100 protein-coding genes, 1 tRNA gene and 4 riboswitches (1 of these 105 only partly in view) are annotated in these 115,343 nt (G+C 63.1%); of the genes, 58 read left to right on the top strand and 43 right to left on the bottom strand.

The features are described from left to right. Positions 1–211, top strand: the end of a protein-coding gene (locus GSQ88_RS32890) for an efflux RND transporter permease subunit (protein WP_159012410.1). The gene continues 2,957 nt to the left of window position 1, outside the view; 211 of the gene's 3,168 nt are visible here — the last part of the coding sequence; its start codon lies off the left edge, out of view; its stop codon occupies positions 209–211. A 162-nt stretch (positions 212–373) separates the two neighbouring features. Here GSQ88_RS32890 and GSQ88_RS32885 read toward each other — a convergent pair whose 3' ends face one another. Further along, positions 374–1,048: a Crp/Fnr family transcriptional regulator gene (locus GSQ88_RS32885; protein WP_159012409.1), complete on the bottom strand. Its 675-nt coding sequence runs from the start codon at positions 1,046–1,048 to the stop codon at positions 374–376. 219 nt (positions 1,049–1,267) lie between these two features. On the opposite strand from GSQ88_RS32885, the gene GSQ88_RS32880 reads away from it, so the two are divergent. The 4 genes from GSQ88_RS32880 (at position 1,268) to GSQ88_RS32865 (ending at position 9,009) form a co-directional block, all read left to right on the top strand. Then, complete coding sequence (locus GSQ88_RS32880) at positions 1,268–3,391, top strand: AsmA family protein (protein WP_159012408.1); 2,124 nt, start codon at positions 1,268–1,270, stop codon at positions 3,389–3,391. Between the two features lie 378 nt (positions 3,392–3,769). After that, complete coding sequence (locus GSQ88_RS32875) at positions 3,770–6,250, top strand: adenylate/guanylate cyclase domain-containing protein (protein ID WP_159012407.1); 2,481 nt, start codon at positions 3,770–3,772, stop codon at positions 6,248–6,250. A gap of 853 nt (positions 6,251–7,103) precedes the next feature. Next, positions 7,104–7,562: a very short patch repair endonuclease gene (locus GSQ88_RS32870; RefSeq protein ID WP_159012406.1), complete on the top strand. Its 459-nt coding sequence runs from the start codon at positions 7,104–7,106 to the stop codon at positions 7,560–7,562. Beyond that, positions 7,522–9,009, top strand: coding sequence for a DNA cytosine methyltransferase (locus GSQ88_RS32865; RefSeq protein ID WP_159012404.1), 1,488 nt, complete (start codon positions 7,522–7,524; stop codon positions 9,007–9,009). Before GSQ88_RS32870 ends, GSQ88_RS32865 begins: the two co-directional genes overlap by 41 nt. Here the strand turns inward: GSQ88_RS32865 and GSQ88_RS32860 are convergent, their stop codons facing one another. Further along, complete coding sequence (locus GSQ88_RS32860) at positions 9,010–10,161, bottom strand: protein NO VEIN domain-containing protein (protein ID WP_159012402.1); 1,152 nt, start codon at positions 10,159–10,161, stop codon at positions 9,010–9,012. Positions 10,162–10,302: 141 nt separating this feature from the next. Next, entirely contained in the window at positions 10,303–11,706 is a 1,404-nt protein-coding gene (locus tag GSQ88_RS32855) for a DNA sulfur modification protein DndB (RefSeq protein ID WP_283810728.1), read from the bottom strand. Between the two features lie 491 nt (positions 11,707–12,197). On the opposite strand from GSQ88_RS32855, the gene GSQ88_RS32850 reads away from it, so the two are divergent. Next, positions 12,198–12,524, top strand: a complete 327-nt coding sequence (locus tag GSQ88_RS32850) for a transcriptional regulator (RefSeq protein ID WP_159012399.1) — start codon at positions 12,198–12,200, stop codon at positions 12,522–12,524. 86 nt (positions 12,525–12,610) lie between these two features. On the opposite strand, the gene GSQ88_RS32845 is transcribed toward GSQ88_RS32850, so the two are convergent. Beyond that, the gene (locus GSQ88_RS32845; RefSeq protein WP_210253946.1) at positions 12,611–13,411 is read right to left on the bottom strand and encodes a thioesterase domain-containing protein; all 801 of its coding nucleotides are present in this window, start codon (positions 13,409–13,411) and stop codon (positions 12,611–12,613) included. A 195-nt stretch (positions 13,412–13,606) separates the two neighbouring features. On the opposite strand from GSQ88_RS32845, the gene GSQ88_RS32840 reads away from it, so the two are divergent. Continuing rightward, positions 13,607–14,506, top strand: a complete 900-nt coding sequence (locus GSQ88_RS32840; protein ID WP_159012395.1) for an efflux RND transporter periplasmic adaptor subunit — start codon at positions 13,607–13,609, stop codon at positions 14,504–14,506. Between the two features lie 227 nt (positions 14,507–14,733). On the opposite strand, the gene GSQ88_RS32835 is transcribed toward GSQ88_RS32840, so the two are convergent. Then, positions 14,734–15,597 (bottom strand): caspase family protein, encoded by an 864-nt coding sequence (locus GSQ88_RS32835; RefSeq protein WP_159012779.1) that lies wholly within the window; start codon positions 15,595–15,597, stop codon positions 14,734–14,736. A gap of 393 nt (positions 15,598–15,990) precedes the next feature. Between GSQ88_RS32835 and GSQ88_RS32830 the strand changes: the two genes are divergently transcribed. The 8 genes from GSQ88_RS32830 to GSQ88_RS32795 all read left to right on the top strand — a co-directional run bounded on the left by GSQ88_RS32830 (position 15,991) and on the right by GSQ88_RS32795 (position 26,080). Then, positions 15,991–17,766, top strand: coding sequence for a hypothetical protein (locus GSQ88_RS32830; RefSeq protein ID WP_159012393.1), 1,776 nt, complete (start codon positions 15,991–15,993; stop codon positions 17,764–17,766). Further along, on the top strand, positions 17,763–18,236 hold the full coding sequence (locus GSQ88_RS32825; RefSeq protein ID WP_159012391.1) for a hypothetical protein: 474 nt from the start codon (positions 17,763–17,765) through the stop codon (positions 18,234–18,236). The genes GSQ88_RS32830 and GSQ88_RS32825 overlap by 4 nt, the downstream gene beginning before the upstream one ends. A 298-nt stretch (positions 18,237–18,534) precedes the next feature. Continuing rightward, on the top strand, positions 18,535–19,260 hold the full coding sequence (locus tag GSQ88_RS32820) for a thermonuclease family protein (protein ID WP_159012389.1): 726 nt from the start codon (positions 18,535–18,537) through the stop codon (positions 19,258–19,260). Between the two features lie 118 nt (positions 19,261–19,378). Next, a complete protein-coding gene (locus GSQ88_RS32815) occupies positions 19,379–20,563 on the top strand; it encodes a pyridoxal-phosphate-dependent aminotransferase family protein (protein ID WP_159012387.1) in 1,185 nt (394 codons plus the stop codon). Positions 20,564–20,901: 338 nt separating this feature from the next. Next, the gene (locus GSQ88_RS32810) at positions 20,902–21,963 is read left to right on the top strand and encodes an ABC transporter ATP-binding protein (protein WP_159012385.1); all 1,062 of its coding nucleotides are present in this window, start codon (positions 20,902–20,904) and stop codon (positions 21,961–21,963) included. A 48-nt stretch (positions 21,964–22,011) separates the two neighbouring features. Then, positions 22,012–23,079 (top strand): substrate-binding domain-containing protein, encoded by a 1,068-nt coding sequence (locus GSQ88_RS32805; protein WP_159012383.1) that lies wholly within the window; start codon positions 22,012–22,014, stop codon positions 23,077–23,079. 136 nt (positions 23,080–23,215) lie between these two features. Continuing rightward, entirely contained in the window at positions 23,216–24,277 is a 1,062-nt protein-coding gene (locus GSQ88_RS32800; RefSeq protein WP_159012381.1) for an ABC transporter substrate-binding protein, read from the top strand. An 87-nt stretch (positions 24,278–24,364) separates the two neighbouring features. Then, on the top strand, positions 24,365–26,080 hold the full coding sequence (locus tag GSQ88_RS32795) for an ABC transporter permease (RefSeq protein WP_159012379.1): 1,716 nt from the start codon (positions 24,365–24,367) through the stop codon (positions 26,078–26,080). 232 nt (positions 26,081–26,312) lie between these two features. On the opposite strand, the gene GSQ88_RS32790 is transcribed toward GSQ88_RS32795, so the two are convergent. Then, positions 26,313–27,422, bottom strand: coding sequence for a hypothetical protein (locus tag GSQ88_RS32790; RefSeq protein ID WP_159012377.1), 1,110 nt, complete (start codon positions 27,420–27,422; stop codon positions 26,313–26,315). Positions 27,423–27,425: 3 nt separating this feature from the next. Continuing rightward, positions 27,426–28,862, bottom strand: coding sequence for an MBOAT family O-acyltransferase (locus tag GSQ88_RS32785; protein WP_159012375.1), 1,437 nt, complete (start codon positions 28,860–28,862; stop codon positions 27,426–27,428). Between the two features lie 256 nt (positions 28,863–29,118). On the opposite strand from GSQ88_RS32785, the gene GSQ88_RS32780 reads away from it, so the two are divergent. Next, positions 29,119–31,236 carry a S9 family peptidase gene (locus GSQ88_RS32780; protein WP_159012373.1) on the top strand — a complete coding sequence of 706 codons (2,118 nt, stop codon included), beginning with the start codon at positions 29,119–29,121 and terminating at the stop codon, positions 31,234–31,236. Positions 31,237–31,374: 138 nt separating this feature from the next. Here GSQ88_RS32780 and GSQ88_RS32775 read toward each other — a convergent pair whose 3' ends face one another. Next, entirely contained in the window at positions 31,375–32,094 is a 720-nt protein-coding gene (locus GSQ88_RS32775; RefSeq protein ID WP_159012372.1) for a ribonuclease activity regulator RraA, read from the bottom strand. 163 nt (positions 32,095–32,257) lie between these two features. Further along, complete coding sequence (gene araD, locus GSQ88_RS32770) at positions 32,258–33,997, bottom strand: L-arabinonate dehydratase (RefSeq protein ID WP_159012370.1); 1,740 nt, start codon at positions 33,995–33,997, stop codon at positions 32,258–32,260. A gap of 263 nt (positions 33,998–34,260) precedes the next feature. On the opposite strand from araD, the gene GSQ88_RS32765 reads away from it, so the two are divergent. Further along, positions 34,261–37,773, top strand: a complete 3,513-nt coding sequence (locus GSQ88_RS32765; RefSeq protein ID WP_159012368.1) for a PAS domain S-box protein — start codon at positions 34,261–34,263, stop codon at positions 37,771–37,773. A 404-nt stretch (positions 37,774–38,177) separates the two neighbouring features. On the opposite strand, the gene GSQ88_RS32760 is transcribed toward GSQ88_RS32765, so the two are convergent. Beyond that, entirely contained in the window at positions 38,178–38,825 is a 648-nt protein-coding gene (locus GSQ88_RS32760; protein ID WP_159012366.1) for a response regulator transcription factor, read from the bottom strand. A gap of 149 nt (positions 38,826–38,974) precedes the next feature. On the opposite strand from GSQ88_RS32760, the gene GSQ88_RS32755 reads away from it, so the two are divergent. Then, positions 38,975–39,301 (top strand): hypothetical protein, encoded by a 327-nt coding sequence (locus tag GSQ88_RS32755; RefSeq protein ID WP_159012364.1) that lies wholly within the window; start codon positions 38,975–38,977, stop codon positions 39,299–39,301. Between the two features lie 135 nt (positions 39,302–39,436). Here the strand turns inward: GSQ88_RS32755 and GSQ88_RS32750 are convergent, their stop codons facing one another. The 3 genes from GSQ88_RS32750 to GSQ88_RS32740 form a co-directional block, all read right to left on the bottom strand. After that, on the bottom strand, positions 39,437–39,763 hold the full coding sequence (locus GSQ88_RS32750) for a PilZ domain-containing protein (RefSeq protein WP_159012362.1): 327 nt from the start codon (positions 39,761–39,763) through the stop codon (positions 39,437–39,439). Positions 39,764–39,765: 2 nt separating this feature from the next. Continuing rightward, positions 39,766–40,644, bottom strand: a complete 879-nt coding sequence (locus GSQ88_RS32745; RefSeq protein WP_159012360.1) for a CheR family methyltransferase — start codon at positions 40,642–40,644, stop codon at positions 39,766–39,768. Positions 40,645–40,841: 197 nt separating this feature from the next. Then, a complete protein-coding gene (locus tag GSQ88_RS32740; RefSeq protein WP_159012358.1) occupies positions 40,842–41,225 on the bottom strand; it encodes a response regulator in 384 nt (127 codons plus the stop codon). A gap of 530 nt (positions 41,226–41,755) precedes the next feature. On the opposite strand from GSQ88_RS32740, the gene GSQ88_RS32735 reads away from it, so the two are divergent. From GSQ88_RS32735 to GSQ88_RS32725, 3 genes are all read left to right on the top strand, one after another. Continuing rightward, positions 41,756–42,499, top strand: a complete 744-nt coding sequence (locus tag GSQ88_RS32735) for a Crp/Fnr family transcriptional regulator (protein WP_159012778.1) — start codon at positions 41,756–41,758, stop codon at positions 42,497–42,499. 127 nt (positions 42,500–42,626) lie between these two features. After that, on the top strand, positions 42,627–44,225 hold the full coding sequence (locus GSQ88_RS32730) for a sensor domain-containing diguanylate cyclase (RefSeq protein WP_159012357.1): 1,599 nt from the start codon (positions 42,627–42,629) through the stop codon (positions 44,223–44,225). Positions 44,226–44,409: 184 nt separating this feature from the next. Continuing rightward, positions 44,410–45,564 (top strand): hypothetical protein, encoded by a 1,155-nt coding sequence (locus tag GSQ88_RS32725; RefSeq protein WP_159012355.1) that lies wholly within the window; start codon positions 44,410–44,412, stop codon positions 45,562–45,564. Between the two features lie 264 nt (positions 45,565–45,828). On the opposite strand, the gene GSQ88_RS32720 is transcribed toward GSQ88_RS32725, so the two are convergent. Further along, on the bottom strand, positions 45,829–46,038 hold the full coding sequence (locus GSQ88_RS32720) for a cold-shock protein (protein ID WP_159012353.1): 210 nt from the start codon (positions 46,036–46,038) through the stop codon (positions 45,829–45,831). A 256-nt stretch (positions 46,039–46,294) separates the two neighbouring features. Further along, the gene (locus tag GSQ88_RS32715; protein WP_159012351.1) at positions 46,295–46,501 is read right to left on the bottom strand and encodes a hypothetical protein; all 207 of its coding nucleotides are present in this window, start codon (positions 46,499–46,501) and stop codon (positions 46,295–46,297) included. 263 nt (positions 46,502–46,764) lie between these two features. Between GSQ88_RS32715 and GSQ88_RS32710 the strand changes: the two genes are divergently transcribed. Next, on the top strand, positions 46,765–48,102 hold the full coding sequence (locus GSQ88_RS32710; RefSeq protein WP_159012350.1) for an MFS transporter: 1,338 nt from the start codon (positions 46,765–46,767) through the stop codon (positions 48,100–48,102). A gap of 4 nt (positions 48,103–48,106) precedes the next feature. Beyond that, positions 48,107–48,571 carry a GNAT family N-acetyltransferase gene (locus tag GSQ88_RS32705; RefSeq protein WP_159012348.1) on the top strand — a complete coding sequence of 155 codons (465 nt, stop codon included), beginning with the start codon at positions 48,107–48,109 and terminating at the stop codon, positions 48,569–48,571. Between the two features lie 18 nt (positions 48,572–48,589). Here GSQ88_RS32705 and bluB read toward each other — a convergent pair whose 3' ends face one another. The 6 genes from bluB to cobT form a co-directional block, all read right to left on the bottom strand. After that, entirely contained in the window at positions 48,590–49,294 is a 705-nt protein-coding gene (bluB, locus tag GSQ88_RS32700) for a 5,6-dimethylbenzimidazole synthase (RefSeq protein ID WP_159012346.1), read from the bottom strand. 86 nt (positions 49,295–49,380) lie between these two features. Then, a complete protein-coding gene (cobF, locus tag GSQ88_RS32695) occupies positions 49,381–50,142 on the bottom strand; it encodes a precorrin-6A synthase (deacetylating) (RefSeq protein ID WP_159012344.1) in 762 nt (253 codons plus the stop codon). Between the two features lie 31 nt (positions 50,143–50,173). Continuing rightward, complete coding sequence (locus GSQ88_RS32690) at positions 50,174–50,737, bottom strand: histidine phosphatase family protein (protein ID WP_159012342.1); 564 nt, start codon at positions 50,735–50,737, stop codon at positions 50,174–50,176. 10 nt (positions 50,738–50,747) lie between these two features. Then, the gene (gene cobS, locus GSQ88_RS32685) at positions 50,748–51,536 is read right to left on the bottom strand and encodes an adenosylcobinamide-GDP ribazoletransferase (RefSeq protein WP_159012340.1); all 789 of its coding nucleotides are present in this window, start codon (positions 51,534–51,536) and stop codon (positions 50,748–50,750) included. Continuing rightward, on the bottom strand, positions 51,536–52,054 hold the full coding sequence (locus GSQ88_RS32680; protein ID WP_159012338.1) for a bifunctional adenosylcobinamide kinase/adenosylcobinamide-phosphate guanylyltransferase: 519 nt from the start codon (positions 52,052–52,054) through the stop codon (positions 51,536–51,538). The genes cobS and GSQ88_RS32680 overlap by 1 nt, the downstream gene beginning before the upstream one ends. A 22-nt stretch (positions 52,055–52,076) precedes the next feature. Then, complete coding sequence (cobT, locus tag GSQ88_RS32675) at positions 52,077–53,165, bottom strand: nicotinate-nucleotide--dimethylbenzimidazole phosphoribosyltransferase (protein WP_159012336.1); 1,089 nt, start codon at positions 53,163–53,165, stop codon at positions 52,077–52,079. A gap of 33 nt (positions 53,166–53,198) precedes the next feature. After that, positions 53,199–53,417: riboswitch (cobalamin riboswitch) on the bottom strand. 53 nt (positions 53,418–53,470) lie between these two features. On the opposite strand from cobT, the gene tcuA reads away from it, so the two are divergent. Further along, positions 53,471–54,871, top strand: coding sequence for an FAD-dependent tricarballylate dehydrogenase TcuA (gene tcuA / locus GSQ88_RS32670; RefSeq protein WP_159012334.1), 1,401 nt, complete (start codon positions 53,471–53,473; stop codon positions 54,869–54,871). 32 nt (positions 54,872–54,903) lie between these two features. On the opposite strand, the gene cobD is transcribed toward tcuA, so the two are convergent. After that, on the bottom strand, positions 54,904–55,941 hold the full coding sequence (gene cobD / locus GSQ88_RS32665; RefSeq protein WP_246785187.1) for a threonine-phosphate decarboxylase CobD: 1,038 nt from the start codon (positions 55,939–55,941) through the stop codon (positions 54,904–54,906). A gap of 10 nt (positions 55,942–55,951) precedes the next feature. On the opposite strand from cobD, the gene cbiB reads away from it, so the two are divergent. Next, positions 55,952–56,938 (top strand): adenosylcobinamide-phosphate synthase CbiB, encoded by a 987-nt coding sequence (cbiB, locus tag GSQ88_RS32660; protein WP_159012332.1) that lies wholly within the window; start codon positions 55,952–55,954, stop codon positions 56,936–56,938. Here cbiB and GSQ88_RS32655 read toward each other — a convergent pair. Beyond that, complete coding sequence (locus GSQ88_RS32655; protein ID WP_210253944.1) at positions 56,922–58,394, bottom strand: cobyric acid synthase; 1,473 nt, start codon at positions 58,392–58,394, stop codon at positions 56,922–56,924. The genes cbiB and GSQ88_RS32655 overlap by 17 nt on opposite strands. Next, the gene (cobO, locus tag GSQ88_RS32650; RefSeq protein WP_159012330.1) at positions 58,394–59,017 is read right to left on the bottom strand and encodes a cob(I)yrinic acid a,c-diamide adenosyltransferase; all 624 of its coding nucleotides are present in this window, start codon (positions 59,015–59,017) and stop codon (positions 58,394–58,396) included. Before cobO ends, GSQ88_RS32655 begins: the two co-directional genes overlap by 1 nt. Positions 59,018–59,122: 105 nt before the next feature. Next, positions 59,123–59,342, top strand: a riboswitch (cobalamin riboswitch). 114 nt (positions 59,343–59,456) lie between these two features. Between cobO and GSQ88_RS32645 the strand changes: the two genes are divergently transcribed. From GSQ88_RS32645 to cobJ, 6 genes are read left to right on the top strand one after another with little or no spacing between them, the layout of a single operon-like run. Next, positions 59,457–59,891 (top strand): DUF1636 family protein, encoded by a 435-nt coding sequence (locus GSQ88_RS32645; RefSeq protein ID WP_159012328.1) that lies wholly within the window; start codon positions 59,457–59,459, stop codon positions 59,889–59,891. A 9-nt stretch (positions 59,892–59,900) separates the two neighbouring features. Then, positions 59,901–60,932: a cobalamin biosynthesis protein CobW gene (gene cobW, locus GSQ88_RS32640; protein ID WP_159012327.1), complete on the top strand. Its 1,032-nt coding sequence runs from the start codon at positions 59,901–59,903 to the stop codon at positions 60,930–60,932. Between the two features lie 3 nt (positions 60,933–60,935). Then, a complete protein-coding gene (cobN, locus tag GSQ88_RS32635) occupies positions 60,936–64,286 on the top strand; it encodes a cobaltochelatase subunit CobN (RefSeq protein WP_159012325.1) in 3,351 nt (1,116 codons plus the stop codon). Continuing rightward, complete coding sequence (locus GSQ88_RS32630) at positions 64,283–64,912, top strand: precorrin-8X methylmutase (protein WP_159012323.1); 630 nt, start codon at positions 64,283–64,285, stop codon at positions 64,910–64,912. The genes cobN and GSQ88_RS32630 overlap by 4 nt, the downstream gene beginning before the upstream one ends. Next, a complete protein-coding gene (locus tag GSQ88_RS32625) occupies positions 64,909–65,640 on the top strand; it encodes a precorrin-2 C(20)-methyltransferase (protein ID WP_159012322.1) in 732 nt (243 codons plus the stop codon). Before GSQ88_RS32630 ends, GSQ88_RS32625 begins: the two co-directional genes overlap by 4 nt. Beyond that, complete coding sequence (gene cobJ / locus GSQ88_RS32620; RefSeq protein WP_159012320.1) at positions 65,637–66,398, top strand: precorrin-3B C(17)-methyltransferase; 762 nt, start codon at positions 65,637–65,639, stop codon at positions 66,396–66,398. The genes GSQ88_RS32625 and cobJ overlap by 4 nt, the downstream gene beginning before the upstream one ends. On the opposite strand, the gene GSQ88_RS32615 is transcribed toward cobJ, so the two are convergent. Further along, entirely contained in the window at positions 66,365–67,147 is a 783-nt protein-coding gene (locus tag GSQ88_RS32615) for a cobalt-precorrin-6A reductase (RefSeq protein ID WP_159012318.1), read from the bottom strand. The genes cobJ and GSQ88_RS32615 overlap by 34 nt on opposite strands. Between GSQ88_RS32615 and cbiE the strand changes: the two genes are divergently transcribed. Genes cbiE through cobA form a run of 5 tightly spaced genes read left to right on the top strand, consistent with a single transcriptional unit; the run spans position 67,146 to position 71,628 of the window. Further along, entirely contained in the window at positions 67,146–68,369 is a 1,224-nt protein-coding gene (gene cbiE, locus GSQ88_RS32610; RefSeq protein ID WP_159012316.1) for a precorrin-6y C5,15-methyltransferase (decarboxylating) subunit CbiE, read from the top strand. The genes GSQ88_RS32615 and cbiE overlap by 2 nt on opposite strands. Further along, positions 68,366–68,776 carry a cobalamin biosynthesis protein gene (locus GSQ88_RS32605; RefSeq protein WP_246785186.1) on the top strand — a complete coding sequence of 137 codons (411 nt, stop codon included), beginning with the start codon at positions 68,366–68,368 and terminating at the stop codon, positions 68,774–68,776. The genes cbiE and GSQ88_RS32605 overlap by 4 nt, the downstream gene beginning before the upstream one ends. Then, entirely contained in the window at positions 68,773–69,552 is a 780-nt protein-coding gene (gene cobM, locus GSQ88_RS32600) for a precorrin-4 C(11)-methyltransferase (RefSeq protein ID WP_159012314.1), read from the top strand. Before GSQ88_RS32605 ends, cobM begins: the two co-directional genes overlap by 4 nt. Continuing rightward, positions 69,503–70,873 (top strand): cobyrinic acid a,c-diamide synthase CobB, encoded by a 1,371-nt coding sequence (locus tag GSQ88_RS32595; RefSeq protein WP_159012312.1) that lies wholly within the window; start codon positions 69,503–69,505, stop codon positions 70,871–70,873. The genes cobM and GSQ88_RS32595 overlap by 50 nt, the downstream gene beginning before the upstream one ends. After that, the gene (gene cobA, locus GSQ88_RS32590) at positions 70,870–71,628 is read left to right on the top strand and encodes a uroporphyrinogen-III C-methyltransferase (RefSeq protein ID WP_159012310.1); all 759 of its coding nucleotides are present in this window, start codon (positions 70,870–70,872) and stop codon (positions 71,626–71,628) included. Before GSQ88_RS32595 ends, cobA begins: the two co-directional genes overlap by 4 nt. A gap of 157 nt (positions 71,629–71,785) precedes the next feature. On the opposite strand, the gene GSQ88_RS32585 is transcribed toward cobA, so the two are convergent. From GSQ88_RS32585 to GSQ88_RS32570, 4 genes are all read right to left on the bottom strand, one after another. Beyond that, positions 71,786–74,107 carry a TonB-dependent receptor gene (locus GSQ88_RS32585; protein ID WP_159012308.1) on the bottom strand — a complete coding sequence of 774 codons (2,322 nt, stop codon included), beginning with the start codon at positions 74,105–74,107 and terminating at the stop codon, positions 71,786–71,788. A 270-nt stretch (positions 74,108–74,377) separates the two neighbouring features. Then, a riboswitch (cobalamin riboswitch) is annotated at positions 74,378–74,584 on the bottom strand. Between the two features lie 60 nt (positions 74,585–74,644). Continuing rightward, positions 74,645–75,694, bottom strand: coding sequence for a HoxN/HupN/NixA family nickel/cobalt transporter (locus tag GSQ88_RS32580; protein ID WP_502706786.1), 1,050 nt, complete (start codon positions 75,692–75,694; stop codon positions 74,645–74,647). Next, a complete protein-coding gene (locus GSQ88_RS32575; RefSeq protein WP_349628252.1) occupies positions 75,691–77,157 on the bottom strand; it encodes a PepSY domain-containing protein in 1,467 nt (488 codons plus the stop codon). Before GSQ88_RS32575 ends, GSQ88_RS32580 begins: the two co-directional genes overlap by 4 nt. Before the next feature lie 10 nt (positions 77,158–77,167). Further along, on the bottom strand, positions 77,168–79,516 hold the full coding sequence (locus tag GSQ88_RS32570; RefSeq protein WP_159012304.1) for a TonB-dependent receptor: 2,349 nt from the start codon (positions 79,514–79,516) through the stop codon (positions 77,168–77,170). A 209-nt stretch (positions 79,517–79,725) separates the two neighbouring features. Further along, a riboswitch (cobalamin riboswitch) is annotated at positions 79,726–79,944 on the bottom strand. Between the two features lie 112 nt (positions 79,945–80,056). On the opposite strand from GSQ88_RS32570, the gene GSQ88_RS32565 reads away from it, so the two are divergent. From GSQ88_RS32565 to GSQ88_RS32555, 3 genes are all read left to right on the top strand, one after another. Beyond that, on the top strand, positions 80,057–80,428 hold the full coding sequence (locus GSQ88_RS32565) for a DUF2946 family protein (protein WP_159012302.1): 372 nt from the start codon (positions 80,057–80,059) through the stop codon (positions 80,426–80,428). 192 nt (positions 80,429–80,620) lie between these two features. Beyond that, the gene (locus GSQ88_RS32560) at positions 80,621–81,307 is read left to right on the top strand and encodes a DUF1007 family protein (RefSeq protein ID WP_246785184.1); all 687 of its coding nucleotides are present in this window, start codon (positions 80,621–80,623) and stop codon (positions 81,305–81,307) included. Further along, positions 81,298–82,506: a nickel/cobalt transporter gene (locus tag GSQ88_RS32555; RefSeq protein WP_246785183.1), complete on the top strand. Its 1,209-nt coding sequence runs from the start codon at positions 81,298–81,300 to the stop codon at positions 82,504–82,506. The genes GSQ88_RS32560 and GSQ88_RS32555 overlap by 10 nt, the downstream gene beginning before the upstream one ends. 5 nt (positions 82,507–82,511) lie before the next feature. On the opposite strand, the gene GSQ88_RS32550 is transcribed toward GSQ88_RS32555, so the two are convergent. The 4 genes from GSQ88_RS32550 to GSQ88_RS32535 form a co-directional block, all read right to left on the bottom strand. After that, positions 82,512–83,846 carry an MFS transporter gene (locus GSQ88_RS32550; RefSeq protein WP_159012299.1) on the bottom strand — a complete coding sequence of 445 codons (1,335 nt, stop codon included), beginning with the start codon at positions 83,844–83,846 and terminating at the stop codon, positions 82,512–82,514. Between the two features lie 152 nt (positions 83,847–83,998). After that, positions 83,999–84,769, bottom strand: coding sequence for an SDR family oxidoreductase (locus tag GSQ88_RS32545; protein ID WP_159012297.1), 771 nt, complete (start codon positions 84,767–84,769; stop codon positions 83,999–84,001). A gap of 54 nt (positions 84,770–84,823) precedes the next feature. Beyond that, the gene (locus tag GSQ88_RS32540; RefSeq protein ID WP_159012295.1) at positions 84,824–85,678 is read right to left on the bottom strand and encodes an alpha/beta fold hydrolase; all 855 of its coding nucleotides are present in this window, start codon (positions 85,676–85,678) and stop codon (positions 84,824–84,826) included. A 95-nt stretch (positions 85,679–85,773) separates the two neighbouring features. Then, entirely contained in the window at positions 85,774–86,436 is a 663-nt protein-coding gene (locus tag GSQ88_RS32535) for an alpha/beta fold hydrolase (RefSeq protein WP_349628251.1), read from the bottom strand. A 196-nt stretch (positions 86,437–86,632) separates the two neighbouring features. Here GSQ88_RS32535 and GSQ88_RS32530 point away from each other — a divergent pair, with 196 nt between their 5' ends. Next, the gene (locus tag GSQ88_RS32530; RefSeq protein ID WP_159012293.1) at positions 86,633–87,262 is read left to right on the top strand and encodes a CGNR zinc finger domain-containing protein; all 630 of its coding nucleotides are present in this window, start codon (positions 86,633–86,635) and stop codon (positions 87,260–87,262) included. Positions 87,263–87,284: 22 nt separating this feature from the next. Here the strand turns inward: GSQ88_RS32530 and GSQ88_RS32525 are convergent. Further along, a tRNA-Ser gene (locus GSQ88_RS32525) sits at positions 87,285–87,374 on the bottom strand. 408 nt (positions 87,375–87,782) lie between these two features. Beyond that, a complete protein-coding gene (locus tag GSQ88_RS32520) occupies positions 87,783–88,919 on the bottom strand; it encodes an ROK family protein (RefSeq protein WP_159012291.1) in 1,137 nt (378 codons plus the stop codon). A 392-nt stretch (positions 88,920–89,311) separates the two neighbouring features. Here GSQ88_RS32520 and rplU point away from each other — a divergent pair, with 392 nt between their 5' ends. The 3 genes from rplU to GSQ88_RS32505 all read left to right on the top strand — a co-directional run bounded on the left by rplU (position 89,312) and on the right by GSQ88_RS32505 (position 90,865). Continuing rightward, positions 89,312–89,701, top strand: a complete 390-nt coding sequence (gene rplU, locus GSQ88_RS32515) for a 50S ribosomal protein L21 (RefSeq protein WP_159012289.1) — start codon at positions 89,312–89,314, stop codon at positions 89,699–89,701. Between the two features lie 154 nt (positions 89,702–89,855). Then, entirely contained in the window at positions 89,856–90,125 is a 270-nt protein-coding gene (gene rpmA, locus GSQ88_RS32510; RefSeq protein WP_159012287.1) for a 50S ribosomal protein L27, read from the top strand. 143 nt (positions 90,126–90,268) lie between these two features. Further along, positions 90,269–90,865: a GNAT family N-acetyltransferase gene (locus tag GSQ88_RS32505; protein ID WP_159012285.1), complete on the top strand. Its 597-nt coding sequence runs from the start codon at positions 90,269–90,271 to the stop codon at positions 90,863–90,865. Between the two features lie 159 nt (positions 90,866–91,024). On the opposite strand, the gene GSQ88_RS32500 is transcribed toward GSQ88_RS32505, so the two are convergent. Then, entirely contained in the window at positions 91,025–91,942 is a 918-nt protein-coding gene (locus tag GSQ88_RS32500) for a DMT family transporter (RefSeq protein ID WP_159012284.1), read from the bottom strand. Between the two features lie 175 nt (positions 91,943–92,117). Here GSQ88_RS32500 and GSQ88_RS32495 point away from each other — a divergent pair, with 175 nt between their 5' ends. Beyond that, complete coding sequence (locus tag GSQ88_RS32495) at positions 92,118–92,603, top strand: MaoC family dehydratase (protein WP_159012282.1); 486 nt, start codon at positions 92,118–92,120, stop codon at positions 92,601–92,603. A gap of 249 nt (positions 92,604–92,852) precedes the next feature. Continuing rightward, the gene (obgE, locus tag GSQ88_RS32490; protein ID WP_159012280.1) at positions 92,853–93,899 is read left to right on the top strand and encodes a GTPase ObgE; all 1,047 of its coding nucleotides are present in this window, start codon (positions 92,853–92,855) and stop codon (positions 93,897–93,899) included. A 21-nt stretch (positions 93,900–93,920) separates the two neighbouring features. Here the strand turns inward: obgE and GSQ88_RS32485 are convergent, their stop codons facing one another. Beyond that, entirely contained in the window at positions 93,921–94,586 is a 666-nt protein-coding gene (locus GSQ88_RS32485; RefSeq protein ID WP_246785182.1) for a TetR/AcrR family transcriptional regulator, read from the bottom strand. 358 nt (positions 94,587–94,944) lie between these two features. On the opposite strand from GSQ88_RS32485, the gene GSQ88_RS32480 reads away from it, so the two are divergent. The 13 genes from GSQ88_RS32480 to GSQ88_RS32415 all read left to right on the top strand — a co-directional run bounded on the left by GSQ88_RS32480 (position 94,945) and on the right by GSQ88_RS32415 (position 108,543). Further along, positions 94,945–95,748: an SDR family NAD(P)-dependent oxidoreductase gene (locus tag GSQ88_RS32480; protein ID WP_159012278.1), complete on the top strand. Its 804-nt coding sequence runs from the start codon at positions 94,945–94,947 to the stop codon at positions 95,746–95,748. Positions 95,749–95,784: 36 nt separating this feature from the next. Then, the gene (locus GSQ88_RS32475) at positions 95,785–96,915 is read left to right on the top strand and encodes a DUF5938 domain-containing protein (protein ID WP_159012276.1); all 1,131 of its coding nucleotides are present in this window, start codon (positions 95,785–95,787) and stop codon (positions 96,913–96,915) included. Positions 96,916–96,973: 58 nt separating this feature from the next. Next, positions 96,974–98,512, top strand: a complete 1,539-nt coding sequence (locus GSQ88_RS32470) for an AMP-binding protein (protein ID WP_159012274.1) — start codon at positions 96,974–96,976, stop codon at positions 98,510–98,512. A 191-nt stretch (positions 98,513–98,703) separates the two neighbouring features. After that, a complete protein-coding gene (gene proB, locus GSQ88_RS32465; protein WP_159012272.1) occupies positions 98,704–99,846 on the top strand; it encodes a glutamate 5-kinase in 1,143 nt (380 codons plus the stop codon). Positions 99,847–99,979: 133 nt separating this feature from the next. Then, positions 99,980–101,272 carry a glutamate-5-semialdehyde dehydrogenase gene (locus tag GSQ88_RS32460; RefSeq protein WP_159012771.1) on the top strand — a complete coding sequence of 431 codons (1,293 nt, stop codon included), beginning with the start codon at positions 99,980–99,982 and terminating at the stop codon, positions 101,270–101,272. 172 nt (positions 101,273–101,444) lie between these two features. Beyond that, positions 101,445–102,074, top strand: coding sequence for a nicotinate-nucleotide adenylyltransferase (locus GSQ88_RS32450; RefSeq protein ID WP_283810725.1), 630 nt, complete (start codon positions 101,445–101,447; stop codon positions 102,072–102,074). Positions 102,075–102,334: 260 nt separating this feature from the next. Next, positions 102,335–102,691, top strand: a complete 357-nt coding sequence (gene rsfS / locus GSQ88_RS32445; RefSeq protein ID WP_159012769.1) for a ribosome silencing factor — start codon at positions 102,335–102,337, stop codon at positions 102,689–102,691. A 141-nt stretch (positions 102,692–102,832) separates the two neighbouring features. After that, positions 102,833–103,315 carry a 23S rRNA (pseudouridine(1915)-N(3))-methyltransferase RlmH gene (rlmH, locus tag GSQ88_RS32440; RefSeq protein ID WP_159012268.1) on the top strand — a complete coding sequence of 161 codons (483 nt, stop codon included), beginning with the start codon at positions 102,833–102,835 and terminating at the stop codon, positions 103,313–103,315. A 162-nt stretch (positions 103,316–103,477) separates the two neighbouring features. After that, entirely contained in the window at positions 103,478–104,749 is a 1,272-nt protein-coding gene (locus GSQ88_RS32435; RefSeq protein WP_246785181.1) for a murein hydrolase activator EnvC family protein, read from the top strand. Beyond that, the gene (locus GSQ88_RS32430; RefSeq protein ID WP_159012264.1) at positions 104,746–106,137 is read left to right on the top strand and encodes a S41 family peptidase; all 1,392 of its coding nucleotides are present in this window, start codon (positions 104,746–104,748) and stop codon (positions 106,135–106,137) included. The genes GSQ88_RS32435 and GSQ88_RS32430 overlap by 4 nt, the downstream gene beginning before the upstream one ends. A gap of 133 nt (positions 106,138–106,270) precedes the next feature. Beyond that, positions 106,271–107,476 (top strand): divergent polysaccharide deacetylase family protein, encoded by a 1,206-nt coding sequence (locus tag GSQ88_RS32425; RefSeq protein ID WP_159012263.1) that lies wholly within the window; start codon positions 106,271–106,273, stop codon positions 107,474–107,476. A gap of 58 nt (positions 107,477–107,534) precedes the next feature. Next, positions 107,535–108,038, top strand: a complete 504-nt coding sequence (locus GSQ88_RS32420) for an RNA pyrophosphohydrolase (RefSeq protein ID WP_159012261.1) — start codon at positions 107,535–107,537, stop codon at positions 108,036–108,038. Positions 108,039–108,042: 4 nt separating this feature from the next. Beyond that, entirely contained in the window at positions 108,043–108,543 is a 501-nt protein-coding gene (locus GSQ88_RS32415) for an RNA pyrophosphohydrolase (RefSeq protein WP_159012259.1), read from the top strand. Between the two features lie 108 nt (positions 108,544–108,651). Here the strand turns inward: GSQ88_RS32415 and GSQ88_RS32410 are convergent, their stop codons facing one another. The 6 genes from GSQ88_RS32410 to GSQ88_RS32385 form a co-directional block, all read right to left on the bottom strand. Beyond that, a complete protein-coding gene (locus GSQ88_RS32410; RefSeq protein ID WP_159012258.1) occupies positions 108,652–110,253 on the bottom strand; it encodes an adenylate/guanylate cyclase domain-containing protein in 1,602 nt (533 codons plus the stop codon). Between the two features lie 251 nt (positions 110,254–110,504). Next, a complete protein-coding gene (locus GSQ88_RS32405) occupies positions 110,505–110,912 on the bottom strand; it encodes a F0F1 ATP synthase subunit epsilon (protein ID WP_159012256.1) in 408 nt (135 codons plus the stop codon). A gap of 113 nt (positions 110,913–111,025) precedes the next feature. After that, entirely contained in the window at positions 111,026–112,465 is a 1,440-nt protein-coding gene (gene atpD / locus GSQ88_RS32400; protein ID WP_159012254.1) for a F0F1 ATP synthase subunit beta, read from the bottom strand. Between the two features lie 59 nt (positions 112,466–112,524). Continuing rightward, entirely contained in the window at positions 112,525–113,403 is an 879-nt protein-coding gene (locus GSQ88_RS32395; RefSeq protein WP_159012252.1) for a F0F1 ATP synthase subunit gamma, read from the bottom strand. Between the two features lie 110 nt (positions 113,404–113,513). Next, positions 113,514–115,043, bottom strand: a complete 1,530-nt coding sequence (atpA, locus tag GSQ88_RS32390; RefSeq protein WP_159012250.1) for a F0F1 ATP synthase subunit alpha — start codon at positions 115,041–115,043, stop codon at positions 113,514–113,516. Next, a partial coding sequence (locus GSQ88_RS32385) for a F0F1 ATP synthase subunit delta (protein WP_159012248.1) occupies positions 115,043–115,343 on the bottom strand: 301 nt, incomplete at its 5' end. The genes GSQ88_RS32385 and atpA, both read right to left, overlap by 1 nt.

The following is a 115,343-nucleotide window of genomic DNA, read 5'->3' as shown; positions in this document are numbered from 1 at the left end:
CTCCACCGTGCTGTCGCTGGTGTTCGTGCCGGCGATGTTCGTCCTGATGGACGATGTCGGCGCCTTCATCTGGCGCTTCGGCAAGCGACTGCTCGCCTCGCATGCCGAGAGCGAGCATCCGTCGGCGGCTCACACCGCCGATCACGAGGATGCCGATCGCAAGCAACCGTCGCCCCCACCGAGCATCGTGCACTCACCCGCCGCGGAGTGAGCGGTGTATCACCGTCATCACCGGGCTCGTCCCGGTGATCTACGTCTTACTTTCTTCAGCGAGCTAAGGACGTGGATGGCCGGGCATAGGCGAGCGGAAGCGACGCCGTCCTTCGGACGTCTATGCCCGGCCATGACGAAGTAGCAGGCTCGCGCCCGCGCCCTACTCGTTCCGCGCCAACGCGGTCAGCTTGGTGAGGTTCTGCAGTAAAATCCGGCCGCGCTGCAAATCGAGGATGCCGTCCCTGCGCCAGAGCTGCAATTGACGGTTGACGCTTTCACGCGCGGCGCCGACGAAGACGCCGAGCTGTTCCTGCGAGATGTGCACTTCGGAACCGAAATCGGAGGCCAGCGCGCAGAGCCGTCGCGCGAGCCGAACCGGCAGCGGCTGCAGCACCGATTCCTCCATCCGCTCGCTCTGCCAGCGGATCCGCTGGCACAAGAGCTGGATGATCTTGATCGCGACCTTGGGCTCGCGTTCGAGGAAGGCCAGAAAATCCTGCCGCCGCAGCACGAACAGTTCCGACGGCTCGCCGGCCATCGCATCTGCGGTGCGGCTCTCGCCGTCGAGCACCGCGACCTCGCCAAACAGATCGCCCGGGCCCATGAAATTCAGTGTCAGCCGGCTGCCGTCGGAGGCGCCGGTCTCGATCCGGATCTGGCCGCGGCGGATCCCGAACAGGGCGTCGCCGGCATCGCCCTTCTGGAACAACACCTCGCCGAGACCAAGTTGCTGGGTGTGGCAAAGACCCGATATCCGCTGCAGTTCGTCGGCGCCAAGATCCGCGAACATCGGATTCATCTTCAGAATGACCGCAAATTCAGTCTGTTTGCTCATTGCAATACCTTCACAATACCTGCCAGCGCTTCAAAATAGGCGTATCAAACAATGTGTCTCTCGAAGTGTGTCATAGGTCACAGAACTTTGCAGCAACTCCGGATTATTTTCGACCCTCCTTTGAGCGGTCTGCCCTTTCCGGGATAAGCTCAGGCCATCGGCCGCGTCGGAGCATGATGCGGCCGGAGAGACGCTGTTTGCCTGGGTTGGAATAGCATCATGAAGCCACTGAAAATCGCCGGAGCCGCCATTGCCGCCATCATCGTGGTCGCGGGCCTCGTGCTGGTCGTCGGGATTCCCTCCAGCTTCCTGACCTCCGCGATCCAGGCGCGGGTCGAGCGCGAGACCGGATACCGGCTGACGATCGCGGGCTCGACCAAAATCGGCCTCTGGCCGTCGTTGAACGTGACGCTGGACGACGTCACGCTGCAAGATCCAAAGGACCGCGACAGCAGCGACCAGCTGACCGTCGGCAGCATCGAGGCCAACATCAAGCTCGCGAGCCTGTGGTCGGGCGCCCCCGAAGTCACCGAACTCGTCATCGACCGTCCGGTCCTGACCGTCCCGTTGCTGCGCGAACGCACCGTGCCGCGCAATTCGCCGCCGCGGGGCGTGGTGACCTCCACGGAAGCCGAAGCCAAGCAGAACACGGTCAGAATCGGGCGCGTGACGGTCACCGATGGCGCGATCGTTTTCTCCAACCTGCGCGATCGCGTGACCAACCGCATCGACGGCATCAACGCCAAAGCCACTATCGGCGACGATCGAAACATCCGGGCCACCGGTAGCGCGCGCGCCAGCGAGCATCCGCTCAAATTCGTCATCAAGGTGACGCCGCCGGCGCCACCGCTCGAACGGCAGACGATCCCGGTCGATTTGATGGTCGAAGCGCCCGATCTGCTGAAGAACCCGCTGTCGGCCAAGGCCGAGATCCGGCTCAACGGCACGGTCGTGATGATCAACGGCCTCACCGGCGCGCTCGGTGACGCCGCGTTCAACGGCTGGGCCTCGGTCGATATCGCGAGCAAGCCGCTGGTCAAACTCGACCTCGACTTCCAGCGGTTCGATGTCGCGATGTCCAAGGGCAACGCCGGATCGACGCCGCAGCCATGGAGCAATGTTCCGATCGACCTCGGCGGATTGAACTATGTCGACTTGCAGGCGAAGATTTCCGCCGCCGAAATCAATATCGGCGACAGCCATATCGCGCCGGTCGCGATCGACGCCACGCTGGCCAGCGGCGTGCTGAAATGCCGGCTCGCCAATCTCGGCGCCTATGGCGGCCAAGCCAATGCCGATCTGATCGTCGATGCCTCGCCGGCGGTGCCGGCTTACGCGTTGCGCAGCGACTTGGCCGGGGTCCGCGCCTTGCCGCTGCTGCAAAGCGTGGCCGATTTCGATAGGCTCGACGGCAAGCTGCAGGCCAAGCTGTCGCTACAATCCTCAGGCGCCAGCCAGCGCGCCATCATGTCCAACCTCGATGGCACGGTGTTCACGGTGTTCCAGGACGGCGCAATCCGCGGCATCAACGTCGCCCAAATGATCCGCTCGCTGACCTCCGGCACTCTGTCGGGATGGCAGCAGAGCAACGAACAGACCACCGACCTCAGCCAGCTCTCGGCCTCGTTCCGGATCGAGAAGGGCAAGGCCACCTCGACCGATCTCAATTTGGTGGGCCCGCTGGTGCGCGTGACCGGGTCCGGGACCATCGACCTCGGCGAGAAGACACTGGCGTTGCGGACCGAACCGAAGCTCGTGATGACCACGCAAGGCCAGGGCCGCACCTCCGATCCGGTCGGGCTCGGCATCCCGGTGGTGATCGACGGCCCGTGGGCCAGCCCGCGGATCTATCCGGATATGGCCGGCATCCTCGACAATCCGGATGCGGCCTATGCCAAGCTCAAGGACATGGGCAAGGGCCTGTTCGGGCCGAACGGCGCGCTCGGCGGATTGGGCGGCAATCTGTTGGGCGGCAACGCCGCGGGCGGAACTGCCAAGGTGGACAATCAGACGGGCAACGCCACCGGAAGCAACCCGCTGAGCGGCCTGTTGGGCCAGAGTGGCACCGGCGGCACCGGCGGCGCGTCCGAGCCGCTCGGCGGCGATCTCGGCAAGACCATCGGCAATCTGATCCAGCAGGGCATCGGGCAAGGCGGTACCCAAGGCAATGTTCAAGGCCGCGTTCCCGGCCAAAGCCGCGCGCTTTCGGTGCCGGGAACGCCCGCCGCGGCAGCCCCATCGACCTCGCCCGCCCCGACACCGGCGCAGAGCGATCCGACCGCGCAGCCGGCCCAGGAGAGTCAGCCAATGAACGACGTGCTGCGGCAGTTGTTCAACCGCTGAGTTTGGCCTGATCATTGGGTTTCCCTGGTTGACCCCCACCCCCGACCCCTCCCCGCAAGGGGGAGGGGAGAAGTGCGCCGTGCCTAGCGGCGTGTTCTCCCTCTTGATGTCCACCGCCGTGAAATCTGACTGCTTGCTTCTCTCACTCCACACCCAGTGACGCAGTTCTATCGCTCCCCTCCCCCTTGCGGGGAGGGGTCGGGGGTGGGGGTAGCTGCACGCGACGCGGCCCGCCATTTGCGCGCCGTCCGGGCTAACCATGCCGAGCTCCGGCCGGGCCACCTCACATATGCTAGGGATGTAATATGTTAGACTAATCATGGCCGGCACGGCCGTGAACGCGGCGCCCATTGCGGGGCGCTGCCGCCGAGGATTGGGATGAGCGGGGTCAGGGACAATATCCGGTTTGGCGGTCGAGGCTCGTTTGCGGGCCTGTTCCAGGGCCTGTTCGCCAAATACGTCCTCGCATTGGTGGGCCTCGTCGTGTTCGTGCTCGCGGTCAACGGCGCGTTCGAGACCTGGATCAGCTACCGCGCCACCAAGACCACGCTGACCGACGCGATGTCGGAGAAGGCCGAGGCGACCGCCAAGCGGATCGAGCAATCGATCTCCGATCTCGAACGGCAGATCAGCTGGGTGACCCGCGCCAGCGCCGACACGCTGGAGAAACACCGCAACGACTATGCGCAACTGCTCAACGGCGTCCCCGCCGTCAGCCAGCTCTCGCTGGTGAGCGGCCAGGGCCGCGAATTGCTGCGGCTGTCGCGCACCAATATCCAGGTCAATGGCGGCGCGGATTTTTCCCGCGACATGCGCTTTAGCCAGACCGTCGAGCGCGGCGTCAATTACGCGCCGGCGGATTTCAGGGGCTCGCAGCCTTATATGTCGATCTCGGTATCGCATTCCGGCTTCAACGCCGGCGTCACCGTGGCCGATATCGACCTTGGCATCCTGTCGGATTTGCTCGGCGACGCCCAGGTCGGCAAGGCCACCTTCGCCTATGTGACGGATTCCAGCGGCAAGGTGCTCGCGACGTCGGCGCGAGGCCCCGAGATCGGCGCGGATCTGTCGACGCTGCCGCAGGTCGCAGCCCTGATGACGCCGGACAGCGCGCCGCTGGCCTCCGGCACCGATTCCGAGGGCCATTCGGTGCTGACCGCGGCAGCCGCTGTCCCCAAACTCGGCTGGACGGTGTTTTTCGAGCAGCCGACCGCGCAGGCGCTGGCGCCGATCCGCGACCAGCTGGTGCGCATCGCGTTGCTGATCGCGCTTGGGCTCGCGGTCGCGATCCTGGCCGGCACGCTGCTGGCACGACGCATGCTGATCCCGATCACGGCGTTGAGCAGCGGCGCGCGGCGGCTCGGCGCCGGCGATTTCAGCCACCGCATCGACGTCCACACCGCCGACGAGTTGGAAGAACTCGCGAGCCAGTTCAACAGCATGGCCGGGCAGCTCGCCGAGACCTATTCGGGCCTCGAGGCCAAGGTGGAGGAGCGCACCCGAGATCTCGCGCAGTCGATCAACGAATTGAAGGTGCTCGAAGAGGTCGGCCGCGCGGTGTCGTCCTCGCTCGATCTCAACGCGGTGCTGCCGACGGTGGCGGCGCGCGCGCTCGAAATCACCCATGCCGATTCGGTGCTGATCTACGGCTATGACGCGGCCAACCACTGCTTCAACCTCGCCGAATCGATCGGCATCGACAAGGCAGCGCCCGGCGATCATCTCGCGATCGACCAGGACAAGAGCGTGCTCGGCGAAGCCGCCAGCAAGGGCGAGCCGATCGCGATTGCCGATCTGGCCGACGCCAGCGATCACATTTTGCGCGACCTCGCGATCTCCGCCGGCTTCCATTCGGTGCTGGTGGTGCCGCTGGTCGACAAGCAGGGCGTGCTGGGATCGCTGGTGGTGTTGCGACAGAACATTGGCGCATTCTCGCCCAATCTGATCGGGCTGATGCGAACCTTCGCGCATCAATCGGTGCTGGCGATGCGCAACGCGCGGCTGTTCACCGAAGTGGATGCCAAGGGCCGCGAGTTGGCGACCGCGCATGCCACCGTGCGCGAGCAGGCCGACAAGCTGCAGGAGCAGACCGACCAGCTGAAGGATTGGAACAAGTCGCTGGAGGAGCGGGTCGAGACGCAACTCGGCGAGATCGAGCGGATTCGTCGGCTCGAACGCTTTTTGGCGCCTCAAGTCGCGCAACTGATCGCGTCGGGCGACGGCCACGAAGGCCTGCTCGACAGCCACCGCCGCGAAGTCACCGTGGTGTTTTGTGACCTGCGCGGCTTTACGGCGTTCACCGAGCAGACCGAGCCGGAAGAGGCGATGAACGTGCTGCGGGAATATCACGCGGCGCTCGGCGAATTGATCTTCCGCTATGAGGGCACGCTCGACCGCTATGCCGGCGACGGCGTGATGATCCTGTTCAACGCGCCGATACAATTCGAGGATCATGTCAAGCGCGCGGTGAAGATGTCGGTGGAGATGCGCGACACCATCGGCGCGCTGACCGAGAAGTGGCGCAACCGCGGCCACAATCTCGGCTTCGGCATCGGCATCGCGCTCGGCTACGCGACGCTCGGCCAGATCGGCTTCGAGCAGCGGCTGGAATACGCCGCGATCGGCAGCGTCACCAACCTCGCCTCGCGGCTGTGCGACGAAGCCAAGGCCAACCAGATCGTGGTCGGCCGCAGAGTCTTTGGCATGGTCGAGCAATGGGTCGAAGGCCGCCCGATCGACGATCTCAATCTGAAGGGATTCAATCATCCCGTCCTCGCCGCCGAGATCCTGAGCTGGCGCGAGGAAGTCGATAACGTCGTGGATGCCGCGCCGGCGGCGCGGCGGCGCAAGCAGCCGTGAGCACTTTCGCCGTCCCGGATTTCGAGCCTGTGAAGCTTTCTCGGCCGTCATCCTGAGGTGCGCGCTCTTTCTTGCGCGCCTCGAAGGATGGCCGCACGCACTGCGCTGAACACCATCCTTCGAGGCTCGCAAGAGCTCGCACCTCAGGATGACGGTTCCGATGGATCCCGGCCTCGTTCGCAATGACGACCGAACATGCGTCCGCATTCTCGCGACACCCCTCGCCCGAGTTTTGCAAATTCATTCGCCCCAAAAATCAGAGGGGCGCAGCGCGATCCCAAGAGGGACGCGGGGAAGACCGGGTGCGCGCTGCACCCGCGGTCTCATGTGCAACAACAAACAAAAAACGCACATGAGCATACAGGTTCAGCGGAAACACTCCGGCCTTCCCCGCGCAATGGTTTACGGCTTATCTTCGTGCTCTCCCCGGCGAGACCATAGCTTGTTTGTCACCGTCGCCCCCAGGAAGCGTGAGCTTCCCGAGAACTTGACGCACCTGCCATCTGGGGCGTCAGGACCACACGACTTCGCCGTCCGCATTGGCGCCGTTCGTCCGCGCCAAAGGCACGCAACGCCGCCGCGTCCACCGCATCCCATGCCCAACGTCCAAGACGATCATGATACGTCCCCTCTGAGAGGGCCGGGACGGGAGAGAATAAGAGGGTGATTTGGGTCAGGAGTCAAGGATAATTTCGGAAAATCCGAAATATCGTGGAAGTTTGAAAGCGCTGAAAGAACTGGAAAATTCTTGGTCGCACCATAAAGAAGGATTCCGGTAGGCATTCACAAACCGAAAGAACCGCAATAGGCTCCAAACTGATTTGTTTTTTCGAAATAGCGCGTTGGAGGAGGCTTGGACAGGGTAAGTCCACTAAAGCGAAGCCAAAATATGGCCCAAATAAAGGGACGAAACACGCGTCCAGAGCTCGTGGTTCGAAAGGCCCTACACTCGCTTGGGGTCGGTTACCGGCTACACGTGAGAACACTTCCAGGTAAGCCTGACATCGTTATGAGCGGGCGGCGCAAGGTCATTGAAGTTCGTGGCTGCTTCTGGCATCGCCATCCCTACTGCGAGTTTGCATATATACCGAAGTCTAATCAACTCTTCTGGAAAACCAAGTTCAGGGGGAATGTCCGCAGAGACAGAAAGAATCTGTCAGCGCTCCAGAATGGTGGATGGGACGTTCTCGTGATCTGGGAATGCGAGACGAACGACATTAGTGTTTTGAGATACCGATTGGAATCCTTCATTCGGGGAAAGGGACGCCGGAGTGAAAAAGCCTCCCGAGAAGAGTATTCTAAAAAAGCTTGAACGCTTGCGGCGGGGGCACAAACCGCGTGTGCTGGACCTTTTCTCCGGATGCGGTGGAATTTCGCTCGGGTTTAATTCCGCGGGCTTCCAAATCGACGCTGCGGTGGAGATCGACCCGACGGCCGCCGAAACTCACGCGCGCAACTTTCATTCTGAGCTGAGCCCCGAATTGCTTGCGGCTCACATGAAACCGCGAGACCTTACCCAAATAGAGCCAGATGAGCTGACCAGCGCGCTCTCTCTAGGAACAGTTGAGGATTCCTTTGACGTCGTAGTGGGTGGTCCACCCTGCCAAGCCTATGCGCGGGTGGGGCGGGCCAAACTTCGTGATGTGGCTGACCACCCAAGTGCGTTCAAAGTTGATCCGCGCGGCAATCTTTACCTTCGCTATTTGCATTTCGTCGAAGCTACTCAGCCGCTGGCACTTCTGATGGAAAACGTTCCGGATGCTATGAATTATGGAGGCCACAATGTCATGGCTGAGGTGGCGGAAGCGCTCAACGACCTAGGATATATTGCCCGATACAGCCTCATAAATACCGCCTTCCATGGCGTCCCCCAGATGAGGGATCGCGTTTTTCTTATCGCCTATCATCGCGCTTTAAACACCGAAGTTCACTTTCCAAAAGCTACCAATCACTTAGTCCTACCGTCTGGATATGCAGGCACTCGAGCTGTGGCGCTGAAGTACATCGATCTTTTCGAGAAGCAGTGCTTTGTAGAGGCTGATCACGGAAACCCTTCGCTTCCGGGGCCGGTAACTACCATGGACGCGCTTGGCGACCTCCCCTCCATCACCCTTCACCTCGAAGGAAAGCTTAAGAGAGGCGCACGGCGTTTCGATGAATTTATTCCGTACGGCCCGAGGACGAAGTTTACCGCCTACGCCCGTTTGATGCGAAAATGGCAGGGTTTCGAAGCCCCGGGCGAAGGACTACGCGACCACGTGATTCGCTATCTTCCTCGCGACGCAGATATCTTTCGACACATGCCTAGCGGCGGCGAATACCCAGCCGCCCATGCAACTGCGGTGAAGCTCTGGGAGAAAAAAATCAAACAAATTGAACGTCGCCTAGCCAAGCCCGTCAGTAAAAATGACCGGGAGGCGCTGTTCGCTAAAATGGTACCTCCCTACCCGGTCCATAATTTCCCAAACCGGTGGTGGAAACTTCGTCCAGACGCCCCATCCCGTACCCTGCTGGCGCATATCGGGAAAGACACCTACTCACACATCCACTACGACAGCGCGCAGGCTCGCGTGATTAGCGTGCGTGAAGCAGCGAGACTGCAAAGCTTTCCGGACGGCTTTTGCTTTTCTGGAACTATGAACCCGGCATATAGGCAGATCGGGAACGCCGTTCCGCCGATTATGGCCAAAAGGCTCGCTGAAAAGATGATGGAGGCCCTCCAAGGCGCAGCTGTTCCAACGCTCGTTGCGGCAGAATAGCTACTCTCCTTCATCTTCTTCGATATTAATCTGCTCGGCTACGCTCCAGGTAGAGAAGAGGCTGACGGCCACCGTATACGCGTCGGGTCTAACTTGCGGACTCAGCGGCTGGACTACAGCAAGAATCTGTTTTGCAGCCTCTCTGATATCGCGGGAAATTGATAGCTTGGCGCTCCCGTCGGTATAGTCGAACAGCCGGTAAAGATCGGTCGGTGGTGCCGACGGCTCGGCAGCGAATTCCAATTCAGCTTGACTGATCTGAATTGGACGCTCGAATCCCGCACGGGTCGTCTTGACCTCAACCCTACGCATTTCTCCTGCTGAATCCTCGATCTCAAAGTCCCATGGGTTAATAGCGTTTTCTTCGGCAACCCATTTATAAGATTGGATTCGTCCAGCGCTTAGCTCACCTTCCAGCCAGTCCTTCAAGAGCTGCTCGCCTCCGAGCCCGGTGGCTTCGGCCTTCAACCGAGCCTCTCGAAAGGCTTCAGCAGTCATACGCCTGGGTGAACCTCTTCTACGAAGGCGTCGCAGTCCCTCTGACGAACCTGCAGCGGCTTCCTCAAGGGCTTCGTCCAGATCAGGATCGATCAACTCGCGAACGGGATGTTCAGCAGGGGACCTAGCAGCGAGAGCGCGGAGATCCTCCTCACTGATCACAGATGTCTTTCGATTGCCGACAGAGCTGCTGAGGCCGCTATAGACTGCTGCATCATGCGGATTCGTTTGGGACAGCAGTACCAAGACCATTGAAGTAGGTTCGGTAGTGCCGCCCACCGCGAAGAGAACCAAATCGCCGGGCCTGAGCTGATCGTAACGGTTCGGGTCAAAATCTGGATTCGGGATGAGTTCGCCGTTCAACCGCCAATTCTTTCCTCCTGAACCGGCCGTAATCACCTTTCTGGTGAGCGTTTGAGGATCGGGACTCGCGCCGGGACCATAGATGGTCACGGGGATATTGAAGCGGCGGCGCTCTCCGTCGGCACGAGCTGCTGGGAAAAACCGCTCAGCGAACACGTCCGCGTTGAGATTAATGCCCTTCTGCTTGCTGCCCTGGTCTCTCGACAATCGCGCCTCCGCCTGGAGTCGACGAAATTGGGGCTCAAAGAGGGTCAGGTCCGACATTGTCAGCTTCTTGATCGCGTATTGCAAAATCACCTCCCGGGAGGAAACGAATCGCTGAGAATCGCCCCATTTAGCCGGCCGCGTCCCAGGTTGCCAAACTCCCAGACGAACCAGCAAATTCTGACGGGCGAACCGGCACCCAAATGGGCGACTGGATGTCAGCCGATGTTAAGCGGCCCTCGCCGCTTCAAATTCTTGCCGCTCTTTCTCCCGCGACTTCTCGGCAGCTCCGCGGTTTTTGAGTCCAAGCTTCCAGCGAATGAGATCGCCGAGGCGCGGATAAATATCATTGTGTGCTGTTCCGTAACGCACCCAATTGTTCAACGCGTCGAACTCCCCTGGTTTGGTCTGAGCCGTCAGGTGGACATAGTTATTGATGTTCTCGCCTATTGGGTTCTCTCCAAAAGCGTTTGCTCGCTCGTCGTCATTCACAAACAGGGCCTGCCAGAGCTTGTCCGAATGGCTAAAGGTGAGCTTCTTCGTGAGGATCGCTTCGTACAAAGTTCGCAGACCGTTCGGATCGACCAGCTTAGGAACGCCGTACGCATGATCGTATGCAAGCTTCGCGAGCGCCTTAAGTACCACCGGCTGACCTGCGACTGTCTTGGTCCGTTGCGCCTCTTCTTTGAAGCCGTCGATTCGCTGCACAACATCCCAAAAGCGCTTAATGAAATCGATCTTGGCATCGACCTGCGACTGAGGCGTCGCTTCTTTTGCATTGGAGCCGTGCACCAATAGCCGATTGACCATGATGATGTCTTTCAACGGGAGACCGTTGCTGTTCCAGTGCTTGGCGTCGCTTTCGTCGGCGATGTTAAATTCAATGATCTCTTTGTCTCGGCTAACTGCAGCAATAGCATCGGATTGATCGTAATTCTGCACGAGCGAACTTTGCAAAGGTTTGCTGCGCGAATTTAGATCGGAGAAGAGTTGCTGTTCTTCAGATTCGTTCAATCCAATGTGGATTTCGATGCTCACGCTGCACTGGTTCAGCGCAATGCTTTTGACCGAATCCCAGAATTGCATTTCATCCGTCGAAAGTTGGCCGTCCCTCCCGGTGGAAGCCGGTGTGTACAGAGCCTTCCCGCCTGGGTATTTGCCATTCTTCAGTATCTGATCGAGATACGAGATTACCCGGTCGAAAGCGTAGCGGCGGTGTTGACCGTCCACGACCCAGAGCTTCTGCGTCGAACCCAAACTCAAACGAAGCACGTCCGGCGGGAGATCCTTATCGTCGATATGCAAATCCTCTTCACTCACGTGACGCAAATTGCACACGAGAGGCTGGAGCCCGGCATAAGGACCGGCTGCAAGGTCGTTTTTTATTTTTATGACGTCGTCGGGAATGGGCTTGCCACTCATGTCGGCGATGACGGACCGAACGAGTCCCCCCAGGACATACTTCGCGAGTCCCTTTGCGTGTTCGCCGTTCAGGCTTCGCTGAGCGATAAACTCGTCGCCGTATTCTTCTGACTCGCGAATGTCCTTGTTCGCCACGAGAGACCAATCGATGAATTTCTTGATCGACATCCGCGTAGTGAGTGTCTTTCGGCCGAGATTGACCCCGTCCATAGCCATGATTGTCAGGTACTCATTGCCCCGACCCCGCTTGCGATCCGCTAGGGTCCGAGTCCGCTCGGCGTTAGCGCCATCCATGCTCTTCGCTCCGGGTACAGAATCGATGGAACGGTTAGAACAACAAAATACCTGGATGTCAATTAAAACATCCAGGATAAAAATATTTTAATCCTGGATGTAATTTTCTGACGAGGATTCGATGACTTGCGCGGTACTTGGCTTGTCGGACGCTACCTGCCGAATGCCGCGCTCGACTATTGCAATTTGCAGCGATCGGGTCGGGCATGACAACTAAGGTCAACCGATCGGCGAAGGGGCCGCCGAACTCAGGATTGATCGGGGGCCCGGCTACCGGATCTATTTCGGTTGGGACGGCAGGGTGCTGGTGATTCTGTTGGGTGACGGCAGCACAATGACATCGAGGCAGCGCTGCGGCGTTGGCGCGATTACAAGCGACGCAAGGTCGAAGGCAAGAAGGGTTGACGATGCCACTGACCAGGGATTTTCGCCGAACGGTGCAGGCGCGCGCTACGCGCGATCCGGCCTTTCGCAAGGCGCTGTTCCAGGAGGCCGTGCAGACTCTGCTGCAGGGCGAGATCGACGCCGGCCGTGCCGGCATGCGTGACTACATCAATGCGACGATTGGATTTGAAAAATTAAGCACGGCACTTGGCAAGCCGGAGAAGAGCCTGATGCGGATGTTCGGGCCCACCGGCAATCCTACGGCCGAGAACCTGTTCGGCGTGATCGGCGTGTTGCAGGCCGAGACCGGTGTGCATCTCGAAGTCCGCGTCGTCGCTGATGCGGCCTGAGCGACTGAGACGGGCGGCGAAAGCAAATCGACGCTGCCGGAGCGTTTTCGAGCGATGTGTGAGCGGCCCCGGGGTGCGGTGAAGGCTTACCCCGATGTTTTCGGCAGGGTCGACGCCGCTGCGCCGGAGCCGCGAACGCCTTTGATCTTGCTGATCACCATCGCATGCAATCTCGGCACCTTGTCGATGTTGGTGTGAGTGACGTTGGCATCGTCGACATGGTAATTCGTGAGTTCGCCATGGAAGCCCGGACCGCGCGTGACCATCGCGTCCGCGCCCTTGTAGAGGTTGAGGACCCGGGCCACGTTTGCGCTCGCCGCATGGGTATAGGTTCCGTCAAACGCGACGATCAAGGCCACGGGCACGCCCTCCCGGCCGAGGTCCGTGCCCATGTCCATCACGGAGTCGGCGCCAAAGGAATGACCGACCAGCACGATGGGCCCGCGCTGGCCCGCTTTGTAGTTCGCGGCGATCGCGTGCGCGACCTCGTGCCAGCTGGCGTAGCTGTCCACGGTAGCGGAAATGCCGACGCTGCGGAGTTCCACGGCAAGGCTATCCATGCCCAGGGAAAACACATTCAGGAAGCCGCGCAGCAGATAGACGTGTGTCACGGACGCGCGCGGTGCGGCGGACGGTTCGTGGACCGCGGCGATCTTGTTTCCGGACGCCGCGGCGGGCTCGCCGACCGCGCTGAAGCAACCGCCAACGCTGATCACCGCAGCGGTTGCCAATACCGCGACGGAAAAAACCAATTTGCGCATGATCAAAAAGTCCCGGCAAAAATCGAGGAAGGAAACGCGCGTGAATTTGTCCGAATGGAGCATCGTGCGCAGGGACCGGCAATCTCTAACCGTTTGCGAGACGCTCCTTGAAGGATCGTTTCCCAAGGGATGTCGCGGATTTGTCACAGACGTTCGACAAGCGATCGTTGCGATCTCTGCGCGAGCGTTTTTTTCGACTTCGTTACGCTTTGCCTGCGCTCGTGATCTACCTCACTAACGCCTCACCCCGCTCCCATTCCGGCTTCCCCCCTCCGCCCCCGTTCTGGTATCCATTTCCCCGAACACGGGAACGCAACCTCAATGACCAATCTCCCCGCACGCGGCCTCTCACGACACCTGCCGGCGCTCGCCACCGCCGCGGCGCTGTGTTGCCTCGCCGCGCAGCCTTCCCGCGCCGCGGACGAGGCCGACGCGCCGAAGGGCGCTTCGGTCACGGTGCTGAAGGCGGCGAAGGCGTGCTTTCCGGCGATTGTCGAGGTTTCCGGCATTGTCCGGGCGCGGGACGAAACGTCCGTGCGGCCGGAGCGGCAGGGGCTCAAGGTCACGGAAATCCTGGCCGATGCCGGCGACACCGTCACCGCGGGCCAGACGCTGGCGCGGCTGATCCTGCCCGAGGGCGGCACGGTGGTGGTGCAGGCGCCGGTGGCGGGGCTGATCTCGCAGTCCTCGGCCGCGATCGGCGCGATCGCGTCGGGCCGCGGCGAAGCCCTGTTCACGATCATCACCCGCAGCGAGTTCGACCTGATCGGCATGGTACCGACCCGCGACCTCGGCAAGCTGAAGGTCAACCAGACCGCGCGGATCAAGGTGGTCGGCGCGCCCGAGGTCGACGGCAAGGTCGCCCGCGTGGCGCCGACCGTGCAGCCCGACAGCCAGCTCGGCCAGGTCACGCTGCAGGTGACGTCGACCCAGCGCCTGCTGGTGAATTCGTCCGGCCGGGCGCTGATCAAGACCAGCCAGAGCTGCAACGTCGCGGTGCCGCTGACCGCGGTGCTCTACGAGACCGCCGGCACCGTGGTGCAGGTGGTGCGCCGCGACCGGGTCGAGACCAAGCGGGTCGAGGTCGGCCTGATGTATGGCGGCCAGGTCGAAATCCGCGACGGCGTCGCCGAGGGCGACATGGTGGTGGCGCGCGCCGGGTCTTTGCTGCGCGAAGGCGATCCGGTGCGGCCGGTGACGGCGAGCGCGGAGGGGAAGTGAGGGGCGGCGGCGGCGCGGTCGTTCCTGCGGAGGAGCCCGTGAAGCAATCACCGACGTCATCCTGAGGTGCCCGCCATCTTTGGCGGGCCTCGAAGGATGGCCGCAAGCACAGAGCTGAACACCATCCTTCGAGACGCGCGCAAGGGCGCGCTCCTCCGGATGACGGTCGTTATGGTGGTGCGTTCGCAGGGACGACGCGTTGAGAGGCTTCGTGTTGAAGCTTCGCCTTACCCGCCGGCGTTTTCGGTTGCGCTGAAGCGGACGTCTTCCATCAGGGAGGACGACACCGAGGGCACCTGGACGCCTTCGGAGGAGCGCGAGATCGCGACGCGGGTCTTGTTGAAGGAGGACTCGATACCCTGGCCAGTCTGGCCGTTGAGGTTGTTCAACAGCTCGGCCATCAGCACGCTGTTGGCGCCGGGCGAATCGTCGGCCACCTGGCCCGGCGTCGCCGAGGACAATATCAGCGCGTTATCAGGCGCGTTGATCGGCGCCAGGCCGTGGGAGAAGGCGCGGAAGCGGCGCTCATAGGGGTTGCGGCGGGAGGCGTCGATCACCACCAGCTTGGCGCGGGCGCCGCGCTCCTTCATCACGTCGAGCACGGCTTCGACGCTGACGCCGTCGCGGCGCACGTCGGCCTCTTTCCAGATCGCCGCGTCCACCGGCATCATGTAGCTCTCGCGGCCGGCCTGCACGCCATAGCCGCCGAAAAACAGCATCACCACGGAATCCGGGCGGATGCGGGATTTCAGCCGGGCCACCGCGCGGTTCATGTCGTCCTTGCTGGCGTCCTCGACCACGTCGACCTCAAAGCCGTCGCGGCGCAGCGAGGCGGTCAGCGCGCGGGCGTCGTTGATCGGCTGGGCCAGCGGCGCGCTGGCGTCGGGATAACGGCCGTTGCCGATCACGAGCGCGATCCGCGAGGTGTGCGGCGTGGCGGCATCGTCCTGCGCGGTCGCGATCGCCTTGGCGGCATCGAGCGCCCGCATGTTCAGCGCCGCATGGGCGCCGATCACCACCGACAGCACGCCGGCAAGCGTGGTCGCGATGGTGAGAGAACGGCGCGAGATACGGAACTGAGGTACATGCATCACGTTTCATTCCTGGTCGTGGCGATAGGCGCGCAACATTGGTCGCGCCAAAAGCCGTCTAGGTTTGAGGGATTACCGATCCCATTGCCGCCGAAATACGTTCAATTTGCGGCGCTGCAGCAAAGGCTCCTTTAACCCACCCCACCCGGCCCGGCAAGTCCGGCCGGGCTCTTGAAAGTTCCAAAATAACCCTAGGAAACAGAGTCTTGCCGCACCGCCCGCGCCCGGCGCGTTCGGCCGGCATAGGACCGGGATCCGGTTAATAAATTCCCTCAATTTGTGGGATCCGTATGTGACCAACATCACATTTGTATTTCGCTGCTATTCGTATAGGTTTTTGAGGGACTTGCAGGTTGCCGCAAAGCCCGTGGCGGCCGCGCTGAGAGAACTTCCATGAATTTTCATGAGATCGCAGGCGCCGCTTGCCGGGCGCTGACGGCCCGCAAGGACGGCCCGTCGCTGTACGATGTCTGCGATCCCCTGCTTTTGAACTACGACGGCGGCGACCGCCATCTCGGGAAATTCTACCGGACCGCGCTGGGCAACCCTGCCCTGCGCCCGCTGCTGCGCCGGGCCGGACTGCCCGAATTGCGCGACGAGAGCCGCTTTCGCCAGTTGCAGCAGGCGCTCAGGCAGGCGCGCGACGACGCGCAGCCGGACTGGAGCGCGATCGGCCAGCCGGTGGCAGCACTGCTCGACAGCATCGCGCCCAGCCATCCGAAGCCGCCGCCGGTCGCAGCCCCCGACCGCGCGCCCGGCGTGGCCGAGATCGAAGCCGCGATCCGCCATTGCGGCGCGCATCTGTTGCGCTCGTTCCGCTCCAACGGCTTCATCCCGACCTATGCCGCCTTCAACCTGATCGGCGACCCTGATTTCGGTGGCCGCGAACTGGAGATGGCGCTGACCGGGCTGAATGCGCGCGGCTACCAGAACTCGACCTTGCTGTTCAATCTGGCGCGGGTCTTCATCGCGCGCTCGAAGGTGGCGCCCCTGATCAACCCGTCCTGGCGCGGCATCGCCGAGCCGATGCGGCAGCCGATGCAAATCAAACATCGCTCGGCCTATTACGACGCCTTCTTCACCGAAGCGCTGTTGAGTTTTGTCGACAGCGGCCTGGCCAGCCCCGACCAGGCGAGCGCCTCGCGGCGCGCGATCGCCGACATGGTGGAGTTCTGCCTCGTTACCAGCAAGGAGGAGGTCCGCGCGCAAGGAGGTTTGGACGCAAGCGCGAACCACGCCGCCAAATTCGCGGTCATCACCGCGCTGGCGCCGCTGCCGCATCCGCGGTTTTCCAGGTTCTTCTCGCAGATCAAGCAGGATCTGGGCTTCGGCATCTATGTGCCGGATTGCGACACTACCGCCTGTTCGTTCTCGGCCGCGACCCAGGCCGGCTCGACCGACCCGATCCTCGACCAGCCGCTGCTCGACTTCTACGCAGGCTATCAGGTTTCGGCCGGCAGCAACGAGCCGCGGGTGACGGTGCCGATCAACGACAACATCGATTACGAAGGCGGCGTCGTCACCTGGATCGACAACCTGGCCGGCGAACGTCCGTTCGGCAACGACCTCGATCCGACGCTCAATCTCGACATCCTCGAAGTCTCGTTCCGCAACTTGGCGCGCTGGAAGGTGATCGAGACCCCGCAGCGGCTTAAGATCGTGCACAACATCATCGGCTTTCAACGGCGGCTGGCGCAATCCGGCGCGTTTGCCAACCCGCGCTCGCATATCTATTATCTGCCGGAATTGTACTGCGCCTATTTCGGCCGCTGCTACGCGGCGTTCATGGCGTTGCCGCAGGCCGCGCGCCACGCGATCGACCCCGGCGGCGCGTTCGAGTTGATCCGCGGCAAGGTCTTGTTCTATGTCGAGAACGAGTTGATCTCCGCCGAGATGAACGTGTTCGACGCAGCATTGGCGCTGATGGCGCTCGGCCATCTCGGTGCCGCCCCCACCAGCTTCACGCCGGCGCTGCATTGCATCATCGACCATCTCGGCGAAGGCGGCCGGCGCGGCCCGTTCAAGGCCTATGAATGGAACAAGATGAAAACCCCGATCCGCATCCTGGTCGGCGGTCCCGAGGTCACCTCGGCCTTCGTGCTGATGGGGCTGGTGCTCGCCCGCCGCGCGTTGACGCTAGCAGGCTCCGCTTTCGGATCCGCGCCATGAAGATTACCGCGACGCCGACCCTCCACATTCTCGGTGCCGCCGCGCTGATTTACGCGGCCTATCTGCCGATCGCGCTTGGGCTGCAGCATTCCTATGTGCCGCCGACCCATCGCTTGCCGCCGCCGCGCCTTGCCGCCCTGGCGTGGCCGTTGGGGCCGATCACCCCGTATGGGCATGGCGGGATCGCATTCCACGCCCACGTCGACGTGTTCGGAGCGCTCGAGGAGGACAACGAAGCCGAGCAGCGTTCTCCCGTCGTGCTGTACGAGGACGGCAAGCCACTGGGGCCGGCCCATAGCACGCTCGTGGATGTTATTCGCAAGGGTAACGGCCGTTACACCCACTTGAAAGGCGTGGGAATGGTGTTCTCCAGCAGCGACAACACCGACCCGAGCAAGAACGGGCGGCATTATACGGCGATGTGCCGAACCGAGGTCGCGGTCGCCGACGTGCCGCAATGCGGCCCCTGAGCGTGGCTTATCGCGTTAAATTGACGGCAAGCCCGTGCCGGGCGCTGGCGCCGGAGCCGAATCCGCACCACAATTCCGACCCGAAATAACGGCTAGAGCCTGATCGGTTCTGATTGGATCAGACCCGGGCTCTAGGTTTTCGTTTTGACGCGTTTTCTACCGCAGATAAGTCTACGCAATCTGCGCAGATTGCTATGCGAACCGGTGCCCACGGAGCCTGTCATCGGGCGCGCATTTGCGCGACCCGTTGGCTCGAAAACGCTATAATGCCGTATTGCCCCTTGCATAGGCCCTTTGCATGCTGACGAAATTGCTGCCCGCGATTGCGCTTGTTTTGCTGCCGGCGATGGCGGACGCCGCCGACATCACGGGCGTCCCGAAGATCCACGATGGCGACCAGATCGTGATCGGCAGCGCGCGCATTCGCCTGCGCGGGATCGACGCGCCATCGGTCGACCAGCTCTGCCTCAACAACGCCGGCGAGCGCTGGACCTGCGGGATCGCGGCGCGCGACGAACTCATTCATCACGCCGACAAGAAGAGCTGGACCTGCCATGTCGAGCGCACCGACCGGCGCGGCCGCAACGTGGCCAAGTGCGAGGTCGACGGCGAGGACATCCAGAAATGGCTGGTGGCAAGCGGCTGGGCGCTGGCCTATGTCAGGCTCACCCATGATTACGAGGCCGACGAAAAGGCCGCGCGCGAAGCCAAGGCCGGGATGTGGCAGGGCGCCTTCATCGCCCCCTGGGACTGGCGCGTCCGCAACAAGAAGACGGCGATCCTGGGCGCGGCCAAGCCGCCGGCCAATGCCCACGCCATCCTCTTGGCATCGGCCTCGGGGCCGGTCGCGCCCTCGCCCGAATGCACCATCAAGGGTAACGTCAACGGCGCCGGCGAATGCATCTATCACACGCCCGCGAGCCGCTGGTACGCCCAGATCAAGATGCAGGTCGCCAAGGGCACGCGCTGGTTCTGTTCGGTCGAGGACGCCGAGGCCGCGGGCTGCCGCGCAACCAAGCGATAAAGCCGGATGACGACACTTTTCATCCTCCGCAGGCCCGCGTAAAACCCTCAAAATTCACGATTTGTATTGATTCCGGCCACGACAGCTTCGGCTGTCGCAAGAACAAGGAAAGCCAACAATGACGGTTCGCGCCGGCCGGGAATTCCTGGCGATCCCCGGGCCCACCAATATGCCCGACGACGTGCTGCGGGCGATGCATCGCCCGGCGCTCGATATCTATTCGAGGGAGATGGTGGAACTGACCGATGGCCTGCTCGGCGATCTCTCGACATTATTCGCCACCAAGGGCCACTCCTACATCTACATCGCCAACGGCCATGGCGCCTGGGAAGCCACTTTGAGCAACGTGCTGTCGCGCGGCGACAAGGTGCTGGTGCTGGAAAGCGGCCGGTTCGCGATCAACTGGGGCAATGCGGCGGCCGCGATGGGCGCCGAGGTCGAGGTGCTCAAGGGCGACTTTCGCCGTGCGATCCGCCCGGCCGAGGTCGAAGAGCGCTTGCGGCAGGACAAGAACCACAGCATCAAGGCGGTGCTCGCGGTGCAGGTCGACACGGCGTCGGGCGTCTTCAACGATATCGAAGCGATCGGCAAGGCGATCCGGGCCGCCGGCCATCCGGCGCTGTACATGGTCGACACCGTGGCCTCGCTCGGCTGCATGCCGTTCGAGATGGATGGCTGGGGCATCGACGTCGCGATGTCCGGCTCGCAGAAAGGCCTGATGACGCCGCCCGGCCTCGGCTTCGTTGCCGCCAGCGACCGTGCCCGCGAGGTGCACAGACACGCCAACATGCGCACGCCCTATTGGGACTGGACCGAGCGCGATGGGCCTGAACATTACCGCAAATATGCCGGCACCGCGCCGGTGCATCTGTTGTTCGCGCTGCGTCAGGCGATCAACATGCTGTTCGAGGAAGGGCTCGAAAACGCCTTTCAGCGCCATCGCCTGCTGGCCGAGGCGGTGCGACGCGCGGTCGCAACCTGGTCCGAAGGCCAGGTGCTGAGCCTCAATATCACCGAAGCCGGCGAGCGCGCCAACACGGTCACGACGGTGGCCATGAACGGTCACGATCCCGTTGCGCTGCATCGCTATGCCAAGGAAAAATGCGGCGTGGTGCTCGGCACCGGAATCGGCGAATTGATCGGCAAGGGCTTCCGGATCGCCCATATGGGGCACGTCAACGCGCCGATGATCCTCGGTACGCTGGGCGTGATCGAAATGGGCCTCAACGCGCTCGATATCCCGCACGGCAAAGGCGGCACCGGGGCCGCGATCGATTGGCTCGCCGAAAGTGTCAACGCTTAGTGATCTATCCGCAAAACTGATCGGTTCAGCTTTCCGGACCTCATCCTGAGGAGGCGCGTTAGCGCCGTCTCGAAGGATGGCCGCGAGTCTGTGCGTTGCTGCCATCCTTCGAGACGCATCGCTGCGCGATGCTCCTCAGGATGAGGGCGGTGGAAGTATCCAGCTTCGGAAACACCTCACTAGCTACGATACAGGCCTTTCCGATACCCCTCCATTCGTGCTTATATTGATCTTGCGATAAATAAGAGGCCGACAACGGCGCATGCGCGTATTCCGCAAAACCGGGCACCGGTTTTGCGACCGGAACACGCGCAGAAAAGCACGGGGAGTGATGCGATTTGGCGTCCGTTGAATTGCGCGGCCTGACCAAGCGATTTGGATCGCTGGCGGTGGTCGATCATGTCTCCTTGCGTATCGACCACGGGCAACTGGTCTGCCTGCTAGGCCCCTCGGGTTGCGGCAAGACCACGACCTTGCGGCTGCTCGCGGGCTTCCTGGAACCCTCCGACGGCGAAATCCATGTCGGCGATCGGCTGGTGTCCTCGATCGCGCGAACCTTGCCGCCCGAGCAGCGCAAGATGTCGATGATCTTCCAGAGCTACGCGCTGTGGCCGCATATGACGGTCGCCGAAAACATCGTCTACGGGCTGCGCTTGCGGAAAATGGATCGCGACACCATCGCCAAAAAGCTCAAGGCGATCCTGGAAACCACAAAACTCGAAATCCTGGCGCAGCGTTATCCCGGCGAATTGTCCGGCGGCCAGCAACAGCGCGTGGCGCTGGCGCGTGCGTTGGTGGTCGAGCCGGAAACGCTGTTGCTCGACGAACCCCTGTCCAACCTCGACGCCAATTTGCGCGAGGAAATGCGCTTCGAGATCCGCCGGCTGCACGATGAATATCGCTACACCACCGTGTACGTCACCCATGATCAATCCGAGGCGATGACCACCGCCGACCTGATCGCGGTGATGAATGGCGGCAGGATCGATCAGCTCGGCACGCCCGAAGACATCTACGATCGGCCGCAATCGGAATTCGTCGCCCGCTTCATCGGTGCCAGCAATGTCATCAAGGGCACCGCGCTCGACGACAGCCATTTTTCGTTCGCCGGCGCGACCTTGCGCGTGGTCGGCGCCAAGCTGACCGCCGGGCAAAGTGCCGTGGTTGCGATCCGCCAGCATGACATCCAATTATCGACGCAGGCGCCATCAGCGTCCCAGAACGTGGTCAAGGCCACCGTGACCCGCCAGGTATTTCTCGGCGCCAACCGAGACTACATGGTCGAAACCTCTGACGGCACGGTGTTGCGCATCGTCACGGCGACCGAGAATCCGGTTGCGAAGGGCACTGAGCTCTGGCTGACGCTGCCGCCCGAACGCTGCCGCGCGCTCGAACGATAGCAAATGCCGAACAAGAACACGACGGCAAGAAAACGACGGGAGCACGCGATGAAAAATAGAACACCATCGAGGCGCGACGTCCTGAAGGGCTCGACCGCGCTGGCGCTTGGCGCGGTGTTCGCCGCGTCAGCCCGCGCCGAAGCGCCGCCGGCCGAGACCATCACGCCGCAACTGATCGAGGCCGCGAAAAAAGAAGGCAAGGTGGTCTGGTACACCGCGGTCGATCTTTCGGTCGCCGAAAAGATCGCGGGCGCCTTCAAGGCGAAATTCGACGGCATCGACGTGCGGGTCGAGCGCACCGGCGCCGAGCGGGTGTTCCAGCGCATCGGCCAGGAATATGCCAGCAACGTCCATGCCGTCGACGTGGTCAATTCGTCGGACGCCTCGCATCTGCTGACGTGGAAAGCCCAGGGCCTGCTGCTGCCTTACGTGCCCGAGGATGTCGCCAAATACTACAAGCCCGAGCACCGCGATGCCGACGGCACCTATGCCGGCTTCCGCGCCACCTTGAGCCCAATCGCCTACAACACCAAACAGGTCAAGGCGGAAGAGGCACCCTCGAGCTTCAAGGATTTGCTCGATCCGAAATGGAAGAGCAAGATCGTCAAGGCGCATCCGGGCTATAGCGGAACCATCCTGACCGCGACATTCGAGATGGTCCGCGACATCGGCTGGGATTTCTACGAGAACCTGGCCAAGCAGAACATCATGCAGGTGCAGTCGGCGACCGATCCGCCGAAGAAGCTCGCGCTCGGCGAGCGCGCCGTGATGGCCGACGGCACCGAATACAATGTCTTCCTGCTGAAAGAATCCGGCCAGCCGGTCGAAGTGGTCTATCCGAGCGAGGGCACGCCGTTCATCATCGGCCCCAACGGCATCTTCAAGGCGGCGCCGAATCCGAACGCGGCAAAACTGTTCCAGAATTATTGTTTCACGCCGGAAGCGCAGGCGATCATCATCGAGGTCGGCGGCCTGCGTTCGCTGCATGCGCAGGTCAAGGAAAAGCCTGGCCGCAAGCCGCTCGCCGACATCAAGCTGATGAAGGAAGACGCCGCAAGCGCCGAGCAGCAGAGCGAGGCGATCAAGGCGCGGTATCAGAAACTGTTTCACGTTTAACGCCGTCATTGCGAGGAGCGAAGCGACGAAGCAATCCAGTCTTTCTTGTTGCTATGGATTGCTTCGCGGAGCCTGTCATCGGGCCGGCCAGAGGCCGGACCCGTTGGCTCGCAATGACGAAAAGAAAGCCAGCGCGATGCGAAAAGTCATAACCAGGCGCGATGCGATCAAGGGCGCCGCCGCCCTCGGCGTCACGGCGTTCGCGGCTTCGGTCAAGGCCGCGAGCCCGGAGCCCGTTTCGATCACGCCATCCTTGATCGAGGCCGCGACCAAAGAAGCCAAGATGATCCTGTATTCGTCGATGGACCTTCCGGTCGGCGAAAAGCTCGGCAAGGCCTTCGAGGCGAAATATCCAGGCATCGAAGTGCAGATCGAACGCTCCGGCTCCGAGCGGCTGTTCCAGCGCCTCGCCCAGGAATTCGCCAGCAACATTCGCGCCGCCGATGTCATCAACACGACCGACGCCTCCCACATCATTACCTGGAAACGCAACGGCTGGCTGGCGCCGTTCGTGTCCGAAGACATGGCGCGGTATTTTCTCGCCGATTATCGCGATCCCGACGGCATGTCCGCGACCTCGCGGATCTATCTGTCCTCGATCGCCTACAATACAAACCTGGTGAAGCCCGAGGACGCGCCGAAGGGCTTCAAGGATCTGCTCGACCCCAAATGGGCGGGCAAGATGGTCAAAGGCCATCCGGCCTATAGCGGCACCATCATGACCGCGACCTTCCAACTGGTGCGCGAATTGGGCTGGGATTACTTCGAGAATCTGTCGAAGCAGCGCGTGATGCAGGTGCAGTCCTCGACCGATCCGCCGAAAAAGCTCGCGCTCGGCGAGCGCGCGGTGATGGCCGACGGCAACGAATATAACGTGGTGTTGCTGAAGGAAGCCGGCCAGCCGGTCGAGCCGGTCTATCCAGTCGAAGGCGCCCCGACGGTCTCGGCGCCGACCGCGGTGTTCGCCAGCGCGCCGCATCCCAACGCGGCGCGGCTGTTCCAGGCATGGCTGCACACGCGGGAGACGCAACAATTCTTCACCGACTTCACCGCGCAATATTCCGCGCATTCCGAGGTCACCCCGAAGCCCGGACGGCGCAAGCTTTCCGACCTCAAGCTGATGAAGGAAGACGCCGCCGGCGTCGAGGCGATGGCCGATGAGATCAAGACACGCTATGCGAAGTTGTTTCGGGTGTGAATGTGCGTCGGCTACACTCACCTCGTCATTCCGGGGCGCGCTCTTGCGCGAGCCCGGAATGACGAATTCGTTTTGGATTGAAGGCATATGACCATCACCGCCCCCATCGAACCCACCAAGGTAAAAATCGACTGGACCAAGCCGGTGCTGTGGCTGTTCGCGGCATTCCTGCTGGTGCTGATCGTGCTGCCGATGTCCTGGCTCGCGGTCTACGCCGTCACCGACAAGACCAATCACCTCACGCTGCAAAACTTCGTCACGCTGTTTACCGACCCTGACTTCCTCGATCCGCTGCTGACCACCGCGATCATCGCGACCTGTTCCGCTACGATCTGCTGCCTGATCGCAGCGCCGATGGGATGGCTGGTGTCGCGCACCGATATGCCGGGGCGGCAGTTCATCCGCGCGCTGGTCACCGCTTCGTTCGTGACGCCGCCGTTTCTCGGCGCCATCGCCTGGGAATTGCTCGCCGCGCCCAACAGCGGATTGCTCAACCAGCTGTTTCGAACTCTTACGGGCGCTGAATCCGACGATCATCTGTTCAACATCTATTCGCTGACCGGAATCATTTTCGTGATTTCCTGCTACACGTTTCCGTTCGTGTTCGTGTTGGTCGCCAACGCGCTCGACACCATGCCCGGCGAACTCGAGGACGCCTCCGCCATTCTCGGCGGCAAAGCCTGGACCACCGCACGGCGGATCACGATCCCGCTGGCGCTGCCGGCCCTCGTCGCCGGCGCCATGATCGCGTTCCTGCAAGCGATGACGCTGTTCGGCTCGCCGGCGATCCTGGCGCTGCCGGCCGGCTTCCACACCATGACCACGAAAATCTGGAGCCTGTTCCAGTATCCGCCGAAACCCGAACTGGCGGCCGCTGCCGCGGTGCCGCTGCTGCTGCTGACCATCGTGCTGCTGCAGGCGCAGAAATTCATCTTGGGGCGACGCGGCTATTCGGTGGTCGGCGGCAAATATGGCGCGCCGCGCCGGGTCGAAATGAAAAAATGGCGCTGGCCGGCGCTGTTGTTTTGTCTCGCGGTGCTGCTCAATCCGGTGTTCCTGCCCTATCTCGCCTTGCTCAACGCCGCGTTCTCGCCCAATGCGACGACCCTGGTGACGCCCTCGATCTTCACGCTGCACAACATCGTCTTCGTGTTTACCGAGCTGTCCTCGACCCAGCTCGCGATCAAGAACACCGTGATCCTCGGCACCGCGACCGCGACCATCGGCACCATCCTGGCGCTGGTGATCGCCTATGTCACGACGCGCAAGGTGATCCCGGGCTGGCGCGTGCTCGGCTTCCTCGCCACCGCGCCGGTCGCGGTTCCCGGCATCGTGCTCGGCGTCGGGCTGTTCCTCAGTTACACGCGGCCGCCCTTTGTGCTCTACGGCACGCTGTGGATCCTGCTGATCGCGTTCCTGACCATCAACCTGCCGTCGGCCTATCAGCAATTGCAGGCGGCGTTTGCCACCATCCATCCCGAACTGGAGGACGCCAGCCGCATTCTCGGCGCCACGCGGCTGCGATCCCTGCTGCAAATCACCGCCCCCTTGCTGCGCACCGGCGTGATCGCGACCTGGTGCTTCATCTTCATCGGCGTGATGCGTGAATTGTCGGCCGCGATCGTCCTGTTCACCTCACAGACCAAGGTGATCTCGGTCCTGATCTACGACCTCAACGAAAGCGGCGACCTCGCCGCGATCGCGGTTCTCGGCATTTCAATGCTGATCATCACCTTCGCGGTGGTGCTGGCCGTCAACCAGATCCCGATGTTCGGCGCGGGGAACAGCACAAGGGCGCGGTAGCGGGATAGATCAATCGTAGGGTGGGCAAAGCGAAGCGTGCCCACCACCGCCAACAACAATCTCGATGGTGGGCACGGCGCAAAGAGCGCCTTTGCCCACCCTACAGGCTCTACAGGCTCGATCGTCATCCTGAGGTGCGCGCTCTTTCTTGCGCGCCTCGAAGGATGGTGTTCAGCGTTGTGCTTGCGGCCATCCTTCGAGGCTCGCAAGAGCTCGCACCTCAGGATAACGGTTACGGCCGTTCAACCCTATACGCCTCGACCTGCGCCTTGAGCCGCTCCAGCGACGCGGTCGGGGCGGCGCGGTCGACGGTGTATTGTCCGTTCGCCAGCATCGCCAGGACTTTCAGGTCGACCGCCGGCGAATGGTGGACGACGTCGCCGTAATTGCCGAGATCGTGGGTGATGTCCTGCGCCTCGCGAAAATCATGCAAAATAGCGTTCGGAAACTGCGCCAGCCGCCGGCTGATATAGGCGGTGAAGTCGTAGACGATCTTCAGCGTCGCCGGCGAAGCATCCCGCATCGCGACGAATTGCAGGATCGAATAAGGCGGGAAGTAGATATCGAATGTGACGCCGGGATTTGTCTCGATCAGGCCGATCGCATCACGCTCGAAATTGCGCACCATGGCGCCGTAATCGTAGCTTTCCGACAGCGACGACCGCCGCGCCGGGGACGTAATATCGACGAATTCCGCCATCGCCCGCTTGGCGTTATAGAAACCCGCCACGTCAAACGTCGGCGCCAGCACATTAATGTCATCGACATTGGCAAGCGGAAATTTGAACAGCACGCCGGTGGTCAGCCGCGCCACCGTTTGCCGCAAGGGCGGAAACGACCGCGCCAGCATCCACAGCGATTCGCGCGCCATGGCGCCGCTGAACAGATACTGCGCCACGCCTTTGACATTCCGCCGGTATAGATCGGCCGGAAGATAGATGTCGGCATCGACTTCCGGCGCATCGCGGAAGATCCAGTCATCGATTTCCCAGATCACGCGCTTGGGGTGGCGATCGAGCGCCGCGGCGAGCACAAAGCTCTGCTCGTGGGAATTCGAACCGGTCATCGACAGTTTCAGGGAATGGCCGCCGAGCACGCGGTCGATATCGCTCTGCCTGAAATGAATCGCCAGCGAGGTTCCCATCAACACCGTATCGAATGGCTGGCTACGCACGAGCCCTGCGTCCTGCATGCGGCTATCGTTCGAATACATCGGCGGCGTAAAGCGCGCCGGCCGGAACAGTTGCAGGGGATCGACGATGAAATTCAGCGCGACCGCCAGCAGCATGACCGCGACGGTCGCGCCGAGAAACCGCAGCAGATTTCTGGAGGAGGCGTTCATGATCTAGAACCGAAAATAAATGAATTCGCTGTGCTGCGAGATTCCAAGAATCCCGAAAGCCAGCACCGCCGCGGTCGCGTAGATCAGGACGGGCCGCATCCGCCAGACGCCGATGGCATCGCCGACCCGCCGATTCCCGTGGTCGTAGCCCATGATCTCCTGCGTGTTCGGCGCCAACCATGCCAGCGCGGCATACACCACGAGGAAACCGAAATCGGCGATTTCGCCGCGACCGAAGCTGACATGGCCGGGATCGACCATCCTCGACAGGATGAACTGCGCCTGCGCGATGCTGTCGGCGCGGAAGAACACCCAGGCTACGACGACGGCCAGGAAGGTCAGAACGACGGAGGCGAATTTCGCCAGCGGCGCGAGGCGCGGCGGCGCCGATGGACCATAGTTGCTCCAGGCGTGATTGACGCAGAGATAGAATCCGTGCAGCGCGCCCCAAACGACAAACGTCCAGGCCGCGCCATGCCAGAGGCCGCCGAGCAGCATCGTGATCATCAGGTTGACGTAACGCAGCACCCGGCCACGCCGGTTGCCGCCGAGCGGAATGTAGAGATAGTCGCGCAGGAATTGCGACAGCGTCATGTGCCAGCGCCGCCAGAAATCGACGATGGAGGTTGCCTTGTAGGGCGAGTTGAAGTTCAGCGGCAGGAAGATGCCGAACATCAGCGAAATTCCGATCGCCATATCGCAATAGCCGGAGAAATCGAAGTAAAGCTGGAAGGCGTAGGCCAGCGCGCCGATCCAGGCCTGGTCGAACGACGGATTGCCGGACCCAAAGGCGGTCGCGACCAAGGGCTGGATGCCGTCGGCCAAACCGGTCTTCTTGAACAGACCGATGGCGAAGATCATCAGGCCGCACAGGATCAGATGCGCGTCGGGCCGTTTGGTCTCGGCACGCTCGAATTGCGGGATCATGTCCTTGTGGTGCAGGATCGGGCCCGCGATCAAATGCGGAAAATACGTCACGAACAGCGCATAATGCGGCAACGCGTAGCGTGCGACGTTGCCGCGGTAGGCGTCGACCAGAAACGCGATCTGGGTGAAGGTGTAGAACGAGATGCCGACCGGCAGCAGCACGTGGAGCGTGATCCCGGTCAAAAACAGCGCGTCGAGATTGGCGGCGAGGAAGCCGGCATATTTGAAGATGCCGAGCACGATGAGATCGCCGGCGACCCCGGCCGTGAGCACGGCAAATCGCGGTGCCGGCGCCAGCGATCTTTCGATCAGGAGGTAGCCGATGCCGTAATTGAACGCGATGGATGCCAGCAGCAACGCCACAAACTGCCAGTTGCTGAAGGAATAAAATGCCAGCGACGCCAGCGCGAGCCATATCACCGGCGCCAGATTGCCGAGCCGGCCAAACGCGAAATAGCCGAGCAGCGTGATCGGCAGGAACAGGAAAATGAACGGATAGGAGTTGAAGAGCATCAGGCCTTTCTCAACGGCGCCGAAAAGCCTAACCATACAAGTCGGCCGTCAACAACCCCGGTGCAAATGTCAGCCCATCTGGCAATCCGCGATATCGAACCGATATAGGAAAGCGGACCCTTAATCCTTCTCGTCATGCGCGGGCTTGACCCGCGCATCCATCAAGAAAGAGACCTTTCTCAGGTAGATGGATTGCCGGGTCAAGCCCGGCAATGACGGCAAGAGATCAGGTCCAAGGAACCGAAAGAGGATTTGAGTGGCACAGGCACCAGGCAAGAAAGCTTCGCACCCCGCACCCAGCGCACCGCGCCGGCCGCATTCGTTCACCACGCACGGCATCACCGTGACCGATGATTATGCCTGGCTGAAGGATGACAATTGGCAGGAGGTGCTGCGGGAGCCCTCGATCCTCGATGCCGATATCCGCTCCTATCTGGAGGCGGAGAACGGCTATACCGAGAGCCTGCTCGGCCACACCACCCCGTTGCAAAAGACCCTGATCGCGGAGATGCGGGGCCGGATCAAGGAAGACGATTCCAGCGTGCCCTCGCCGGACGGCGCTTACGCCTATTTCCGCAAATTCCGCGAGGGCGGCCAGCACGAATTGTTCAGCCGGATGCCGCGCGACGGCGGCGAGACCACAATCATCCTCGACGGCGACGAACTCGCCGCCGACGAGGAATATTTCAAGTTCGGCGGCGCGCGGCATTCGCCCGACCATCAGCTCGAGGCCTGGAGCGCCGATATCAAGGGTTCGGAATATTTCTCGATCCGGGTGCGCGACTGGGCTACCGGCGAGGACCATGACGATCTGGTCGAGGAAACCGACGGCAGCGTGGTGTGGAGCGCGGACAGCCGGCACTTTTTCTACATCAAGCTCGACGATAATCACCGCCCGATGCAGGTGTGGCGGCATCGCCTGGGCACACAACAGGCCGACGATGCGCTGATTTATGAGGAGCAGGATTCCGGCTGGTTCACCCACATCCATGAAAGCGCCAGCGGCCGTTTTGGCGTCATTGCCGGCGGCGACCACGAGACTTCCGAGCAGCGGCTGATCGATCTGACTGAGGTCAATGCACAGCCTCGGCTGGTCGCGGCACGCGAGGAAGGCGTGCAATATTCGGTCAACGATTGCGGCGACGAGCTGTTCATCCTCACCAACGCCGACGGCGCCATCGACTTCAAGGTGGCTACCGCGCCGTTAGTGTCGCCCGAGCGCGCCAACTGGCGCGATCTCATCGGCACCCGCGAAGGCGTCTATGTGCTGGATGTCGAGCTTTATGCCGGACACATGGTGCGGCTGGAGCGCGCCAACGCGCTGCCTGCCATCATCATTCGCGATCTCACCACCGGCGATGAACACGCCATCGCATTCGACGAAGCCGCCTATTCGCTCGACACCATGGGCGGCTACGAATTCGACACCACCAATCTGCGCTTCGCCTATTCGTCGATGACGACGCCGTCGGAAGTCTATGACTATGACATGGCGAGCCGGACGCGCGTCTTGCGCAAGCGCCAGGAGATTCCTTCCGGCCACAATCCGGCCGATTACGTCACCACCCGCATCATGGCGAAATCACACGACGGCGCCGAGGTGCCGGTTTCGATCCTGCACGCCAAGAACCTGGTGCGTGACGGCAGCGCGCCGCTGTTGCTGTATGGCTACGGCTCTTACGGCATGGCGATGCCGGCGTCGTTTTCCGCCAACCGGCTGTCGCTGGTCGATCGCGGCTTTGTCTATGCCATCGCCCATATCCGCGGCGGTTCGGACAAGGGCTGGGGCTGGTATCTCGACGGCAAGCGCAAGAAGAAGACCAACAGCTTTGATGATTTCGCAGCGTCGGCGCGCGCGCTGATCGCGGCGAAATACACCAGCAGCAAGCGAATTGTCGGCCATGGCGGCAGCGCCGGCGGCATGCTGATGGGCGCGGTCGCCAACCGCGCCGGCGAATTGTTCGCCGGCATCGTCGCCGAGGTGCCGTTCGTCGATGTGCTCAACACCATGCTCGACGACACCCTGCCGCTGACCCCGCCGGAATGGCCGGAATGGGGCAACCCGATCGAAAGCGCCGAGGATTTTGCGACCATTCTGTCGTATTCGCCCTACGATCAAGTCGCCGCACAGGACTATCCGGCGATCCTGGCGATGGGCGGCCTGACCGATCCGCGCGTGACCTATTGGGAGCCCGCGAAATGGATCGCACGGCTGCGCGCCACCATGACCGGCGGCGGCCCGGTATTGTTGCGCACCAATATGGGCGCCGGCCACGGCGGCGCCTCGGGCCGCTTCAACCGGCTCGACGAAGTCGGGATCGCCTACGCATTCGCGTTGTGGGTGGTGGGGTTAGCGGAGAAGGGTGAGGCTTGAGTTGCTTCGTGTCCCGGGCGCGATGCAGCGCGCAGCGATGCGTCGCAGAACCGGGACCCACGCTTTTTCGCGGAGCAAGCGTGGACCCCGGATCAGCAGCGCACCGCTTCGCGCTGCGCTGCATCCGGGGAACGCGCGCTATCTCCCCGTCTTTTTCCGCCACTCCGCAAAGTCCTTGAGCGTCTGCTCGTCGGTCGCGGGATAGAGCCCGAAGATGCCGCGGCCTTGTTGGACCTGTTCGGTAACGAAATCCTCGAAGGCGGTCATCTCGAAGGCTTCGTTGGCGATCTCGTCGGCGAGATGCGCCGGGATCACCATCACGCCGTCGCCATCGCCGAGGATGACGTCGCCGGGAAACACCGGCGCGTCGCCGCAGCCGATCGGGCCGTTGATCTCGATCGCCTGATGCAAGGTCAAATTGGTCGGCGCGCTGGGCCGGTGGTGATAGGCCGGAAAACCGAGTTTTCCGATTTCCACGGAATCACGAAACCCGCCATCGGTGATGACGCCGGCGACGCCGCGCTGCATCAGCCGCGTCACCAGGATGGCGCCGGCCGACGCGGCGCGGGCGTCCTTGCGGCTGTCCATCACCAGCACCGCGCCGGGCGGGCAATCCTCCACCGCCTTGCGTTGCGGATGCGAGCGGTCGCGAAACACCTCGAGCTTGTTGAGATCCTCGCGCGCCGGCATGTAGCGCAGCGTAAAGGCTTCGCCGACCAGGGTCGGCTGGTCCGGGCCAAGCGGATGCACATCCTGAATGCACTGGTTGCGAAAGCCGCGCTTGTAGAGCGCGGTCGCGACGGTGGCGGTAGAGATGGTCCTGAGCTTGTTGCGGGTCGTGTCGCTGAGTTTTGTCATTTCCGTTTCCATCGTTCGTCACTCAAAACCATCGTCGTCCCGGCGAACGCCGGGACCCATACGCCGTGTCCTCGCGTTTTAATGCAGTGAGGTGAGCGGTCTTCGTTCATCACCAACGCCAGGGGTTATGGGTCCCGGCGTTCGCCGGGACGACGCTTACGCATCAATAAATCGACGGCTCGCCGACCGGCGCGCCGAAACTGGTCTCGAGGAAATCGAAATCGCAGCCTTCATTGGCCTGCCGGATATGGCGGGTGAACATCCAGCCATAGCCGCGCTCGAAACGGGTCTCGGGCTTGGTCCAGGCCGCGCGGCGCTTTTCCATCTCGGTGTCCGAGATATCGAGGTTGATGGTGCGCGCGTTGACATCGAGCGTAATCCTATCGCCGTTGCGCACCAGCGCCAGCGGACCGCCGATATAGGATTCCGGCGAGACATGCAGGATGCAGGCGCCGTAGCTGGTGCCGCTCATCCGCGCGTCCGACAGCCGGACCATGTCGCGCACGCCCTGCTTCACCAGTTTCGTCGGGATCGGCAGCATGCCCCATTCCGGCATGCCCGGGCCGCCCTGCGGGCCCGCATTGCGCAGGATCAGCACGTGGTCGGCGGTAACATCGAGATCGGGATCGTCGATCGCTTTCTTCATCGAGGGATAATCGTCGAACACCAGCGCCGGCCCGGTATGCCTCAGGAAGCGCGGCTCGCAGGCGCTCGGTTTGATGACGCAGCCATCGGGCGCGAGATTGCCCTTCAGCACCGCCAGCGCGCCCTCGGCATAGATCGGATTGGCCACCGTCCTGATCACATCGTCATCATGCACTTCGGCCCGCGCGATGTTCTCACCGAGCGTCTTGCCGGTCACCGTCATCGCATCCAGATGCAGATGCTCCTTGATGCGGCCCATCAATCCCGGCAATCCGCCGGCATAGAAGAAATCCTCCATCAGATATTTGTCGCCGCTGGGCCGCACATTGGCGATGACAGGCACCTTGCGGCTGGCCTTCTCGAAATCGTCGAGCCCGATGTCCTGGCCGGCGCGACGCGCCTGCGCGATCAGATGAATGATGGCGTTGGTCGAGCAGCCCATCGCCATCGCCACGGTGATCGCGTTCTCGAAGGCTTTCCGGGTCTGGATCTTGTCCGGGGTCAGGTCTTCCCACACCATCTCGACGATGCGGCGGCCGGATTCGGAGGCCATCCGGATGTGGCCGGCATCGGCGGCCGGGATCGAGGAGGCGCCCGGCAAGGTCATGCCGATCGATTCGGCGATCGCGGTCATGGTCGAGGCGGTGCCCATGGTCATGCAGGTGCCGTAGCTGCGGGCGATGCCGGCCTCGACATCGACCCAATCCTTGTCGGATATCTTGCCGGCCCGCCGCTCGTCCCAATATTTCCAGGCATCGGAGCCCGAGCCCAGGGTCTTGCCCTTCCAGTTGCCGCGCAGCATCGGCCCTGCCGGGAGATAGATCGCGGGCAGGCCCATCGAGGTCGCGCCCAACAGCAGCGCCGGCGTGGTCTTGTCGCAACCGCCCATCAGTACCACGCCGTCGACCGGATGGCCGCGCAACAGCTCCTCGGCGTCCATCGCCAGCAGATTGCGGTAGAGCATGGTGGTCGGCTTCAGGAAGGATTCCGATAGCGACAACGCCGGCAGTTCCATCGGGAAGCCGCCGGCCATCAGGATGCCGCGCTTGACGTCATCGACGCGGGATTTGAAGTGCATGTGGCAGGGCTGCGCGTCCGACCAGGTGTTGAGGATCGCGATCACGGGGCGGTCCTTCCACTCCTCCGGCGCGTATCCCATCTGCATCGCCCGCGAGCGGTGGCCAAAGGCCCGGAGATCGTCGGGCGCGAACCAGCGCGCGCTGCGCAGTGTTTCCGGGCTTTTTTTCTTCTCTGTCATATCGGCACCTGTTCGAGATCGCTTGGGCTCGTCATCCCACAGGCCGTCCATCGGGTGCAAGTTCCGCCTGCGAGCCAATTTGCGAAATCTGGCGCATGGCTGCCCGGCCGATCAGGCGATGCTGCACCGATTCCGTGCAGCATGACCGGCCGCCGTCTCGCGTTGCACTGCAAAAGCGATGCGAACGCGTCGGTCAAGCCAACCGTGTTGCCCGATTGAGCCTTCCTTGTATCATGCCGGTACGGAGATGGCGCGAAGCACGGATGACGCTGACCACCAAACTGGCCGCCGCGATGATCGCCCTGGTTGCGATCACGGTTTCCGTTGTCGGCTGGCTGAATTACCGCGGCGTTGAACAGGTCGCGGTTCCGCGGATGCTCGACCGCATCGAAAGCCAGGCAGGGCTGGTCGCCGCCGACCTCGAATCCTACGTCGCCGGCGTGCGCGGCGATATTGCGGGCTTCCGGGCCGGCTCGGCGCTGAATGCCCTGATGCGCGCCCATCAGGCAGGCGGAACCGATCCGGTCGACGGCGCGACCGAAAACACCTGGCGTGAACGGGTCGCCACCCGCCTTGCGGCCGAGCTCGCCGCCAAACCGTCTTACGCGATGATGCGCTTCATCGGCGTCGACGACAACGGCCGCGAGATCGTCCGCGTCGATCACTCGGGACCGAACGGCACGATCAGAATCGTTCCCGCCGAAGGGCTCGAACCAATGGGGGATCGAAGCTATTTCAGGGAAATGATCAAGCTGGGGCCCGGCGAGGTATTTGTGTCGTGGCTCAGACTGGATCGCGCCGGCACGGAGGCCGTGAACCCGCCGCGGCCGACGCTGCGGGTGGCGACGCCGATGTTCACCCCCGACGGCAAACTATCCGGCATTTTCATCATCGATGTCGATATGCGGCCGGCCCTCGACAGCGTCCGCGCCTCGGCGCGACCAGGAGAAAGCGTCTATCTCGTCAACGAGCGCGGCGACTATCTGCTGCATCCGGACCATGCGCGCGAGTTCGGCTCGGAACTTGGGATGCCGATCGAAAGCTGGCAAAGCGACTTTCCGATGCTGGCGCCTTCGCTCGGCACCGCGCACAGCGTTGCCTATGTCGTGCCGGATAGCGCCGGCCAGCCGAGCGGAATAGCCTTGGCGCCTGCCGTTCTGGCCGGGAACGAATGGGTCGCGGTGATCAAGGCCGCTCCCAACGCGGTCGTCACCGCATCGGCCGCCGCCATCCAGCATACTTCGGTGTTGGCCGGTCTGGTCGCGGTGTTATGCGCGGCCGCCCTGGCGGTGTGGATCGCACGGTCGCTGACGCGTCCGATCGTTGAACTGACCGCGGCGGTCGAGGGAGCCGGCCGCGACGGTTCGGCAACCATTGCGGTCGATGCCAGCGGCGAGACCGGGGTGCTGGCGCGGGCATTCGCCCGGGCGATCGGCGAAATCCGCGCAAAAACCATCGCGTTGGAGCGCGAGATCGAGCAACACCGGCGTACCGAAGCCGCCAGGGGCCACCTCGCCGATCGCGAGCGCCTGTTCAGCGCCGCGGTCGAGTCGTCTCACGACGCCATCGTCACGAAAACCCTGGAAGGCAAGGTAACCGGCTGGAATCCGGCGGCCGAACGCATGTTCGGATTTACCGCGGCGGAAGCGGTGGGCCAGGATATCGATCTCATCGTTCCTCCGGAACGGCGGTCCGAGCTTCACGATATGCTGAGCCGGATCGGGCAGGGCCACGTGATCGAACAACACGAAACAATACGGTTGCACAAGAGCGGAAGCCCGGTGGCGGTTTCGCTCAGCATATCTCCCATCAAGACCCCATCGGGCGCGATCGTCGGAGCAACAAAAATTGCCCGTGACATCACCGAGGCCAAGAAAGCCCGGGAGGCGCTCAACCGGGAAACCGAGGAGCGGCAGCGGATTTTCGAAACCTCCCAGGACCTGATTCTGGTCACCGATAGCCAGGGCGTGCTGGTCCAGGTCAACCCCAGTGCGCGAGCTACGCTGGGATACGCGCCCGAGGAGATGATCGGCTACAACGCGATCAGATTCATCTACAGCGACGACCTCAACGACACCCGCGATGAATTGCGCGCCGCGCGGCGCAAGCGGCATACCCGGAATTTCGACACCCGCTTCATCCACAAGGATGGACGTATCGTGACGCTGTCGTGGATGGGAACATGGTCCGATCCGGCGCGGCGCCACTTCTTCATCGGCCGCGACATGACCGAAAGCCGGCAGACGCAGGAAACGTTGCGCGAAAGCGAGCAACTGGCGCGCGGCATCATCGACAACGCGCTCGACGCCTTTGTCCAGATGAGCGAGGACGGAACCATCTCGGACTGGAATTCGCAGGCCGAAAAGATCTTCGGATGGTCGCGTAACGAAGCGGTCGGCAAGCACCTCGCAGACCTGATCATCCCGGAGGAGCAGCGCGACGCGCACCGCGCCGGTCTCGAACGCTATTTGCGCACCGGGCACCGAAAGATCCTCGGACGCCGTCTCGAACTCGAGGCGCTGCGGCGCGATGGCAAGGAAATCACGGTCGAACTGAGTGTCACCGGACTGCGGCGCCGCGACGGCGTCGTGTTCAACGGCTTCATCCGCGATCTCACCGACAAGATCGCCGCGGAGGATCGAATTCGGCAGGCCGAAAAAATGGAAGCGCTCGGCCAGCTCACCGGCGGCATCGCGCATGACTTCAACAATATCCTGACGGTGATCACCGGGACCATCGAGATCCTGGCCGATGCGGTCCGCAAGGAACCGCAACTCGCCGCCATCACCAGGATGATCGATGAAGCCGCCTCGCGCGGCGCGGATCTGACCCAGCATTTGCTGGCGTTCGCCCGCAAGCAGCCGCTTCAGCCGCGCGAGATCGACGTCAATGCCCTGCTGATCGATACCGCCAAGCTGCTGCGGCCGACACTCGGCGAGCATATCGAGATCGAAACCGTGCTGGAAGATGAAGCCTGCTTCGCGACCGTCGATCCCAATCAGCTCACGACCGCCATTCTTAACCTGGCGCTGAACGCCCGTGACGCCATGTCCAACGGCGGCAAGCTGGTGCTGGAGACCGGATCGGTTTATCTCGACGAGGGTTACGCGAGCGCTCATGGCGACGTTGAGCCCGGTCGGTATGTCCGCATCGCGGTCAGCGACACTGGAAGCGGCATTCCGACGGCGATGCTCGACAAGGTGTTCGACCCGTTCTTTACGTCGAAAGGACCCGGAAAGGGCACCGGTCTCGGCCTCAGCATGGTCTACGGCTTCGTCAAGCAATCGGCCGGCCATATCAAGATTTACAGCGAGGAAGGCCACGGCACGACGATCAAGATGTACCTGCCGCCGGGCGCGGCGACATCCGTCGCCGCCGGAACCGCCTCGGTCGCCTCCCTCGAGGGTGGAAGCGAAACCATTCTGGTGGTGGAAGACGACAGGCTGGTAAGAGATTACGTGCTGACGCAACTGCGCTCGCTGGGCTACGTCACGCTGGAGGCCGCGAATGCGTCGGAGGCCATCGCCATCGTCAAGGCGGACCACGCATTCGACCTTCTGTTCACCGATGTGATCATGCCGGGTGGATTGAACGGCCGCCAGCTCGCGGACGAGCTGCTGACGATCAAGCCCGGATTGAAGGTGCTGTTCACCTCGGGCTACACCGAAAACGCGATTATTCATCATGGCCGGCTCGATACCGGCGTCATGCTGCTCGCCAAGCCCTATCGCAAGGCCGAGATGGCCGCGATGATCCGCACCGCGCTGGCTTGCTAAGTGCATCTCCTCTCCTCGTCCCCGGGATGAACGCAATTGCGTTCATCGGTGAGGAGCATCGCACTTGCGATGCGTCTCGAAGGATGGCCGCAACGCACGGACTCGCCGCCATCCCCCGCGCAACAGCTCCACCGTCATCCTGAGGTGCGCGCCATCTTCGGCGCGCCTCGAAGGATGGTGTTTAGCCTCGTGCTTGCGGCCATCCTTCGAGGCGCGCAAGCGCGCGCACCTCAGGATGACGTCGGAGATCGCTTCACAAGCTCTCAGGATGCGGTCCTGTGAACCGGTTGGTGTTATGGAATCGGTGCGCATCCCGGATCAAGTCCGGGAAAGGCTTTCGCTCGAAAACGCTCTAGAGCTCTGCGCGAACGCACCGCGCTTGTCTTGGGATCATGCGCCGCGGATCATGCGTTGGATCCGGGAGCGCGCGAGGCGGTCAGCACGATCCGGATGAGATCGGCCGCATTGCGGGCGCCAAGCTTCTTCATGATGTTGGCGCGATGATCTTCAATCGTCCGCGGGCTGATTCCAAGCTGACGCCCCGCCTCCTTGTTGGAGGCACCGGATGCGAATTGCTCCAACACGTCGCGCTCGCGCCGCGTCAATGGTTCGCGCCCGGGAAAATGCAACGAGACGATTTTCGAGGCATCACCCTGCGCCTGTCGGCGCACATAGGCCGAGATCGCCTCATCCAGCCGGGCCACGATTTCACTGCCCCTGAACGGCTTCTCGATGAAGTCGAGTGCGCCATTCTTGATCGCGCTCACGGCCATGGCGATGTCGCCCTGTCCGGAGACCATGAAGATCGGCGCGGGATAATCTTCTCCGCGCAGCTCCCTGAGAATATCGAGCCCCGATTTACCGGGAATATGCACATCGAGCAGGATGCACGCCGGAATCCGGGTCCGCGCCACCGCGAGCAGTGCCGCGCCATCGGCAAAGCAGATGACCTGATAGCCGCCTGCGGACAAAACCATCGAAAGGGTTTCGCGGACGGCGGGATCGTCGTCGACCACGAATATCTCGCCACGGGAAGCAGAATTTTCGGTCATGCACCATCGTCCATCGACAGTCAGGAACGCTCACCCCGACGACCACTGCGCCCGCTCTGGATTCGAGCCCGACCGTATTTGTACGGGACAGGAACTTTACGCACAAGTAGCGCTGGGGGATTTAACAACGCGAGACAAGGAGAATCCTCATGCAGAACACGGCAGGCAGCAGCCGCCAACCCGACGGCCGAAACGACAATTACTTCTCGGTTGTCACCGATCTGGTGTCCCTGATCGAGCGCATTCAGGCCAGCATACAAATGCTGGAACCGGTGATCGCGCGGGCGCTGCCCCTCGGCGAGCTGGAGGCTTATGATGATGTCGTCGTGCTGGATGACGTCACGCCCCACTATGTGAGGGCGAATACCGTACTGGACACCTGCAGAGCGGGGCTCGGGGTTGCCTTGCATGGCCTGCTGGATAGCGAGGCGTCAAACGGCTTGCTGGAAGCGACCGCGGCCCACGAGGCTCGGTAGATGGCGCATAAGCGCGCCGGATGATGGTGGTTCCGATCGACGGAAACTTGTTCGGCGGCCGATAGCTTCGGTGCCCTGGTAGATCCATGGCGTTTTGGCACCGGCGCGCGTGACGAAAACGCGTCAAACCAAAGCCTAGCCCTGCATGAGGGCGTCTTGATTGGATGAGGCGCCGGGCCCCTTTTTCTTGTGTTTTCCCAACAGAAACTGAACGTTGATCTCCGCGCCATTGACGCGGACCAGTTCGCAACGGCGATAGGCCAGCCCGGTCGACGACAACAGCAGAAAGAATTCCTTGAGATTGAGACCCTGAATCGAGCCCTCCACGGTCAGGATGGCATCGTTGTCCGATATGGCATTGAGCATGCAATCCCGCCGCCACGTTCCATCGATGCCCATGATGCAGACGCCATAGCCCCGGCTGAAGGTGACGCGTTCCGGCCCTTTGAGTTCCTCTGTCATTGTTATCGACCCGCGATTGCGGCAAGCTTCGGCGCGAAAGCGCCGCCCGCCGTCGTTGTTGATGCCGCCTGAAAGCCGCTCGGACGATAGAGCCCGCGCCGTTCCGGATAGGGCTTGTAGACGTCGGTCAGCCCGACCACCGTTTCAGCGGCTCCCAGCGCCAGGAAGCCATCGGGCTCGGACGCCTTGGCGAGGCGGCGGAAAATGTCGACCTTGGTGTCCTGATCGAAATAAATCAGAACGTTTCGGCAGAAGATCACATCGAAGGTCCCGAGCTGGGAAAAATCGTGCAGCAGATTCAATTGCCGGTGCGCAATCATCGCCCGAATATCTGCATTGATCTGCCAGAGCTCGCCGATCTGCTTGAAGTATTTGACCAACATCTGAATCGGCAGACCGCGCTGGACTTCGAACTGGCTGTATATTCCGGCCTTGGACTTCTCGATCACTTCCACCGAGAGATCGGTCGCGAGAATTTCGATCCGCCAGCCGGCCAGCGCGGCGCCCATTTCCTTCAGCGACATCGCCAGCGAATAGGGCTCCTGGCCGGTCGAGCCGGCGGCGCACCAGATCCGGATGCTTCGGCGGCTCGCGCGCGCGGCAAGGATCTCGGGTATCACCGAGTTGCGAAAATGTTCGAACGGAACCTTGTCGCGAAAGAAGAACGTCTCGTTGGTGGTCATGGCTTCCACCACCTGGGTGGTGATGGAGGCCGATCCGCCTTTCATCTTCTGTACCAGTTCGCTGATACCCGGCAGGCCGGCTTTCCGCGAAACCGGCAACAGCCGGCTCTCGATCAGATATTGCTTGTCCGAAGATAGATCGAGACCGGAACTGTCCTTGAGATATTTGCGCAGATATTCGTAATCGGACGGGGTCACGGGCGGCCTCTCGAAATGAATCGCGATGATTTCAGATGGATGTCACCGGACGACGCCATGACGTCGATGCTCATGCGCGAGTGGCTGCGGCTTCGGAAGCAATCGGTCCGGAGCTTTGCTCCGGGTTTTGATTCAGCACGCATATCTTGACCTGACGCACCTTGAGGCGAACGAACTCCGGAGGCGATAAATTCGCGCTATTCCTGGGGCGCCGGCTGCAGCAGACCGACTTCCTGGAATTTCGCGGCGACGATGTCCTTGTCGAATGGCTTCATGATGTATTCGTTGGCACCGGCGTGCAGCGCGCGCGTGATGTGGTCGATGCCGTTTTCGGTGGTGCAGAACACCACCTTGGGCTGGTCGCCGCCGGGCATGCGGCGAAGATTGCCGAGAAACTCGTAGCCGTCCATCACCGGCATGTTCCAGTCGAGCAGGATCGCTTCGGGCAATTCCCGCTTGCAGATTTCCAACGCCTTTTCACCGTCCTCGGCTTCCACGATCTGGAAATCCAACCCTTCGAGGATACGTCTTGCAACTTTGCGGACGACGCTTGAATCGTCCACCACCAGACACGTTCTCATTTTAGCCTCTGTTGATTCAATGACCGAAAAGGCAGCAGCCGCCATCAAGGGATCATGTGGTGATATTCCTTGAGACCCCTTTAAGGATTATTCTCCCATGCAACCGATAACCGTCCCGTTTCACATCCAAGTTAATTTCGGTGCCCGTGCTACTACGGGAGAATTCCCAGCGGGTTACCTCATGCAATTCGGGCCGCGGCGATCACGGCAAAACCCGGTGAGTTGCGCTACGCGCCTATCCGAAAAAGGGTATCGGCATCGTCCGTAACCATACAGGTTGCACTTCCGCTTGATCGGTCAAGTAAACTGTCCCGATTGAGGCGATGATGACCTGTCGGCCGCGCAGGCAGTTGAACCGGCGCGGCTCGGCCGCGACGGCAACTTAGACGTACCGCTATGACAAAACACAATTATGAGTAGTGCGACTTGCGGTATTCCGACCTGCTAATTCTTCTTGCCAACGAACCGTGTCACGCTACGCTGCGCGGCGACCCAGAGACCGGTTGTGCTCCCGTATTCAGGAGAGTGCTTTGAACGCGGCTCGCCGTTCATCCGCTCCGCGTCCGCCAAACGGATTCTTGTCATCGCTGAGCGCGGACGATTTCGAACTGATCCGCCCTCATCTGAGGACCGTCGATCTGACGACGGACCTCGTGCTGGTAGAAATCGATGACACGCTGAAGCGTGCATATCTGCCGCATCGAGGCGTGATCTCCCTTGTCGTCAAGCTCGCACGCGGCGAGCAGGTCCAGGTCGCCATGATCGGGCGCGACAGCATCTTCGGCAGCTTCTCCGCGCTTGGGGATCCGACCGCCTTGAACAGCGCACTGGTTCTGATTCCGGGCGTCGCGTCGACACTCGACATCGATCGTCTCCGAGCCGCGGCCGATCGGAGCCCTACGTTCCGGGCGACACTGATGCGGCATGGACTGGCGATGTACGCGCAGATCCAGCAGGCCGTCGGATGCAACGCCTCGCACAGCGTGGAATCCAGGTTGGCGCGCTGTCTGTTGCAGATCAGGGATCTATCCGGCAGCGACAAGCTCGTTCTAACCCAGGAGGCGATGGCCCAGATGATCGGCGCACGCCGCAACAGCGTATCGCTGGTGGCCACCACGCTGCAGCAGGCCAGCTTCATCCACTACAGCCGGGGCCGCGTGGAACTCAACGATCCCGACGGCCTCGGCAAGACCGCCTGCGAATGTTACGCGACGGTCAAAGCGCAGTACGAAAGACTGCTTCACCCGCGCTGCGAGCCCGTCTCGGGCCATTGAACAAACGCTCGATCCCGCGTCCGGCCACGAACTAAACTTTCCGTTAAACAAGCCGGCGCTATCGTTCGAGCTTACCTCGCCGGTCATGCGACGAGAGACGGCGATACGGCCTTAACAGGTGGTGGCCATGTCCGAGCACAGATCGATCCCGCTAGGCCGCACGCTGCTGGCCGGCAAAGTGATCTCCAATTTCGGTCAGTCGAGCATCGACTGCGTGGTGCGCAGGCTTTCCGACCACGGCGCCACCATTTCGGTGGAAAGCCCGCTCGGCATTCCCCGAGAGTTTCAGCTCGTCATCACCGACGAGGGGATACCTCGGCCCTGCAAGGTGGCGTGGCAATCGGACAAGGAACTCGGATTGGACTTCGAGCTTGCCGACGGCCTCCACCAGGATGCGACGGCGCCGCCGGCTCCGCCCGAACGCCGGGACGAACAGATCGTGCGGGGGCAGATGCTGGCCTTGAGGTCGGCGCTCGACGAAATCCAGATCGGGGTGGTGCTGCTCGACAGCGATTTGCGCGCCCAGATCATCAATCGCGCGTTCCGGCAGATGTGGAAATTGCCCGACCAGATAGCCGACAGCAAGCCGGCCTTCGCCGCGCTGATGTATCACGGCCGCGATACCCACGCCTATCAGGTCACGCCAACCGATCTCGATGCCTACATCGCCAATCGCGTCGGCCTGGTGCAGGCCGGCGACACCACCGCCCTCGATCTGCGCCGCTCGAACGGCGAGGTCATCCGCATGCAATGCGCGGTTCTGCCGAACGGCGGCCGGATGCTCAGCTACACCGTGGTCACCGATATCGTTCGGCACGCCGACGAACTGGAAGTGTTGCGCAGCGCCCTGGACAATATCACGGACGGCGTGTTGCTGCTCGATGCCGATCTGAATGTGCAATTCGCCAACAGGAAGGTGCGGGAATATTTTGGCCTGACGGAAGAACAGGCCGCGGTTCATCCGCCGTTCGCGAAGGTGCTTGTCGACAGCGGTGCGCATGGCGTGCCGCCCGACCAGATCGAGGCATATTCCGCCCGTCGGATCGAGGCGATTCAAACGATGGAACCGAAGGCCCAGGATATGCAACTCGCGGACGGCCGGCATGTTCGCATCCATTGCACCGTCACGCCGAACGGCGGCCGGATGCTCTCCTATTGCGACGTCACCGACCTGATCCGCAACGCCGAACTGCTGGAAAGGCTCGCGACCACCGACTCGATGACCGCCCTCTATAACCGGCGGCACTTCCTGACATTGGCGGGAGCCGAATGGAGCCGGTTTCAGCGCTACCAGCGGCCGCTATCGATGCTGATGATCGACATCGATCATTTCAAGTCGGTCAATGACCGCTACGGACACGCGGTCGGCGACCAGGCGATCATCTCGGTGGCGACCGCCTGCCAGCAAAACAAGCGTAACTCCGACGTGGTCGGCCGGCTCGGCGGCGAGGAGTTCGCGGTCCTGCTGCCGGAAACCGACCAGGCGCAGGCCGCAATTGTGGCCGAGCGGATTCGCGAAAGCATCGCCGGGCATTTGCTGTCGGTGCACGACGTCCAGTTCGCGCTCACGATCAGCGTCGGCATCGCCGCCGCCACCGCGAGCATGTCCGGGACGGATGCGCTGTTGCGCGCGGCCGATTCTGCGCTCTACCAGGCCAAGTCCGAAGGGCGAAACTGTCTCGCTTGCTGGTCGCCGCCACCGGCGCCAAGGTTGGCCGCCGAGTGAGCCAGCGCATCGAGCAACCGTAAAAATATTCTTAAACGTCAGCGCGCATTGCGGTAAATTTATCGGCACCAAATTTACCTCTTAATTTACGACGATCTGCTTTTATCACGGCTACCAGCGCGTACCTGCGAGAATGCCCGCACGCGACCGATCGATGCTATTCGAATGACGGGAAGCGCGTGGCGTGAGACAGGTAGATCGAATCCAGGATTTTCTGCAACGGCTGCTGCCGCTGACGCGCAGCAACCTCTTGACCGAACTCGAGCGGATGGAAGCCTGCGGCGCCGACATGCCGGGTGCCGCAAAGGTTCTGAGCAAATTACGCGCGGAATTCTACAAGAACGGGCAGACTCAGGATCGCCTCGGCCACCCCGCGCATTATTTCTTCGCTCCGCTCGATCCGCTGCTCACGGATGGCTCTTCCGAACATGCCAATTCCGGCCGGATCCTGCGCGCCTCGCTGTTTCCGATCTGGGAATGGATCAGCCGGGACCTGCTGCCGACGATGGCGCGCGACTACCTCAAGGACATGAACGAGTTGATCGCCGCCGGCGATCAACGCAAGGCCCGGCTGGCCGCCGCCACGTTCCAGACCAAGGTCGTCAAATCGCTCGAGGGCAGGCTCGGTTCGCCCGACGGCGCCGATCAGGTCCGCGCCAGGCTTGCGACCTACACGGCTTCGCCGGCGGCCTATCTCGACCTGACCAAGATGATGTTCGTGCTGCGCGCCCGCGATGCGCTGGCCAGGTTCAACGAAGCGCTTCCGCCGACGATCAAGAAATTCGACGATGCGCAGGTCGCGAAGATGACCGCGTTGCTCAATGCCTTCAGAAAAGCCAACGCCGAGGAGATTGCCTTCGCACTGGCGCTGGTGGCGACACGGCTCAAGACGCCCTGGGAATTGCTCCGCGTTGCCACCAGGGGTGCGCCGAACAGGAACGCCTCGGACATCGCCGCCGGCCCCTATGCGATTGCGGTCTCCATGGTACTGGACCGGGTGGAGGACAAGCAGTCGACGTTGCGGGTCGCCTTGAGAAACAACCGGGTCATGGTCGCCAAGGAAATCCTGGCCGAGATCTACGATACCGAACACGCCATGCAGACCGCGATCGATTTGCGCGACCGATCCAGTTGGGGCGAGCGGCTCGACCATCTGATGAATGAGGTGACCGCGCTGGTGGAAGCGGAGGTCAGCCGCTTCCCCGACAATGTCGGTCACATCCTGGGATCGCGCCGGCACCGCCGCAGGTCCCTGGCCGGACAGCTACGCAACGCCGTGAGCGGCGGAACGGCCTTTTGCAAGAAATTAATTGGCCCGCGCGAGAAATCCCGCGCTTAGAGCGTTTTCGAGCCAACGGGTCGCGCGAATGCGCGCCCGATGACAGGCTCCGTGGCTACCGGTTCGCGTCAAGAAAACGCGTCAAAACAACAGGCTAGAGCCCGGTTCCGATTCCATCAGAACCGGGCTCTAGAAATTTGCGGCTTCAAGATCGTGAGACAAAGAAAAAGCCCGCCGGTTTGACCGGCGGGCTTCAATCTTATTGCAGCTCAAGCGACCGATTGAGGATCCCGGTACATCCGCGGTAATCCCATATCGGCTGCGTCAGACGGCGCGGAGGTCTTCAGCGCTGGTCTTGCCGCGCTTGCTGTCAACCTTCGCTTCGTACGAAACCTTCTGGCCTTCGTTGAGCGAGTTCATGCCAGCGCGTTCAACCGCGCTGATGTGCACGAACACGTCGTTGCCGCCGTCGTCGGGCTGAATGAAGCCGAAGCCCTTGGTCGCGTTGAACCACTTAACTGTTCCGATAGACATTTTAACTACTCCAAGATGCGCATGTGCGCCGCTAGACCCGCACGACCTTCGCACGAGCTTAAATCCGATTTCAGCGATGTCTTGGGGAGAGGAGCCGGTTCGGCGCGTTCAACAAGCAAATCGACAATTCGAATGACGCGCATATAGGCCATCGCTGCGAAAATAGCAAGCGATAACACAATCCGGCCCAGGAAATCATCCGCGGAGCCGCCTCTAAAGCACGGTTCGGAAAGGGAAAATCGCGCGCTGGACTGGATCAACCGAGCCGGCTGATCTGCTCCTCGGTCACCACACGCTCGACATTCTCGGTCTTGCTTTTGATACGATAGCGCGGGCGTCGGTCCGCTTCGATCGGCAGGCAAGCGACAATGGTATAGACGCTGCGCTCCCTCGGGTTGGCGCGGCCCTGCGGCCCCTGAAGTAGGTGATGCACGTCATCGTTGATCGCGTAATTGTGGGCCATCGCCTGTCTTTCCGTTGTAGACGGGCTTTTAGTCAGAATGGTCACAAAAAGCAACAAATCTCGTTGGTTAACACGGGTGCGCAAGACGCAGGGACCATCGGGAACCGGCACGCGGCCTGCCGGAAAGCGCCCAAAACGGTCAAAATGGGGTGTTTGCGACCAGCGGGTTTTGGTTGTGCGGATCGCCGAGGTGCATCAGTTTGGCGTATCCGCATCCGACATCGAAACCACCCCGAAATGACCGCCATGGCAGACTGGACCCGATGACATCAGAGCCGGCTGCCACCGACGCAGCGCCGATCGACGCCCGGATGCGGCGACGGGTGGTGCTGGCGTCGATCCTCGGCAACGGGCTGGAATGGTTCGATTTCGTCTCCTACGGCTATTTCGCCAGCATCATCGCCAAGGTGTTTTTTCCGGCGGCCAGCGATCTTGCGCTGCTCTTGACCTACGCGACCTTCGCGATCGGATTCGTGGTGCGGCCGGTCGGCGGCATCCTGCTCGGCGCCTATGCGGATCGCTACGGGCGGCGGCGCGCGCTGTCGCTGCTGATCGTGATGATGGCGTTCGGCACGCTGACCCTGGGGCTGACGCCGGCTTACGCCAGCATTGGAATCCTGGCGCCGATCATTGTCGTGCTCGGCCGCGTGGTGCAGGGCATCTCGATCGGCGGCGAATTCGGCAGCGCCACCGCGCTGCTGGTGGAATACGCGCCGCCGAACCGAAAGATGATGTATGGCAGCTTCCAGATGTCGTCGCAGGCCCTGGGGCGGGTGCTCGCCACCGGCATCGGACTGCCGGTGCTGCTGCTGTTCTCGCCTGCGACCGTGCAGGACGGCGCGTGGCGGATTCCGTTCCTGATCGGCTCGCTGATCGGTCCGTTCGGTTTCTATGTGCGCTACCGGCTGGCGGAATCGCCGGAATTCGAACGGCTGCTGGCGCACAAAGCCGATGTCGCGCGTGCGCCGGTCCGCGAGGTGCTGCGCCAGCACTGGCTACAGGTGATCACGGCGATCGGGCTGACCATCATCGGGACCTCGCTGACCTATATCTGGAACACCTATCTGCCGACCTATGTGGTCGAGCAACTGCATCTGCCGCTGTGGCAAGGCCTGCTCGGGGTCGCCGTCACCTCCGCGCTCGGCATCGGTACCTGCGTGCTCGGCGGCTGGCTCGCCGACGTCTATGGCCCGTACCGGATGTTCTTCCTGTTCACCGCGATCTCCGCGCTGATCTCGTATCCGATGTTCGCCTATGTGCTGGCCGCGCCCGGTTTCGATCGGCTGTTCCTGGCGCAGTTCGTGGTACTCACCGTGTTCGGATTGTTGCAGGGCTCAGGCCCGGGGCTGCTGGCGGGGCTATTCCCGGTCTCGGTGCGCTCCACCGGGATGGCGATCTCCTATAATGTCGGCGTGACCGTGTTCGGCGGATTCGCGCCGCTGACCGTCACCTGGCTGATCGGCCTGACCGGCAACAAATTGATGCCGGCATTCTATATCATCGCCGCGGGCGTGCTCTCGATCGTGGTGGTGGGCTCGACGCTCGGCAGCGTGCGGCGGCGCGCGCCTGGGCTTTCTCCGACGGAATCAAGGACCCTGTAGCGCCATGGACATGCTGGTCAAACTTTACGAATTGCCGGATTCGCAGGCCGCGTACCAACGCGTGCAGCAGGCTGGAATCACGTTGCGACGGGCGCTGGCCCCCGAAAAACACATCGTCACTTCATGGGTGCGGAAGAACTTCAGCGACGCATGGGCGAGCGAGGTTGACGTCGCTTTCAGCCGCCAGCCGGTTTCCTGTTTCATCGCGATCCAGCAAGGCAAGGTCGTCGGATTTGCCTGCCACGACGCCACCTGTGCCAACTTCTTCGGTCCCACCGGCGTCGAGCCGAATGCCCGGAAAAACGGAATTGGCGCGGCATTGCTGTTCGCCTGCCTCGAGGCGATGAAGCAACAGGGCTTTGGCTACGCCATCATCGGCGGCGTGGGACCGGCGGCGTTTTATTCGAAAACAGTCGGCGCGGTCGCCATCGAAGGCTCCGAACCCGGCATTTATCGCGGCCTGCTGTAGCACAACACCTGATCTGGATCAGAGCTTCCGGAGCAGCGGGTCCGACATATCGCGTTCGTGCCAGCGATCGATCCAGACCGCATCAGCCAACGGCGTGCGCGGCAGCCATCCCTTGATTTCCAGCTCCGGCTTCTGGAAGAAATGCGTGACATAGCCGACGCAGAGATAGGCGATCGGCTGGATCGACGAAGGAATGCCGAGTGCTGCGCGCAAATCGTCGGGCCGAATGATGCTGACCCAGCCGACGCCGATATTTTCCACCCGCGCCGCGAGCCACAGATTTTGCACGGCGCAGACCGCGCTGTAGAGATCCATATCGGCCTGATGGGTTCGCCCGAGCACGACCGAACCGGTGCGGCTGCGATCGCAAGTGATGCAGATCCCGATCGGCGCCTCGACGATTCCTTCCAGCTTGAGCCGCCGGTAGGTCTGTTGCCGCTCGTCCTCGAACATCGCGGCGGCTTCCTCGTTGGCGGCCGCGAACGCGTCCCGCACCTTTTGCCGGACCGCGGGGCTCCTGACCACGATGAAATCCCAGGGCTGCATGAAGCCGACCGACGGCGCGTGGTGCGCGGCTTTCAGGATGCGCGCCAGCACGGCATCAGGGATCGGGTCGGGCAGGAATTGCCCGCGCACATCGCGGCGGTTGAAGATGCATTTGTACACCGCATCGCGCTCGGCGGCGCAGAATTCCGGGTCGGTCTGAAGGTCGCTGGATTGCATAATCGTCTCTTTCTCGCGCGCGGGCGCCAAATAACTTAGCTGAATTTGCCGCCGGGGTCGCGGCCATCGCCTGGCCTCGCGGCGGGTTACTTTCGCGGGTCGGATCTACGCAGCAAATAAATGTCCATGATCCAGCCATGCCGTTCGCGCGCCGCTTTGCGCAGCGCCACGATCTCGTCCTTGACCTCGGCAAGCTTGCCCGACCGCAGGATTTCATGCTCGGTTCCAAGATAAGCGCCCCAGAAGATATCGAGATCCTGGTCGGCCAGCCCCGCAAAGGCCTGGACACCATCGAGCAGCACCACGACGGTGCCGGCCTCGTTGGGAAAACCATCGGCGAGCTTGCGGCCGGTGGTGAGCAGCACGCCTTCGCCAATCTGATTGAGCGCGATGCGGTGTTTCGCCGCCAGCACCTGCACGCTGCTGATGCCGGGAATCACCTCGAACTCCAGCGCGAGTCCGTTGGCGCGCAGGCGTTCGATGATCCGCAACGTGCTGTCGTAGATCGCGGGATCGCCCCAGACCAGCACAGCGCCGACTTCGTTGTCGCCAAGCTCGCGTTCGAACCGATCGCCATAGAGCTCGGCAAGCCGGCCATGCCAGTCATCGACGCCGGCCAGATAATCGCCGGAAGCATTGCGCTGCGGCACATCGATGCCGACGGTGCGATAGCCGGCGTTTTCAATGAAGCGCTCGCAAATCGAGATTCTCAGATCGCGCAGCGCCGACTTTTCACTTCCCTTGTCGGGAATGAAAAAGACGTCGACCTGATTGAGCGCCCGGATCGCCTGCATCGTCATGTGGTCGGGATCGCCCACCCCGATGCCGATGACGAAAATCTTGCGCATCTGTTTCTCCAGCAATCTTCTTGAGCGCATCTTAGCCGTTGACGCCACCCACGCGCCAGCCGCCCGCGATCCGATCGATCCGGGTCAGCGACAGCGGGTCGATCGTAAAGCGCAACGCTGATTCCGGCGGCAGATCGAGCGCGATCGCCAATGCCGCGCGCACCGTGCCGGAATGCACCACCAAGATCACGTCGCCGCCCGGGAGTTTTGCAAGACCTTCGCGGACACGCACGATCTGCTCGGCAAAGCTCTCGCCGCCGGGTGGCTTGCTGCTGGCCGGCGCATCCCAGAAATCGCGATAGACAATGCCGAGTTCGCGCGCGAGGTCATCATGCCGGCGTCCGGTCCAGTCGCCAAAATCCTGTTCGCGAAAATTTGCCTCCGCGACCGGCCGCAATCCGAGTGCCGCCGCCGTTGCGAGCGTCCGGACCGCGGGGCTGGCAAACGAGGCCGCGCCACCGGGCAATCTCGCGCGCAACGTCGCGAGTTTCGTCGTATCGCTGGTGTCGGCAGGCGCATCGTCGCCATAGATCACGCCCGCCGGTCCCGCGACCGGCGCGTGACGGATCAACCACAGGCGGGTGTCCTCGTTCACGGCGACGCCTTCACGACAGCCGCGCCGCGAGCATGACCAACACCGCGGTCTCTACCACCTGTTCGACCGCGCCGAAGACGTCGCCGGTGACCCCGCCGATCTGCCGCCACGCCAGCACCGCCATCGCAGCAGTACCGGCGATGGTCACCACCACCGCGAGCAACGCGGCCTTCGCCGGCAGGCACACCAGCGCCAACACGACGGCAATCACGACCGCCATGGCCACGCTCGCCATGTCGGGCCTTCCTGCCGATTTGCCGAGCCCGTCGTCACGCGCGAACGGCATATTCGCCGCGAGCACCGGGATCGCAGCCCGCGCCAGCGCATGCGCCACGACGAGGGCTGGCACAATGGCCGCGACCGGCAGACTGGCCAGTGCCGATAGCCTTGCCGAAAAGCCTACCAGCAGAACGATCACACCGTACGTGCCGATCCGGCTGTCGCGCATGATCGACAGCTTTGCTGTGCGGTCACGCCCGCCGCCGAAGCCGTCGCCGACATCGGCGAGGCCGTCCTCGTGCAAGGCGCCGGTCAAGGCCGCACTGGCGCCGAGCGCGAGCGCCGCGGCGGCCAGCGCTGGAATGCCCATTCCCAGCAAGCAACGATCGATCAGGCCGACGATGAGGCCGATCAGCGCGCCGACCAGCGGGAACGCGCGTTGCGCGCGCGCCATGCCGTCGGGCGCAGCGCTGGCCGGGTGCGGCACCGGCAGCCGCGTCAGCAGCCCGACCGCGAGACTGATGTCGCGGGTCCAGTCGCGAAAATGACCAGCGAGTTTGGAGGGATGTTCATCGCCCATCATTTCAGCCGTACGCTGCAACCGGCGACCATCAGCCAGGCTTCCGACGCCCGCGCCGCGGTGCGCTGGCCGAGGATGCCCGCCAGATCGCGAAACCGGCGCAACGCTCTGTCGATCGGCACCGGTGCCCAGCCGATCTCGTCGCCGACGATAATGACCGGATACGGCGCCGCGTTGAAACGATCGAGCTGATGCTCCCACGCGGCGATCAGACTGGCATCGTCCTGATCGAAGCGATCGCCGAGCCACAGCGCGAGGCTGTCGATCACCACGCCCGATGGCGCCGGCCGCAGATCGGCCAACGCCTGCGCGATATCGGCCGGCGCCTCGAGCGTTCGCCATTTGGCGTTGCGCTCCGCGCGGTGCCGCCGCACCCGATCGGCCATTTCCGCATCATCGGGATCGGACCGATAGGTCGCAACGAACACGACGTCATCGCCCCACGCCTGCGCAGTCTCGACCGCGCGTCGGCTTTTGCCGCTGCGGGTCGGCCCGGTGATGAAAATCACATTCGCCATCGTAAGTGCAGTCTTGTTCGATTCAGTCTTGCCCGCGATCCGCCGGCCACGGCTCCAGCGTGCCCGCCATCACGTCGGACAGATCGGCCATCTCGGTCAGGATGGCGCCGGCGGCCCGCAGCAACGGCACCATCATGACCGCCCCCGTGCCCTCGCCAAGCCGCAACCCCAGATCGAGGTACGGCTTGCCGCCCAGCACCTGGAGCAGCAAATCATGTCCGCGCTCGGCGGAGCGGTGCGAAAACACGCAATAGCCTGACACTGCCGGTCGCAACCGCACCGCGACCAGCGCCGCCGCCGAGGCAATGAAACCATCGATGATCACAGGACGGCGATGCATCGCGCTGCCCAACACCGCGCCGGCCATCATCGCGATCTCGTAGCCGCCGAACTCGGCCAACACGTCAAGCGGCGACGTCGTATCGCTGCGCGCCGCCGCGCGTTCCGCCACCGCGAGCTTGCGCGCGATGCCGGCCTCATCGAGGCCGGTGCCGGCGCCGACGCAATCGGCCAGCGGTATCCGTCCAAGGCGATGCAACAATAGCGCCGCCGACGTGGTGTTGCCGATGCCCATCTCGCCGATCGCCACGATATCGGTACCGGCCTCGATGGCCTCAGCGACGATCGAGGCGCCACGCGCGAGGCAATCGCACGCCTCAATGATGGTCAGCGCGGGTTCGTTGACGGCGTTGCGGCTGCCGCGCCTGATCTTGGCGTCGATCAAACCTGGATGGGCGGGGAGATCCGCATCGACGCCGGCATCGATCACCCGCACATCGACTCGGGAGGCGCGTGCCAGCGCGTTGACGCCGGCGCGGCCGGCCAGATAGGTCGCAACCATCGCGGCCGTGACACTGGCGGGATAGGCCGAAACGCCCTCGGCGGTGATGCCGTGATCGGCCGCGAACACGAACATCGTGGCGCGCTTCGTGCGCGGCGGCTGCGGATGCCAGATCGATCCGAGTTGGACCGCGAGGTCCTCCAGCCGGCCGAGCGCGCCGAGCGGCTTTGCCTTGCCGTCGATCCGGCTACGAAACTGCGGCGCAAGCGACGGATCGACAGGCTCGATAGGCCAATCATGAGGTGCGGCTGATGAACTTTTGCTGTGCATTTTGACTTCCCTTCGACCCACCGTCGAACGAATTGATTCCGGTGTCTTGCGGCCGGTCTCCTGGCTCGCGGACAATGCCCTCAACCGCCTTCCCGAACCCGCTTTGCGGCGTTCAGTGACGTCATTGATCTCGGACGATCCGCCTACAGTTGCGGGGGCAGCCGCGGAATTGCCTGCCAAACAACATGTCAGGACAAGCGCACCGCATTCCCGTTTCACCTCTCGCGAGGCACCGAAAGACGGAACCACGAGAGCATGATACAGGTGCCCGCGCAAGCGTGGGTGGTCCTCGCGCCAGGGAAATCATGAGCGAAACGGTACCCTTACAGACCCCCGACGTTCTGGTGGTCGGTGGCGGCAGCGCCGCGCTGTGCGCGGCGATCGCGGCGCGGCGCAGCGGCGCCTCGGTGCGCATGGTCGAGCGGGCGCCGGCCAGCCTGCGTGGCGGCAACACCCGCCACGCCCGCAATTTTCGTCTGATGCATGACGGGCCGCAATGGTACGTTCCCGACAGCTATGGCGAGGACACGTTTTTTAGGGATTTGGTTCGGGTCACGCGCGGCGCGACCGACCAACCGTTGGCGCGGCTTTTGATCCGTGGCTCCGCCGATATCACACCATGGCTGATCGAAAACGGCGTACGCCTGCAAGACCCCGCCGGCGGCGCGATGCCCTATTCCCGGCGCACGGCGTTTTTTCTCGGCGGCGGCAAGGCGATGATCAACGCGCTCTACGCCACCGCATTGAAACTCGGCGTGACCATCGACTATGACAGCGAAGTGGTCGCGCTTTCCTTTGCCGACAACAGGCGTTGCACAGCCGACATCCTGCATGCCGGCAGCATCGAGCGCGTCACCGCCCGGACGATGATCGCGTGCACCGGCGGCCATCAGGCCAATCTCGATTGGCTGCGCGAAAGCTTTGGCCCCGCCGCCGACGGCTTCATGATCCGGGGCACACCGTATGACACCGGCACGGTATTGCGGCTGCTGTTCGACGCCGGCGTAAAGCCGGTCGGCGATCCCGCGCGCGCGCACATGGTCGCGGTCGATGCCCGCGGTCCGAAATTCGATGGCGGTATCGTCACCCGCATCACCGCGATCCCGCACGGCATCGTGGTCGATCGCTGTGGACAGCGATTTCACGATGAGGGCGAGGACGCCCGCAAGACCCATTTTGCGCGTTGGGGCGCGCGTATCGCAGAATGTCCGGATCAAATCGCCTATCTGATCCTCGACGCCAAAGGTTTGGAGCGCGCCTTGCCGACCGCGCTGCCGCCGATCCGGGCCGATAGCATCGCGGAGCTCGCGGCAAAACTTGGCCTCGATCCGGCGGCGATGGAAACGACAATCCGGCAATTCAACGCCGCGACGGATGCGACCGGCGATGCGCCGCTGAACGATCGCGCCACCACGGGCTTGACCCCGCCGAAATCGCGCGCCGCGGTCGCGCTCACTGAGCCGCCGTTCGCGGCCTATCCGTTACGGCCGGGCGTCACGTTCACGCATTTCGGCGTTGCCGTCGACGATCATCTGCGGGTGGTGCGAAATGACGGCACGCCGGCACATCATGTATTCGCGGCCGGCATGATCATGGCCGCGAATGTGCTCGGCGACGGCTATCTCGCGGGGCTTGGCGTCGCGCTTTCGACGGTGTTCGGGCGCCTCGCCGGCGAAGCCGCCGCGCGGCAGTCGCGCACGACCTGACGCCCTTGAACCGCGCCGTTACTTCCGAGCCGTTACTTCAACGTGTCGCAGGCCGCCACGAGCCGCTGCCATGCGGCCTCGTCCGCCGGAAGTCCAAACCGGTAGCGCCGTGATTCCGCGGCAAAGCCCCGGACCAAAATTCCTAAACGCGCGAAATGATCGAGCAGATCGATGTCATCGGGCGCCTCGAACAGGCCGAACAGATCGGTGCCGCCCATTATTTTCAGCCCCGCGCCGCCGAGTATTGCATCGAGCCGCTTGCGATCTTCCGCCAGACGAAGCCGCGTCGCGGCGATCCACGCGGTATCGCGCAGTGCCAGCCGCGCGATTTCGCACGCAGGCCCCGACACCGGCCAATCACCGAGCAACCCGCGCCAATCCGGCGCCTCGGATTCGGTGACGACGACAAAACCCACGCGCAATCCGGCGAGGCCGAAAAATTTTCCGAGCGAACGCAGCACCAGGGTGCCGGCCGGCAAGCGCGGCAGCGCCAGGATCGAAACATCGGGCCGCACATCGGCGAACGCTTCATCGACGATCAGCCGCCGTCCGGTCACCGTCCAGGCCTGTGCGAAGGCCGTGAGATCGGCGTGGGCGATGATGCGGCCGTCCGGATTGTTCGGGTTGACCACGACAAGCGTCTCGATGTCGTGCCGCCTGAGGTCCGGCAGCGCGTCGAGTTCATGCACCTCGGCGCCGGCGTCGCGCCAGGCCGCGGCGTGCGAGCCATAGGTCGGCCCCAGGATAGCCACGCGGCGCGCGCCGATCAGACGCGGCAACAGGCGGATCGCAACCTCGCTGCCGGGAACCGGGATCATCGCGGCATTAGCCGGAAGCCCATAGGCCTCGGCGGCGGCCGCCGTCATTTGCGCCATGTCGCGCGCCAGCGGCAGCCGCTGATACAAAGCGGACGCCAGTGGTGGCACCGGCCAGCAAATCGGATTAATCCCGGTCGACAAATCGATCCATGGCAGCGGCGCGGACGGATAGAGCGACGCGGCCATGTCGATGCGGCCGCCATGGACGCGCAGTTCGCCCATCCTCTTCCAGTTCTCATCCCGCACGTGCATGTTGCTATCCATGGCCGACCCGACCAACCGCGTCCTGATCCTGATTGTCGCCTTCGGCATCGAAGCCATGCTGGCCTATCCCGCGCCGCTGTTCCGCGCAATTGGTCATCCGGTGTCGTGGATCGGCGCCCTGATCGGGGCGATCGATACCGCGCTCAACCGGCCGGATTATTCCGACACAATGCGGCGCATTGCTGGCGTTGTGACCGTGCTGTTGCTGCTCGGCGTCAGCCTCGGCGCCGGCCTTTCGCTGGAGATGGTGGCCCGCGTTGTTCCCTCACTCGGATTTGCGCTGGCGGTCGTGATCGTCGCCACGCTGATCGCCGGTGGCAATCTCGATCAGCATGTGCGGGCGGTTGCTGCCGCGCTGCGGGCCGACGGGCTCGCCGGCGGCCGGAAAAGCGTCGCCAACATCGTCGGCCGCGATCCCGAAGCCCTCGATGAGGCCGCGATCTGCCGCGCCGCGATTGAAAGCCTCGCCGAAAATGCTTCCGACGGCGTCACCGCGCCGGCGCTATGGTATCTGATCGGCGGATTGCCCGGCATGATCGCTTACAAGGCGATCAACACCGCCGACAGCATGATCGGTCACCTCTCCGAACGCTACCGTGCTTTCGGCTGGGCCGCGGCAAGGCTCGACGATCTCGTCAACCTGCCGGCGTCGCGGCTGACCGGGCTGATGTTCGTCGCTGCCGCAGCACTGGTGCCGAACGCGTCGGCGACATCGGCATGGCGGGCCTTGTGGCGCGATGCGCGATTGCACCGCTCGCCCAATGCCGGCTGGCCGGAAGCCGCGATGGCCGGCGCGCTCGGGCTGCGGCTTGCCGGGCCGCGCGCCTATCACGGCGTGGTGGTCGACGACCACTGGATGGGCGACGGCCGCACTGAAGCAACCGCCGAGGACATCGATCGCGCGCTGGTGGTCTACCGTGTGGCGTTCGCCGGCGCGCTGCTGATCGTCGCGGCGAGTGCCGCGCTGATCAGCGCGCGAGGCTGAGCAGCTTCTCGACATCGAGATGCGCTTCGAGATGCACGGCCAGCGCGTCGAGCGTTTGTTCGACCAGTGCTTCATAGGCGAGCGAGCTTGCGGGCGCGCCAAGCCGCGCCAGCCACGTTGCGCGCTGCGCGTCGCCGGCGAAAAATCCATGCAGATAGGTTCCGGCCACGCGGCCATCGGCCGAGATCGCGCCATCGAAACGCCCATCATCGAGCCGCACCAGCGGATTCTGCGTTGCCACGCCAACGGTGCGGCCGATATGCATTTCATAACCGGCAACCGCGACGTCGTCGGCCACGGTGCGGCCGTTGACGGCGATCAGCGACTTGTCGCCGGCCAGTTCGGTCTCGACCTCGATCAGGCCCAATCCCGCAGCCGATCCCGGCGGTCCTTCGATGCCGTCGGGATCGCTGACGCTGCGCCCGAGCATCTGATAGCCGCCGCACAGCCCGAGCACACGGCCGCCGCGGCGATGATGCGCGATGATGTCGGCGTCCCAGCCATAGCCACGCAGCGCCGCCAAATCCGCGATGGTCGCCTTCGAGCCCGGTAAAATCACCAGATCGGCATCGACCGGCAGCGGCGCGCCGTTGCGCAACAAGATCAATTCGACATCTGGTTCGAGCCGCAGCGGATCGAGGTCGTCGAAATTGGCGATATGCGGCAGCACCGGCACCACGATACGCAGGCGAGCCCCGGCCGCGCCGGGCTCCGGCGCCAATGAGGCCTCGAGCCCGTAGACATCCTCGGCCGGCAGCCGATGCGCCTCGCGAAAATGCGGCACCAGGCCGATCGGCGCCCATCCAGTGCGCCCGGCGATGAAATCCATGCCGCTGGCGAACAGCGAGGGATCGCCGCGCATCTTGTTGACGATAAAGCCCGCGATCAGTTTGCCGTCCTCGGGATCGACCACGGCGGCGGTACCGCACAGGCTCGCAATCACGCCGCCGCGGTCGATATCGCCGATCAGCACCACCGGCGCATTGGCGGCGCGGGCGAACCCCATATTGGCGATGTCGTTGGCGCGTAAATTCACTTCCGACGCCGAACCGGCGCCCTCGACCAGCACGATGTCGCATTGCTCCCGCAGTTTCGCGTAGCTGTCGAGCACATAGGCCATCAGTTGCGGCTTGCGCGCCTGATACTCGCGCGCCTTCGCGGTGCCGACGACGCGTCCCTGCACCACGATCTGCGAACCGACCTCGCTTTGCGGCTTCAGCAGCACCGGATTCATGTCGACCGACGGCGCGACCCGTGCGGCGCGCGCCTGCAACGCCTGCGCGCGGCCGATCTCGCCGCCGTCTTCGGTCACCGCGGCGTTGTTCGACATGTTCTGCGGCTTGAACGGGCGCACCGAGAGGCCGCGGTTCGCCAGCAATCGACACAGACCGGCAACGATCAGCGACTTGCCGACATCCGAGCCGGTCCCCTGGAACATGAGGACGCGCGCAGCCATCAGAATTCGATGCCGGCCTGGGTTTTGACCCCAGCCGAGAAGTGATGCTTGACCGCGCCCATTTCCGTAACGAGATCGGCCGCCTCGATCATCGCCGGCTTGGCGTTGCGGCCGGTCACGATCACGTGCAGATCGGCTCGCCGCGACGTCAGCCGCGCCACCACTTCGTCGAGCGGCAGATAATCGTAGCGCAGCGCGATGTTGAGTTCGTCGAGCACCACGAGGTTGATCGAGGGATCGTCGAGCAAGCCCTGCGCAATGCTCCAGGCACGCTGGCAGGCCGCGATATCGCGCGCTTTATCTTGCGTCTCCCAGGTAAAACCCTCGCCGGCGGTGTGCCAGACCACGCGGTCGCCGAACGATTCCAGCGCCGCCTGCTCTCCGGTGGCGCGGCCCTTGATGAACTGCACCACGCCGATGCGCCAGCCATGGCCGAGCGCACGCAAGGCCAGACCAAAAGCAGCGGTCGATTTGCCCTTGCCCGGCCCGGTATTGACCATCAGAAGGCCCTTGGCGATGGTTTTGGACGCCTCTTCGGCGTCCTGGACCGCCTTGCGTTTGACCATCTTGGCGCGGTGCCGCTCGGCCTCGCGTTCGGCCTCGTCTGCGTCGATCTCGGTCATAGGTTCCTGCGGGTCATGCGATGGGCGAGGACAGGATCATATCAAACCCCTCCGGGCAACCAGCTCGGGTTCCCAGAGGGATTGACTCGACGGCGTTTCCGTCTGAATGAGTCCCCAGCCGACGGTGTCTCGTCTTCGGGCGGGACTAAGAGGGAATACCGGGCGCAGGAGATCTGGGGAAGTTCCCGGGTGTTCGGCGAAGCCGGAGCTGCCCCCGCAACTGTGAGCGGAAAGCCTGCACCAAAAGCCACTGGGTTTTAACCCGGGAAGGTGGTGCCGGCGATGACCCGTGAGCCAGGAAACCTGCCGCCGCCTGCCGTATCGCCATTCCGGGCGGGGCGTCCTGGAGTGTGAGGGTTGGTGAACGGAGTGCAGGTCCGCTCGCCGCTTGTCTGGCAGCCGTTCCTTGAGCGGATGCCATCCATTGACGGGCTTTGCTATGGATCAATCTGCACTCGACGCAACTCCACGAACGCCTACCTCCGCAGCCGCCGATAGTGGAGTCACGCTCCATGTCTGCGTCACCTGCCGTGCCGGCGAGGAAGGCCAACAAGACCAAGCCGCACCGCGCGCCGGCCGCCGGCTGCATGATGCCTTGGCCGAGGCACAGCGCCACGACGGCGCGCCGCACTTTCGCATCGCCGAAGTCGAATGCCTCTCCAATTGCGATCGCGGCTGCAGCGCCGCGCTCACCGGACCGGGACGCTGGAGCTATATCTACGGCGATCTCAGCGAGGCCTCGGTCGACGATCTCCTCCTCGGCGCTTCGCGCTACGCCGCCACCGAGGACGGGCTGGTGCCATGGCGGGAACGGCCGACGATCCTCCGCAGGGGTGTCATCGCCCGCATCCCGCCCGCCCCGAAGCCGGTCTGAGGAGCACCCATGTCGATCGAAAAAATTCCCGTCACGATCATCACCGGCTTCCTCGGCGCCGGCAAAACCACGCTGGTTCGTCATTTGATGCTGAACCCGCAAGGTCGGCGGCTGGCGATCCTGGTCAACGAATTCGGCGATCTCGGCATCGACGGCGACATCCTGAAAGGCTGCGCCGACGCCAATTGCCCGGAAGACGCCATCGTCGAACTGACCAATGGCTGCCTGTGCTGTACGGTGGCGGATGATTTCGTTCCGACCATCGCAGCCTTGCTGGCGCGGCCGCAACCGCCCGACCACATCCTGATCGAAACGTCGGGACTGGCGCTGCCAAAGCCGCTGTTGAAAGCGTTCGAGTGGCCGGATCTGCGCTCGCGTATCACGGTCGACGGCGTGATCGCGGTCGCCGACGCCGAGGCCGTCGCCGACGGCCGGTTCGCGCCCGATCTGGCGGCGATCGCGCGGCAACGCCTCGCCGACCAGACTATCGACCACGACACGCCGCTCGGCGAAGTGTTCGAGGACCAGGTCGCCTGCGCCGACATCGTGATCCTCAACAAGGCCGATCTGGTCAGCCCCGAGCGTCTTGCCGAGGCCCGCAAGATCGTGCTGGCGGAAGCGCCGCGCAGCATCCCGGTGCTCGATATCACCGAAGGCCGCGTCGATCCGCGAATCGTGCTCGGGATTGGCGCCGCGGCCGAAGACGATCTGGCGGCGCGGCCGAGCCATCACGAGGATCACGACGATCACGATCACGACGATTTCGACACCATCGTGGTGACGCTGCCGTCCAACGCCGATGCCGAGACGATCGTGGCCCGGATCGAGGCGATCGCACGCGACCATCATGTGCTGCGCGCCAAGGGCTATGTCGCGGTTCCCGGCAAACCGATGCGGCTGTTGGTGCAGGGCGTCGGCACGCGGGTGCGCGCGCAATTCGACCGTCCGTGGCGCGTCGATGAAGAACGCCGCTCGCGCATCGTCGTGATCGGCGAGCGCGGTTTCGATCGCGACGCCATCACCGCCGTGCTCACGGGGTAACGCATGCACATCCTGCTGCGGGAACGGCATGGACTTGAGGAAACCGCGGCGGCCGAGGATCTCGGTCAGGCGCCCGCGGACCTCGTCGTGCTGTCCTTTGCAGACAGCGACCTCAGCGCGTTCGCGACGGCCTGGCGCGGCGGCCGCGAGAATTTGCCGAGCCTGCGGCTGGCCAATCTGCGCCGGCTGGCGCATCCGCTCTCGGTCGATCTCTACCTTCAGAATACCTTGTCGGGCGCGCGCGGCATCCTGATCCGGCTGCTCGGCGGCATCGACTATTGGCGCTACGGGATCGAGCAGCTCAGCGCGCTGGCTGCCGCAAACGGCATCGCGCTGGCGATCCTTCCCGGCGACGGCCGGCCCGATCCGCGGCTCGATGCCGCCTCCAACCTGCCGCCCTCGACCCTGCGCCGGCTGAAAACCCTGTGCGACAATGGCGGTGCGGATTCGGCGCGTGCCGCACTGGCGCAGCTGGCGCTCGCCGCGGGTTTGCCGGCGGTGCCGCCGGTCGCGCGCATTGCGCTGCCGCGTTATGGTTTTTACGCTGCCGGCACTGGCGTGATCGAACCGGACAACATCGACGCCGGGCGCGACGGCGCACCTATCGTGCTGGTGATTTTCTATCGCGCCATCCTGGCGGCATCCGACACCGATCCGATCGACCGCTTGATGGCTGAACTGGCGCGGCGCGGCACCCGGGCGATCGGCCTGTTTGCGACCAGCCTGAAAGACCCGGAAGGCGACGGCTGGCTGCGCCAGCAACTCGTGCGGATCGCGCCCGATGTCATCATCAACGCGACGGCCTTTTCCGCGCGCAGCGATAGCGCTTCGGGCTCGCCCCTCGATGTCGTCGATGCCCCCGTGCTGCAGGTGGCGCTATCGGGCGCCAACCGCGAATTGTGGGCCGCGTCCGACCGCGGGCTGTCACCGCCCGACCTCGCCATCCATGTCGTGCTGCCGGAACTCGATGGCCGCATCTTTGCTGGTGTCGCCTCGTTCAAGCAGCTCGAAGCCGCCGATCCCGAACTCGGCTATGCCCGCCTGGTGCATGCAGGCGACGACGGCCGCATCGCCGCGATTGTGGCGCGCGCGGGGGCTCTGATCGCGCTGCGCCGCACCGCTGATACCGATAAGCGCGTTGCCATTGTGCTGTCGGCCTATCCGGGACGCGAGGACCAGATGGCGCATGCGGTCGGCCTCGATGCGCCCGAAAGCACGATCGAGGCGCTGCATGTTCTGCGCGACCGAGGCTACGCCATCGCCGACATCCCGGCGGATGGCTCAGCGCTGATCGACCGGCTGAAAACCGAGACGATCCGCTGGCCGCTTCAGCACTACCGAACTGCACTGGCCGGCCTCGATCCGGCACTCGCAGCCGATCTTAGGGCGCAATGGGGATCGCCCGAAAGCGACCCATCGATCGTCGACGGCGATTTCGTTTTCAAGGCGGTCAATTGCGGCCATGCGCTGATTGCCGTGCAGCCGGATCGCGGCCGGCGCGCCGATCGTGCCGCCGAGTATCACGATCCCAGGCGCGCGCCGCGACATAGCTACGTCGCGTTTTATCTGTGGCTGCGCCAGGTCATCCAATCTGACGCGATGATCCACATGGGCGCGCATGGCACGCTGGAATGGCTGCCGGGAAAATCGGTCGCGCTATCGTCGTCGTGCTGGCCCGAGGCGCTGCTGGGTGCAACGCCGGTGATCTACCCCTTCATCGTCAACGATCCTGGCGAAGCCGCCGTGGCAAAACGCCGGCTCGGCGCGGTCACCATCGGGCATATCACGCCGCCGATCTCACCCGGCGCGGTGCCGCCGGGACTGCACGCGATCGAGCGGCTGCTCGACGAATATTCGGTGGCCGACGGCCTCGATCCGCGCCGCCGCGAGCGGTTGGCGCAAGCGATCGTCGATGCCGCGCGCGACAGCGGCCTCGACCGCGACAGCGGCGTCACCGCCGCCATGACGCCGTTACAGTCCGTGGTGCGGCTCGATAGTTTTGTGTGCGACGTCAAGGCGACGCTGGTCGCCGACGGGCTGCACATCTTCGGTCGCGTGCCGCTGCACGCCGAGGATCAAACCGGAATTCCATACCCAATTCCGTACTTGGCCTGTGCGTCGGGTGAACGCGCCGCGTTGCTGGCAGCCCTCGACGGCAAGCACGTCGCGCCCGGGCCCGCGGGCTCGCCGTGGCGCGGCCGGCGTGACGTGCTGCCGACCGGACGCAATCTCTACACCGTCGATACCCGCGCGGTGCCGAGCCGCAACGCCGCCGAACAAGGCAAAAGCCTCGCCGAGGCGCTGTTGACCCGGCATTTGCAGGACCACGGCGATTATCCACGCAACGTCATGCTGGACCTCTGGGGTTCCGCAACCATGCGCACCGCCGGCGAGGAATTCGCGATGGCGCTACACCTGATGGGCGTCACGCCGGTATGGGACACCACATCGGACCGGGTCACCGGCTTTGACGTCATGACACTGGCGACGCTCGGGCGTCCCCGGATCGATGTGAGCTTGCGCATCTCCGGTCTGTTTCGGGACGTGTTTTCGACCTTGCCCGATCTGTTCGAGCAGGCGGCGGCAGCCTTGGCCGCGCGCGATGAACCCACGGAAGAAAATCCCTATCGTGCCTCAACAAGCCCGCGCGTGTTCGGACCCGCGCCCGGTGACTACGGCACAGGCGTCACGGAGGCTGTAACGGAATTCACGCCGGCCAGCGCCGAAGATGCCGGCGAGACCTGGCTTGCCAACAGCGCTTACGCCTATGGCGGCGGCCGTGATGGCGCCGGCGCGCGCGCGGCACTGGAGCAACGCACCGCTGCGACCGATGCGTTTATCCATCCGCAGGATCTGCCCGAGACCGATTTGCTCGCGGCACCGGATTATGCCGCCCATCAAGGCGGTTTCGCCGCTGCGGCGCGCAAGCTCACCGGTGCGGCGCCGACGCTCTACCATGCCGACTCGACCAATCCCGACGCGCCGCGGATGCGCACGCTCGCCGAGGAAGTGGCCCGCGTGGTGCGCGGCCGCGCCGCCAATCCGCGCTGGCTTGAGGGACAGATGCGGCATGGCTTTCGCGGCGCGGCCGAGATCGCCTCGACGCTCGACCAGATGGCAGCGTTCGCGCATTTGGCCGGCTCCGTTGAAAGCCACCACTTCGATATCTATTACGACGCAACGCTCGGCGACGACGCGGTGCGGCGCTTCCTCGAAGCGGCCAACCCCGAAGCCGCTGCCGCGATGCGCCAGCGCTTCCAGCAAATGCGCGAGGCCGGCTATTGGGTGACGCGACGCAACAGCGTCATCGAAGGCATCGCGGCAGCGCCGGCGGATACCGAGGCCACGTCATGAGTTACGTCTACGAGACCGATGGCGCCGCGATCTACCGACGTTCGTTCGCGATCATCCGCGCCGAGGCGCGGCTCGACCGGTTCGATGCCGGTGACGAAAAGGTCGCCGTGCGCATCATTCATGCGAGCGGCATGGTCGAGGTCGCCGATGATATCATGTTCACGCCGGGCTTCAGCGCCGCGGCATCCGCCGCGTTGCGCGCGGGCGCGCCGATTTTCTGCGATGCCCAGATGGTGGCCCATGGCATCACGCGGGCGCGGCTGCCGGCCGACAATTCCGTGATCTGCACGCTGAACGATCCTCGCGTACCTGATCTCGCGGTGGCACACCGCACCACCCGCACCGCGGCGGCATTGGAGTTGTGGCGCGAGCGATTGGCGGGCTCAGTGGTGGTGATCGGCAACGCGCCGACCGCTTTGTTTCGGCTGCTGGAAATCCTCGGCGAACCTGGCGTAAAACCGCCCGCGGCCGTGATCGGCATCCCCGTCGGCTTCGTTGGCGCGGCCGAATCCAAGGAGGCACTGCTCAAAAGCCGGCTGGTGCCCAGCGTGATCGTGCGTGGACGGCGCGGCGGCAGCGCGATGGCGGCCGCGGCGCTCAACGCCGTCGCAAGCGAGATCGAATGAGCGCACCCGCCACCATCTATGGCGTCGGCCTCGGCCCCGGCGATCCGGAGCTGATGAGCGTCAAAGCAGCACGGCTGATCGCCAAAGCAAGTGTCATCGCGCATTTCCGCAAGCCCGGACGTCCCGGCAATGCCCGCACCATGGTCGACGGCCTGCTGGCGCCTGCCGTTATCGAAGAGGCGTTGGAATATCCTGTCACCACCGAGATCGCGCTGGAAGACCCCGCCTATAATGCGGCGCTGCGGGCCTTCTACGACGAATGTGTGCAGCGGCTGCTGCAACATACCGCTGCTGGCCGCGACGTCGCGGTGTTGTGCGAGGGCGACCCGTTCCTTTATGGCTCGTTCATGCATCTGCACAGCCGCATCAACGGCCACGCGCCGGTCGTGGTGGTGCCCGGAATTTCCGGCATGTCCGGCTGCTGGACTGCGAGCGGCGTACCCATCACCTTTGGCGACGACGTCCTGACCGTGGTGCCGGCGACGCTCGACGAAGCAACGTTGCGCGAACGGTTGCAGTCGATCGATGCGCTTGTGGTGATGAAGCTCGGCCGCAATCTGCCGAAAGTACGTCGCGCGCTGCAAGCGGTTGGGCTTGCGGAGCGCGCCGTCTATGTCGAGCGCGGCACCATGGCCGGCGAGAAGGTATTGCCGCTCAGCGAGAAGACCGACGACGAGGCGCCCTACTTCTCAATGATCCTGGTCCATGGCCGCGGGCGCCGGCCATGAGCGGCTGGCTCGCCATCGCCGGCCTCGGCCCGGGCGCCGAAGAACTGATCACGCCGGAGGTGACCGACGCGCTGGCGCAGGCCACCGATTTGATCGGCTACGCGCGTTATGTGGCGCGGGTGCCTGAGCGTGCAGGCCTGACCCGCCACGGCTCGGACAATCGCGAGGAACTCGACCGCGCCAGCCTGGCGTTGCGGCTCGCGGCCGAAGGCAAGCGCGTCGTCGTCGTGTCCTCGGGCGATCCCGGCGTGTTCGCGATGGCGGCCGCGGTGTTCGAGGCGGTCGAAGTCGGCGAGTCGTCATGGCGCGATCTCGACATCCGGGTATTGCCCGGCATCAGTGCGATGTTCGCCGCGGCGGCCCGGATCGGTGCTCCGCTCGGGCATGATTTTTGTGCCATCAACCTGTCGGACAATCTCAAGCCATGGGAATTGGTCGAGCGCCGGCTGCGGCTGGCGGCGCAAGCCGATTTTGTCATCGCGCTCTATAATCCGCTGTCGTCGGCGCGACCCTGGCAGCTCGGCCGCGCGTTCGAGCTGTTGCGCGAGGAACTGCCGGAAAGCGTGCCAGTGATTTTTGCCAGCGCCGTCAGCGATATCAGCGAAGCCATCGAGACGGTTACCTTGCGCGATGCGGTGGCAGACCGTGCCGATATGCGTACGCTGGTGCTGATCGGCTCGTCGCGAACCCGGCTGATCCCCCGCGCAAGCGGCAAACCATTCGTCTATACGCCGCGTTCGGCCGGAAGCTCGTCATGACCGAGCCAACGCAACACCTCGCCAACCGTCTCGACCTTGTCCCGCGCGGGAATCAACGGACGGCGCACCATCACGACAGGCAATCCCAATTCGCGCGCGGCTTCGATCTTGGCGAAAGCGCCATCGCCGCCGGCGTCCCGGGCCACCACGATGTCGATGCGATGATTGACGAGCAGCACGCGGTCGCCGGCAAGGTCGAACGGCCCGCGTGCCACGATCAGCTCCGCCCCGGGCAGCGGCAGGGGCGCGCGCGGCGGATCGACCAGCCGGACCAAATAGAAGTGCTGCGGATGGCTGGCGAATGGCGCGAGCTGCATCCGGCCGATGCCGAGAAACACGCGCCGGGGCGATGCGCCCAAAGCTTCCGCCGCCGCAACGAAATCATCGACCTCGATCCAGCGGTCGCCAGCCATGCGCGGCCAAGGCAGCCGCTCCAGCGCCAGCAGCGGCACGGAGGCGATTGCGCAGGCCGCGATCGCATGCGCGCTCATTTGCGCCGCGAACGGATGGGTGGCATCGACCACGCGTGCGATATTTTGGTCGCGGAGATATTTTGTCAGCCCATCGACGCCGCCAAAACCGCCGACACGCCAGGGAATCGGCGGCGGCGTGGGGCGTTCGGTGCGGCCGGCATAGGACAGCACGGCATCGAACCGCGGATCGTTCGCCAGCAGCGCCACGAGCTGGTTGGCTTCCGTGGTGCCGCCGAGGATCAGGACCCGCAATGGTTTGGCCGGGGAGGATGTCATGGCAGGCAGCGATGACATACCGACGCCCTGGCTGTCCATCGTCGGGATCGGCGAAGACGGGCTTGAGGGGCTGTCGGCGGCGGCGCGGGCGCGGCTCGCGGCCGCCGAATTGATCGCCGGCGGACGGCGGCATCTGGCGCTGGTCGCAACGCTCAGCAAGCCTGCGCTCGAATGGGAGACGCCGTTCGCCGCATCGATCCCAAAACTGCTGGCGCATCGCGGCAAGCGCGTGGTCGCGCTGTGCTCAGGCGATCCGTTCTGGTACGGCGCCGGCTCGGTGTTTGCCGAAGCCGTTCCGCTTGCGGAAACCATTGCTATCCCTGCGCCATCGACCTTTGCCTGGGCCGCGGCGCGGTTAGGTTGGCGGCTCGAAGAGACCATCACGCTCGGACTGCACGCGCGTCCGATCGAACTGTCGCGCCCGCATTTACGCACCGGCGCCCGGTTGATCGCGCTGGTGCGCGACGGCGCGGCGACGGCGCAGGTCGCCGCCTATCTGAACGGCGTTGGCTTCGGGCCATCGCGCCTGACGATCCTCGAAGCGCTCGGCGGCCCGCGCGAACGCATTCGTACAGCCTCCGCCGCGGGCTTCGCCATCGATGAGATCCAATCGCCGGTGGCGCTGGCGATCGAAGCGATCGCCGAACCCGGCGCCACCCTCATTCCGCGCGTCGCCGGATTGCCGGATGAGTTGTTCATTCATGACGGCCAACTGACAAAGCGCGAGATCCGTGCGGTCAGCCTCTCCACGCTCGCGCCACGCGGCGGCGAATTATTGTGGGATATCGGCGCCGGCTCCGGCGCGATCGGCATCGAATGGCTGCTCGCCGATCCCGCCAACCGCGCCATCGGCATCGAAGCGCGCGAGGACCGGCTCGCCAATGCGCGCGCCAACGCGCAATCCCTGGGCGTGCCGCACTTCGATCTCCGGCTCGGCACCGCGCCCGACGCATTGAACGATCTGCCCACACCCGACGCGGTATTCGTCGGCGGCGGCGCCAGCCGCGATGGTGTGCTTGAAGCGATATGGCAGGCGCTGCCGCCGGGCGGCCGTCTGGTGGTCAATTCCGTGACGCTGGAAACCGAGGCGCTTCTGATTGCGTGGCAGGCGCGCCATGGCGGCGCGCTGCTGCGGCTGTCGGTCGAACGCGCCGGTTCCATCGGCGGCCTCACCGGATGGCGCGCCGCGATGCCGGTGGTGCAATGGAGTGTGACCAAATGAGCCGGCAAAAAAACCGCATGGTGATCGGATTAGGTTTTCGCGATCAGGCCTCCGCGCAGTCGGTCGGCGAAGTGCTGGCGGATGTCGTCGCCAAAGCCGCGAGGCCGGATGCGACCGTCGAGCTTGCCGTGGTGGAAGACAAGGCCACGCATCCGAGCCTGCTCATAGCGGCTCATGCGGCTCATTTATCGATCAAGCCCGTCGCCGCCGAGACGCTGCGCGCGGCGGACGCGCGCGTGACAACGCGCTCGGAGCGCGTACTAAGGCAACGCGGCGTCGGCAGCGTCTGCGAAGCCGCAGCATTGGCCATTGCCGGCAGCGATGCGCGTCTCGTCGTTACGCGCCAGGTGTCGACCGATCGCAACGCCACTGCTGCCGTCGCTTTATCGGAGGACATCGTGCCATGACCGTCCATTTCATCGGCGCCGGTCCCGGCGCGCCCGATCTGATCACCGTACGCGGTCAAAATCTGGTGGCGCGGTGCCCGGTATGTTTGTTCGCGGGATCGCTGGTGCCGCGCGAGATCATCGCGCTGTGCCCGCCCGGCGCCCGTGTGATCGACACCGCGCCGCTCGACCTCGATGCCATCATTGCGGAATTCGTCACCGCCCACACCGCCGGGCTCGACGTGGCACGGCTGCATTCCGGTGATCTCTCGATCTGGAGCGCGATGGGCGAACAAATTCGCCGGCTCGAAGACCACGACATTCCCTATACGGTGACGCCCGGCGTGCCGTCCTTCGCCGCCGCAGCCGCCGTGCTGGGACGCGAACTGACGTTGCCCGGCATCGCCCAGACCGTGGTGCTGACCCGCACCTCGGGCCGCGCCTCGGCGATGCCATCCGGCGAAAGCCTTGCCGTCTATGCCGCGACCGGCGCCACGCTCGCAATCCATCTCTCCGTCCACGTGATCGACGAGGTGGCTGCGACCCTGATCCCGCATTACGGGGCGGATGGCGCAGTCGCCGTCGTGGTGCGCGCGAGCTGGCCCGAACAGGTGGTGATTCGCGGCACGCTATCGACGATCGCAGCCCAGGTGCGCGAGGCCGCGATCGAACGCACCGCCTTGATTCTGGTCGGGCCGTCGCTATCGGCGCATGATTTCGCCGACAGCGCGCTTTACAGTGCGAATTATGACCGCAGGTTCCGACCCTCCGCAGAGACCGGCCGTGGCCGCGACTAGCACGCCCGGGCTAATTATTGCCGCACCCGCCAGCGGCAGCGGCAAGACCACGCTGACCTTGGCGCTGCTCGCCGCGTTGCGCCGGCGCGGCCGGATCGTGCAGCCTTACAAATGCGGCCCGGATTATATCGATCCGGCGTTTCATGCCGTCGCTGCCGGCAGAGCGTCGTTCAATCTGGATTCATGGGCGCAAGGCCGCGAACGCTTTGACGCGCTGCTGGAGGCTGCGGCGGAAGCCGATATAGCGCTGGCCGAAGGCGTGATGGGACTGTTCGACGGCGTGGCATCGCAAGGCGCCTGGGGCACCGGCTCGACCGCCGATATCGCGGCGGCGACCGGCTGGCCGGTGGTGCTGGTGCTCGATGTCGCGGGTCAGGCGCAATCCGCCGCGGCGGTCGCGCTCGGTTTTGCGCGCTATCGCGACGACGTCACGATATCAGGCGTGATCCTCAACAAGGTCGCCAGCGAGCGCCATGCCGCGCTGGTGCGCGACGGCTTTGCGCGAATCGGCGTCCGGGTGTTCGGCGCTATTGCGCGCGACACCGCGCTGACGATGCCGGAGCGCCATCTCGGACTGGTCCAGGCGCAGGAGGATCCGGCGCTGCTGGCGCGGCTCGCCACACTCGCCGATCTGGTCGAGCGCGACATCGATCTTGCGGCACTCGAAGCGGCGGCGCGTCCGACACGACGTCGGCCGCCTGCGGCCGCGCCCCGGATGGTTCCGCCGGGACAACGGATTGCGCTGGCGCGCGACGTGGCGTTTTCGTTCGTCTATCCGCATCTGCTGCAAGGCTGGCGCGCGGCGGGCGCGGAAATCATCACGTTCTCGCCGCTGTCAGACGAGCCGCCCGATCCTTCCTGCGACGTCGCCTGGTTGCCCGGCGGCTATCCGGAACTGCACGCCGGCAAGCTCGCTGCCGCATCGCGCTTCGCCGACGGGATCCGCGCGTTCGCGCGGACGCGCCCCGTCCATGGCGAGTGCGGCGGCTACATGACGCTTGGCGCCGGCCTGATCGACGCCGCGGGGCACCGTCACGAAATGCTTGGGCTGCTCGGGCTCGAGACCGATTTCGCGCAACGCCGCCTGCATCTGGGCTATCGGACCGCGACGTTACACGCGCCGATCCCGGGCTATGCCGCGGGCAGCGCGCTGCGCGGCCACGAATTCCACTATGCCCGCGTGGTGACGCAGCCCGACGAGCCGCTCGCCGACATCCGCGATGCCTCCGGCGTGGCGACGGCGGAAACCGGAAGCCGGCGCGGTCACGTCACCGGAAGTTTCTTTCACATGGTCGATGTCGCGGGGGACGCCAGGCCATGACCACAGCTGACAAACCCTCCATCGGCAGCATCGCCCTGATCGGCGGCGGGCCCGGCGACGTCGACCTGTTGACCTTGCGCGCGGTGGAGCGGCTGCGCGCCGCCGAAATCATTCTTTATGACGACCTCGCCGGCGACGACATCCTGTCGTTCGCCTCCCCCGACGCCGAACTGATCGCGGTCGGCAAACGCGCCGGCCATCCCTCGCCGAAGCAGCAGGAAGTCAGCCGGCTGATGATCGAGTATGCAAAACTCGGCAAGCGCGTGGTCCGGGTCAAATCCGGCGATCCCTCGATCTTCGCGCGCGCCGACGAAGAGATTGTCGCGGCCCGCGACGCCGGCGTGCCGATCGAGATCGTGCCCGGCATCACCACCGCGACCGCGGCCGCCGCCTATCTCGGGACATCACTGACCAAGCGCGGCGTGGCGCGAAGGGTGCAGATGGTCACCGGGCACGATGTCGATGGCAAGCTGCCGGAAGACCTCGATATCGCAGCGCTCGCCGACCCCGGCGCGACGACATGTGTGTTCATGGGCAAAGCCACTTTCGCGGCACTGGCCGAAAAGCTGATCGCCCATGGTCTGTCAGCAGAGACCCCGACTGTGGTGATCGAAAGCCTGGGCTCGCCCGCTACGTCAGTGATGGCGGGGGCGCTAACGGAAATCGCAACCCGCCTCACGGCCGCAAAGCCGCAGGGGCCATGCATGATCCTCTACGGCGCCGCGCTGGCCGGCGTCGGCGCCATAAAGGTTTAGAACGTGATGAGATGAGGTTCGATCACCGACTAAGCCGTCATTGCGAGGAGCAACAGCGACGAAGCAATCCATTCTTCGTTTGACGCTATGGATTGCTTCGCTTCGCTTGCAATGACGATTCAACCTTCTCTCATCCTGCTTTAGAACGCGCGCAACTTCACCACTTGGCCGACGCGGATAGTTCGTAGGTTCGTGGCGCGCGAAGATACACCTGGTCGGGATAACCGGGATCGGACCATGCGGCATACACGGCGTTGGTGATGTTACGCACCCTGAATCTGACCCGCATCGAATCGACGCCCTGCCACGGCAGATCGCGCTTCGCGATGTCAACGAAGGCGTACAGATCGGCGGTGGTGTAGGCGTTCATCGTGGTCGCATCGTCCTCATACAGGAATCGATTTCCGACATGGCGAACGGAGCCGCCGATCTCGACCGGCCAGCGCCAGTCGTTGAAGCGATAGGAAGCCCCGGCGTTGACGATGACAGGCGCCACGTTCGACGGCGTGTTGCCGCTCACATCCAGGCCGTTGAGCACAAAGTTTTCATAGCGGGACTGCGTCACCGCGACATTGACCCAGAGCTTGACGGGGTCGATCGGATTTATCGCGCCCGATAGTTCGAGGCCTTTGGTCCTGATCGCGCCGGCCAACGTCGATGTCGTATCATTGATCTGCACGTAGACATTGTTTCTCAGGATGTCATAGGCCGCGAGTGTCCATTCCGCCCGGCCGCCCCAGAACAATTGCTTGACGCCGCTCTCGTAGATCCGGGAGCTGGTCAGTTCCAGCGACGTTCCGGGGGTCAGCGAGAACAAGCCGGCCGCCGCCGGATCGTACGCGGTGGCATACATGCTATAGAAAACCAGGTTCTTGATCGGTTCGAACGTATAGGCCGCGCGATAGGACACCGGCTGCCAGGTCTTGGTGAAAGGTTGCCCGCCGGGAATGGAGCCATCGAAATTGATGCCGTCGCGTTGCAGGGTGAAGTCGTCAACCCTGACGCCGCCGATCAGGGCGAACATCGGGGTCAGCTTGAGACGATCTTCGATCGATCCGGCTAGGGTGTCGAGATGGTTGTTTCGGATGTCGGACAAAGGCGGACCGGTCGGCACATCGTACACCCCTGCAACCGGATTGAGCACGGAAACCGTATCCGCCGGGTAAGTGTCTCCGCCCTCCTCGGTGAACTTGATGTCGTTGCGGCTGACCTGAAGTTGGGCCGCCAGACGGTTCTCCATGCCGAAGAACGAGCTGTTCCAGACCACGTCGGTGTTGTCGCCAAAGACATGCTGATTGTGGTCGACGAAAAACCGATCGCGGTCGATGGTAGAGGTAGCGAGATCGAAGGCGTAGGTCTCGCTGTCGAACCAGTGCCGTTGGGCGTGGTAGTCGTAGACCTGGTTCTTGACCGTGATGTCGGGGCTCAGCGCCCATTCGAATCCGCTGCGCAGCCAAAGTTCGTGAGCCCCGACGGAATTGTCGGCCACATTGTAATTAGTGGTCAGGGTACGCGAATCCACAGTTACCGGTGCGATGACGGAGACGCCGTCGAACGTGTTGAGTGCGCTGCCCGACACCACGCCGCCCTTGGAAAACGGACCGGAGAACGAGGTCGGCACCAGCGGCGTGCCCCAATAGGCATGACCTTGATCGTTCTTGTACTCGATCGCCCCGAACACCTTGAACGTATCGGATATCCGATAGTTCAGTTGCCCCGAGAAATTCGAAAGATTCTCGTAGTCGCCGTCGATGAAGCTGACGGCTTTGGACTGGCTGAGATCGACCCGATAATCCAGTCCCTCAATCGCCGAGCTGCCGCCCGAACCGAAATGGGTGCGATAGGTGCCCAGCGAATCGATCGAGGTATCCAGTTCGTTCTTGATCGCTCCCGTGGTCGGCTGCTTGTTGACGTAGTTGACCGAGCCGCCGATCGCATCCAGCCCGGACATCAGGGATGACGGACCTTTCAGGAACTCGACACGGTCGAGATTCGAACTGTCCATCACGCGTGAGGTGATATCCTGCGGACCGATCCAGATTCCGTTGTAGAGGGTGTTGATGGAGCTACCGGTGAAGCCTCGCATCGAGAACCCGGCCGGCGCGCCCGCAGCATCCCCGGACAGCACACCGACCGCGCCTTGCGCGGCTTCCGTCGTGGTTCGATAACCCTCCTGCTGCATCTTCTGCTGGTCGACGATTTCGACGGAGGCCGGCGTCTCGCGGACGGTGAGGCCGAGCCGGCTCGCGCTGGCCGCCACCCCATTGCTGTTGAGTGGGGTTCGCGGCGCTTCGGCCACGGCAGGCGCGGGACCTGGAGCGGGCTTGGCTGTCGCTGCGCGGGTGCGACCGCCGACACGAGCGTGTTGGCCGGGATGGCTCGTCTCTGCCGGCACGCGCTTTGCGGGCTTGCGTTTCGGTTGCCCGACGATCACGGGCTCGATCGTGCTGGAATTGCTTGGCGCCGTCGTTTGCGCCATGCCCGGGGTGACCGCGACAGACGAAAATAGTGCAAGCAGGCTGAGCGGCGCAGCCCTCGAACGCAAACCGCGCGCGCACTCAACCGCAAGCAGGTGCCCACGCACGAATATCGGCGCAGCGCGCCGATCAACTTCAGAATTTGACAAGATGATAGTCCCGACGGCGAACGCCTAACCGTCACCGCGGTTGCCGCTACAGACTGCCTTCGCCCCCTGGCAGGTATAGCAAGCTACTCTCGCCACATCGGAGCACCCCGCCGACGCGTTCGCGCGTGACAATGACCGGCAGCAGGTTTCCTGGCTCGCGGGTTATCACCTCGGACCACCTTCCCAGAGACGTATCGGTCTCCAGTGGTTTTAACTGGTCGTCGGCTATCCGCCTACAGTTGCGGGGGCAGCCGCGGAATTGTCTGTCGGAACAAACGCACCGCATTCCCTTGGTTAGCCCTTGCGAGCACTACCGATTACGAAAGTGGCATCGGATCCTAACCGCGTCAACCGTTGAATCAGCGGCGTACCAATTGTCTCGCCGCAAGATCATTCCGCGCGCGGACTAAGATCATATCCCTTGAAACGATAGATCAGATACGACACACCCCAGCTCACGACGAACAGTCCGACGATGCCATAACCCAACGCGCCGAAATTGCTGTTGAGGTTGGAGATCGCATCCCAGAACACGCCGTGCAAATCGAATTGATCGCCGATCAGGCCGAGCGTTTCGATGCCGCCGACCACCAATGCCACCAGCACCGATACCGATGTGATGGTGAGATTGTAGAACAGTTTGCGCATCGGATTGCGATAAGCCCAGCCATAGGCGCCGAGCATCAATACGCCGTCCGTGGTGTCGACCAGCGTCATGCCGGCGGCGAACAGCGCCGGGAAAATCAGCAGCGACCAGCTCGATACCGAATTCGACGCCTGCGCCGAGAGGCCGAACAGGCTGATCTCGCTGGCGGTCTCGAAGCCGAGCGCGAACAACAGCCCGATCGGATAAAGATGCCAGCTCTGCGAGACGAAGCGAAACAGCGGCCGGAACAGCCGCGCCAGCCAACCGCGCTGTTGCAGCAGCGAATCGATCTGCTCTTCGGTGACGTGATCGCCGCGCTCGGCCAGCCGAAACGCCTGGTAGACGCCGCGCAGCACGATCAGATTGGCGATCGCGATGATGAACAGAAACAACGCCGACGCCGATGTCCCGATGACGCCGCCAATCTCGCGGTAGGAGGCCAATCCTTCGCTCAGCGCGTTCGCTGTCATCGCCACCGCGACGGACGCGACCACGACAACGGTCGAATGCCCCAGCGCGAAGAAAAAGCCGACCGCGACCGGCCGCTTGCCTTCCTGCATCAGCTTGCGCGTGACATTGTCGATCGCGGCAATGTGGTCGGCATCGATCGCATGCCGAAGTCCGAGGCTGTAGGCCAGCACCGCGGTGCCGATCAGGACTGGCTGATGGGCAAAGGCCACCAACGCCCAGATCCAGGCCCCCAGATTGGCGGCCACCAGAAAGGCATAGATGCCAGCGATCCGGCTGCGAAAGCCCAGCAGTTCGGGTTCGGCTGTCGGGACAATCGATCTCACGGAACCACCTTTGATTTCAGGGCTACGCCTTGCGCCGGAAAATGGAATCGCAGTCGGCGCCAGCCGATCACGGCTCCGGTCACCGAAAATAGAAATCCAATAGCGCATAACACCACGATCAGCATGCTTCTCACCGTCGGATGGGCGGACAGTATCGGAAAATCCAGCGTGTGCAGGGCGGTGTAGGCCCACCGGTAAGCCCGGCGCGACGAATCGAGCCGCTCCATCACGCGACCGGTCGCGCCATCGACCTGAAACCAGACATCGCCACAGACCGACCGATAGACCGGCGCACCTGGGATCAGCGAGGCGGCCGGATAATGGTCGCTCGCGTCGACCACGACGGGCGCCGCACAGTTCGACGCGATGCGCTGGATAACGCCATCGACCTCTTCGGCGCTCAGATAGGAACGAGCTGCTTGCGGATTTCGCGGATCGGGGCGGATCGCCGCAATCGACTGCGAATCGACACCCGTTCGCTCGCGTTTGTAAAAGCGCTCGCCGAAGGCGAACCATTCGACCTCTTTGGCGGATTTTGCGATGGAACGTGCGTCGCCGGCAATGCCGTTCCAATCCGGCGTTCGCGCGATCGTCGCGGCTTCCGTGTCGGACAACCGGCCGCGCGAAAACAACAGGCCATGGTCCATCGACAGCCAGCCGCTGAATATCCAGGTCACCACGAATGTCGCGGTGAACAGACCGAGGATGTGATGCCAGGCGTGCCAGCCGCGAAACGGCGATCCGAGGCCGACGCGCGAAAGCCGCAGCCTGATCACGCCAAGCACGGCTCCCGTCACCGCCGCGACCAGCGCACCTAAGGAAAGCGTCCACACGACTTTGTCCCAGGCCGCCCAATTGCGGCGCAGAACGGTCGGGTAAATCCAGTGCACCACGCTGCCGGGATAATTCCAGGCCCGCTGGTAACGCGTGGTGTCGAGCACGACCTCACCGGTCGCGGAAGAGACGTAGAGCTCGATGCCCGACGGATCGGACAACGCCACACGAAAAAGCGGCCGGTGTTCGTCATAGCCGTTGGGCACGCTCCATTGATCGTAATCCGCAACGGAGGCAACGATGGCGTGCGTCGCGTCGATACGATTTTGGCGCGCATGGGCTTGAGCGATAGCCAATGCAAGCTGATCCGACGTGACAGCGGCGGCGGAAAGATCGTCGGCGCGAACCGCCGCGGGCTTCGACGCGCCGGTCACGATGTAAACCGGGCCGTCGGGGCGCTGGATCAAACGAACCCGCCGCGCGCCATCGATATGGCTCGCGACAACAGCCTCGTCCGGGCCGTGGCGAACCCGCGAAACATCGATTCCCCGCAGGCCTGCGAAACGCGCCGCTTCCGTCAACGCCGGAAACGGCACGAAATGCATCACGATGCCGCTCGCAAACCACATCGCAAACAGCAGGCAAAAGCCGACGCCAAGCCAGCGGTGCAGCAGAACGAGGGCTTTCATAATGTGGCGCTTACCATTTGAACGCCGCGGCTAATTCATAAGTCCGCGGCGCGCCAAGCAGGATCTGGTCGGGATAGAACGGATCGCCCCAGGCCGCGTATTCCCGGTTGAACAGATTGCGCACCCGGAAGGTGACGCGGGTCTGGTCGACGGCCGGGAAGAAATATTTCGGGATGTCGACGAAGACATAGGCGTCGGCGACGGTGTAGGCGTTCATGATCACTGTGTTGGCGTCGGAATTGTAGCGATCCCCGACGTAACGCGCCGACATGCCAAGTTCGACCGGCAATCTGGTATCGAAACGATAGGAAGCAGCGGCATTGGCGACAACCGCCGGCACGTTCGGCGGCGTGTTGCCGGAAAACGAACCGCCGGCAAACTCGTAGTCGGCATAGCGCGCGTTGACAAAGGCGAAATTGCCCCAGAATTTCAAGGCCGTGGTCGGCTTGATCGCGCCAGCGATCTCGACGCCCTTGGCATTTTCCTGGCCCGCGATGTTCAACGTCATGCCGCCGGCCGCGGCATAGACGTTCTGGCGATCGATATCGAACAGCGACAGCGACCACTCGGCCTTGTCGCCCCACAACAACTGCTTCACGCCGGTCTCGTAGGTCTGCGACGTGGTCAGGTTCAGCGGCTGGTTGGCGGCGAGCAGAAAGATGTTGTTGGCGGCGACATCGGCGCCGGTCGCATACTGGCTGTAGAACGTCATGCCCTTGATCGGCTCCCAGGTATATCCGATCCGGCCGGTGACCGGTGTCCAGTCCTTGGAGAACGGGAAGCCCGCTTTGTCCGCCCCGGTGATATCGGTCGAGTTGCGGCCAAGCTCGATGCCTTCGACGCGGACGCCGCCGATCAAGGCAAAGGCCTGCGTGATCTTCAGGCGATCCTCGAACGACAGCGACTGGTCGTTGATGACGGCGGTCTGGTTCTGCGTCGTCAGCACGCCGTACAGGCCGGGCCACGGATCGACCAGCGGCACATCGTCATGGGGAAAGTTCGCAGCACCCGGCCGGCCGAAATCGAGATTGCTCACGGCAACCGTCGTGACCAGCCGGTTATCCATCCCGGCGATTTTGCTGTTCCATGTCAGATCGGTGATGTTGCCGACCAACTCCTGATCGTGCGCCACGTAAAATCGTTCGCGATCGACCATATTGAGAAGCGAGTTGAACGCCGCGACCTCGCTGTTCTGCCATTGGCGCTGCGCGCTATAATTATAGACTTGGCTTTTCAGGGTGAGTTCGTCGTTGATCGCCAGCTCAAAGCCGCCACGCACCCAGAGCTCGTTGGCGTTCACATAATTGTTGGCGACGTTGTAGTTGGTCGTCAGCGTGCGGCCATCGATCGTGACCGGGCCGAGATTGGTGCCGTTGTCATTGGACACATAGGTTCCGGAGACAATTCCATGGGTCGCGTTGGGTCCGCTATAGGCCGTCGACACCAAAGGTGTGCCCCAATAGGCATTCGAATGGTCCTCTTTGTATTCGATGGCGCCCCAGATCTTCAGGTTTTCCGAGATCTTGTAGTTCAACTGACCTGATACGTTGAAGGTCTTGGTGTCGGTGTCGTCGATAAAGCCGTTGAGCTGGGAACGGCTGATGTCGAAACGATAGTCCAGCCCCTGTACATTGGTGCTGCCGCCGGAGCCGTAGGAGCTGCGGAAGGAATTGAGCGAATCGTAGGAGAAGAACGCCTCGTTTTGCACCGGCCCGCTGGTCGGCTGCTTGTTGACGAAGTTGATCGCGCCGCCGCTCGCGCCCTCGCCTGACAGCAGCGACGCCGGCCCCTTTAGGATCTCGACGCTGTCGAGATTGGCGGTGTCCATGTAGCGCGAGGTCATGTTCTGCGGCCCGATCTTGATCCCGTTGTAGAGGATGTTGACCTGACTGTTGGAAAACCCGCGCATCGAGAACGCGCCGGGCTCGCCGGGTCCATCGCCACCGGTCACGCCAACGGCGCCTTGCGCCACTTCCGTGGTGGTCCGATAGCCCTGCTCGCGGATCTTGTTCTGATCGATGACCTCAACGGTCGCGGGAATCTCGCGTACGTTAAGCCCAAGCCGGCTCGCGCTGGCGGCGACGCCATTGGTGTTGAGCGGCGATTGCGACGGCGCCGCATCGGTTGCCGCCGGCGTTGCTGCCGCCGGCCGACCATTGTGCCGATTGGCAACCCGCGTGGATGTCGACGCGCGCTTTGCGGTGGGTGAAGTTCGCTTGACGGGCTTGCGCTGCGGCTCGGTGACGACGACCGGCCCTAGCTGGCTGGGCTGCCCGGTCGGCGTCGCGGTCTGGGCCCGCACGGCACCGGTCGAAAGACAGGCGAGCAAAGCCAGCGGTGCGGCCGAACAGCGCAGCAAGCTTCTGGCGGAAAATTGACGAGAGGCTGACGCGAAAACTCGGCAGGCAAAATGGGACGTCGAACGCCCATCATCTGTTGAAATTGACACGAGTGTCGTCCGTGGGCGATCGCCGATACGTCACCGCGGTTGCCGCCACATCCACCTCGCCCCGAGCCGGATGTAACAACTATTCAACGACACCGGAGCACCCCGCCCGACGCGTTTGCGCGTGACTATGACTGGCAGCAGGTTTCCTGGCTCGCGGGTCATCGCCTCGGACCACCTTCCCAGAGATCTTGCGATCCCCAGTGGTATTAATGGTCGTCGGCTATCCGCCTACAGTTGCGGGGGCAGCCGCGGAATTGCCGGACCAAGTCTGAGATCAAGGCCGGCGCACCGCATTCCCTTGGTTAGCCCTTGCAGGCACTCCCGAAACCAACGTGGCATCGGGCCGCGATTGCGTCAACCGTTGGGCGCTGGAAAAATTCGACACGCTGCCTAATCTTGGTCTAGAAGTGTTTTTACAAGCTCGATGGTCGTTTCGGTTTGGTCTTTCGGATGAACTGGTTTCGCGCCAAAATCAGCAAGGTCACATCGTTCGCGCTGTTCGCGCTCGCGATTAACCTTGCGCTGTCGTTCGGCCATATTCACCTCGAAGGCTTTCGCGGCGGCGAGACCAATGCCGGCGTGCTGCTGTCGGCGCTCTCCCACGCCAAGGGCGGGCAACCCGACCAACACAAAGGCCATCTCGACGATCTCTGCCCGATCTGCATGGCGCGGGCGGCACTCGGAGCCGGCCTTGCCGCCGTTGCCCCTGTTCTGTCGTTCGACCTTGCCTACGTTACCCTCGAGCCCGCCTTCGTCGCGGACCTCGCGATCCCGCAACGCCCGCGCGCGAATTTCCAGTCGCGCGGTCCGCCGCTGTCCTGACATCGCCGCTTCGCCGTGAACGTGGATCGCCAGCTCACTGCTGGCGACCGCGACCGGAGTTGCCGCCGCGATTTCCATCACCTGATCCCCATCATCGGCCGCTTGCGAGCCCTGCTCGGTAGGCGCTTGCCATCATCGGTCGGCAACAACGGCGTGTTGCATCGGCGATGCCGCATGCCGCGAGGTGACATCATGATCGTACCTACGCTTCGCCCGATGCGCATCGGGCCACTAAGTCGACGGCTCCATCTTGCCGTGGCCTGCTGGCTGTTGCTGACGGCTGTGCCCGCGTTCGCGCATCCCCATGTCTGGGTGACCATGAAAGAGGAATTGCTGTACGCGCCCGATGGCGCGTTGACCGGCGTTCGCCATGCCTGGACCTTCGATGAAACGTTCTCGGCCTTCGCAACCCAGGGCTTGAGCGCCAAGACCAAGGGACATTTCACCCGCGAAGAGCTGCAATCGCTGGCCCAGACCAATATCGAGTCGCTGAAGGAATATCGCTACTTCACCTACGCCATGGTCGACGGCAAGAAGCAGAAGAACGCCTTCAACGAGCCGGTCGACTACTGGCTCGAGTTTGATCCGAAGAAGACCGAGCTCACGCTGCATTTGACGCTGCCGCTGAAGAGCCCGCTCAGCGCCAGGCAACTCGTGATCGAGGTGTACGATCCGGAGTTCTTCGTCGATTTCGGGCTCGCCGAGGGCAATCCGGTGAAACTCGTCGGCGCCCCGCCGCAATGCGCGGTATCGACGGAGAAGCCGTACGATTCGAGTTTCCAGTCGACGCCGACGTTAAAGGAGATGTTCGCCACCTCGGAAGCCAATGTCGGGATGGGCATGAGCTTTGCCAACAAGCTCACGGTGCAATGTCCATGAAAACGGTCGAGATCGCCTTCAGCCGATTTCTTGGATTGCCTGATGACGCCAAGCCGGTCGCGGCTTTTCTGATCTGCTCGGCGTTGATCGCGGTTGGCGTCGCGATGTGCACCTCGCCCGCTACGGCGCAGGCGTCACCGTTTGGAGCCGCACCGGCCGCTTCCGGCTTGGCAGGTTGGGTGCTCTCCAAGCAGGCGATCTTCTACCGGGCGCTATCGGGCACGATCCTCCTAGCAAAGAACGACGGCTCAGCGCTTTGGACGCTGATGGGAATTGCGTTCGTCTACGGCGTGTTCCACGCGGCGGGGCCTGGCCACGGCAAGGCCGTCATTTCATCTTACCTGCTTGCCAATGACGAAACCTGGCGCCGTGGCATCGCGCTGTCTTTCGCGTCCGCGCTGGTGCAGGCGTTCACCGCCATATTGATCGTCGGCGTCGCGGCGGTGTTGCTCGGCGGCACCGCGAAGATGATGGGCCAGGCGGTACGCGTCATCGAGATCGCGAGCTATGGCCTGATCATCCTGTTGGGTTCGCGGCTGCTCTGGGTCAAAGGTCTCGGTTTGATGCGCGCGACGGCCGCCTGGCGCGAACAGCATAACGGAGCCGTAGCCGACCATCGACATCCGCAGGCCTGCGTTGAGCCCGATTGCGGACACCCGATCCATGATGCTTTCGGCGCACTCGGTAAACCGGCTGATAGCGACGGCGGCCAGAGCGGGCTTTTGCAGCGCCAGCACCATCATGGCCAACTTCAATGCGACGCCTGCGATCATGATCATCCGCACGGTCATGATCATGGACCCGACGTGCTGCCATGGGGTCATGCCCATGGTCCGGAGCCGCACGAGCTCGGCGGACCGGACGGCTGGAAACGCGGCCTGTCGGCGATCGTGGCGGTCGGATTGCGGCCCTGCTCGGGCGCCATCATCCTCCTGGTGTTCGCGCTGTCGCAGGGCTTGTTATGGGCCGGCGTGGTCGCGACGTTCGTGATGGGACTGGGCACCGCGATCACGGTTGCCGCGATCGCAACCCTAGCGGTCAGCGCCAAGGCGTTTGCGCGACGGTTCACGACCGACGAGGTCGGTTACGGCGGCGTGCTGGTGCGGGGCCTCGAAGTCGGCGCCGCCGTTTTGATTCTGGCGTTCGGCATTTTGTTGCTCGCCGGCTATATCGCCAGCGAGCGTCTGGTGGGATTCTAGAGTTTTTACTCTGGATTGGCGCCGACGCCGAGTATGCCCATTTTAGCGGACGCCGCATCCATGTCGGCGGCTGTAATGGGTTGATCCACCACGAACAGATAACATCCCGCCGAAACGGCGCCGATCAACGAGCCGACCACGAGCGCCGGCACAAACGAGCCGGTATGCTGCACGATCAGCCCGGTCACCGTCGGCGCCAGCGCGCCACCGAGATAGCCGCCGAAATTCTGCACCGCCCCGATCGAGGCGGTGCAATTGGTCGGGACCGCGACCGAACTCAAGGCCCAGGCGCAGGTGCTGGTCACGTAGACCAGGAATAACGAGATCGAAATGAATGCGATCGCGAGCGCGTTGCTGCTGACATAGGCCGCAGCCACCGTGCAGATCGCCGTTCCGAGCAGGGCGATGGCGGCCGGATAACGCCGGCTTTTGAGCGGCTCGACGCCGCGGCGCACCAGAATGTCGGCGAGGCGTCCGCCGAGCACGCCGCCGACGACGCCACAGGCAAACGGGACGGCCGCGGCCCATCCGGTATATTTCACGCTCATATGGCGCTCGATCTCGAGATAACCGGGCAGCCACGCCGTGTAGATCCAGGTCAAATAGATGCAGCCGAAATAGCCGAAGATCATGCCCCACGTGGTGCGGAAGCGGAACAAGAGCTTCCACTCGCGAAAGGTGACCTTGGTGCGCTGGCCGGGCGGATCGCCTTGCGTCCGGTAGGCGTTTTCCTGCGGCGTCAGCGCGAGGTCGCCCGGATTGCGATACAGCGCGTACCAGAGCGCGGATACGATCAGGCCGGCGATGCCCATGATCACGAACATCACGCGCCAGCCGAACGAAAGCATCAGGTAGGTCAACAGCGGTACGGCGATGGCGGTGCCCAGCGACGACGCACAGTTGAAGACGCCGGTGGCGAGACCACGGTCGCGCTGATTGAACCAGTCCCGCACCACCCGCGCCCCGGTCGGAAATTGCGGCGCCTCGCCGATGCCGAGCAGGATGCGGGCGCCAAAGAACTCGCCGAAATTCCGCACCAGGCCGCCGAGCAATTGCGCCAGCGACCAGAGGGTGAGACCCATCGTCAGCAGGATACGCGGCCCCAGCCTGTCGACCATGGCGCCGGTGGGCAATTGGGAGAACGCATAGGCCCAGAGAAATGCGGAGAGCAGGTAACCCATGTCCGCGATGGACAATCCGAGTTCCTCGCGGATCAGCGGATTGGCAACGGCCAGGGTCGCCCGATCGATGTAATTGACGACGCCGGCAACGACCAGCAGGGCCAAAGCGACACGCTGAACCGATTTAAGACGCGCTGTCGCTTGCTCCGTTCCCGACATGGGTTTCCTCACCTTGTTGTTTTGCCGGACCGTAGCAAGCGTGCGAGCGTCGATCCAGAACGGAACTCGCGGGGCCTCACTGCAATTTTGCCATGGGGCCGGCCTTGACCGCGGCGCTTGATGGCACATGCGCAACATCGCGAACTGAGGAATCAGATCGACTTGACTTCGCCTCCGTCCATCCGGAGCGTAGAGCCCGTCATCCAGCGCGCATTCGGCGAGACCAGAAACGCCATCAGGTCGGCGATTTCTTCCGGCTCGCCGTAACGCGAAATGCCGGCCTCCTGCGGGAACTTGGCGGTCGCCTCTTCGACTGTCATGTTGTGAAGCGGCGCCCAATGCGCGAGGTAGGAACGACGACGCCCGGTCATCACGGGGCCCGGCAAGACGCTGTTGACCTGCACGCCATCGGTGATGCCGCGGTCCGAAAATGCCTTCGCCAACGCGACGATGGCGGCGTTGATGGTGCCGACCGCGGCATACGGCGCTTTCGGAAACAGCGCGGAATTTCCCGACATGAACACGACGGCACCCTTGGTTTGCTTGAGCGATGGCCACGCCGCGATCGCCAGCCGGCGCGCACCATGCAACTTGAGCGCCAGCGCGCTGTCCCATTGGGCTTCCGTCATCTCGAACAGATCGACTTGCGGTACCGCGCCTGCGATATTGAGCAGTGCATCGACCTGACCGAAGGCGGCGAGCGTTTGATCCGCGACCTGCTTGGCGGCCGGGATATCGGAAAGATCGAGATCGAGTACCAGCGGCGTGGCGCCCGCCGCTGTCACGGCCGCCGCGGTCTCGTCGAGGTTTTTCCGGTCGCGCGCCACAAGGGTGATGGCGGAGAAGTCCTTTGCGAGACGGATCGCGGTGGCGCGGCCGATACCCTGGCTGGCTCCGGTGACAATAGCGACTGATTTGGACATTCGGATTCTCCCATGACTTCGGGCCTGGTGAAGAGGTGGCGCTGGCGCGCGCCGTCAGGATTTGAGGAAATCACGGATCTCCGCTGCGATCTCCTGGGCGTGCGTCTCAAGCGCAAAATGGCCCGTGTCGAAGAAGCGGATGACCGCATCGGGAATGTCGCGTTTGAAAGCCTCTGCGCCCGGCGGCGTAAAGAAGGGATCGTTCTTGCCCCACACCGCGAGGAACGGCGGCTTGTGGGTCCGAAAGTAATTCTGAAAGGTCGGATAGAGCGCGACGTTGCTCTTGTAGTCGCCCATCAGGTCGAGTTGCACTTCGTCGGCGCCCGGGCGCGCCAGATAGAAATCGTCGAGCGATTGGCCGTCCGGCGAGACGGCGCTCTCGTCGGCAACGCCATGGGTGTATTGCCAGTGCGTCGTCTGCGGGGTGAGGAATGCGCGAAGGGCGATGCGATTGGCCTGCGACGGCTCCTCCCAATAGGCCCGGATCGGCGTCCAGCCGTCGCTCAAGCCTTCCTCATAAGCATTGCCGTTCTGCGAAATGATCGCCGTGATCCGCTCCGGATGCTTGACCGCGATCCGAAAACCGGTCGGGGCGCCATAGTCGAAAACGTACACCGCAAATCGGGCAAGGCCGATCACTTCGGTGAAGCGGCCGATGATTTCGGCGAGGTGATCGAAGGTGTAGGCAAATTTGTCGCGCGCGGGCATGCCGGACTGCCCGAAGCCGGGAAGGTCGGGTGCTACGATATGAAAGCGATCGGCCAAGTGCGGGATGAGATCCCGGAACATGTGGCTCGAGCTCGGAAAACCATGCAGCAGCAGCAAGGTCGGCGCGTCTTTGGCGCCGGCTTCACGATAGAAGATGTTGAGTCCGTCAACGTCGGCTGAGCGAAATGTGACCTTGGTCATGGTGTTTTCTCTTTCTGGTGTGACGTGTTTGATAGCCTGTTGGGGGTTACGACGGCTGGGACCGTTTTTACCTGCTCGCAATCCGGGGATCTTTGTCAGCCATTCTCGCGCTGGCTTTGGCCGGACTCGCGGATGGCTTCGAGGATGATATCCGTGACGATATCCGGAGCTGTGACACTCGGCGCATGATCGACCGGATGTTGCCTGACCCGCGCCTTCACCCGCGCCGCCATGAAGCGCTGGGTGTCGGGAGCAATCATGCGATCCGCTTCAGCGACGAGAAACCAGCTCGGCCGCTCCAGCCATAATGGCCGCCCGACCTTGACGCCAATGCATTGCAGGGCGATCGGCCGCTGGATCGCGGCCAGCAAGGCATGCTCCTCGGGCGTCGCAAGCTGTGCGAACGCGGCCGCGAATGCGCCCTCGGGAATGAGGCCGTGACTGTCCGGCGCGAGTTTTGGCGCCATGGGATGCGGCTCGGCGCGGTTGAATACATCAGCGACCGTCTCGCCCTCTGCCGGCGCCAGCGCGGCGACGTAGACGAGCGACCTGACTTTCGCGCTCTGCGCGCCGGCGATAACGGCGCCGGCATAGGCGTGACCGACCAACACCACCGGTCCATCGATCCGCTCCAACGTACGTTCCAGGGCGGCCACGTCGTCGGGCAGCGACGTCAGCGGCAGTGGCGCGGCAATCGATTTGACGCCATGAGCGCTCAAGGAAGCGATCACCTTGTTCCAGCTCGATCCATCGGCCACGCCCCGTGGACAAGCACCGCAGTGACGGCGTTATCGGACATCTTTGCTTCCTTCCGTGCGCCCCGCCAGCTTTTGCCGGGACAACCATAACCTCTTTGATCGTATTTATTCGGTTATGCTCGAATAGATAACTTGTCAAGAGGCCTTAGAGAGGTTACGAATACCGACCAGATTTCGTTCCATCAGAGGATACCGAATGGCCTCCGGCCAACAGCCCGCGATATTCATTGCCGACGCACCTGCGCTTGATTTCCTGAACTCGATTGCCACGCCCGTGGATACCGAGATCGACTGGATCGAGGATGGCGAGGGATTTCTGCGATGGCTGGAGCAGGCGCGACTTGTGCCGCCAGAGGCGCTCAAGGCGTTGCGAGCCCGGGCGAAGCCCGGTGAATTCGACGGCGTTGCCGCCCAGGCGCGCACGCTCCGAAAGTGGTTTCGAAAATTCGTTGACGACCGCAGAGGGCGGCCGCTTGGCGCCGACGTCCTGAAAGATCTTGGCCCGCTCAATCGGCTGCTGGAGCGCGATGAGAGATTCGACCGGATCGTGGCGGACCACCATCATGACGATGGCTCCGTGCTGGAATTGCGATCGACGCGGCGCTGGAAATCGCCGGAATCGTTGCTGCTGCCGATCGCTGCGGAACTCGCGAAATTCGTTTGCGAAGAGGATTTCTCCGACGTGAAAGCGTGCGAAGGGCCGGCCTGCACCCTGCTGTTCGCCGACCATACCCGCGGCCGTGCGCGCAGATGGTGCAGCATGGCGATTTGCGGCAACCGCGCCAAACAGGCGGCGCATCGGCAACGTCTTAAAGCAGGTAGCTAGAAGGACGGTTGCTCAAGGAAAATGGCGGAGAGGGAGGGATTCGAACCCCCGATAGGCTTGCACCTATGCCGCATTTCGAGTGCGGTGCATTCGACCACTCTGCCACCTCTCCAGGCGCCATAACGGGTGATTTGAAGTGAACCCTCGGTCGGGCCGTGTTCTAGGCGAGGACGGCGGGCCAGACAAGGCGTCGGGGACGACAAATTCGTCGGTCGCGGCGGCAAATCGGCCCGGAGATGCGAGAAGCAATCCGGACAGGAATCCGCATCAGAAAAGGTGGGACCGCCAGACTCGGTAAAAACAGGCGGTCCCGTGCCGCTTCATTGAAATTCTGGCCGGGAAGTGCGGCTTCGCGGTCAGCCGGAGCGACGATCCGACGGTAGCGATCCGCGCACAATCGGCAACGCGAACCCGGTTTTAACCTAACCGATCAAGGTTACCGGCCCGGCCGCCCAAGCCTTGTCCGGAAAGTCTTGTCCAGAAAGTCTTGTCCGGGCACCACAATGTTGAGGCCTGCGGCTCAATCCTTGCTCTTCTTGTCTTTCTTGCCGTTGCCGGCCTTGTCGTCCTTATTGGCGTCCTTCTTGTCTTTACCGTTGTCCTTCTTGCGGTTGGTAAAGCGCGCATTGCCGAGGCCAGTGCCGATGGTCAGCACGCCCCAGCGTTCGACATCCTGCATGAACGGCACCTCGGACAGCCCCTGCGCCACGCCGTCATTGTGCATCAATATCGCCGTGTCGTGATCGCCGATCTGGGGGATCGCCTCGACCAGGCTCGCCGGCAGGTTGAACTTGCTGCTCTCCCAATTGCCCGGCAGGTTCTGCGCGCCTTTCTCGATCGAGCCGTCTTCGTTGATCACGCCTGGACAGGCAATGCCGATGAAAGGCGCGAGCTTCAGTCCCTCGGTGTCGGCGGCCAGGATCAGATCCTTCAGCATCTTCACCAGCCGCTTCACCGCGCCCTCGCGCGTCGGCTCGTCATCGGCATGACGCCACAGTTCCGACTTCCAGACCTCGGCCTTCGACAGGTCCGGCGCCTTTTTCCAGCGGGTTTCGACCACGCCGCAGCGGATATTGGTGCCGCCGATATCGACCGCGAGGATGCTGTCATAGGCCTCGAAAATCCACGACGGCGCCAGATGCAGGCAGCCGATCAGGCCGGCTTCATCGGGATGAGAACGGATCGGCACCAGGCCGATCTTGTGCCCTTCCGCCTTGAGGATGATGTCGGTGCGCGCGATCGCGATCTCGCCGACCCGGCTCTGGCGAAAGCCGCCGCCGACCACAATGCGCTCGGTATCGGCCCAGGCCTTGGTCTTGAGAAAGCGCCCGATCACATAGGCCAATTCCCGGGCGAATTCCTCGATCGCGCCATGCACCAGCGCCGCGGCCGCGACATCGTCGCCGACCAGCGCCTCGTCGAGTTCGCTCTTGCCGATGTTCTCGGCGGCTTTCTTGCCGAGCGGGTCGTCGCCGCTCTTCTTCAACGGCTTGCGCAAGGTTTCCAGGATTTTGCGGAACGCGCCCTTGCTGGCGCGGTCGCCAAGGAAGCCCTCGTCGTCCTTGATTTCGATATTGAAGCTGTCGACGTCGACCGACGGCAGACGTGTAGCGCCGTGACGGGCGATGCCCGTGGTGGTAACGATATCCTCAGCCATGTGGCCCCTTGCCCGGTTGGAACCCGCATACAACGAGCGGGGAACCCGTTGGTTTCATTGGGGCACGCGAATAGCGAATGGCGAATAGCCAGTGGCGAAGCGAGGGCTTCCATATTCGCTATTCGCCACTCGCTATTCGCCATTTTCGGCCCAAATCCCTCCTATTTGGACGATTTTCGGGCTCGTTTACCTTGACTCGGCGCTCTCGCCAGCTATAAGTCCGCTCAATCCGGCGCGGGTTTTCTCGCGCTGTTTGTTTTTGCGTGGGTTTGAGGGACGCTTCCTTGTCAAAGGATCCTGCCCTGTCGCGCGAGAATTGAACCCATAACGACTGAAGAAAAAGCCGGCCCGGATGTATCCGAGGCCGGGATCGAACACGAAGGAATTAAACGATGTTCGCAGTCATCAAAACCGGCGGCCGGCAATACCGCGTCGTTCCGGATGATGTGCTCGAGATAGGCAAGATCGCCGGCGATGTCGGAACGATCGTGCAGCTTGGCGAAGTTTTGCTGGTCGGTGGCGATTCACCGGTGCTTGGCGTGCCCACGGTTGCGGGTGCGTCGGTTGCGGCCGAAGTGCTGCAGCACAAGCGCGGCCCGAAGGTCATCTCGTTCAAGAAGCGCCGCCGCAAGAATTCGAAGCGCAAGCGCGGTTATCGCGATGAGATCACGGTGCTGCGCATTACCGAGATCCTGACCAACGACAACAAGCCGACCGTCGGTCCGCGTCCGAAGCGCGAGAAGAAGGTGGTTGCCGCCGCTCCGGCAGACAGCGACGACTAGACCTCGATGCCCGCAAGGGCAGACCGATAAAAAGTGACCGCTTCGAAATGAAATTTGAAGCGTGACGCGAATTGAAATGAAATGATTCCGTCAAGGAATCGACCTGAACTTTATAGAGAAGTTCTGGTCTTTAGAGAGAAGTTGGAGACGGGCCATGGCTCACAAAAAAGCAGGCGGTTCATCGCGTAACGGCCGTGATTCGGCGGGCAAGCGACTCGGAATCAAAGCCTATGGCGGCGAGCGCGTCATTCCCGGCAACATCATCGCGCGTCAGCGCGGCACCACCTGGCATCCCGGCCTTAATGTCGGCATGGGCACCGACCATACTCTGTTCGCCAAGGTCGAAGGCCATGTCGAGTTTCGTGCAAAAGCCAACGGCCGCACTTTCGTATCGGTAATTCCGATGGAAGCCGCGGCCGAGTAAACGGTGGACACATCGAGTCCGCCGGTCCTGTTGAACCGGCGGAGCTCCTGAGGGCTCTAAAAGGGGAGGCGGGAAACCGGCCTCTCTTTTTTTGTGCGCGTGTTCCAGACTACGCGTCTGGCCTTGGCGAACAGGAGCCCGAGATGTTGCAGGATATTCCGACACCGACGTTGCGCGAGGCGAGAGCCTGCGTCCTCGAGACCGAACGGCTGACGCTGCGCCGGCCGACGCTCGCGGACGTAAAAGCGATTGCCGGTCTCGCCAACGACCGCCGCATTGCGGAAAATACCCGCCGCCTGCCGCATCCCTATCTGCAGGATCACGCCGTGGAATTCGTTCGCGCGATGGCCAACGAGCCGCGCGAAACCGTATTCCTGATCGAAAACAATCACACGCCGATCGGCATGGTCGGCGTCGACTGGCGCCAGCCGGAGGCGCCGGAACTCGGCTATTGGCTCGGCTTCGAGCATTGGGGCCAGGGGTTTGGAACCGAGGCTGCGCGCGCCGTAATCGATTTCGCGTTCGAGGAATTCGACATCGAGCACCTGATCTCGGGCGCCCGGGTCGCCAATCCGTCGTCGCGCAACATTCTGGAGAAATGCGGCTTCCAGTGGAGCGGCGTCGAACTGCACCGATTCGAGGCGCTGGGATCCTCGACGCCGGTCGACTGCTTCCGCTTGACGCGCGGCGTCTGGTCGTCGCTGAAGAGCTGGGGCAATTCGACGCGAAGAGAGCGGTGATGCTCTTTTCCCCTCTCCCCTTGTGGGAGAGGGTGGATCGCACCGCTAGGTGCGAGACGGGTGAGGGGTCTCTAACTCTCATTATCTTGCGACCCCTCATCCGCCTTCGCTTCGCGAAGGCACCTTCTCCCACAAGGGGAGAAGGAAGAGGTACGCTGCTCACACCGGCGGACTGACGACCCGCTGCTCGCGCCCCAACTGCCGCTCGCGCAGGAAAATGTAACACCCGGCGCCGATGATGATGGCGGCGCCGACGATGGTCGCCAGCGACGGCACGTCACCGAACACCGCGTAGCCGAACATCACGGCCCATACGATCATCGAATATTGATACGGCACCACCACGCTGGCCGGCGCCAGTTTCAGCGAGCGGTTGGCACACAACAGCGCGCCGACCGAGATGCAGCCGGCGGCTGCGAACAATGCGAGACTGTCGAGCCCCGGCGTCACCCAGCCGATCGGCGACAACAGCGCGCCGAGCACAAAGGTGCCGGCGAATTGCGACGACGCCAGCACGATATCCGGCGTCGCCCGCAGCGAGCGGGTGATCAGCATCAGCACGGCGAACGAGGCGCTGCCGCCAAGCGCGATCAGCGCCGGCCAACTCATGGTCTGCGGCGACGGATGCAGCGCGATCAGCACACCGCCAAAACCGATCACGATCGCGGTCCATCGGCGCCAGCCGACATGCTCGCGCAGCACGATCGCGGACAGCGCGGTGACGAAAATCGGGCAAGCCAGATAATAGGTGATGACGTCGGCGAGCGGCAGATACACCGTCGCCAGGAAAAAACAGGCGACTTCGGCGGTGGACAGGATGACCCGCAAACCTTGCAGCCACGGCCGCTCCAGCCGGGTGAAGTCCGCGCGATGCCGCCATATCATCGGCGACAGCACGAACAGCGCGGCGCAAGCGCGCAGCCAAAGCAGCTGTCCGACCGAATAGGTCGCGACCATGAACTTGCCCAGCGCGTCGCCGAACGAGAACATGAAGACCGCGAACACCATCAGCCCGATGCCGGCGAGGCGCGCGGAACGCTCGTCGGTGTGGGTGGAGATTTTGGAAAACAAGCCCATGCAAAGAACAACCTCATCCTGAGGAGCGGCCTTTTAGCCGCGTCTCGAAGGATGATACGTTCATCGTCATGGTTCGAGACGGCGACCGGACAGCGCAAGAACGCTGCCGGGAGTGCGCCTCCTCACCATGAGACAGCAGTTGCGTCAATACCGACCAATCACGACAGGACCCGCCATGACCGAATTCGATCCCGCAACGCATCGCATGGTGCCGCAACAGCGCTGGTTTGAGGATTTTGCGGTCGGCGAGCGCTTCGTGATCCCGAGCCGCACCATGACGTCAGCGGTATTCGCGGCGTTCCAGACCGCCAGCGGCGATACCCATCCGGTGCATTACGACCTCGAATATTGCCGCAGCCGCGGCATGCCGCAGCTGCTTGCGCATGGCTTCCAGACGCTGATCCACACCGCGCCCGGCGCCGGATTGTTCCCCTTTATGGTGGAGGAATCGCTGGTCGGCTTTCTCGAACAGTCGAGCCGGTTCTTAAAGCCCGTCTACGCCGACGACACCCTCTATCCCGCGCTCGAAGTGACTGAATTGACCCCCGGCCGCAGCACCGGCACGGTCACCCTGCGCTCGACCGTGTTCAACCAGCGCCGCGAGATGGTGCTGGAAGGGATGCAGAAATTCTTGATCCGACGCCGGCCAGCCCAAACCTGAGACAGGCGGCCGGCGACCCCTGTGCCTCGAAAAAGCCCCGAAAATTAAGGCTTTTCGCCGATGTCGGGACTCTTGAGGGTTGCCGCACCGGCCTCCCTGCCTTACTTAGAGCCTTGGTTCTGATTGGATCAGAACCGGGCTCTAGATTCATATTCTGACGCGTTTTCTTGACGCGAGCCGGTACCCACGGAGCCTGTCATGGGCGCGCATTTGCGCGACCGGGTGGCTCGAAAACGCTATGGTAGGCCCATGAAATTCCTTGACGAAGCAAAGGTCTATATCCGCTCCGGCGACGGCGGTAACGGCTGCGTGGCGTTCCGCCGCGAGAAATTCATCGAGTTTGGCGGCCCCTCCGGCGGCAATGGCGGCCGCGGCGGCGATGTCGTCATCGAAGTGGCCGATGGATTGAACACGCTGATCGATTACCGCTACCAGCAGCACTTCAAGGCGCAGAAGGGCACCAACGGCATGGGCAGCGACCGCCATGGTGCCAACGGCAAGCCGATCCTGCTCAAGGTGCCGGTCGGCACCCAGATTTTCGAAGAGGATCGCGAAACGCTGATCCACGACTTCACCACGCTCGGCGAAAAATTCGTGCTCGCCGAAGGCGGCAATGGCGGCTTCGGCAATGCGCATTTCAAGTCATCGACCAATCGCGCGCCGCGCAACGCCAATCCCGGCCAGGAAGGCGAGGAACGCTGGATCTGGCTGCGGCTCAAGCTGATCGCCGACGCGGGCCTGGTCGGTCTGCCCAACGCCGGCAAGTCGACCTTCCTTGCCGCGGTCAGCGCGGCAAAGCCCAAGATCGCGGATTATCCGTTCACGACCCTGCATCCGCAGCTCGGCGTGGTCGATGTCGATGGTCGCGAATTCGTGCTGGCGGATATTCCGGGCCTGATCGAGGGCGCCCATGAAGGCGCCGGCCTCGGCGATCGTTTTCTCGGCCATGTCGAGCGCTGCCGCGTGCTGCTGCATCTGGTGGACGCCACCTGCGAGCACGCCGGAAAGGCCTACAAGACGGTGCGGGGCGAGTTGGAAGCCTATGAGGGGCAGCTCGCGGACAAGATCGAAATCGTGGCGCTGAACAAGATCGACGCGGTGATGCCGGACGAATTGAAGAAGCAGAAAGATCGCCTGAAACGCGCGGCGAAGAAAACGCCGCTGTTGATCTCGGGCGTAACCGGCGAAGGCGTCAAGGACGCGCTACGGGCGCTGGTGGAAGTGATCGGCGAAGCCCCGGTGTCCACCAAGGCCAAGGGCGCGGCGCAGAACGAGCCGTGGGCGCCGACAGTTTAGATACCGAGACCGAAGCCCCGCTCAAGCAACTGTCGGCAGCAGACGCTTCACTTCATCCTGCAGATCGGCGATCGCGTTGCGATCGCCCGACAGATGCCGCAGCAGGCAGCGCTGGAACAATCCATCGAACAGCGCATAGAGCGCGCCGCGGGAAACCGCAGGCTCTCGGCCGCCAAGTGAGGCAAAGCGGGACGCCACGCGCCACACCATGTCTTCCAGGCTCTTGTCAATCTCGGCGACGTCGTTGCGAAAGGCATCCTCGAACAGCGACTGCGAACGAAGGTCGTACCACAGCCGGTGCATCCGCGCGTCGTCGCGCACCGTCTCGCCGAGCTTTTCCAGAAAGCCCTTCAGCAGTTCGTCGCGGCTTTGCGCGGCCAACGTGATCTGGTCGTACCGCGTGACGCACTTCGCCTTGTAGTGGCGAACGCAACAGCAGATCAGGTCGACCTTGTCGCTGAAGTAATAATGCAGCACGCCATGGGTGAATTCGGATTTCTGCGCGATCTCGCGCAGGCTGGTGCGCGCATAGCCGAGCTCGGCCAACGTCTCCAGCGCGGCCTCGGCCAATTCGATACGCCGGGCACTGAACTTGTCGACGCGCGTCGGCTCGATTCGATCCGAGGGCCGGGCCGGCCGTCTGATCGGTTCGATTTTCCGCTGGGTCGCTCCGGATTGCCTGCGCACGCCTGAAACTCCGAATCATCACCTCGCCTCGGCGGCATGATGCCCCAAAGCCTCCTTGCGAAGACCATCCTCTATCGAGGCCGTCAAGGATTACTTGACAAGTGTATAGTTTTTGGACGATCGTCAAGACATCCTTGGACACTTGTCAAGTTTCCAGGTTTCGCGGCCGCAAAGAGCCGCGCACAGGGAGGAAAGGCAGGCTGCGCACCCCGCGCTGCCGTTGGTTCGGCTTTGCCGAAGCTTTTCCTGATGAACGAAACGACGCGAACCGCCGGCCTCACCGGCGGCAATTTGGCTGCTTTGCCGGCAGCGGAAGACGCACGTCACAACGAATGAAACCCAAAGGGAGGAGCAAGCGATGAGTGGAAACAGTCTGGCAGGCCGCAAGGCCCTGGTTACCGGCGGCGCACGGGGCATCGGCGCGGCAATCGCCGAAGCGCTGACGAAGGCCGGCGCGGCCGTGATGATCGGCGACATTCTCACCGATCTCGGCAAGGACACCGCGGGACGTCTGGCCAAATCGGGCGCCAAGACCGGCTTCGTGCCGTTGAATGTCACCGACGACGCGCAATGGGAGAAGGCGGTCGCAGCCACCATCGCCACGCTCGGCGGCTATGACATCCTCATCAACAATGCCGGCATCGAGATCACCTCGCTGGTGATCGACGTCAAGGCGGAAGACCTGCGGCGGATGTGCGACGTCAACATTGTCGGCACCGGTCTCGGCATGAAGCACGCGTTTCGCGCGATGCGACCAGGCGGCCCCGCGGGCACGGGCGGCGCCATCCTCAATATCTCGTCGGTCGCGGCCACCATCGCGTTCCCGGCGATCGCCGGATATTCCGGCACCAAATCCGCGGTTGACCGGATGACCCGGGTTGCCGCGATGGAAGCCGGGAAACTCGGTTATGGCGTGCGGGTCAATTGTCTGTATCCCGGGCTGGTGCCGACCGATATGGGCATGCAATTGGCCGGCGACATTGTCGCAGCCGGGCTCGCGGCCGATCCGAACGCGGCGGTCGCATCCGTCATCGAACAGACGCCGCTCGGCCGCCTCGGCGAAGTCAGCGACATGGCCGACGCCGCGGTTTTCCTGTGCTCCAACGAGGCCCGCTTCATCACCGGCGCCGGCCTGCCGGTCGACGGCGGCATGGGCATGTAGTCACGAACTCAACAGAAACATTTCGGAGGAAACATCATGAGCGAAAAGAAGCCCGTCGTCGTCTATGGCGCTTCCGGCTACACCGGCCGGCTGGTATGCGAATATCTGCGCGAATACAACATCCCCTTCCTTGCCGCCGGCCGCAGCGCCGAGAAGCTCGACGCTGCAATGAAATCGAACGTGGCCGGCATCGAGACCGCCGACTACGAGGTGGTGAAGGTGCCGCATACCGTGACCGCGCTGACCGAGTTGTTCAAGGGCGCCTCGGTCGTGCTCAACACAGTGGGCCCCTTCGCCAAGTTCGGTGGTGAGGTGGTGCAGGCCTGTTTGGCTTCCAAGTGTCACTACACCGACACCACCGGCGAGCAGGACTGGCTGATCACGCTCGAACAGGAGTGGGGCACGAAGTTCGCCAATGCCGGCCTGCTGCTGGCGCCGGGCATCGCGCAGATGTACACCACCGGCGAGATCGCCGCGCAACTGTGCCTGGAAACGCCCGGCCTCGACACGCTGGACATCGCCGTCTTCTGGGGTGGCAGCCCGACCATCGCCTCGACGGCGACCATCCTGGTCAATGCCGCGATGGCCAAGGCCTACTACCTGGAGCAGAACAAGTACGTCGAGCATCAGCCCGATGCCGGCCTCTACAACCTCGCCATCCCCGGTCAGCACGAGCTGGCTCTGGCGCTGCCCTGGGGCGGCACCTCGCACCCGGTGTGGTTCAAGCGCGATCCGCGCGTGGCCAACGTGAAGGTGCTAGGCGGCGTTTTCAACCGCGGGCTGATGCTAGCCGTGCCGCAGATCGTCGCCGCCGCACTGGACGCGACCAAGGACATGAAGCCCGACGACCGCTATGCCGCGCTGGCGCAGACCGCCGCCGGCGTGATGAACACCATGCCGCCGCGCGAGAATCCGCGCGTCAACAAGTCGATGGATTCGGTGCATGCCTCCGGCCCGCTGGGGCACGCGCACTGCATCATCTACGGAAACAGCAACTACAAGCAGACCGGAATGCTGCAGGCCTATGCCGCGTTCTCGCTTTTGCAGACCCCGCCGAAGAAAGTCGGCTTTGCCTCCGGCTGCCAGGCATTCGGGCATCGCGAACTGCTGGGCCAGTTGCGCAGCTTCGGGCTGGTGATGAACCCGATCCTGACGGTTCACACCTGATGCGATCAGATGACGCGGCTAAAACCCGCGTCATCTCCTCTCCAGGAGGACAATTGCGATGCGGCTGATCGACTATCTGGATAAAGGCGCTTCGCTCGGCGCCGATGCACCATGCCTGACCATGGACGGCAAGGATTTGAGCTATGGCGACGTCCAGCAATTAAGCTATCGGATCGCGAAAGGCCTCGCGAATTCCGGCGTGGCGCCCGGAGAGAAAGTCGCAATCCTGTCCGGTAACGACCCGCTCGCCTTTGCCTGCGTGTTCGGCATTTCGCGCGCCGGAACGGTCTGGTGTCCGATCAATCCGCGCAACGAGGCGGCGGAAAACCAGTTCATCCTCGACGCGTTCGATTGCAGCCTATTGCTGTTCAACAGCAGCTTCGCGCCGATGGTCGACAGGATAAGGTCCAATCTGCCGAAGCTGCGCCAGCTCGTCTGCCTCGACGCCGAATTTTCCTATGCACCCTCGTTCGAGCGCTGGCTTACCGATGTCGGCCAAGAGCCTTTTCAGCGCGATCCCGTTGACGATCTGGCCCTCATCCCCGGCACCGGCGGGACCACCGGAAAACCCAAGGGCGTGATGCTCTCGGGCCGCAACATCGAAACCATGACGGCGCTGACCCTGATGGGCTATCCCTTCAAGGGGCGTCCGACCTATCTGGCGCTGGCGCCGCTGACGCACGCGGCAGGTGTATTGTGTTTTCCGATCATGACGCTCGGCGGCCGGGTGGTGATCATGCATCACCCCGACATCGGCGAATTCCTCGAACTGATCCCGCGCTATCGGGTGACGCACACATTTTTGCCGCCAACCGTCATCTACATGCTGCTGGATCACCCGAAGCTCGAAAGCGCCGACTTGAGTTCGCTGCAATGCTTCTGGTACGGCGCCGCCCCAATTTCGGTGGCGCGCCTGGCCGAGGCACTGGAAAAGATCGGCCCGATGGCGCAGCTATTTGGACAGACCGAAGCGCCGATGATGATCTCGATGATGGCGCCTGAGGATCATCGTCACCCCGATGGTTCGATCGCCACCGAACGGCTGTCGTCGGCCGGCCGGGTCGGGCCGCTGGTAAGGGTCGGCATCATGGATAGCGACGGCCATCTGATGCCTGTGGGAGAACGCGGCGAAATCGTGGTTCGCGGATCGCTGGTGATGGACGGCTACTACAAGAACGCCGAAGCAACGGCGGAGGCCTCCGTCCATGGCTGGCATCATACCGGCGACATCGGATATCTCGATGGCGACAATTTCCTCTACATCGTCGATCGCGCCAAAGACATGATCATCACCGGCGGCTTCAACGTCTATTCGGTCGAAGTCGAGAATGCGCTTCAGGCCCACGACACCATTCAGGATTGCGCCGTGATCGGGTTGCCGGACGAGAAATGGGGCGAACGCGTTGTCGCCGTGGTGCAGCCCAGAGCAGGACGCACCGTCGATGTCGCGGCGGTATCGAGCTTCGTCAAGCAGCGGGTCGGCAGCGTCAAGACGCCCAAGCAGATCGAAGTCTGGGATGACCTGCCACGCTCCAAGGTCGGCAAGGTGCTGAAGGCCGAGATCCGCGCCAGGATGCTGGCGAACGCGAAGCCGTGACGGTGGCCTGAAACGCCCCCGTCGCATCGTCCCTCGCCGCCCGGCGGACGCAATCGGCCCATATTGAGCCAATAAATCAGATGCTTTCGGGATGGGCTGACGTTACAACGCCTGTTCCGCCGCGCCGCTTCCAGATCGAGGAAGTGACGCCTCTGGCCCCCACGAACCACCGCGTCTTTTCGACAGTACCCATGGCCCGCCCAAACTTAAAAAAATTCCGCCGCATCGTCGTCAAGGTCGGCTCATCGCTGCTGATCGATTCCGACGCCGGCGAAGTCCGGGCGTCGTGGCTCGCTGCACTGGCCGCCGACCTTGCCAAGCTGCACAAAGAGGGCCGCGAACTCCTGATCGTGTCGTCCGGCTCGATCGCGCTCGGACGCAGCCGGCTGAAGCTGCCGCGCGGCACCCTGAAGCTCGAGGAAAGCCAGGCCGCGGCCGCGGTCGGGCAAATCGCGCTGGCGCGCATCTGGTCCGAGGTGCTGGGGCATCACGGCATCGGCGCCGGCCAGATCCTGGTCACCTTACAGGATACCGAGGAACGCCGCCGCTATCTCAACGCGCGCTCGACCATCGCCAAGCTGCTGGAATGGCGCGCGATCCCCGTGATCAACGAGAACGATACCGTGGCGACCAACGAAATCCGCTACGGCGACAACGATCGCCTTGCCGCGCGCGTCGCCACCATGGCGAGCGCCGATTTGTTGATCCTGCTGTCCGATATCGACGGGCTCTACGATGCGCCGCCGGGCCGCAATCCCAACGCAAAACTGATTCCCATCGTCGAGTCCGTCACCTCCGATATCGAAGCTATGGCAGGTGCGGCGGAATCCGAACTGTCGCGCGGCGGCATGTATACCAAGATCGAGGCGGCCAAGATCGCCACCACCGCCGGCACCCATATGCTGATCGCCTCCGGCAAGATCGAGCATCCGCTGCAGGCGATCGCCGATGGCGGGCGCTGTACCTGGTTTCTGACCCCGGCCAACCCCGTCACCGCGCGAAAACGCTGGATCGCAGGCTCGCTGGAGCCGAAGGGCACCTTGACCATCGACGCAGGCGCGGTGACCGCCTTGCGCGCCGGCAAGAGCCTGCTGCCGGCTGGCGTGATCCGGATCGACGGCCAGTTCACCCGTGGCGATGCCGTGGTGGTGCGCGGCCCCGATACCGATGAAATCGGCCGCGGCCTCGTCGCCTACGATGCCGAGGACGCCGACAGGATCAAGGGCCGCTCGTCGCCGGACGTGATGGCGATCCTTGGCATCAGCGGCCGGGCCGAAATGATCCACCGCGACGACCTCGTGATCGGCCCGAGCGGGGCATTTTCAGCTAATTAGGCCATTGGCCGAGTGGCCCAAAGGCCGGTCGCGCTGCCAAGCCTGCCAGCCATGCCCTCCTGGGTCTCGCAAAACATGGATTCCAGGGCGATTTACGTGCTAGGACATGACCTTAACTGAAGACGAGACCGATATGAGTGCGCCGCTCAAGGCGATCGACGGAAACGCCGATCTGCCGGCCCTGATGACCGAACTCGCCGTGCGGGCACGTGCTGCCGCGCGGGCACTGGCGCTGGCGTCGCCCGAACAGAAAAACCGCGCACTCGACGCGATGGCACGCGCCATTCGGACCAGCGCGGCCGCGATACTTGCCGCGAATGCCGAGGATGTCGCGGAAGTTCGTAGCAGTGGCGCGAGCTCCGCCTTTATCGATCGGCTGACGCTGACCCAAGCGCGCATCGATGCGATGGCCGACGGCATCAAAACCGTGCGCGATATCGCCGATCCCGTCGGTGTGGTGACCGAGAGCTGGCAGCGCCCGAACGGCATGACCATCGAGCGCGTGCGCGTGCCGCTGGGCGTCGTCGCGGTGATCTTCGAGAGCCGTCCCAATGTCGCCGCCGATGCCGGCGTGCTGTGCCTGAAATCGGGCAACGCCGTTATCCTGCGCGGCGGCTCCGACAGTTTTCGCTCCTGCCGCGCGATCCACCAATGCCTGGTTGCGGGCTTGCGCGAAGCCGATTTGCCGGAAGCCGCGATCACGCTGGTGCCGACCCGCGACCGCGCGGCGGTGGGCCTGCTGCTGACCGGACTGAACGGCGGCATCGACGTCATCGTGCCGCGTGGCGGCAAGAGCCTGGTGGCGCGGGTCGAGGCCGAAGCGCGCGTGCCGGTGTTCGCGCATCTGGAAGGCGTCAACCACGTCTATGTCGATCACGCCGCCAATCTGGAGATGGCGAAGTCGATCGTGCTCAATGCCAAGATGCGCCGCCCCGGCGTTTGCGGCGCCGCCGAGACGCTGTTGATCGATCGCGCGGGTGCGGCCGTCAGCCTCAAGCCGCTGGTCGCGATGCTGATCGATGCCGGTTGCGAGGTGCGCGGCGACGATGCCGTGCAACGCGCCGATGCCAGGGTGAAGCCCGCTTCCGACGAGGATTGGGACACCGAATACGAGGATGCCATCATCACCGCGAAGGTCGTCGACGGCGTCAATGCGGCGATCGCCCATATTCACAACCACGGCTCGCATCACACCGATGCGATCGTGACCGAAGACGAAAACGCCGCGCGCAAATTCCTCAACGAGGTCGATTCGGCGATCGTGTTGCACAACGCATCGACGCAATTCGCCGACGGCGGCGAATTCGGCTTCGGCGCGGAAATCGGCATCGCCACCGGGAAATTCCACGCCCGTGGGCCGGTCGGCGCCGAGCAACTCACCAGCTTCAAATATCGCGTCCACGGCACCGGACAGACGCGGCCGTGAGCACACATTCCGGGCGTGCCATTTGTTTTAGAGCGTTTTCGAGCGAAGTGGATACCGGTTCGCGTGAAGAAAACGCGTCAAAACAAAAACCTAGAGCCCCGTTCCGATTCCATCGGAACGGAAAAAGCTCCAGTGCCGCGTCGCGTTGCGAGCTTCGGGATCGGGGCACGCATTGAGGCCTGTTTCTGCGGCGTCCGCATCACAAGCTCTGCCGTTGTTCAACCAGGGTATGCGGATCGGCCTGCTCGGCGGCTCATTCAATCCGCCGCATGCCGCGCATCGCGCCATCAGCCTGTTTGCGCTCAAGCGATTGAATCTCGATCGGGTGTGGTGGCTGGTGACGCCGGGCAATCCGCTCAAGGATAATGGCGGCCTGCATGATCTCGACGAACGCGTCGAGGCCGCGCGCCGGATGGCGAACGATCCGCGCATCGATGTCAGTTGTCTCGAAGCTGTCATTGGAACCCGCTATACGTTTGACACGATTGCATATCTGCGCCGCCGGACCTCCGGTTTGCGCCTGGTCTGGATCATGGGCGCTGACAATCTCGCGCAATTCCATCGCTGGCAAAACTGGCGGCGTATCGCCGCCGAAGTGCCGATCGCGGTCATCGACCGCCCCCCGCAAAGTTTTCGCGCGCTCTCCGCCCCCGCCGCCCAGGCGCTCGCGCATTATCGTCTTCCTGAGAATATGGCCGGCCGGCTGGCCGACCAGCGCGCGCCAGCCTGGGTGTTCCTGACTGGCATGAAACTTGATCTGTCCTCTACCGGGCTTAGGAACCCGGACGGTAGCTGGAAGTGACGAAACGGGTTACTGGAAGATTGAAACCATTAACCCCACATGCGTAGTATAGTCCGTGGACGCCGGATTCGGCGTTCGCGATACAGTGAAAGGAATGGTCCCTGACCACATCTGTATTGTCCAAGTCTGTTTTACCCAAGTCTCGTACGACTAAGTCTGGTTCGACCAAGGCCGATTTGACTAAGTCTGGTTCGGCTAAGTCTGGTTCGGCTAAGTCTGCTTCGTCCAAGACACGTAAAACATCGACAAAAGCGGCCACCTTGAAGGCGCTACCCGACGCCGACAAGACCCTGCAACTGATCCTCTCCCGCCTCGACGATATGAAGGCGGAAGAAACGGTCACCATCGACCTTCGCGGTAAATCTGCATTTTCCGACTACATGGTCGTCACCACGGGCCGGGTTAACCGGCATGTCGGCGCGATCGCGGAAAACCTTGCCAAAGGTCTCAAGGAAACCGGCATCAAGGCGATCCACGTCGAGGGTTTGACCAACTGCGACTGGGTGCTGATCGATTCCGGCGATGTGATCGTGCACGTGTTCAGGCCCGAGGTGCGCGAATTCTACAATCTGGAAAGATTGTGGACGCATAACCCGGCGGCGCCGCAGCCGGTCTGAGCGTTAAGCCGATGCTGGTCGGCGGATGCGCATGCTAATTTAGCGCACGCATTGAAATGCGTGCGGCGTTTGATTTGGCGCGTGTTGCACATGATCCGCCAAAGTGTGAGCCGAACGCCATTTTGCCGGAAAATGCTTTGCATGCGCCTCGTCGTCGTTTCCATCGGGCGGCTGAAGCAGGGCCCGGAGCGGGAACTGGCCGAACGCTATCGCGAGCGTTTCGACGACATCGGCCGCAAGCTCGGCTTTCGCGGCCTCGATATCCATGAAATTCCCGAAAGCCGCGCGCGCGACGCCGCGACCCGAATAGCGGAGGAAGCCGTGGCGATTTCGGCCGCCATTCCGGAAAAATCCGTGCTGGTGGCGCTCGACGAGCGCGGCGACAACCTCGATAGCTCAGCTTTTGCCCGCCATCTTGGGCGCTGGCGGGATGAGCAGGCCGGTCATACTATTTTCACCATCGGCGGCGCGGACGGACTTTCGCCCGATTTGCGGCGCAAGGCCAAGTTGCGTATGGCGTTCGGCGCTGCGACCTGGCCGCATCAGATCGTACGCGTCATGCTTCTGGAACAGATTTATCGGGCCGCGACCATCCTGGCCGGCCATCCCTATCACCGCGCGTAGGCCTGGCCCGTATAGGTTTGGCCCCGCGCCGGCAAAGAAGGCACTGATCAGGGTTCGATGCAGCGAGGTCCGAACACTCCTTCGCGTTTCGCAACCGCCCGTCGCGGTCAGTTGCACGGTTTGCCATTATCCCTTGCGTTGCTGTGTGCAGGCCTTGCGGGCATGACCCTGCCCGCCACGGCCCAGATCGCAACCGCGACACCCACGCCGGCCGCAACCCCGTCACCGGACGCCATCAAACAGCGCGAGCAGGAACTCGAAGCGACGCGCGGACAGCAAAAGAGCGCGGCTGACGCGCAGGAGAAACTCAAGGCCGATATCGCGACGATCGGGCAGGACCGGGCCAAGTTCAATCAGCAACTGATCGACATCGCCGCCCAGGTGCGCGGTGTCGAGGCCAAGATCGGCGACGCCGAAGCGCGGTTGCGCCCGCTCGACGACCGCGAGCAGCAAATCCGCGGCTCGCTCGATTCTCGCCGTTCCGAGATCATCGAAGTGCTGGCCGCCTTGCAGCGCGCGGGCAGGCGCACACCGCCGGCTTTGCTGGTGCGGCCGGAAGACGCGCTGCAGTCGCTTCGCACCGCCATGCTGCTCGGATCCGTCGTGCCCGAACTGCGGGCGCGCGCCCAGAAACTCGCCGGCGACCTCGGCGAATTGATCGCGCTTCGCAAGACCATCGCTACCGAGCGCGACCGGCTCGCGGCCGACCGCGATAAACTGAAGGACGACCAGACCCGGCTCGCGGCCCTGATCGACGAACGGCAGCGTCAGCAAAGTTCGATCGAAAAGGACATGGCGGCGGAAAGCGCGCGCGCCATCACGCTGTCCAAGCAGGTCGACAGCCTACAGGGCCTGATCGCCAAAATGGAACAGGATTCCAAGACCGCCGCGAAAGCGGCCGCGACCGCCAGCCTGCAAGGCGCCCCGGCCAACCCCAACGGCAAGCCTGATCTGGCGGCGCTCAAGAATCCTTCCCGGTCGAGCCCGGCGATCGCCTTTGCGTCAGCCAAGGGCCTGTTTGCATTACCGGTTAATGGCACCAGGATTCGCGAATTTGGCGGTTCCGATGGTGTTGGCGGCGTCGAAAAAGGCATTTCCTTGGCAACCCGGATCGGCGCCCAGGTCACAACACCGTGTGACGGCTGGGTTGTTTACGCCGGGCCGTTTCGCAGCTACGGACAACTCTTGATCCTGAATGCCGGGGGCGGGTATCATGTCCTGATCGCCGGGATGGAGCGCATTTCGGTTAACATCGGCCAGTTTGTACTTACGGGAGAGCCGGTCGCAACCATGGGGACGACATCTCAGGTCGCATCCATTCTTGCCGCCAACGCGAGCCAGCCCGTGCTCTATATCGAGTTCCGTAAGGACGGCACTCCAATCGATCCAGGTCCATGGTGGGCCGCAAATGAAGGCGAAAAGGTTCGCGGATGATGCGCAAGACTTCTGTAATTCTCCTTAGCGCCGCCACCGGCGCGGCACTGACGCTGTTCGTGACCCAGCCACGCTCGGTGTTCATGGGATCGAGCGCGCGGGCCGCCACCTCGGACACCTACCGCCAGCTCAATTTGTTCGGCGACGTGTTCGAGCGTGTTCGCAGCGACTATGTCGAGAAGCCCGATGACAGCAAGCTGGTCGAATCCGCCATCAGCGGCATGCTGTCCGGCCTCGATCCGCACTCCAGCTACATGGACGCCAAGAGCTTCCGCGACATGCAGGTGCAAACCCGCGGCGAGTTCGGCGGCCTCGGTATCGAAGTCACGATGGAAGACGGGCTGATCAAGGTGGTCTCGCCGATCGACGATACGCCGGCATCCAAGGCCGGCATCATGGCCAACGACATCATCACCAATCTCGACGACGAAGCGGTGCAGGGCCTCACGCTCAACCAGGCGGTCGAGAAGATGCGCGGGCCGGTCAATACCAAGATCAAGCTGAAGATCGTCCGCAAGGGCCAGGACAACCCGATCGACGTCACGCTGGTGCGCGACAACATCCGCGTCCGCTCGGTGCGCGCGCATGTCGAGGCCGACGATATCGCCTACATCCGCATCACCACCTTCAATGAGCAGACCACCGAAGGCCTCAAGAAGGAAGTCGCCAACCTGCAAAACCAGATCGGCGATAAGCTGAAGGGCTACGTCATCGATCTCAGGAACAATCCCGGCGGCCTGCTGGAAGAAGCGGTCACGGTGTCCGACAGCTTCCTCGAGCGCGGCGAGATCGTATCCACCCGCGGCCGCAACGCCGAGGAAACCCAGCGCCGGGTCGCCCATCCGGGCGACCTGACCAAAGGCAAGCCGGTGATCGTTCTGATCAACGGCGGCTCTGCATCGGCATCGGAAATTGTTGCCGGCGCGCTACAGGACCACAAGCGTGCGACGCTGGTCGGCACCCGCTCATTCGGCAAGGGTTCGGTGCAAACCATCATTCCGCTCGGCAGCGGCAACGGCGCGCTGCGTCTGACCACGGCGCGCTACTTCACGCCGTCCGGCAAGTCGATCCAGGCCAAGGGCATCGTCCCCGATATCGAAGTGCTGCAGGACGTGCCCGACGAATTGAAGTCGCGCACCGACACCAAGGGCGAGGCTTCGCTGCGCGGCCATCTGAAGAACGATGGCGACGAGAAGACCGGCTCGCAATCCTACGTGCCGCCCGATGCCAAGGACGACAAGGCCCTCAAGATGGCCGACGATCTGCTGCACGGGGTGAAGGTCAATCCGAGCCCTGCCGCCAACGGCGACAAGGCGGCGATCGACGACAAGGCCGCCAACGACAATACAACGCCTGACAGCAAGCCTGCCGCCAAGGAAGCGAATTGATCGCTGCTCTGGTTTTTGTTTTAGCGAACTCTCAAAAGGGCGGCCTTCGGGTCGCCCTTTTTTGTAGCCGGTTCCCATTGCCGCTGATTCGCCCGGCCGTGGTATCTTCTGCCGGTCTGATTCGGGGAGATCCATGGCAGAGACGGCCGACGATCTGAGCGCACCGCTCGGACAGAAAGCGGCGCCCCGCAAGCGCCGGTTTCGGCTGCCGTTTACCGGCATGCAGCTGCTTGCCGTGCTGCTCGGCCTGTTCCTGGTGACCTTCGCGGGCTTTGCTTTGTTCAACGACAATCCGCTCGGTGGCGAGCCGATGGTGCGCGTCGCGCTGCCGCAGGCGACCCCAGGCGAAAAACCCGCAATGGCGTCCCCGGTTACCGCCGAGCCGATGGAGAAATCCGCGCCCAAGCAGGCCGCCGCAGGTGAGCAAAAGACCGTCACCATCATCGACGGTTCCAGCGGCGCCCGCCACGACGTTACGATATCCGGCGACGGTGCCGCCGCCGATAATGGCGGCGCTGACGCGCCGCCTGCCGTGATGGCCGGCATCAATCCGCGGCTCCTGGAAAAATCCCGCTACGGCATGATTCCGGTGGTGGCCGATGGCCTGAAGCCGTTCACGGTCTACGCCGCCGAGGCCGATCGCGCCAAGGCGGCCAAGATGCCCGTCGTCGCCATCGTGGTCGGCGGCCTCGGCGTCGGCGCGGCCAAAACCACCGATGCCATCATGAAGCTGCCGCCGGCGGTAACGCTGGCGTTTACGCCCTACGGCTCGGATCCCGGCAAGCTGGCGGAACGCGCCCGTGCGCAGCGCCACGAAATCCTGCTGCAGATTCCGATGGAGCCGTTCGACTATCCGGATAACGATCCCGGTCCGCAGACCCTGCTCACAACGCTGAACGCCGAGCAGAACCTCGACCGGATGTATTGGCACCTCAGCCGCTTCCAGGGCTATGCCGGGATCGCCAATTTCATGGGCGGGCGCTTCGTGGTCGCCGATTCGGTGATGCAGCCGATCGTCCGCGAAGCCGCCAAGCGCGGGCTCGGCTATTTCGACGATGGAACCGCGCCCCGCAGCGTCGCCGCCCCGCTGGCGGCGAGCCAGGCCATGCCGTTCGCCAAGGCCGACGTCACCATCGACACGGTTCCGACCGCGACGGAAATCGACCATGCGCTGGCCAATCTCGAAAATCTGGCGAAAGAACGCGGATTAGCCATCGGCGTCGCCTCGGCACTACCTATATCAATCGAACGGATCGGCGCCTGGACCAAATCGCTCGAAAACCACGGCATCATGCTGGTGCCATTGACAACGGCGATGCTCAAATCAAAATCAGGCTAGGGTATGCGGACCTGCCGGTCCGGCCCGTCGGAACGACCCTGCAAGAGGCTTTGACCGAATGGCGCGCTACGAAGACCTGCCCTACCGGACCTGCGTCGGCATGATGCTGATCAATGCGGCCGGGCGTGTCTTCATCGGCCGCCGTGCCGGAGGCATCGAACATGTCGACGATTCCCACGTCTGGCAGATGCCGCAAGGCGGCGTCGATCCCGGCGAGGATACCTGGGACGCGGCGAAGCGCGAGCTTTACGAGGAAACCAGCGTCCGTTCTGTCGAAAAACTCGGTGAGGTCGCGGACTGGCTGATCTACGACATTCCGCGCACCGTGGCCGGCCGCGCCTGGAAGGGCCGCTATCGCGGCCAGCGACAAAAATGGTTCGCGGTGCGCTTCACCGGCAGCGACACCGAGATCAACGTCGCCAATCCCGGCGGCGGCCACAAGGCCGAGTTCGTCAACTGGCGCTGGGAGCCGATGAAGAATCTTCCCGACCTGATCGTTCCGTTCAAGCGGCCGGTCTATGAGCGCGTGGTGAAGGAATTTTCGAAACTGGCGGGCGATTAGCGTTTTGACGATCGAAAAACCTTATCGCCCCAATGTGGGGGTGGCGCTGTTCAACGCTTCCGGCGAGGTGTTGATCGGCCGGCGCTTCAAGGACGACGGCCCGGAGATCGTGCTTCCCGGCCTTGAATGGCAGATGCCGCAAGGCGGGATCGACGCCGACGAAAATCCACGTGAGGCGGTGATGCGCGAGCTCTGGGAAGAGACCGGCGCCACCAACGCGCAATATCTCGACGAGACCGACTGGCTGACCTACGAATTTCCGGACTTCGCCGGCCCCGCCACGCACCGGCTGGCGAAATTCCGTGGCCAGCGCCAGAAATGGTTCGCGCTGCGGTTCACCGGGCGTGACGACGAAATCGATCCATTGCAGTCACGTAACGGCCAGCCGGCGGAATTTGATCAATGGCGATGGGAGCGGCTTGACCGCGTCGCCGACCTCGTGGTGCCGTTCCGTCGCGAAGTCTATCGGACGGTGGCGCGGCATTTTGCGAAATTCGCCCGCTAGAGTCTTTTTATTTTGACGCGTTTTCTACCGCAGATAAGTCTACGCAATCTGCGCAGATTGCTATGCGAACCGGTGCCCACTTCGCTCGAAAACGCTCTGGGATCCAGCTTAACTCGGCCCGACCTCGAACGGGCCGATCGCGATCACATGGCAATTGCTGTCGTGCTTGGCGCAATTGCCGAGCGCATCATTGACCGCATCCTGTTCGCTTGAAGCCTTGAGCGCCAGCCCGGGACGCCCCGAGGAGCCGACCGCGACCGCGTTCCAGCCGGACGAGGCCTGAGCGAGCTGGCGGGCGACATCGTCCCGTGCATCTGCCGCGATGGAAGAATTGTCGCCGGCGCGAAAGAAACCACTGGCCCTCATGATCGTCGGCACCGGCACCACGAAGACGTCATCGACGGCCACGATCATGCAGGGGGCGCCGGCAACGGCGCCACAGGTTTCCAGCGTCCGGCGCACGACCTCGGCGATCGTCGTCCCGTCGGTGTAGAAAATGAAATTCCCTCCCGGGCCAACCGCGATGGCCTTGCTTTTCTTGCCCGGCACGTAGTTGCTCTCGAGCCTGGCTTTTCCCGGATCGCGCGCGAACGGCATGTCCTTTGAAGCGAACGGCTTCTCGGTCGAAGTGTCGCGCCGGATCCACGGCAGCGGCGGGACCGGCGGCCTGCCGTGCAGGTAGACCACCGCGCTTCCGACGGCGTAGAGCTCGCATTTCCTCGGCGACTTGACGCTGTCGGCACGCTTTTGACAGAGCTCGACGGCGGCGCTTTTTGCGGCTTCCTCGTTTGGCGCACTGCTGGACAGACCGATAATGCCGTTCTGGTTCAGCGCAAACGCCTTCGGCTCCGCCGCCGCTACATATTCGTTTGCCAATATGACCCGAGTCTTGTCGGTGACGAAAGGCACCGACTCGGCCGAGAATCTTTCATTGGATGGAGCGGGCGGCGGGGCAGAAGGCACCGCCGGTGGCGCGGGTACCGGACTGGCCGCGGACACCGGAGTCTCCTTGTTGCCGGCCGCCGATTCCCTGAACGCGTGCCGCAACTCCATCCTGGTGAAGTACAGGAAGCCGCCGACGCCGATGGCCACCAGACACACCACCATCACCGCGACCGGCCACATCCAGTTCGGCGCCTCGGCGGAACGAGGCCGGCCGGGCTTCTTGAACTGCGGCGTTGCGTAGGTGCCGTCCTCACGCCGCATCGCGACCATGTAGGCGTGCACCGGCGTCGGTATGTTCTTCACTTCCTGCGCGCCGATATCGGCGAACTGCACCGACAATTTGTTGGCGACCTGCTCGTGCACCGCGCGCGAGATGCAGATGCCGCCGACTTCGGCGAGACCTTCCAGCCTTGCTGCGATGTTGACGCCATCGCCGAGCAGGTCACCATCACGCTCGACCACATCGCCGATGGTGATGCCGATACGAAAGCTCATCTGCCGGCTGGGCGGATAGGCCATGTTCCGCGTGCGCAGGCTTTCCTGGATGTCGATCGCGCAGCGCACCGCTTCGACGGCACTTGGAAACTCGGCGAGAACAGCGTCTCCGGCGGTGTTGAAAATGCGTCCGCCGGCCTTGGCGATGAAGTCGTCGGTGACGGATCGATAGGAGGCGAGACGCCGCAGCGTTTCCTCCTCGTCCTCGGCAACCAACCTGCTGTAGCCGGCAATATCGGCCGCAAAAATCGCCGCTATCTTGCGCTTCATGAAGGCTAAGCCCCGGGCCAATAATTGCCGCCGCAGAATGCCGTCAGAAGTTCCCCGGCGCAACCGGGTTTCAACGCCGGAAAGCCGCCGCGAACGTTGTAATCGCTAAGATTTTTGGAGATTTCCTTGAAGAGCCGAACGCGGCGGATGGCCAGAGCGTTTTCGAGCGAAGTGGGCACCGGTTCGCGTGAAGAAAACGCGTCAAACAAAAACTAGAGCCCCGTTCCGATTCCATCGGAACGGAAAAGGCTCTAATGCATCGCCGTCGAATTGAGCTGGCTCTCGATGCTCTTGAAATGGTCGAGCCGCTCGATCGCGTGGTCGAGCTCCGAGCCCTCTTTCTCGGCGAGCTTGGCTTCCATTTCGGAAATCTGACTGGCAAAGGCTTCCCGATCCAGATCCTTGATCGAGGTCGCGACGTCGGCAAGCACGGTGAGGCCCTTGTCGGAAACTTCGGCAAGGCCGCCAAGCACGATGATCTTCTGATGCGTGCCGCCGGTGGTCACCGTCAGAATTCCCGGGCGGATCGTGGCGACGACCGGCGCATGGCCGGCCAGCACGCCGAAATCACCTTCGACGCCGGGAACGTCAACCTGGTCGACTTCGCCGGAGAAGGCGAGCTTTTCAGGAGAGACGAGATCGAAGTGGAAGGTGGCCATGGAAGCTACTCTCTCAGCTGTCACCCGCGGGCTTGACCCGCGGGTCCATCAATCAAAGAAATTCTTTCGCGATGGATTGCCGGGTCAAGCCCGGCAATGACGCGATCGTAAACTTAAGCTGCTTCGGCGAGCTTCTTGCCCTTCTCGACGGCTTCTTCGATGTTGCCGACCATGTAGAAGGCGGCTTCCGGCAGATGATCGTATTTGCCTTCGCAGATCGCGCGGAAACCCTTGATGGTGTCGGCGAGGTCGACGAACTTGCCCGGCGAGCCGGTGAAGATTTCGGCGACATGGAACGGCTGCGACAGGAAGCGCTCGATCTTGCGGGCGCGCGCGACGGCAATTTTGTCCTCTTCGGACAATTCGTCCATGCCGAGAATGGCGATGATGTCCTGCAGCGACTTGTAGCGCTGCAGCACCTGCTGAACCATACGGGCGGTCTCGTAGTGCTCCTGGCCGACGATCAACGGCGAAAGCATGCGCGAGGTCGAGTCGAGCGGATCGACCGCCGGGTAGATGCCCTTTTCCGAGATCGCGCGGTTCAGCACCGTGGTGGCGTCCAAATGCGCGAACGAGGTCGCGGGCGCCGGGTCGGTCAAGTCGTCGGCCGGCACGTAGATCGCCTGCACCGAAGTGATCGAACCCTTATGGGTGGTCGTGATGCGCTCCTGCAGCGCGCCCATGTCGGTCGCCAGCGTCGGCTGATAACCCACGGCGCTCGGAATACGGCCGAGCAGCGCCGACACTTCGGAGCCTGCCTGGGTAAAGCGGAAGATGTTGTCGATGAAGAACAGCACGTCCTGGCCCTGATCGCGGAAATGCTCGGCGACCGTCAGACCGGACAACGCAACGCGCATGCGGGCGCCGGGCGGTTCGTTCATCTGGCCGAACACCAGAGCGCATTTCGATTTGACGCTCGGATCGGGATTGTGCGGATCGGCATTGACCTTGGATTCGATGAACTCATGATAGAGGTCATTGCCTTCACGGGTCCGCTCGCCGACGCCGGCGAACACCGAATTGCCGCCGTGCGCCTTGGCGACGTTGTTGATCAGTTCCTGAATCAAGACGGTCTTGCCGACGCCGGCGCCGCCGAACAGGCCGATCTTGCCGCCCTTGGCGTAAGGCGCCAGCAGATCGACCACCTTGATGCCGGTGACCAGAATTTCAGCCTCGGTAGCCTGGTCGGTATAGGTCGGCGCTTCCTGGTGGATCGCGCGCAATCCTTCGGAGGCGATCGGGCCACCTTCATCGATCGGCTCGCCGATCACGTTCATGATGCGGCCGAGCGTGCCGGCGCCGACCGGCACCTGTATCGGGCCGCCGGTGTCGCTGACTTCATGGCCGCGAACCAGGCCCTCGGTGGTGTCCATCGCAATGGTTCGCACGGTGGATTCGCCGAGATGCTGGGCGACTTCGAGCACCAGGCGGTTGTTGCCGTTCATGGTGGTGATGGCGTTCAGAATCGCCGGCAGATGGCCTTCGAATTGTACGTCGACGACGGCGCCGATGACTTGCGTGATGCGTCCGGTCTGGTTGGCGGGTGTAGCCATGAAATCTCTCCTTCGAATTCTTTATCTCAGCGTCCGTCCGTGCGATCGGGCTTGCGCCGTTAGAGTGCCTCAGCGCCGGAGATGATCTCGATCAGCTCCTTGGTAATCATCGCTTGACGGGTTCGGTTGTAAATCAGGGTCTGCTTGCGGATCATGTCACCGGCGTTGCGGGTGGCGTTATCCATCGCGCTCATCTGCGCGCCGTAGAACGAGGCGTTGTTTTCCAACAGCGCCCGGAAAATCTGCACCGCGAGATTGCGCGGCAAAAGCCCGGTCAGAATCTCGTCTTCTTCGGGCTCGTATTCATAGGATGTCGCCGGACCCGCATTGGCGGCGGGCGCCTCGACCACCAGCGGAATGATCTGCTGGGCGGTCGGGACCTGCGAGATCACCGACTTGAAGCGCGAGTAAAACAGCGTGCAGACGTCGAATTCGCCGGCGTCGAAGCGCGCGATGATTTTCTTGGCGATGTCCTCGGCATTGACGAAACCGAGCTGCCGAACCGAGCGCAGCTCGACATTTTCGATGATCTGCTTGTCGAAGGTGCGGCGCAGCTGCTCGTAGCCCTTGCGGCCGACGCAGAAGAACTTGACCTCTTTGCCTTGGTTCATCAGCGCCAGCGCGCGCTCGCGGGCAAGGCGCACGATCGAGGAGTTGAAGGCGCCCGACAGGCCGCGTTCGCCGGTGCAGACCAGCAGCAGATGCACCTGATCCTTGCCGGTACCGGCCAGCAATACCGGCGCGCCGGGAGAACCCGCGGCGGCGGTGGCGATGTTGGAGATCACCGCGTCCATCTTTTCCGCATACGGACGCGCCGCTTCGGCGGCAGACTGCGCGCGGCGCAGCTTGGAGGCTGCGACCATCTGCATGGCTTTGGTGATCTTCTGCGTCGCCTTGGTGGAGGCGATGCGGACCCGCATGTCTTTAAGTGACGCCATTCTTAGTTCACCCCGGCGATCCGATCCTCAAGCGATCCGACCGCAAGCCCCTGTCTTCGGCAGGCCCGGCAGGTACGCCGGGCCGCCACGGCAAATCACGCAAGCGTCGTTCAAACAAGCGTCTTGGCGAAACCTTCGACCACGGCCTTCAGCTTGCCGGCGGTATCGTCGGAAAGGTCACGGCTTTCGCGGATGCTGTTGAGGATCTCGATATTCTTGCCGCGCAGCAGCGACAGCAGGCCATCCTCGAACGCGCGCACCTTGTTGAGCGGCAGTGCATCGAGATAGCCGTTGGTGCCGGCCCAGATCACGCACACCTGCTCTTCCATCTTCAGCGGCGAGAACTGCGGCTGCTTCAGGAGTTCGGTGAGGCGCGAGCCACGGTTGAGCAGGCGCTGCGTCGAGGCGTCGAGATCGGAGCCGAACTGCGCGAACGCCGCCATTTCGCGGTATTGCGCCAGCTCGCCCTTGATCTTGCCGGCGACCTTCTTCATCGCCTTGGTCTGCGCCGACGATCCGACGCGCGACACCGACAGACCGACGTTCACCGCCGGCCGAATGCCCTGGAAGAACAGATCGGTTTCCAGGAAGATCTGACCGTCGGTGATCGAAATCACGTTGGTCGGAATATAGGCCGACACGTCGTTGGCTTGGGTTTCAATGATCGGCAGCGCGGTCAGCGAACCCGAGCCCTGGCTGTCGTTGAGCTTGGCGGCGCGCTCGAGCAGGCGGGAATGCAGATAGAACACGTCACCGGGATAGGCTTCGCGGCCCGGCGGGCGGCGCAGCAGCAGCGACATCTGGCGATAGGCCACCGCCTGCTTGGAGAGATCGTCATAGATGATGACGGCATGCATGCCGTTGTCGCGGAAATATTCGCCCATGGTGCAGCCGGTGAACGGCGCGATGTACTGCATCGGCGCCGGATCGGACGCGGTCGCGGCAACGATGATCGAATATTCCAGCGCGCCTTGCTCTTCGAGCACCTTGACGAACTGGGCCACGGTCGAACGCTTCTGGCCGATCGCGACATAGACGCAATACAGCTTGATCTTCTCGTCGGGCTGCGCGTTGAGCGGCTTCTGGTTCAGGATGGTGTCGAGCGCGATCGCGGTCTTGCCGGTCTGGCGGTCACCGATGATCAATTCGCGCTGGCCGCGGCCGACGGGAATCAGAGCGTCGATCGACTTCAGGCCGGTCGCCATCGGCTCGTTGACCGATTTGCGCGGAATGATGCCGGGCGCTTTGACGTCGACGCGCATCCGCTTGTCGGCCTGGATCGGGCCCTTGCCGTCGATCGGGTTGCCGAGCGCATCGACCACGCGGCCGAGCAGGCCCTTGCCGACCGGCGTATCCACGATCGCGCGGGTACGCTTGACGGTCTGGCCTTCCTTGATCTCGCGGTCGGCGCCGAAAATCACGATACCGACGTTGTCGGTTTCGAGATTGAGCGCCATGCCGCGGGTGCCATTCTCGAACTCGACCATCTCACCGGCCTGGACGTTGTCGAGGCCGTAGACGCGGGCAATGCCGTCGCCAACGGACAACACCTGTCCGACTTCAGAAACCTCAGCCTCCTGGCCGAAATTCTTGATCTGGTCCTTGAGGATCGCGGAAATTTCCGCGGCGCGGATGTCCATCAGCCTGCCTCTTTCATCGCGTTCTTGATCGAATTGAGTTTGGTGCGAAGCGAACTATCCACCATGCGGCTGCCGAGCTTGACGACCAGGCCACCGATAATGGAGGGATCCACATTCACGTTAAGCGCGACGTCCTTGCCCGTCACTGATTTCAGCGCGGTCTTCAGAGCGTCGAGATTCTTGTCACTGAGCGTTTCGGCGACGGTCACGTCGGCGGTCGCCTCACCCTTGAACTTGGCGACCAGCGCGCGGAAGGCACGGATCACGTCGGTGACCGCGAACAGCCGCCGATTGGCGGTG

It is taken from the genome of Bradyrhizobium sp. S69 (genome assembly GCF_009766005.1).
Classification (GTDB): domain Bacteria; phylum Pseudomonadota; class Alphaproteobacteria; order Rhizobiales; family Xanthobacteraceae; genus Bradyrhizobium.
Note: the sequence above shows the minus strand (reverse complement) of the source record. Positions and strands in the feature narration are given on the sequence as shown.

Excerpts from the sequence above, each read along its gene's own strand:
- GSQ88_RS32885 (WP_159012409.1), bottom strand. The coding sequence starts at position 1,048 with ATGAGCAAACAGACTGAATTTGCGGTCATTCTGAAGATGAATCCGATG.
- GSQ88_RS32880 (WP_159012408.1), top strand. The coding sequence starts at position 1,268 with ATGAAGCCACTGAAAATCGCCGGAGCCGCCATTGCCGCCATCATCGTG.
- GSQ88_RS32875 (WP_159012407.1), top strand. The coding sequence starts at position 3,770 with ATGAGCGGGGTCAGGGACAATATCCGGTTTGGCGGTCGAGGCTCGTTT.
- GSQ88_RS32855 (WP_283810728.1), bottom strand. The coding sequence starts at position 11,706 with ATGGACGGGGTCAATCTCGGCCGAAAGACACTCACTACGCGGATGTCG.
- GSQ88_RS32850 (WP_159012399.1), top strand. The coding sequence starts at position 12,198 with ATGCCACTGACCAGGGATTTTCGCCGAACGGTGCAGGCGCGCGCTACG.
- GSQ88_RS32840 (WP_159012395.1), top strand. The coding sequence starts at position 13,607 with ATGACCAATCTCCCCGCACGCGGCCTCTCACGACACCTGCCGGCGCTC.
- GSQ88_RS32835 (WP_159012779.1), bottom strand. The coding sequence starts at position 15,597 with ATGCATGTACCTCAGTTCCGTATCTCGCGCCGTTCTCTCACCATCGCG.
- GSQ88_RS32830 (WP_159012393.1), top strand. The coding sequence starts at position 15,991 with ATGAATTTTCATGAGATCGCAGGCGCCGCTTGCCGGGCGCTGACGGCC.
- GSQ88_RS32825 (WP_159012391.1), top strand. The coding sequence starts at position 17,763 with ATGAAGATTACCGCGACGCCGACCCTCCACATTCTCGGTGCCGCCGCG.
- GSQ88_RS32820 (WP_159012389.1), top strand. The coding sequence starts at position 18,535 with ATGCTGACGAAATTGCTGCCCGCGATTGCGCTTGTTTTGCTGCCGGCG.
- GSQ88_RS32815 (WP_159012387.1), top strand. The coding sequence starts at position 19,379 with ATGACGGTTCGCGCCGGCCGGGAATTCCTGGCGATCCCCGGGCCCACC.
- GSQ88_RS32805 (WP_159012383.1), top strand. The coding sequence starts at position 22,012 with ATGAAAAATAGAACACCATCGAGGCGCGACGTCCTGAAGGGCTCGACC.
- GSQ88_RS32800 (WP_159012381.1), top strand. The coding sequence starts at position 23,216 with ATGCGAAAAGTCATAACCAGGCGCGATGCGATCAAGGGCGCCGCCGCC.
- GSQ88_RS32795 (WP_159012379.1), top strand. The coding sequence starts at position 24,365 with ATGACCATCACCGCCCCCATCGAACCCACCAAGGTAAAAATCGACTGG.
- GSQ88_RS32790 (WP_159012377.1), bottom strand. The coding sequence starts at position 27,422 with ATGAACGCCTCCTCCAGAAATCTGCTGCGGTTTCTCGGCGCGACCGTC.
- GSQ88_RS32785 (WP_159012375.1), bottom strand. The coding sequence starts at position 28,862 with ATGCTCTTCAACTCCTATCCGTTCATTTTCCTGTTCCTGCCGATCACG.
- GSQ88_RS32775 (WP_159012372.1), bottom strand. The coding sequence starts at position 32,094 with ATGACAAAACTCAGCGACACGACCCGCAACAAGCTCAGGACCATCTCT.
- araD (WP_159012370.1), bottom strand. The coding sequence starts at position 33,997 with ATGACAGAGAAGAAAAAAAGCCCGGAAACACTGCGCAGCGCGCGCTGG.
- GSQ88_RS32765 (WP_159012368.1), top strand. The coding sequence starts at position 34,261 with ATGACGCTGACCACCAAACTGGCCGCCGCGATGATCGCCCTGGTTGCG.
- GSQ88_RS32760 (WP_159012366.1), bottom strand. The coding sequence starts at position 38,825 with ATGACCGAAAATTCTGCTTCCCGTGGCGAGATATTCGTGGTCGACGAC.
- GSQ88_RS32755 (WP_159012364.1), top strand. The coding sequence starts at position 38,975 with ATGCAGAACACGGCAGGCAGCAGCCGCCAACCCGACGGCCGAAACGAC.
- GSQ88_RS32750 (WP_159012362.1), bottom strand. The coding sequence starts at position 39,763 with ATGACAGAGGAACTCAAAGGGCCGGAACGCGTCACCTTCAGCCGGGGC.
- GSQ88_RS32740 (WP_159012358.1), bottom strand. The coding sequence starts at position 41,225 with ATGAGAACGTGTCTGGTGGTGGACGATTCAAGCGTCGTCCGCAAAGTT.
- GSQ88_RS32730 (WP_159012357.1), top strand. The coding sequence starts at position 42,627 with ATGTCCGAGCACAGATCGATCCCGCTAGGCCGCACGCTGCTGGCCGGC.
- GSQ88_RS32720 (WP_159012353.1), bottom strand. The coding sequence starts at position 46,038 with ATGTCTATCGGAACAGTTAAGTGGTTCAACGCGACCAAGGGCTTCGGC.
- GSQ88_RS32715 (WP_159012351.1), bottom strand. The coding sequence starts at position 46,501 with ATGGCCCACAATTACGCGATCAACGATGACGTGCATCACCTACTTCAG.
- GSQ88_RS32710 (WP_159012350.1), top strand. The coding sequence starts at position 46,765 with ATGACATCAGAGCCGGCTGCCACCGACGCAGCGCCGATCGACGCCCGG.
- GSQ88_RS32705 (WP_159012348.1), top strand. The coding sequence starts at position 48,107 with ATGGACATGCTGGTCAAACTTTACGAATTGCCGGATTCGCAGGCCGCG.
- bluB (WP_159012346.1), bottom strand. The coding sequence starts at position 49,294 with ATGCAATCCAGCGACCTTCAGACCGACCCGGAATTCTGCGCCGCCGAG.
- cobF (WP_159012344.1), bottom strand. The coding sequence starts at position 50,142 with ATGCGCAAGATTTTCGTCATCGGCATCGGGGTGGGCGATCCCGACCAC.
- cobS (WP_159012340.1), bottom strand. The coding sequence starts at position 51,536 with ATGGGCGATGAACATCCCTCCAAACTCGCTGGTCATTTTCGCGACTGG.
- GSQ88_RS32680 (WP_159012338.1), bottom strand. The coding sequence starts at position 52,054 with ATGGCGAATGTGATTTTCATCACCGGGCCGACCCGCAGCGGCAAAAGC.
- cobT (WP_159012336.1), bottom strand. The coding sequence starts at position 53,165 with ATGCACAGCAAAAGTTCATCAGCCGCACCTCATGATTGGCCTATCGAG.
- tcuA (WP_159012334.1), top strand. The coding sequence starts at position 53,471 with ATGAGCGAAACGGTACCCTTACAGACCCCCGACGTTCTGGTGGTCGGT.
- cobD (WP_246785187.1), bottom strand. The coding sequence starts at position 55,941 with ATGCACGTGCGGGATGAGAACTGGAAGAGGATGGGCGAACTGCGCGTC.
- cbiB (WP_159012332.1), top strand. The coding sequence starts at position 55,952 with ATGGCCGACCCGACCAACCGCGTCCTGATCCTGATTGTCGCCTTCGGC.
- GSQ88_RS32655 (WP_210253944.1), bottom strand. The coding sequence starts at position 58,394 with ATGGCTGCGCGCGTCCTCATGTTCCAGGGGACCGGCTCGGATGTCGGC.
- cobO (WP_159012330.1), bottom strand. The coding sequence starts at position 59,017 with ATGACCGAGATCGACGCAGACGAGGCCGAACGCGAGGCCGAGCGGCAC.
- GSQ88_RS32645 (WP_159012328.1), top strand. The coding sequence starts at position 59,457 with ATGGATCAATCTGCACTCGACGCAACTCCACGAACGCCTACCTCCGCA.
- cobW (WP_159012327.1), top strand. The coding sequence starts at position 59,901 with ATGTCGATCGAAAAAATTCCCGTCACGATCATCACCGGCTTCCTCGGC.
- cobN (WP_159012325.1), top strand. The coding sequence starts at position 60,936 with ATGCACATCCTGCTGCGGGAACGGCATGGACTTGAGGAAACCGCGGCG.
- GSQ88_RS32630 (WP_159012323.1), top strand. The coding sequence starts at position 64,283 with ATGAGTTACGTCTACGAGACCGATGGCGCCGCGATCTACCGACGTTCG.
- GSQ88_RS32625 (WP_159012322.1), top strand. The coding sequence starts at position 64,909 with ATGAGCGCACCCGCCACCATCTATGGCGTCGGCCTCGGCCCCGGCGAT.
- cobJ (WP_159012320.1), top strand. The coding sequence starts at position 65,637 with ATGAGCGGCTGGCTCGCCATCGCCGGCCTCGGCCCGGGCGCCGAAGAA.
- cbiE (WP_159012316.1), top strand. The coding sequence starts at position 67,146 with ATGGCAGGCAGCGATGACATACCGACGCCCTGGCTGTCCATCGTCGGG.
- GSQ88_RS32615 (WP_159012318.1), bottom strand. The coding sequence starts at position 67,147 with ATGACATCCTCCCCGGCCAAACCATTGCGGGTCCTGATCCTCGGCGGC.
- GSQ88_RS32605 (WP_246785186.1), top strand. The coding sequence starts at position 68,366 with ATGAGCCGGCAAAAAAACCGCATGGTGATCGGATTAGGTTTTCGCGAT.
- cobM (WP_159012314.1), top strand. The coding sequence starts at position 68,773 with ATGACCGTCCATTTCATCGGCGCCGGTCCCGGCGCGCCCGATCTGATC.
- GSQ88_RS32595 (WP_159012312.1), top strand. The coding sequence starts at position 69,503 with ATGACCGCAGGTTCCGACCCTCCGCAGAGACCGGCCGTGGCCGCGACT.
- cobA (WP_159012310.1), top strand. The coding sequence starts at position 70,870 with ATGACCACAGCTGACAAACCCTCCATCGGCAGCATCGCCCTGATCGGC.
- GSQ88_RS32585 (WP_159012308.1), bottom strand. The coding sequence starts at position 74,107 with ATGGCGCAAACGACGGCGCCAAGCAATTCCAGCACGATCGAGCCCGTG.
- GSQ88_RS32575 (WP_349628252.1), bottom strand. The coding sequence starts at position 77,157 with ATGAAAGCCCTCGTTCTGCTGCACCGCTGGCTTGGCGTCGGCTTTTGC.
- GSQ88_RS32565 (WP_159012302.1), top strand. The coding sequence starts at position 80,057 with ATGAACTGGTTTCGCGCCAAAATCAGCAAGGTCACATCGTTCGCGCTG.
- GSQ88_RS32560 (WP_246785184.1), top strand. The coding sequence starts at position 80,621 with ATGATCGTACCTACGCTTCGCCCGATGCGCATCGGGCCACTAAGTCGA.
- GSQ88_RS32555 (WP_246785183.1), top strand. The coding sequence starts at position 81,298 with ATGTCCATGAAAACGGTCGAGATCGCCTTCAGCCGATTTCTTGGATTG.
- GSQ88_RS32550 (WP_159012299.1), bottom strand. The coding sequence starts at position 83,846 with ATGTCGGGAACGGAGCAAGCGACAGCGCGTCTTAAATCGGTTCAGCGT.
- GSQ88_RS32545 (WP_159012297.1), bottom strand. The coding sequence starts at position 84,769 with ATGTCCAAATCAGTCGCTATTGTCACCGGAGCCAGCCAGGGTATCGGC.
- GSQ88_RS32540 (WP_159012295.1), bottom strand. The coding sequence starts at position 85,678 with ATGACCAAGGTCACATTTCGCTCAGCCGACGTTGACGGACTCAACATC.
- GSQ88_RS32530 (WP_159012293.1), top strand. The coding sequence starts at position 86,633 with ATGGCCTCCGGCCAACAGCCCGCGATATTCATTGCCGACGCACCTGCG.
- GSQ88_RS32520 (WP_159012291.1), bottom strand. The coding sequence starts at position 88,919 with ATGGCTGAGGATATCGTTACCACCACGGGCATCGCCCGTCACGGCGCT.
- rplU (WP_159012289.1), top strand. The coding sequence starts at position 89,312 with ATGTTCGCAGTCATCAAAACCGGCGGCCGGCAATACCGCGTCGTTCCG.
- rpmA (WP_159012287.1), top strand. The coding sequence starts at position 89,856 with ATGGCTCACAAAAAAGCAGGCGGTTCATCGCGTAACGGCCGTGATTCG.
- GSQ88_RS32505 (WP_159012285.1), top strand. The coding sequence starts at position 90,269 with ATGTTGCAGGATATTCCGACACCGACGTTGCGCGAGGCGAGAGCCTGC.
- GSQ88_RS32500 (WP_159012284.1), bottom strand. The coding sequence starts at position 91,942 with ATGGGCTTGTTTTCCAAAATCTCCACCCACACCGACGAGCGTTCCGCG.
- GSQ88_RS32495 (WP_159012282.1), top strand. The coding sequence starts at position 92,118 with ATGACCGAATTCGATCCCGCAACGCATCGCATGGTGCCGCAACAGCGC.
- obgE (WP_159012280.1), top strand. The coding sequence starts at position 92,853 with ATGAAATTCCTTGACGAAGCAAAGGTCTATATCCGCTCCGGCGACGGC.
- GSQ88_RS32480 (WP_159012278.1), top strand. The coding sequence starts at position 94,945 with ATGAGTGGAAACAGTCTGGCAGGCCGCAAGGCCCTGGTTACCGGCGGC.
- GSQ88_RS32475 (WP_159012276.1), top strand. The coding sequence starts at position 95,785 with ATGAGCGAAAAGAAGCCCGTCGTCGTCTATGGCGCTTCCGGCTACACC.
- GSQ88_RS32470 (WP_159012274.1), top strand. The coding sequence starts at position 96,974 with ATGCGGCTGATCGACTATCTGGATAAAGGCGCTTCGCTCGGCGCCGAT.
- proB (WP_159012272.1), top strand. The coding sequence starts at position 98,704 with ATGGCCCGCCCAAACTTAAAAAAATTCCGCCGCATCGTCGTCAAGGTC.
- GSQ88_RS32460 (WP_159012771.1), top strand. The coding sequence starts at position 99,980 with ATGAGTGCGCCGCTCAAGGCGATCGACGGAAACGCCGATCTGCCGGCC.
- rlmH (WP_159012268.1), top strand. The coding sequence starts at position 102,833 with ATGCGCCTCGTCGTCGTTTCCATCGGGCGGCTGAAGCAGGGCCCGGAG.
- GSQ88_RS32435 (WP_246785181.1), top strand. The coding sequence starts at position 103,478 with ATGACCCTGCCCGCCACGGCCCAGATCGCAACCGCGACACCCACGCCG.
- GSQ88_RS32430 (WP_159012264.1), top strand. The coding sequence starts at position 104,746 with ATGATGCGCAAGACTTCTGTAATTCTCCTTAGCGCCGCCACCGGCGCG.
- GSQ88_RS32425 (WP_159012263.1), top strand. The coding sequence starts at position 106,271 with ATGGCAGAGACGGCCGACGATCTGAGCGCACCGCTCGGACAGAAAGCG.
- GSQ88_RS32420 (WP_159012261.1), top strand. The coding sequence starts at position 107,535 with ATGGCGCGCTACGAAGACCTGCCCTACCGGACCTGCGTCGGCATGATG.
- GSQ88_RS32410 (WP_159012258.1), bottom strand. The coding sequence starts at position 110,253 with ATGAAGCGCAAGATAGCGGCGATTTTTGCGGCCGATATTGCCGGCTAC.
- GSQ88_RS32405 (WP_159012256.1), bottom strand. The coding sequence starts at position 110,912 with ATGGCCACCTTCCACTTCGATCTCGTCTCTCCTGAAAAGCTCGCCTTC.
- atpD (WP_159012254.1), bottom strand. The coding sequence starts at position 112,465 with ATGGCTACACCCGCCAACCAGACCGGACGCATCACGCAAGTCATCGGC.
- GSQ88_RS32395 (WP_159012252.1), bottom strand. The coding sequence starts at position 113,403 with ATGGCGTCACTTAAAGACATGCGGGTCCGCATCGCCTCCACCAAGGCG.
- atpA (WP_159012250.1), bottom strand. The coding sequence starts at position 115,043 with ATGGACATCCGCGCCGCGGAAATTTCCGCGATCCTCAAGGACCAGATC.